The sequence below is a fragment of the Photobacterium kagoshimensis genome, assembly GCF_050337045.1.
GTDB lineage: Bacteria > Pseudomonadota > Gammaproteobacteria > Enterobacterales > Vibrionaceae > Photobacterium > Photobacterium kagoshimensis.
This window is the reverse complement of the sequence record NZ_JAKJSO010000014.1, coordinates 57,672-173,014: the sequence shown is the minus strand read 5'-3', so window position 1 is coordinate 173,014 and position 115,343 is coordinate 57,672. Positions and strand designations below refer to the sequence as shown.

At 43.8% G+C, this 115,343-nt stretch carries 96 protein-coding genes and 2 tRNA genes (1 of these 98 only partly in view); 37 read left to right on the top strand and 61 right to left on the bottom strand.

Translation table 11 applies throughout. The annotated features are described in order from the left end of the window. The 3 genes from L4C35_RS12965 to L4C35_RS12955 form a co-directional block, all read right to left on the bottom strand. Window positions 1-3,117: the 5' portion of an efflux RND transporter permease subunit gene (locus L4C35_RS12965; RefSeq protein ID WP_428463261.1), read on the bottom strand. It extends 36 nt beyond the left edge of the window; 3,117 of the gene's 3,153 nt are visible here — the first part of the coding sequence; the start codon lies at window positions 3,115-3,117; its stop codon lies off the left edge, out of view. Between the two features lie 9 nt (window positions 3,118-3,126). Further along, window positions 3,127-4,239, bottom strand: coding sequence for an efflux RND transporter periplasmic adaptor subunit (locus L4C35_RS12960; protein ID WP_428463260.1), 1,113 nt, complete (start codon window positions 4,237-4,239; stop codon window positions 3,127-3,129). Window positions 4,240-4,769: 530 nt separating this feature from the next. Continuing rightward, window positions 4,770-5,960, bottom strand: a complete 1,191-nt coding sequence (locus tag L4C35_RS12955; RefSeq protein WP_428463259.1) for an acetate/propionate family kinase — start codon at window positions 5,958-5,960, stop codon at window positions 4,770-4,772. Between the two features lie 603 nt (window positions 5,961-6,563). Here L4C35_RS12955 and L4C35_RS12950 point away from each other — a divergent pair. The 3 genes from L4C35_RS12950 (at window position 6,564) to L4C35_RS12940 (ending at window position 9,135) form a co-directional block, all read left to right on the top strand. Beyond that, the gene (locus L4C35_RS12950) at window positions 6,564-7,490 is read left to right on the top strand and encodes a Rossmann-fold NAD(P)-binding domain-containing protein (protein WP_428463258.1); all 927 of its coding nucleotides are present in this window, start codon (window positions 6,564-6,566) and stop codon (window positions 7,488-7,490) included. A 188-nt stretch (window positions 7,491-7,678) separates the two neighbouring features. Then, on the top strand, window positions 7,679-8,113 hold the full coding sequence (gene trxC / locus L4C35_RS12945; protein ID WP_428463365.1) for a thioredoxin TrxC: 435 nt from the start codon (window positions 7,679-7,681) through the stop codon (window positions 8,111-8,113). Between the two features lie 167 nt (window positions 8,114-8,280). Continuing rightward, the gene (locus tag L4C35_RS12940) at window positions 8,281-9,135 is read left to right on the top strand and encodes a hypothetical protein (protein ID WP_428463257.1); all 855 of its coding nucleotides are present in this window, start codon (window positions 8,281-8,283) and stop codon (window positions 9,133-9,135) included. A gap of 130 nt (window positions 9,136-9,265) precedes the next feature. On the opposite strand, the gene L4C35_RS12935 is transcribed toward L4C35_RS12940, so the two are convergent. The 3 genes from L4C35_RS12935 to L4C35_RS12925 all read right to left on the bottom strand — a co-directional run bounded on the left by L4C35_RS12935 (window position 9,266) and on the right by L4C35_RS12925 (window position 13,395). Continuing rightward, window positions 9,266-10,807: an alanine/glycine:cation symporter family protein gene (locus L4C35_RS12935; protein WP_428463256.1), complete on the bottom strand. Its 1,542-nt coding sequence runs from the start codon at window positions 10,805-10,807 to the stop codon at window positions 9,266-9,268. Window positions 10,808-11,082: 275 nt separating this feature from the next. Further along, entirely contained in the window at window positions 11,083-12,360 is a 1,278-nt protein-coding gene (locus L4C35_RS12930; protein WP_428463255.1) for a sensor domain-containing diguanylate cyclase, read from the bottom strand. A 204-nt stretch (window positions 12,361-12,564) separates the two neighbouring features. Beyond that, window positions 12,565-13,395 carry a response regulator transcription factor gene (locus L4C35_RS12925; protein WP_428463254.1) on the bottom strand — a complete coding sequence of 277 codons (831 nt, stop codon included), beginning with the start codon at window positions 13,393-13,395 and terminating at the stop codon, window positions 12,565-12,567. Between the two features lie 128 nt (window positions 13,396-13,523). Here L4C35_RS12925 and tyrS point away from each other — a divergent pair, with 128 nt between their 5' ends. Further along, complete coding sequence (gene tyrS, locus L4C35_RS12920; RefSeq protein WP_428463253.1) at window positions 13,524-14,795, top strand: tyrosine--tRNA ligase; 1,272 nt, start codon at window positions 13,524-13,526, stop codon at window positions 14,793-14,795. 98 nt (window positions 14,796-14,893) lie between these two features. Here the strand turns inward: tyrS and L4C35_RS12915 are convergent, their stop codons facing one another. The 5 genes from L4C35_RS12915 to L4C35_RS12895 all read right to left on the bottom strand — a co-directional run bounded on the left by L4C35_RS12915 (window position 14,894) and on the right by L4C35_RS12895 (window position 23,020). Then, on the bottom strand, window positions 14,894-16,525 hold the full coding sequence (locus L4C35_RS12915) for a methyl-accepting chemotaxis protein (protein WP_428463252.1): 1,632 nt from the start codon (window positions 16,523-16,525) through the stop codon (window positions 14,894-14,896). A 385-nt stretch (window positions 16,526-16,910) separates the two neighbouring features. After that, the gene (locus L4C35_RS12910) at window positions 16,911-18,722 is read right to left on the bottom strand and encodes an SgrR family transcriptional regulator (RefSeq protein ID WP_428463364.1); all 1,812 of its coding nucleotides are present in this window, start codon (window positions 18,720-18,722) and stop codon (window positions 16,911-16,913) included. Between the two features lie 386 nt (window positions 18,723-19,108). After that, entirely contained in the window at window positions 19,109-20,110 is a 1,002-nt protein-coding gene (locus tag L4C35_RS12905) for a YdcF family protein (protein ID WP_428463251.1), read from the bottom strand. A 421-nt stretch (window positions 20,111-20,531) separates the two neighbouring features. Continuing rightward, window positions 20,532-22,154 carry a methyl-accepting chemotaxis protein gene (locus tag L4C35_RS12900; RefSeq protein ID WP_428463250.1) on the bottom strand — a complete coding sequence of 541 codons (1,623 nt, stop codon included), beginning with the start codon at window positions 22,152-22,154 and terminating at the stop codon, window positions 20,532-20,534. A 101-nt stretch (window positions 22,155-22,255) separates the two neighbouring features. Further along, window positions 22,256-23,020 (bottom strand): EAL domain-containing protein, encoded by a 765-nt coding sequence (locus tag L4C35_RS12895; RefSeq protein ID WP_428463249.1) that lies wholly within the window; start codon window positions 23,018-23,020, stop codon window positions 22,256-22,258. A gap of 293 nt (window positions 23,021-23,313) precedes the next feature. Between L4C35_RS12895 and L4C35_RS12890 the strand changes: the two genes are divergently transcribed. The 7 genes from L4C35_RS12890 (at window position 23,314) to L4C35_RS12860 (ending at window position 30,509) form a co-directional block, all read left to right on the top strand. Continuing rightward, complete coding sequence (locus tag L4C35_RS12890; protein ID WP_428463248.1) at window positions 23,314-24,057, top strand: winged helix-turn-helix domain-containing protein; 744 nt, start codon at window positions 23,314-23,316, stop codon at window positions 24,055-24,057. Next, complete coding sequence (locus L4C35_RS12885) at window positions 24,047-24,517, top strand: hypothetical protein (protein ID WP_428463247.1); 471 nt, start codon at window positions 24,047-24,049, stop codon at window positions 24,515-24,517. The genes L4C35_RS12890 and L4C35_RS12885 overlap by 11 nt, the downstream gene beginning before the upstream one ends. Continuing rightward, window positions 24,510-25,040 carry a hypothetical protein gene (locus L4C35_RS12880; protein ID WP_428463246.1) on the top strand — a complete coding sequence of 177 codons (531 nt, stop codon included), beginning with the start codon at window positions 24,510-24,512 and terminating at the stop codon, window positions 25,038-25,040. The genes L4C35_RS12885 and L4C35_RS12880 overlap by 8 nt, the downstream gene beginning before the upstream one ends. Window positions 25,041-25,281: 241 nt before the next feature. Next, on the top strand, window positions 25,282-27,027 hold the full coding sequence (gene acsA / locus L4C35_RS12875; RefSeq protein ID WP_428463245.1) for an acetate--CoA ligase: 1,746 nt from the start codon (window positions 25,282-25,284) through the stop codon (window positions 27,025-27,027). Further along, complete coding sequence (gene pdhA, locus L4C35_RS12870; RefSeq protein WP_428463244.1) at window positions 27,024-29,054, top strand: pyruvate dehydrogenase (acetyl-transferring) E1 component subunit alpha; 2,031 nt, start codon at window positions 27,024-27,026, stop codon at window positions 29,052-29,054. Before acsA ends, pdhA begins: the two co-directional genes overlap by 4 nt. After that, a complete protein-coding gene (locus L4C35_RS12865; protein ID WP_428463243.1) occupies window positions 29,044-30,267 on the top strand; it encodes a dihydrolipoamide acetyltransferase family protein in 1,224 nt (407 codons plus the stop codon). The genes pdhA and L4C35_RS12865 overlap by 11 nt, the downstream gene beginning before the upstream one ends. Next, the gene (locus tag L4C35_RS12860; RefSeq protein ID WP_428463242.1) at window positions 30,264-30,509 is read left to right on the top strand and encodes an acyl carrier protein; all 246 of its coding nucleotides are present in this window, start codon (window positions 30,264-30,266) and stop codon (window positions 30,507-30,509) included. Before L4C35_RS12865 ends, L4C35_RS12860 begins: the two co-directional genes overlap by 4 nt. 48 nt (window positions 30,510-30,557) lie before the next feature. On the opposite strand, the gene L4C35_RS12855 is transcribed toward L4C35_RS12860, so the two are convergent. From L4C35_RS12855 to L4C35_RS12840, 4 genes are all read right to left on the bottom strand, one after another. Then, the gene (locus tag L4C35_RS12855) at window positions 30,558-31,400 is read right to left on the bottom strand and encodes an iron-sulfur cluster-binding protein (RefSeq protein ID WP_428463241.1); all 843 of its coding nucleotides are present in this window, start codon (window positions 31,398-31,400) and stop codon (window positions 30,558-30,560) included. Next, window positions 31,390-32,421, bottom strand: a complete 1,032-nt coding sequence (locus L4C35_RS12850; protein WP_428463240.1) for a 4Fe-4S dicluster domain-containing protein — start codon at window positions 32,419-32,421, stop codon at window positions 31,390-31,392. The genes L4C35_RS12855 and L4C35_RS12850 overlap by 11 nt, the downstream gene beginning before the upstream one ends. Window positions 32,422-32,423: 2 nt before the next feature. Next, window positions 32,424-34,517, bottom strand: a complete 2,094-nt coding sequence (gene fdhF, locus L4C35_RS12845) for a formate dehydrogenase subunit alpha (RefSeq protein WP_428463239.1) — start codon at window positions 34,515-34,517, stop codon at window positions 32,424-32,426. Between the two features lie 86 nt (window positions 34,518-34,603). Next, window positions 34,604-35,425: a formate/nitrite transporter family protein gene (locus L4C35_RS12840; RefSeq protein ID WP_428463238.1), complete on the bottom strand. Its 822-nt coding sequence runs from the start codon at window positions 35,423-35,425 to the stop codon at window positions 34,604-34,606. 97 nt (window positions 35,426-35,522) lie between these two features. Here L4C35_RS12840 and L4C35_RS12835 point away from each other — a divergent pair, with 97 nt between their 5' ends. Then, on the top strand, window positions 35,523-38,231 hold the full coding sequence (locus L4C35_RS12835; RefSeq protein WP_428463237.1) for a cation-transporting P-type ATPase: 2,709 nt from the start codon (window positions 35,523-35,525) through the stop codon (window positions 38,229-38,231). A gap of 72 nt (window positions 38,232-38,303) precedes the next feature. Here the strand turns inward: L4C35_RS12835 and L4C35_RS12830 are convergent. Further along, window positions 38,304-38,380, bottom strand: a tRNA-Asp gene (locus L4C35_RS12830). Between the two features lie 128 nt (window positions 38,381-38,508). Then, a tRNA-Ser gene (locus tag L4C35_RS12825) sits at window positions 38,509-38,599 on the bottom strand. Between the two features lie 305 nt (window positions 38,600-38,904). On the opposite strand from L4C35_RS12825, the gene L4C35_RS12820 reads away from it, so the two are divergent. After that, on the top strand, window positions 38,905-39,627 hold the full coding sequence (locus L4C35_RS12820; protein WP_048899393.1) for a YebC/PmpR family DNA-binding transcriptional regulator: 723 nt from the start codon (window positions 38,905-38,907) through the stop codon (window positions 39,625-39,627). A gap of 107 nt (window positions 39,628-39,734) precedes the next feature. On the opposite strand, the gene L4C35_RS12815 is transcribed toward L4C35_RS12820, so the two are convergent. After that, on the bottom strand, window positions 39,735-40,694 hold the full coding sequence (locus L4C35_RS12815; RefSeq protein ID WP_428463236.1) for a DUF808 domain-containing protein: 960 nt from the start codon (window positions 40,692-40,694) through the stop codon (window positions 39,735-39,737). Between the two features lie 137 nt (window positions 40,695-40,831). Between L4C35_RS12815 and L4C35_RS12810 the strand changes: the two genes are divergently transcribed. From L4C35_RS12810 to L4C35_RS12800, 3 genes are all read left to right on the top strand, one after another. Continuing rightward, window positions 40,832-41,077, top strand: a complete 246-nt coding sequence (locus tag L4C35_RS12810) for a DUF2164 domain-containing protein (RefSeq protein ID WP_428463235.1) — start codon at window positions 40,832-40,834, stop codon at window positions 41,075-41,077. 585 nt (window positions 41,078-41,662) lie between these two features. Further along, window positions 41,663-43,246 carry a BCCT family transporter gene (locus tag L4C35_RS12805; protein WP_428463234.1) on the top strand — a complete coding sequence of 528 codons (1,584 nt, stop codon included), beginning with the start codon at window positions 41,663-41,665 and terminating at the stop codon, window positions 43,244-43,246. Between the two features lie 937 nt (window positions 43,247-44,183). Beyond that, a complete protein-coding gene (locus L4C35_RS12800; protein WP_428463233.1) occupies window positions 44,184-45,521 on the top strand; it encodes a sodium/glutamate symporter in 1,338 nt (445 codons plus the stop codon). A 63-nt stretch (window positions 45,522-45,584) separates the two neighbouring features. Here L4C35_RS12800 and L4C35_RS12795 read toward each other — a convergent pair whose 3' ends face one another. Then, window positions 45,585-47,471, bottom strand: a complete 1,887-nt coding sequence (locus L4C35_RS12795; RefSeq protein WP_428463232.1) for a diguanylate cyclase — start codon at window positions 47,469-47,471, stop codon at window positions 45,585-45,587. Window positions 47,472-48,018: 547 nt separating this feature from the next. Between L4C35_RS12795 and L4C35_RS12790 the strand changes: the two genes are divergently transcribed. Next, window positions 48,019-48,336: a hypothetical protein gene (locus L4C35_RS12790; protein WP_428463231.1), complete on the top strand. Its 318-nt coding sequence runs from the start codon at window positions 48,019-48,021 to the stop codon at window positions 48,334-48,336. A 58-nt stretch (window positions 48,337-48,394) separates the two neighbouring features. Here L4C35_RS12790 and L4C35_RS12785 read toward each other — a convergent pair whose 3' ends face one another. Together L4C35_RS12785 and L4C35_RS12780 are read right to left on the bottom strand one after the other, a co-directional pair. Continuing rightward, window positions 48,395-48,643, bottom strand: coding sequence for a hypothetical protein (locus tag L4C35_RS12785; RefSeq protein ID WP_428463230.1), 249 nt, complete (start codon window positions 48,641-48,643; stop codon window positions 48,395-48,397). 209 nt (window positions 48,644-48,852) lie between these two features. Next, window positions 48,853-49,059 (bottom strand): DUF3283 family protein, encoded by a 207-nt coding sequence (locus tag L4C35_RS12780; RefSeq protein WP_428463229.1) that lies wholly within the window; start codon window positions 49,057-49,059, stop codon window positions 48,853-48,855. A gap of 186 nt (window positions 49,060-49,245) precedes the next feature. Between L4C35_RS12780 and L4C35_RS12775 the strand changes: the two genes are divergently transcribed. Further along, window positions 49,246-49,590, top strand: coding sequence for a VanZ family protein (locus L4C35_RS12775; RefSeq protein WP_428463228.1), 345 nt, complete (start codon window positions 49,246-49,248; stop codon window positions 49,588-49,590). Here L4C35_RS12775 and L4C35_RS12770 read toward each other — a convergent pair. Both L4C35_RS12770 and L4C35_RS12765 read right to left on the bottom strand, forming a co-directional pair. After that, on the bottom strand, window positions 49,587-50,417 hold the full coding sequence (locus L4C35_RS12770) for an AraC family transcriptional regulator (RefSeq protein ID WP_428463227.1): 831 nt from the start codon (window positions 50,415-50,417) through the stop codon (window positions 49,587-49,589). The genes L4C35_RS12775 and L4C35_RS12770 overlap by 4 nt on opposite strands. Before the next feature lie 153 nt (window positions 50,418-50,570). Beyond that, on the bottom strand, window positions 50,571-51,026 hold the full coding sequence (locus tag L4C35_RS12765; protein WP_428463226.1) for a hotdog fold domain-containing protein: 456 nt from the start codon (window positions 51,024-51,026) through the stop codon (window positions 50,571-50,573). Between the two features lie 342 nt (window positions 51,027-51,368). Here L4C35_RS12765 and L4C35_RS12760 point away from each other — a divergent pair, with 342 nt between their 5' ends. Then, a complete protein-coding gene (locus L4C35_RS12760) occupies window positions 51,369-52,259 on the top strand; it encodes a DMT family transporter (protein ID WP_428463225.1) in 891 nt (296 codons plus the stop codon). A 121-nt stretch (window positions 52,260-52,380) separates the two neighbouring features. Here the strand turns inward: L4C35_RS12760 and L4C35_RS12755 are convergent, their stop codons facing one another. From L4C35_RS12755 to L4C35_RS12735, 5 genes are all read right to left on the bottom strand, one after another. Further along, window positions 52,381-53,520 carry a hypothetical protein gene (locus L4C35_RS12755; protein WP_428463363.1) on the bottom strand — a complete coding sequence of 380 codons (1,140 nt, stop codon included), beginning with the start codon at window positions 53,518-53,520 and terminating at the stop codon, window positions 52,381-52,383. A gap of 32 nt (window positions 53,521-53,552) precedes the next feature. Then, the gene (locus tag L4C35_RS12750) at window positions 53,553-54,263 is read right to left on the bottom strand and encodes an ABC transporter ATP-binding protein (RefSeq protein WP_428463224.1); all 711 of its coding nucleotides are present in this window, start codon (window positions 54,261-54,263) and stop codon (window positions 53,553-53,555) included. Between the two features lie 2 nt (window positions 54,264-54,265). Then, window positions 54,266-55,498, bottom strand: a complete 1,233-nt coding sequence (locus L4C35_RS12745) for an ABC transporter permease (protein ID WP_428463223.1) — start codon at window positions 55,496-55,498, stop codon at window positions 54,266-54,268. Beyond that, complete coding sequence (locus tag L4C35_RS12740) at window positions 55,488-56,750, bottom strand: ABC transporter permease (RefSeq protein ID WP_428463222.1); 1,263 nt, start codon at window positions 56,748-56,750, stop codon at window positions 55,488-55,490. Before L4C35_RS12740 ends, L4C35_RS12745 begins: the two co-directional genes overlap by 11 nt. 64 nt (window positions 56,751-56,814) lie before the next feature. Beyond that, entirely contained in the window at window positions 56,815-57,567 is a 753-nt protein-coding gene (locus L4C35_RS12735) for an outer membrane lipoprotein-sorting protein (protein ID WP_428463221.1), read from the bottom strand. 247 nt (window positions 57,568-57,814) lie between these two features. On the opposite strand from L4C35_RS12735, the gene murQ reads away from it, so the two are divergent. Beyond that, complete coding sequence (gene murQ, locus L4C35_RS12730) at window positions 57,815-58,720, top strand: N-acetylmuramic acid 6-phosphate etherase (protein ID WP_428463220.1); 906 nt, start codon at window positions 57,815-57,817, stop codon at window positions 58,718-58,720. Between the two features lie 87 nt (window positions 58,721-58,807). Here murQ and L4C35_RS12725 read toward each other — a convergent pair whose 3' ends face one another. Both L4C35_RS12725 and L4C35_RS12720 read right to left on the bottom strand, forming a co-directional pair. Further along, window positions 58,808-60,370 carry a GTPase family protein gene (locus L4C35_RS12725; protein WP_428463219.1) on the bottom strand — a complete coding sequence of 521 codons (1,563 nt, stop codon included), beginning with the start codon at window positions 60,368-60,370 and terminating at the stop codon, window positions 58,808-58,810. Next, entirely contained in the window at window positions 60,351-61,463 is a 1,113-nt protein-coding gene (locus L4C35_RS12720) for a YcjF family protein (protein WP_428463218.1), read from the bottom strand. Before L4C35_RS12720 ends, L4C35_RS12725 begins: the two co-directional genes overlap by 20 nt. Window positions 61,464-61,627: 164 nt before the next feature. On the opposite strand from L4C35_RS12720, the gene L4C35_RS12715 reads away from it, so the two are divergent. Then, a complete protein-coding gene (locus tag L4C35_RS12715; RefSeq protein WP_428463217.1) occupies window positions 61,628-62,548 on the top strand; it encodes a LysR family transcriptional regulator in 921 nt (306 codons plus the stop codon). Window positions 62,549-62,617: 69 nt separating this feature from the next. Here the strand turns inward: L4C35_RS12715 and L4C35_RS12710 are convergent, their stop codons facing one another. Then, the gene (locus L4C35_RS12710) at window positions 62,618-63,571 is read right to left on the bottom strand and encodes a GGDEF domain-containing protein (protein ID WP_428463216.1); all 954 of its coding nucleotides are present in this window, start codon (window positions 63,569-63,571) and stop codon (window positions 62,618-62,620) included. Between the two features lie 214 nt (window positions 63,572-63,785). After that, window positions 63,786-65,429: a methyl-accepting chemotaxis protein gene (locus L4C35_RS12705; protein ID WP_428463215.1), complete on the bottom strand. Its 1,644-nt coding sequence runs from the start codon at window positions 65,427-65,429 to the stop codon at window positions 63,786-63,788. Between the two features lie 338 nt (window positions 65,430-65,767). On the opposite strand from L4C35_RS12705, the gene L4C35_RS12700 reads away from it, so the two are divergent. The 4 genes from L4C35_RS12700 (at window position 65,768) to L4C35_RS12685 (ending at window position 69,287) form a co-directional block, all read left to right on the top strand. Then, the gene (locus L4C35_RS12700) at window positions 65,768-67,714 is read left to right on the top strand and encodes a RecQ family ATP-dependent DNA helicase (RefSeq protein ID WP_428463214.1); all 1,947 of its coding nucleotides are present in this window, start codon (window positions 65,768-65,770) and stop codon (window positions 67,712-67,714) included. A 269-nt stretch (window positions 67,715-67,983) separates the two neighbouring features. Beyond that, complete coding sequence (locus L4C35_RS12695) at window positions 67,984-68,334, top strand: DUF3316 domain-containing protein (protein ID WP_428463213.1); 351 nt, start codon at window positions 67,984-67,986, stop codon at window positions 68,332-68,334. A 168-nt stretch (window positions 68,335-68,502) separates the two neighbouring features. After that, window positions 68,503-68,808 carry a DUF406 family protein gene (locus tag L4C35_RS12690; RefSeq protein WP_428463212.1) on the top strand — a complete coding sequence of 102 codons (306 nt, stop codon included), beginning with the start codon at window positions 68,503-68,505 and terminating at the stop codon, window positions 68,806-68,808. Window positions 68,809-69,122: 314 nt separating this feature from the next. Further along, entirely contained in the window at window positions 69,123-69,287 is a 165-nt protein-coding gene (locus L4C35_RS12685; RefSeq protein WP_428463211.1) for a hypothetical protein, read from the top strand. Window positions 69,288-69,366: 79 nt separating this feature from the next. On the opposite strand, the gene L4C35_RS12680 is transcribed toward L4C35_RS12685, so the two are convergent. From L4C35_RS12680 to L4C35_RS12605, 16 genes are all read right to left on the bottom strand, one after another. Then, a complete protein-coding gene (locus L4C35_RS12680) occupies window positions 69,367-69,591 on the bottom strand; it encodes a DUF1496 domain-containing protein (RefSeq protein WP_428463210.1) in 225 nt (74 codons plus the stop codon). Window positions 69,592-69,777: 186 nt separating this feature from the next. Then, window positions 69,778-70,107, bottom strand: coding sequence for a DMT family transporter (locus L4C35_RS12675; RefSeq protein ID WP_428463209.1), 330 nt, complete (start codon window positions 70,105-70,107; stop codon window positions 69,778-69,780). Beyond that, entirely contained in the window at window positions 70,101-70,511 is a 411-nt protein-coding gene (locus L4C35_RS12670; RefSeq protein ID WP_428463208.1) for a DMT family transporter, read from the bottom strand. Before L4C35_RS12670 ends, L4C35_RS12675 begins: the two co-directional genes overlap by 7 nt. 50 nt (window positions 70,512-70,561) lie before the next feature. Then, window positions 70,562-71,290 (bottom strand): hypothetical protein, encoded by a 729-nt coding sequence (locus tag L4C35_RS12665; protein ID WP_428463207.1) that lies wholly within the window; start codon window positions 71,288-71,290, stop codon window positions 70,562-70,564. 11 nt (window positions 71,291-71,301) lie between these two features. Next, a complete protein-coding gene (pduL, locus tag L4C35_RS12660) occupies window positions 71,302-71,955 on the bottom strand; it encodes a phosphate propanoyltransferase (protein WP_428463206.1) in 654 nt (217 codons plus the stop codon). After that, window positions 71,952-72,599, bottom strand: coding sequence for a BMC domain-containing protein (locus L4C35_RS12655; protein ID WP_428463205.1), 648 nt, complete (start codon window positions 72,597-72,599; stop codon window positions 71,952-71,954). Before L4C35_RS12655 ends, pduL begins: the two co-directional genes overlap by 4 nt. A 9-nt stretch (window positions 72,600-72,608) precedes the next feature. After that, window positions 72,609-73,583 carry a choline TMA-lyase-activating enzyme gene (gene cutD, locus L4C35_RS12650; RefSeq protein WP_428463204.1) on the bottom strand — a complete coding sequence of 325 codons (975 nt, stop codon included), beginning with the start codon at window positions 73,581-73,583 and terminating at the stop codon, window positions 72,609-72,611. A 104-nt stretch (window positions 73,584-73,687) separates the two neighbouring features. Continuing rightward, window positions 73,688-77,095, bottom strand: coding sequence for a choline trimethylamine-lyase (gene cutC, locus L4C35_RS12645; RefSeq protein WP_428463203.1), 3,408 nt, complete (start codon window positions 77,093-77,095; stop codon window positions 73,688-73,690). 94 nt (window positions 77,096-77,189) lie between these two features. Then, a complete protein-coding gene (locus L4C35_RS12640) occupies window positions 77,190-78,332 on the bottom strand; it encodes a 1-propanol dehydrogenase PduQ (protein WP_428463202.1) in 1,143 nt (380 codons plus the stop codon). A 13-nt stretch (window positions 78,333-78,345) separates the two neighbouring features. After that, window positions 78,346-78,603, bottom strand: a complete 258-nt coding sequence (locus L4C35_RS12635; protein WP_428463201.1) for a EutN/CcmL family microcompartment protein — start codon at window positions 78,601-78,603, stop codon at window positions 78,346-78,348. 24 nt (window positions 78,604-78,627) lie between these two features. After that, window positions 78,628-80,298: an acetaldehyde dehydrogenase (acetylating) gene (locus L4C35_RS12630; protein ID WP_428463200.1), complete on the bottom strand. Its 1,671-nt coding sequence runs from the start codon at window positions 80,296-80,298 to the stop codon at window positions 78,628-78,630. Between the two features lie 61 nt (window positions 80,299-80,359). Then, window positions 80,360-80,638 carry a BMC domain-containing protein gene (locus L4C35_RS12625; protein WP_048899358.1) on the bottom strand — a complete coding sequence of 93 codons (279 nt, stop codon included), beginning with the start codon at window positions 80,636-80,638 and terminating at the stop codon, window positions 80,360-80,362. Between the two features lie 11 nt (window positions 80,639-80,649). After that, window positions 80,650-80,934 (bottom strand): BMC domain-containing protein, encoded by a 285-nt coding sequence (locus L4C35_RS12620; RefSeq protein WP_048899357.1) that lies wholly within the window; start codon window positions 80,932-80,934, stop codon window positions 80,650-80,652. 20 nt (window positions 80,935-80,954) lie between these two features. After that, on the bottom strand, window positions 80,955-81,233 hold the full coding sequence (locus L4C35_RS12615; protein WP_048899356.1) for a BMC domain-containing protein: 279 nt from the start codon (window positions 81,231-81,233) through the stop codon (window positions 80,955-80,957). 844 nt (window positions 81,234-82,077) lie between these two features. Further along, a complete protein-coding gene (locus tag L4C35_RS12610; protein ID WP_428463199.1) occupies window positions 82,078-82,584 on the bottom strand; it encodes a FidL-like protein in 507 nt (168 codons plus the stop codon). 2 nt (window positions 82,585-82,586) lie between these two features. Next, window positions 82,587-83,387 (bottom strand): winged helix-turn-helix domain-containing protein, encoded by an 801-nt coding sequence (locus L4C35_RS12605; RefSeq protein ID WP_428463198.1) that lies wholly within the window; start codon window positions 83,385-83,387, stop codon window positions 82,587-82,589. A gap of 832 nt (window positions 83,388-84,219) precedes the next feature. Between L4C35_RS12605 and L4C35_RS12600 the strand changes: the two genes are divergently transcribed. Next, window positions 84,220-85,074 carry an alpha/beta hydrolase gene (locus tag L4C35_RS12600; protein WP_428463197.1) on the top strand — a complete coding sequence of 285 codons (855 nt, stop codon included), beginning with the start codon at window positions 84,220-84,222 and terminating at the stop codon, window positions 85,072-85,074. A 59-nt stretch (window positions 85,075-85,133) separates the two neighbouring features. Here L4C35_RS12600 and L4C35_RS12595 read toward each other — a convergent pair whose 3' ends face one another. Genes L4C35_RS12595 through L4C35_RS12585 form a run of 3 tightly spaced genes read right to left on the bottom strand, consistent with a single transcriptional unit; the run spans window position 85,134 to window position 88,069 of the window. Then, complete coding sequence (locus L4C35_RS12595; protein ID WP_428463196.1) at window positions 85,134-85,328, bottom strand: FeoB-associated Cys-rich membrane protein; 195 nt, start codon at window positions 85,326-85,328, stop codon at window positions 85,134-85,136. Beyond that, complete coding sequence (gene feoB, locus L4C35_RS12590; RefSeq protein WP_428463195.1) at window positions 85,321-87,816, bottom strand: ferrous iron transport protein B; 2,496 nt, start codon at window positions 87,814-87,816, stop codon at window positions 85,321-85,323. Before feoB ends, L4C35_RS12595 begins: the two co-directional genes overlap by 8 nt. 4 nt (window positions 87,817-87,820) lie before the next feature. After that, window positions 87,821-88,069: a FeoA family protein gene (locus L4C35_RS12585; RefSeq protein WP_428463194.1), complete on the bottom strand. Its 249-nt coding sequence runs from the start codon at window positions 88,067-88,069 to the stop codon at window positions 87,821-87,823. A gap of 207 nt (window positions 88,070-88,276) precedes the next feature. Here L4C35_RS12585 and L4C35_RS12580 point away from each other — a divergent pair, with 207 nt between their 5' ends. The 4 genes from L4C35_RS12580 (at window position 88,277) to L4C35_RS12565 (ending at window position 91,275) form a co-directional block, all read left to right on the top strand. Next, window positions 88,277-88,588 carry a hypothetical protein gene (locus tag L4C35_RS12580; RefSeq protein WP_428463193.1) on the top strand — a complete coding sequence of 104 codons (312 nt, stop codon included), beginning with the start codon at window positions 88,277-88,279 and terminating at the stop codon, window positions 88,586-88,588. A 60-nt stretch (window positions 88,589-88,648) separates the two neighbouring features. Next, window positions 88,649-89,437 carry a DUF4198 domain-containing protein gene (locus L4C35_RS12575; protein ID WP_428463192.1) on the top strand — a complete coding sequence of 263 codons (789 nt, stop codon included), beginning with the start codon at window positions 88,649-88,651 and terminating at the stop codon, window positions 89,435-89,437. Between the two features lie 211 nt (window positions 89,438-89,648). Then, a complete protein-coding gene (locus L4C35_RS12570; protein ID WP_428463362.1) occupies window positions 89,649-90,302 on the top strand; it encodes a DUF1007 family protein in 654 nt (217 codons plus the stop codon). A gap of 16 nt (window positions 90,303-90,318) precedes the next feature. Then, complete coding sequence (locus L4C35_RS12565; protein WP_428463191.1) at window positions 90,319-91,275, top strand: nickel/cobalt transporter; 957 nt, start codon at window positions 90,319-90,321, stop codon at window positions 91,273-91,275. A 163-nt stretch (window positions 91,276-91,438) separates the two neighbouring features. On the opposite strand, the gene L4C35_RS12560 is transcribed toward L4C35_RS12565, so the two are convergent. The 3 genes from L4C35_RS12560 to L4C35_RS12550 all read right to left on the bottom strand — a co-directional run bounded on the left by L4C35_RS12560 (window position 91,439) and on the right by L4C35_RS12550 (window position 94,032). Next, window positions 91,439-91,798: a diacylglycerol kinase gene (locus tag L4C35_RS12560; RefSeq protein ID WP_428463190.1), complete on the bottom strand. Its 360-nt coding sequence runs from the start codon at window positions 91,796-91,798 to the stop codon at window positions 91,439-91,441. A gap of 26 nt (window positions 91,799-91,824) precedes the next feature. After that, window positions 91,825-93,444 (bottom strand): phosphoethanolamine transferase EptA, encoded by a 1,620-nt coding sequence (gene eptA, locus L4C35_RS12555; RefSeq protein ID WP_428463189.1) that lies wholly within the window; start codon window positions 93,442-93,444, stop codon window positions 91,825-91,827. A 195-nt stretch (window positions 93,445-93,639) separates the two neighbouring features. Continuing rightward, complete coding sequence (locus L4C35_RS12550) at window positions 93,640-94,032, bottom strand: VOC family protein (RefSeq protein ID WP_428463188.1); 393 nt, start codon at window positions 94,030-94,032, stop codon at window positions 93,640-93,642. A gap of 169 nt (window positions 94,033-94,201) precedes the next feature. Here L4C35_RS12550 and L4C35_RS12545 point away from each other — a divergent pair, with 169 nt between their 5' ends. Further along, entirely contained in the window at window positions 94,202-95,266 is a 1,065-nt protein-coding gene (locus L4C35_RS12545) for a YdcF family protein (protein WP_428463187.1), read from the top strand. A 457-nt stretch (window positions 95,267-95,723) separates the two neighbouring features. Further along, window positions 95,724-97,121 (top strand): C4-dicarboxylate transporter DcuC, encoded by a 1,398-nt coding sequence (gene dcuC / locus L4C35_RS12540; RefSeq protein WP_428463186.1) that lies wholly within the window; start codon window positions 95,724-95,726, stop codon window positions 97,119-97,121. Between the two features lie 93 nt (window positions 97,122-97,214). On the opposite strand, the gene L4C35_RS12535 is transcribed toward dcuC, so the two are convergent. Together L4C35_RS12535 and L4C35_RS12530 are read right to left on the bottom strand one after the other, a co-directional pair. Then, a complete protein-coding gene (locus L4C35_RS12535; RefSeq protein WP_428463185.1) occupies window positions 97,215-98,513 on the bottom strand; it encodes a methyl-accepting chemotaxis protein in 1,299 nt (432 codons plus the stop codon). Between the two features lie 317 nt (window positions 98,514-98,830). Next, window positions 98,831-100,750, bottom strand: coding sequence for an amidohydrolase (locus L4C35_RS12530; RefSeq protein ID WP_428463184.1), 1,920 nt, complete (start codon window positions 100,748-100,750; stop codon window positions 98,831-98,833). Between the two features lie 459 nt (window positions 100,751-101,209). Here L4C35_RS12530 and ylqF point away from each other — a divergent pair, with 459 nt between their 5' ends. Further along, the gene (gene ylqF / locus L4C35_RS12525) at window positions 101,210-102,154 is read left to right on the top strand and encodes a ribosome biogenesis GTPase YlqF (protein WP_428463183.1); all 945 of its coding nucleotides are present in this window, start codon (window positions 101,210-101,212) and stop codon (window positions 102,152-102,154) included. A 107-nt stretch (window positions 102,155-102,261) separates the two neighbouring features. On the opposite strand, the gene L4C35_RS12520 is transcribed toward ylqF, so the two are convergent. Further along, window positions 102,262-103,203 carry a precorrin-2 dehydrogenase/sirohydrochlorin ferrochelatase family protein gene (locus tag L4C35_RS12520; RefSeq protein ID WP_428463182.1) on the bottom strand — a complete coding sequence of 314 codons (942 nt, stop codon included), beginning with the start codon at window positions 103,201-103,203 and terminating at the stop codon, window positions 102,262-102,264. 327 nt (window positions 103,204-103,530) lie between these two features. On the opposite strand from L4C35_RS12520, the gene L4C35_RS12515 reads away from it, so the two are divergent. Continuing rightward, window positions 103,531-104,928 carry a serine hydrolase domain-containing protein gene (locus L4C35_RS12515; protein ID WP_428463181.1) on the top strand — a complete coding sequence of 466 codons (1,398 nt, stop codon included), beginning with the start codon at window positions 103,531-103,533 and terminating at the stop codon, window positions 104,926-104,928. 126 nt (window positions 104,929-105,054) lie between these two features. Here the strand turns inward: L4C35_RS12515 and L4C35_RS12510 are convergent, their stop codons facing one another. From L4C35_RS12510 to L4C35_RS12495, 4 genes are all read right to left on the bottom strand, one after another. Further along, a complete protein-coding gene (locus L4C35_RS12510) occupies window positions 105,055-108,180 on the bottom strand; it encodes an efflux RND transporter permease subunit (protein WP_428463180.1) in 3,126 nt (1,041 codons plus the stop codon). After that, window positions 108,177-109,805 (bottom strand): efflux RND transporter periplasmic adaptor subunit, encoded by a 1,629-nt coding sequence (locus L4C35_RS12505; RefSeq protein WP_428463179.1) that lies wholly within the window; start codon window positions 109,803-109,805, stop codon window positions 108,177-108,179. Before L4C35_RS12505 ends, L4C35_RS12510 begins: the two co-directional genes overlap by 4 nt. Before the next feature lie 8 nt (window positions 109,806-109,813). Then, complete coding sequence (locus L4C35_RS12500; protein WP_428463178.1) at window positions 109,814-111,088, bottom strand: TolC family protein; 1,275 nt, start codon at window positions 111,086-111,088, stop codon at window positions 109,814-109,816. A 169-nt stretch (window positions 111,089-111,257) separates the two neighbouring features. Continuing rightward, window positions 111,258-111,734, bottom strand: coding sequence for a hypothetical protein (locus L4C35_RS12495; protein WP_428463177.1), 477 nt, complete (start codon window positions 111,732-111,734; stop codon window positions 111,258-111,260). Window positions 111,735-111,992: 258 nt separating this feature from the next. Here L4C35_RS12495 and dmeF point away from each other — a divergent pair, with 258 nt between their 5' ends. From dmeF to L4C35_RS12480, 3 genes are all read left to right on the top strand, one after another. After that, a complete protein-coding gene (gene dmeF / locus L4C35_RS12490; protein ID WP_428463176.1) occupies window positions 111,993-112,988 on the top strand; it encodes a CDF family Co(II)/Ni(II) efflux transporter DmeF in 996 nt (331 codons plus the stop codon). A 2-nt stretch (window positions 112,989-112,990) separates the two neighbouring features. Then, window positions 112,991-113,407, top strand: a complete 417-nt coding sequence (locus tag L4C35_RS12485) for a MarR family winged helix-turn-helix transcriptional regulator (protein WP_428463175.1) — start codon at window positions 112,991-112,993, stop codon at window positions 113,405-113,407. Window positions 113,408-113,866: 459 nt separating this feature from the next. Then, complete coding sequence (locus L4C35_RS12480; RefSeq protein WP_428463174.1) at window positions 113,867-115,024, top strand: MFS transporter; 1,158 nt, start codon at window positions 113,867-113,869, stop codon at window positions 115,022-115,024. Window positions 115,025-115,343 lie beyond the last annotated feature (319 nt).

Genomic DNA, 115,343 nt, shown 5'->3' with positions numbered 1-115,343 from the left:
ACCGTGGAATTTCTCACGTTTACGCTGGACAAGCGCAAAGAAGCCAGGGATCAAGAAGGTACCCGCTAACAGCACACATAGCAGACCCCCTGTGAGTGAAATACCCAATGAGTTCTGACTAATGTGGCCCGCACCAGATGCAAAAATCAGCGGTAAAATACCTAAGATGAACGACCATGACGTCATGTTCACCGCACGGAAACGTAATTTACCACCTCGTACCGATGCTTTTTCGATATCCAGCTCTTTTTCTTCACGCTCAATCTTGGCAAATTCTACAATCAAGATGGCATTTTTCGCAGCCAAGGCTATCAAGAGTACTAAACCAATTTGTGCATACAAGTTAAGCGGTGTACCCGTTATGGCCAGCGCAATAAACGATCCTAATGTCGCAACAGGCACTACCAAGATAATAGCGAGAGGAATACTCCAACTTTCGTACTGAGCAACCATAAAGAGATAAATAAAGATAAGCGCCAATGCAAACGCATAGATAGCCTGATTACCCGCTTTTACCTCTTGATAGGCCATACCCGTCCATTCGTATTGGTAGCCTTGTGGCAACACTTCAGCTGCAACACGCTCCATTGCGGCAATTGCATCACCACTTGAATAACCTTCCGCAGGGCCACCCTGAATAACCGCAGAACGGTACATGTTATAGCGCCAAGCAACATCCGGCTCAAACACTTGGTCTATGGTTGCAAGCGTACTCAATGGGATCATTTCACCACTCGCTGAGCGAACATGGAAACGTTCTAGTGCATCAAGATCATTACGGTATTCACTATCGGCTTGGACTGTCACGCGGAAGTTCTTACCATACATAGTGAAGTCATTGATGTACATTGAACCCAGGTTACCTTGCAGGGTTTGGAATACCTCTGTTAGCGGTACACCTAATTGCTTGGCTTTTACACGATCAATATCAACATAATAATGCGGTACATTGGCACGGAAGGTACTGTAAGTGAATTGGATCTCGGGCTGTGCATTGGCCTTTTGAATCATCTCACCCATCACGTTAGCTAAATCTGTACGATTTCGACCCAAGGTGTCTTCTAATACAAATTCAAAGCCAGATGCTGCGCCCATACCAGGAACCGCTGGCGGCCCCATCGCAAAGACAATTGCTTCAGGTAATTCCATGGCGGCACGCGCATTAATACGGTTAGTGATCGCAAATGATGAATGCTCACCTTCCATGCTATTACGCTCATCCCACTCTTTCAGCTTGATGAACATAGAGGCACCGTTAGATGCCGCTGCGCCCGTTAGGAACGCATAGCCATTGGCAACCGTTATGCCTTCAACACCGGGTTCTTGCTCTACGAGTGCTTGCAGTTTAAGTGTTGTTTCTTCTGTACGCGATAAAGACGCCGCATCTGGTAACTGCACATTAACCAACAAGATGCCCTTATCTTCTTGAGGTACAAAAGCGGTCGATGTGGTTTTCGCAAGAAAAGTGACAGACAGTAAAGCGACGATAAAGAAGCTGATTAATAGCCCAGCCTTTCGTACCAGGAAGCCTGCAATCGCCCCATACTTTAACGTAATTCGATCTAAGCCACGGTTAAACGTTTGGAACCAACGCGCTGTGTTACCACCACCTTGTTTCAATACAAGCGAACACAATGCTGGTGACAATGTTAAGGCGTTAATTGACGAGATAACCACCGAAATACAGATCGTTAACGCAAACTGACGGTACATGATACCCGTAATACCCGGCAGCATAGCGACAGGGATAAACACCGCTAACAATACTAAGGTTGAAGTAATGATAGGACCAGTCACTTCTTTCATTGCGATTAAAGTTGCTTGACGCGGTGTGAGACTTGGATCGTTTTTCATATTGGTATCGACGTTTTCGATAACCAAAATGGCATCATCCACCACAATGCCGATTGCTAAGATCAAACCAAATAACGTTACAGTATTGATCGTAAAACCAGCCATTAACATGACAGCAAAAGTACCAATCAAAGAAACTGGGATCGCGACAACAGGGATCAAAGTGGCACGCATACTACCTAAGAACATATAGGTAACAGCAATAACCAAAATGATCGCTTGAATCAGCGTTACGACTACTCCTTTTATTGATTCGGCAACAAAGAGTGTGGTGTCGTAACTGGTTTCATACGCCATGCTTTCTGGCATATTACCTTTCATGCTATCAAGCAAATCCATCACAGCTTTACCACTTTCTAATGCGTTAGCATCAGACTGCAGTGACAGTGTCACAATGGAAGCTGGTTTACCACGGAACATACCGTTACCGTCATAGAACTTTTTACCCAGCTCTACACGTGCTACATCTTTAAGGTACACCACAGAACCATCGGAATTTGCACGTAATACAACGTCTTCAAACTCACTAACCGACTCTAACCGTCCTTTTGTAACCAAGTTAAACTGGACTTCTTGCACGTTGTTAAACGGCGGAGCACCGACCTTACCAGCTGCAACCTGCACATTTTGTTCAGCAAGCGCGGCATTCACATCAGACGTTGTTAAGCCAAGATTGGCCATCTTTTCAGGATCGAGCCACACGCGCATTGCATATTCGCCACCACCAATAACATTAACTTCACTGATACCTTGTACACGTGCAAGTTGATCTTTTACATTCAAGTTAATGTAGTTGATCAAGAACTTATCGTCGTACTTATCATCTGGCGAGTAAAAGTTTAGTACCATCAGCAAGTCAGGAGAACGTTTCTTTACTGTCACCCCCACCATGCGTACTTCGGCCGGTAACTTAGATTCAATCTGCGAGACACGGTTCTGGACGTTAACTTGCGCCATATCCGGGTCGGTACCGACATCGAAGGTAACATTGAGGTTATAGGACCCATCGTTGGCACTCTTAGAGGACATGTAAATCATGTTCTCAACGCCATTGACTGAAGCTTCAATCGGATCAGCAATGGCTTCTTCAACTACCTCTGCACTTGCACCAGAATAATATGCAGTCACACTTACAGATGGTGGGCTTATTTTTGGATATTCCGCCACAGGCAAGTTCATCAATGCGATGCTACCTGCGAGAGTCAAAATAATGGATATCACCAACGCAAACTTAGGGCGTTGGATAAAAAAGCGACTAAGCATAATAATTCCTTACGCCTTAGGCTCTTCAATACGAACTGTCATTCCATTTCGTACGCGTTGCAGGCCTTTAGTTAACACCACATCATCAGCATGAATACCGCTAATAATAATGACTCCTTGCTCAGTTTGAGGACCAAGTTCGACATTACGGCGTTCTACGACATTGTCTTCCTGCAATACCATGACAAAATCACCTTCAAGATCACTTTGAACCGCACGGCGCGGGATCACATTGGCTTTCATCGGTGTCTTTTCGCGCAAGAATACTTGAACATGCTGGCCAGGAAGCAAGGTATGCTCAGCATTAGGGAAACTCGCACGCAGCGATATCGTTCCTGTTTTCAGATCAATACGGTTACCTATGAAGTCAACATAACCAAGATGCCTATACGTTTTCCCCGCACCTAACGACATAACAACTTCAATGTTTTCATTGCCGCCACCAGCACCATCTAAAGCGTCAATTCCTAGGTTCAATCGTTCACGCTCGCTCACTTTAAAAGTCGTATACATAGGGTCTAAGCTAACAAGCGTGGTTAATGGGCCTGCAGATGGCGACACTAAATCACCAAGGCTTGCGTTACTGTCACTAATTCGCCCAGCAAAGGGTGCGGTAATTTTAGTGTGTGATAGATCCACTTCCGCTAAATGAAGTTGTGCTTTCGCCGCTTTCAGTTGTGCTTCTGCACTTAGCTTGTTCGCTGTGGAACGATCATAATCTGATTGACTAATGCTGCCCTTTGGCAACAAATTTTTATTACGTTGCCAATTTAATTCTGCATTGCTTAATTCCGCTTCAGCTTGTGCAATTGCAGCGTTTGCACTCGCGACTTTCGCTTCGTACGCAGCAGGATCAATTTGGTACAACAACTGACCTTTCTTCACCATTTGCCCTTCAACAAAGAAACGCTCTTTTAAGTAACCAGAAACCTGAGCAATAATGGCAACGTCTTCTTGTGCCTCTGTTCGCCCTACATATTGCTTACCTTGTTGGTAGTCAATCACCTGAACAGCTTGCGTTGCAACTAACGGGCTTGGCATTGCATGTTTGCTATCAAGCTGATCGCCGCAACCGACTAATAAACCAGCACAAATAGCGACTGCTATAATCTTCTTATTCATCACGAGAAACCAATTAAAAATCGAAATATAAAACCTACGGCTGTAGGCACGGTTTAATTTTTATAGATATACCCAAGCAACATAAAACGCAGTAGTCAGTATTCATGCCAGGCTTAGCTCACCGTTTGTACTCACTTGGGTGTATTAAAGTAACAAGTTGTCATTAATGAAACCTGAATAGTTTGTGGCTATCGTGTCTACAAATAACGCAATTGTTTCAAAATATTTCATCTGACTATTTACGCTATATAAACCAAGACTTTATATGCCACAACAGCAATATCTATCATTATTCATGCTTGGCAAACACACGCAAAGCGGAGAATAATTCAGTGACTCACAATGAAATTCCATGTCGAACGACAGTGCTTAATAAATAGAAATAAAATAAGAGAGGATGTGATGATGTTTGTGGTGGTAGGAATAAGTGATGAAAACGGGTTAGCCGCAGAAATGAAAAAACGGCTCTGAGTATATACTCAGAGCCGCTTCCCCGTTCCTAATAACCCCGTTCCCGCAGGGTCAATCTATTAAGCGTGTAGTAGCGCCATAGATTCGTTTGCGATTACCCACTCTTCGTTAGTTGGGATAACCATAGCAAGCGGTGTATTTGGCTGGGTGATAATACCTTTGTTGCCAAAACGTGCTGCTGCGTTCGCTTCTACATCTTCACGGTAACCAAAGATTTTTAGATTTTCTAAAATCTTGCTACGGATAGGTTGAGAGTTCTCACCAATACCCGCGGTGAAGATGATGCCGTCTAGTTCATCTAATGCAACCATGTAAGAGCCTACGTACTTAGCAACACGGTAGCAGAATAATTCAAATGCTAGTGTTGCGCCTTCGTGGCCACTTTCCATTGCTTCGATAACACCGCGACAATCGCTTGTTAGGCCAGAAACACCTAACAGGCCTGATTTCTTGTTTAGTTCGTCGAATACTTCTTCTTGAGTCCAACCTTTCTTCAGAAGGAACTCGATGATGCTTGGGTCAAGGTCACCACAACGTGTACCCATCATTAGACCAGCAAGTGGGGTGAAGCCCATGCTTGTGTCTACGCTCATGCCGTTTTTAATAGCACAAACAGATGCACCATTACCCAGGTGAACAGAGATAAAGCTGCTTTCTTCGATTGGCTTATTAACCATTTTTGCAGCTTCACGGCTTACAAAGTAGTGGCTTGTACCGTGGAAGCCGTAACGACGGATACCGTAGTCGTTGTATAGTTTACGAGAGATAGCACCTGTGTATGCCTTCGCTGGCATTGTTTGGTGGAACGCAGTATCAAATACAGCGTACTGAGATAGCGTTGGGAATGCTGCCATCGATGCGCGCATACCAATAACATGAGCAGGGTTGTGAAGCGGAGCAAGATCGCTTAGGTTTTCAATTTCTTCTAGTACAGAGTCATCAATCTTAACTGTGCTAGTGAATTTCTCGCCGCCGTGAACAACACGGTGACCAACAGCGATAATGTCATCTTTCAGGCCTAGTTCTTCAACTAGTGCAACGATGCGGTCAACAGCAAGTTGGTGGTGATTACCTTCGCCTAATGCGTATTCACTTTTCTCACCGTTGTATTTCCAGCTAACGTTAGCTTCTGGAAGGCCAAAACACTCACCAAGACCGCTCAGTACTGCGTCGCCGACAACAGTATCGATCAAAGCGAATTTAAGGGAAGAACTACCAGAATTAATTACAAGAACTAGTGAATTGCTCATGGTTATCTCATCATATCTAGGGTAGAGAGGACATCTATGTCCCGTACACGTCATTGACTATCACTGATGAAAATGTGTGGAGCAGCATTTTCTCAGTACTTTATGTTATGTTGGTATTATTCAATTTTTTTTGAAAAACTCAACTTTTGTTTTCAGATATTTACGAAAACTTCAAAAATCACTGGTTAAGATCAAAAAAAAGCGAGGAAATCGTTTGCTCCTGCTTAAAATTACATCGTATTTTAAACTTTAGTTTAGCTAAAAAGTAAGAGTTCGCTTTGTAACTAAACTATATTTTAATGTTTAAACACAGAAAACAAGCTCACCTTGTTGTATATATTTGCTGAAATTATCGGCTCACCGCACTAACTGATGCGAATCAACTCAGTGAATAATCAACATCCCCAATAGATCTGCACGCTAATATAGAAAATGCACGTAACGCATACCGCACTTGAATCAAGCCCTTACATCTAATCTTCATATGTTATGCGATTAACTTCGCAATCCCTTTTCATTCTATATAAAACTATAGTCAGCCTCTGTGTGGATTCGCTATAACAGATAAATAAGTAAAAGAGATAATCATAACGAGAGGTTAAGATGAAAAGTGCCTTAGTACTAGGTGTAGAGCATGTAATGGGAGCATGCTTGTGTGAATCTTTGACCCAGCATGAATGGGAAGTGATTGGCGTTGTCAGCGATACCGATAATATGGCGCCTGTTATTGCGAACTTAACACTGGCAGAATTACTACCAGAAGACATCGATTTTTTGTATCAGCTAGCAGAAGAGGTCGATACTGTTTTTTTCCATCAGCCTTATGAAAGTGATGAAAACAACGCGCCTTTTAGCTTAGAAACCATTATCTCTTTATGCGAGAATCTACACCTTCAATTGGTTATCACAACTAACCAATATGACTTCAGTACAAACTGGTTACCTTCGTTGGCTTTCTGGCGTAAAAAATCGCCGATACCGGTATCTGTTCCTAGCAAATTACTTCAGCGATTAGAAGCTGCCCGTCCACACTGTAAACAAATCCATGTTGTTTGCTTGGGGCATACGCTGGACTGTCGTAACAATGAGGGTTACTTAGGACTATTGATCAAAGAAACCGACAACCGCCTTTATATACAGTCGCCAAGCGCAACCAATTTACAGCACCATTGGACCTACCTACCTGATCTCGCTGATTCCATTGCCACGCACCTTGAAGACAGCCCAAACCGCACGAGTCAAACATCACTACATATTAGCTATTACGCAGGACACGAGGCCAGCATCGCTGATATTGCACGCTGTCTAGCACTCAGTTCAGGTAAACCCGTATTTATCACGCCGTTACCTTGGTTAGCGATGGATATTATTAGTCTATTCTCACCACTATTCAGGCGCTTCATGCATTTACGCACTTTATGGCAGCAAGGTATAGCAACACCACGCGCTCACTCACTGACGAAACTTGCTAAATCATCAACACAAACTCCGCTCGAATTAGCATTGTCGCATTCTTGGCGTAAAAAATAATGCTACCGTGAGCCGTTGAGCATAGATAAATCAAGGATATATACATGACGCCACACTTATTCATCACTATTTTAAGCCACGTATAATCCACCATCGATTCTATCTATTGCAGCCATTGAAAGAATCCGCTTTTGCTCAAACTCATAAACCGTTACATTGCCTGCATAGTCAGTACAGGAAGAAAAATGATGACAACTATGACAACCCGCTGCCCTCACTGTAAAGCAATGAACCGTTTACCTATCGAACGAGTTGCCGAGTCAGCAACCTGCGGTGCATGTAAAGAAAAACTCATTGATGGCAAGCCAGTTGAAGGTACTAGCGATAACTTTCTTTCGTTAATTCAAAGCGAAACACCAGTTGTTGTCGATTTCTGGGCCCCATGGTGTAACCCCTGTGTCGGCTTTGCGCCCATTTTTGAAGATGTAGCAGCAGAAAAAGAAGGACAGGCTCGTTTTGTTAAAATTGATACTGAAGCCCAGCAAGCGCTAGCGGCACAATATCGAATTCGTAGCATCCCAACCATTATGGTATTCAAAAATGGCCAGATGATTGATCAGCTAAACGGTGCGCTACCAAAAGGGCAATTTAGTGAATGGCTAAACGCGACACTAAGTAACTAATCATTGCTTATGTCTATCAATAGGTAAGCCACTCTTCTGTGGCTTACTGTTTGCAACTTTTCTTTGCCATTCAAGTAATAAAAACCCTTCGTTTCATATCTAAGACATCCTGCCCTAGCATGACTCCTTTACACTTGATCTACTCAGGTCAGTTTAAAGAGGCGGTTATGGCTCGTTTTCAACATTCCACCAAATGGTTGTTTACAACCCTATTTTTAACACTCACAGCCTGTAGCTCAACGCCTTTATTTGTCTCTAAGTCACCCGAGATGTACTTTTTGCTCTCAACCCAGGCATTCATTGATATGAATGACACTCGCCGTAATGGTGCTGTGGTTGATAAAGGGTTATTTTACCCCAAAAATACCTACTCCTTTGCCTACCGTTATTGTGCCACCAGCCCGGAAAGTGCCATCACTGATATTGCCGAATACCAACAACTCGCCAAGCGCACCTGTGATGCGAACCAAGGTAAGTTAGTCCATCAGTCCACAGGGACTTGGTGTGTAAGTAATGCCAACACTATTGATGAAGCACCTATTTTTTATGCCCGAATATCCAGCACCGAGCTATGGGCAGATCTTTGTCTTGATGGCCCTTTTATCACCATGCGCGTGATTGAAAATACGGATGCTGCCCCCGATGAATGGCAGGCATCAGCAAAAATACTTGGGTATCAGCCGTATACATCAACACGCCAGTTAATTTCAAAAAATGATACCTATGGCCAACTCTATCAAACACCTGTAGCCCCACTCGATGATCAGACGTGGGATCAAGAGAGTTTGTATATCTACAACTCGACGGGACAAACTGTTTGCTTATATGACCAAGCGAATGACAGTCCACTCGGTCATACTTTTTTAGGCACCGTCGACAGTGTTGATGTGGGTAAAGTACGAGTATTAGTGACGGCGAAAATAAAAGGCGACATTCGCACCGCCCCCATTATGGAAAAACTAGAATGGCACGATCGTGCTTATATTACTGCGCCCGCCCATTCTTGGTTTGTATGCGGCTAATACCGCTCTATCAATGATCAAATCATGATGGGTAACGTTTTTGCTGCAATTAGCCTAAATAAAAAAGAGGCTAACCATGGGCTAGCCTCTCACGTGGTAACTATTAGCTGGTTATATCTAATCTGGATTATTACACCGTTGATTTAGCGGGTGCACTGCCATCTGCATCTTGTGGTTTATCCGCTGTTTTACCGTGGCATTTTTTCTCCCAGTAATCTGCACCTTTAATGCCGAGTTTTACAGGGTCAAAGGTAAATTCTGTCACGCCTGCTTTTTGCTGGGCTTCATAATCTTCCAACGCTTTAAGTGCAGGTTTTGACATAAAGAAGATGATCAAAATACCCACTATATTCAGCCACGCCATCAGGCCAACACCTACGTCACCCATCGCCCAAGCTAAATCAGCCGCTTTCACCGTACCGTAAAACACCGATACCATCAGGATAATCTTCAGAACAAACATCATGCCCGAGATTTTTAGCTTACGACGAATAAACGCAATGTTCGTTTCTGCAATATAGTAGTAAGCCAATATCGTCGTAAAGGCGAAGAAGAACAGGGCAAAAGCAATAAAAGGTTTACCTAAACCCGGTAGCGCACTTTCAATCGCCATTTGCGTAAAGACAGGCCCATTGGCACCAATTTCAGCTGACAAGTTTTGTATTAAAAATGCCCCTTCACCGCCACCATGCACATTGTAAGCACCAGTCAGAAGGATCATAAATGCCGTTGCAGAACACACGAGCAATGTATCGATGTAGATAGAGAATGATTGAACTAAACCTTGCTGTGCCGGGTGCTGAACATGCGCAGCGGCAGCAGCATGAGGACCTGTACCCTGACCGGCTTCGTTAGAGTAAACACCACGCTTAACACCCCAACCAATTGCAGCACCAAACCCCGCCATTGGTGTAAATGCATCACCTAAAATCATCATGACAATACCAGGTACTTGGCTGATGTTTAGTAGAATGATAACAAACGCAATAATGATGTACGCCAATGCCATAAATGGCACAACAATTTGGGTAAAATGCGCGATACGCTTAACACCACCAAAAATGATAAAGCCAAGAATGATTGAGATAATGGTGCCTGTCGCAATTTTCGCGAAGCTAAAAGTACCAATCGCGGTTTCGATCATCGCGCCTGAGCCAAATGCAGCTTCAACAGCATTACCGATACTATTGGATTGCACGCCTGGTAATAATACGCCACACGCAAAGATCGTTGCGATCGCAAAGATCCACGCATACCAACTTTGCCCCATACACTTTTCAATGTAATAAGCTGGGCCACCACGGAACTGACCTTCATCTTCTTCTTTGTATATTTGCGCTATCGTAGACTCCGCATAAGCCGTCGCTGCACCTAAAAAAGCAACGACCCACATCCAAAAGACAGCACCGGGGCCACCAAAACCAATGGCAGCAGCAACACCTGCAATGTTACCCGTACCTACACGGCCTGATAATGAAACAGCAAGTGCTTGGAAAGATGATATCCCTTTCTCTGAACTTTTCCCTGATAACAAAAGACGCCACATTTCACGAAAATGACGTAATTGCACAAAGCGCGTAGTGACCGAATAGAATAACCCCGCCCCCAAACACAAATAAATGAGCACTGGGCTCCAAATAATTCCATTCAAAAAATCGACTACTGATTGCATGAAACACTCCCTGTTTTACATTGCTTCTTGATTGATTTGTATACAGCATAATAAACACAATGTAAGCGATATGTTAAGAATTATATCCCAAGGGTGGTTTTGGTGTGATTTAAAGCACATTAATCTAGTAAATTGGGTACAAATGAGATGTTTGTGAAATGAGAAGATAAAAGCTGGCGAGAAGTGTTACTTTGAAACAATATTCATAATGATGAATGCAAGGGTGGTAACAGAGAAAAGCGCTATACGTTAACTGTCATACCAGTAGATATTGTTTACGCTTCGTACTCAATACCATCCTGTAAAGCCACACAATTTTTGCCATTATGCTTGGCTTGGTATAACGCACGATCTGCTTTCGATACCAGCTGATCCAGTGAGGTGATTTCAGGACTCATGGTTGCAACCCCCATGCTTGCTGAAAAGAATAACGGGCCAAGATCTGTTTCTACGGCCACTTGCGACAATGCCAGACATAGCCGATTGGCAACTGCAGCCGCTTGCAATTGATCATGCCCAGGTAAGCTCAAGATAAACTCTTCGCCCCCCCAGCGCCCTATAATATCGGTCTCCCTTAAATTTTGAAGACTAACAGTTGCGAATAGGCACAATATTTCATCGCCAATCTGATGCCCATACTGGTCATTGATCTGTTTAAAATTATCAAGATCTATCATGACACAACTTAGCGGTTGGTTTTCAGCGCTAGCGACTTCAAATTGCTGAGTCAGAATTTCTGAGGTTGCTCGGCGATTGAGCAAGTTTGTCAATCCATCATAGTTAGCTTGGTGTTCTAGTTTTTCACGCAGCACATGTTGTTCGGTGATGTCCATCGCTGTCACTTGTACCGCTAATTCACCATCCCAAATCACAGGACGTGACAATAAACTTAACCAAATCGTAGAACCATCAGCCTTAAAGCCTTTTACTTCTGCTTTGATTGTTTCAGCGGCTCCGTTAATAAGAGCGGCGCTCTCGTCGAGGGCTTGCTGATGAAATGGCAATGCGATGAGAGGCATAATTGAACCATATTCAATCATGGCTTGTTCATTATCGAAACCATGCATCTGCGCATAAGCTCGATTACAAAATAAGGGGGTCAAATCACGATGAACCACAATGCCTTGAATTGAACCATCAATCAACTCGCGATAGCGCTCTTCACTGGCTTTAAGTTGGCGCTGGGTTTCAATCTGTGAGCTCAGATCAATGATGGTAATCTGCATCGCAGGTTCACCCTGCCATTCAATAACGTGGTCAACTGTAAGGACGATAAGCTCATTACCTGCGCTATCGATATTTTTATACGAACGTACCCCAGGTTTTAACCGCCCAGACATAACGCCAGCATACGTCGCGAGAGCCTTTGCATGCTCAGGTTCAGAAATTAGTTGTAGTAATGACGGAAGCGCGAGGACCTCTTCACTCGATGTGTAACCATAATGGGTTGCATACGTATCATCGGCATAGAGGGGTTTGAAATCACGGTGTATAACGACGCCGTAATGAGAGTCGATGAAGACCTTTTCATCTTTTAAAGTTATTGTCGCCACGGATCTACTCACTGAAGCATTTTCATGACCATTCGCTGCTTATCACACCAGAGATTTGATCAAACCAAACGCTATATTACACCTTTCACTGTATTCGTTATAGATATTAATTTGCGATGTATCCTCGACTTCCCTCCATCATGAACTCACATCTAATGTCGGCGATTTCAACAACGAACCCAATCGATTCAATATTAAACAAGCCTATTCCACCACAGCACGATCAGCGGCATCTACCGTGATCAAGTAATTCAAAAATAACCCGAACAACTCACTAACAGATGCAACGTTCAAATTGGCATATATTTTTTTACGATGATTTTTCACCGTTCCCATTCCAATATTTAGCTGTTCAGCTATCGCTTTTGAATCAAAACCTTGCACGATTAATTTCAGTACATCATGTTCACGCTCCGTTAGAACAGCTTGACCAAATTCATTGATTGCTTGCTCCACGGCATAACGAATACGCGCATTATTGACGGGGGCATCTGCCAATAAAAAAGATTGATTCAACCAATGCTGTCGAGTTAACGCAGCAATAACGTCATAGATTTGATGCAGGCTCTGTATTTGCTTTTTTTTCTCCGTCGAGAGCAGCCCAGAAGCTTTACCTTGTAAATAACCAAGATTGATCACCACGCACCTGTCAGTGTCGAGTGGGATCACAAACCCAACTTCATCGCTCCATCCCGTCGATTGATAAAAATCATTAATGTAATCAGGGTTTATTCCCAACTTAGCAGCCAATGCATCATGCCGATACACCCCTTGTTCCAGCCCTTCTTCAAAAGCACGAAAAAAAGGGTCATCAACATAAGAACGATTCAGGTAATGCTGAAACAATAGCTCCCTGTTTTTCGGTATTGCATCGTACAGATACACAGGCCGACGCTGGCGGTTATACCCCAAGATCACAACACAGTCGAAATCAACATGCAGACGGATCAATGCCACCAATGTCGAGGCAAAGTTTGCTTTATTCTGCGCATTGATGGTTTGAGCTAAGGCTGTTAACCATGTCGTATTGTTCATCGCTTTCTTTCACACAAAGAAACAAGTCGCTTAGCATAACAAAATGCCCTCTCTATCCCTATAGGGATAACCAAAAGTGAGGTAATTCACGTCAGGATAGCGGCATATCTCGTTCTACAGGAATCAATATGTCGACTATCAACCAAGACTTATTTAATGAATTGCAACAGCGTGGCCTAATTGCGCAAGCCTCTAACAGCGAGGAGCTACAGCAACACTTGGCTGAGTCACGTACCGTCTATTGTGGCTTTGACCCAACAGCAGGCAGCCTACATATAGGCCACTTGGTTCCTTTACTCATGCTTCATCGCTTCCAACTTGCAGGTCACAAGGCCGTCGCATTAGTTGGTGGGGCAACAGGCATGATTGGCGACCCCAGTTTTAAAGCCAATGAGAGAGTATTAAACAGCGAAGAAATCGTGAATCAATGGGTCGATGATCTAGGCGCACAAATCCAGCATATCTTAACGGATGAACACTCAACGTCAGCTGAGATCCTCAATAATGCCGACTGGATTTCAGGTATGAATATCATCCGTTTTTTCCGAGATATTGGTAAGCACTTTTCAGTTAATGCAATGATCAACAAAGAGTCGGTAAAGCAGCGTTTACATCGCCCCGATCAAGGGATCTCATTCACTGAGTTTTCATACTCTTTACTACAATCTTACGATTTTGCACACCTTAACCAGCACCACAACTGTAGCTTACAAATTGGCGGCAACGATCAGTGGGGCAATATAACCAGCGGTATCGACTTAACTCGCCGTTTGAACCAACAAAAAGTCTTTGGTTTAACCTTACCGTTAATCACCAAGTCTGATGGCACAAAGTTTGGAAAAACCGAAAGTGGTGCGGTATGGCTAGACCCAGCCAAAACATCACCTTACAGCTTTTACCAATTTTGGTTAAACAGCGCCGATGCTGATGTATACAACTTCTTGCGTTACTACACTTTCTTGAGTATTGATGTGATTGCTGACATTGAACAGCAAGATGCAGCCCGAAATGGGAAACCTCAAGCACAAAAAATACTGGCAGAAGCATTAACGATGCTAGTACATGGTCACGAAGCGCTACATTCAGCACAGCGTATTAGTGAAGCCCTTTTCTTAGGTGATTTACACTCACTTACACTTGCTGAACTAGAGCAATTAGCGCTGGATGGCTTACCATGCAGTAAATGGGATCCATCTCTGTCACTGCCTGCGCTGTTAGTAAAATCTGGGCTTGCATCGTCTAACCGTCAAGCGCGCGAATTTATGGCTAATCGCGCCATCAGTATTAATGGCGAAACGGCTATTTCTGATGACCTTAGCACCTACTTACCACTACAACAGCAATACTTAGTCTTACGTAGGGGTAAAAAACACTTTCACCTACTGCGTATTGAGAATTAAATAAACAATTCCCATTCACAGCCATAAAAGAAAAAGCCTTACTGAATGCAGTAAGGCTTTAAGTGTATGCAGATAAATAAGTGCTGACTTGATATTAGTTACACAATTTTAAAACGACCGATCATTCCCTGTAAGCCTGTTGCAAGTTGGCTTAACTCTACGCAAGCTTGTGAGGTTTGTTCTGCCCCTGCCGCTACGCTATGCGACGATTCATTAATATTCTCGACGTTGCGACTGAGTTCTTCAGTAACAGAAGTCTGTTCACTACATGCACTTGCGATCTGCATGTTCATGCTTGCGATCTGGTTTACGCCACCTTCGATTTGTGAAATATGTGTACCGGTTAACTCTGTTTGTTCAACGCATGATTGGATCAGCACACAACTTTCCTTGGTCGCTTCACCGGTGTCTTTGGCACGTTGCTGCAGCTTTTCAATAATCGCAATGATTTCGCTGGTTGATTCAGACGTACGCCCTGCTAAAGTGCGAACTTCATCTGCCACTACCGCAAAGCCGCGCCCTTGATCGCCAGCACGAGCCGCTTCAATCGCAGCATTCAACGCAAGGAGGTTTGTTTGCTCTGCAATACCGCTGATCACATCAACGACCATACTGATACTGGCGGAATCTTGCTCTAGTTGATTAACCATTTCACCCGCATGCTCAATAACAGCTGCGACACGTTGAATTTCTTCGATGTTTTTGGTTACAACGCGGGTGCTCTCATTCGCATCTTCGGTCGCTTTATTGGCCGCACTAGAAGCATCTTCAGTATTATTCGCAACTTCTTGCACCGTGGACTGCATCTGATTCATCGCAGTCGCAATCATTGTCAATTCATCTTGCTGGTGCTTCATACCATCCGATGCATGCGTAGAAACCGTACTCACCTCTTCAATAGCAGCACTTAGCTGAGTAACAGAGCTTGAAATATCATTCACCAAGTCACGTAAATGATCTTGCATTTTGATACATGAATCAGCCAATACGCCAAGTTCATCATTGCCAATGTTTTCTCTGTTCAAACGGTGAGTCAGATCACCCGCTGCAATTTTACCCGCCAACACGGTCACAAGTGATAACGGTGAGCAAATTTGGCGAGTCAAGAAGCTATTCATAACAACCATAAAAGCAATAAGTGCAAAAATACCAATTAACGCAAATGTATTCGACTGCTCAACAAAATCTAATGATTGATCCCTTTCACTCATGCTTTCTTTATGAGTTAAATTTAATAGCTTATCGAGAGAGCCTTGAAGAGTATTGAACGCTTGATAAGAATCTGAGGCAATCTTGTTAGCGTAAGCTATCTCTTTATTTTTAATTGCTGATGAAAAACCATTCTTGCTCGATACATATATATCCCAGTCTTTAATAACACTTTGAAGTTGATTACGAGACTCTGGCGTGATCGACATTGACTGGAACTGCGTCAGCTTAGCAGAAACGTTACTATTCGCTTTTTCAATGTTGGCTAATACTGTTCCCACTTGATCATTGTTACTGTTTGATAACAGGAAGAATTCATCCATTCTCAGCGAGGCAATATCTGTTTGTAGATCTTGAACCAGTACTATCCTTGGCATAGTACCGTCTGTTATGTCTAACAGATTATCTTTAATCGCTGCTATTTCTGAAATTAAAAAATAGCCTAGTGCAGCAACAGCTAGACCAATAGAAAAAAAGACAACGCCAATCTTTTTCCCTACAGACAAGTTCTTATAATGCATTATTAATGAACCTTATAGAAAATAAATAATATAAATGAGAGGTACAAAGTCGGCATATCATATAGATGACGGTATAAGTGTCAAATAATCAAGCAAAGATAAAACGGCGTACTGTAAGTATTTATTTACATGTGAATGTAAATAAATAACGTCAAAATTCAGTGACTAAAACAAGGCAAGGATTTTATAAAATATGAGGCGGTTTAGCTGACGTTTTTGTGACTTTAGTTCAAAGATTTATTATAACACCCCGCTTAATTTATAAAACCTTAACGCTTTATTTTTTAAAGTGCGCATTTTGATTTAATAATTAAGAAACGTTGAGCTGGTCTTGATTGATAAATCAAAACCAGCAATGATTGTAATCTTCACGTGCAAAGCGAACTCAATTCTCAACCCATACATCTTTAATTTCAGGCCAGCCCCAATTTGTTATTGCCACGCCTTGTAAAACATCTTGAAAACGCAGTGTTTGCTTGTGGTGGTATAAGGGGACTAGCCAAGAAGCGTTAATCATCGCTGTTGCCAGCGGTTCTATTGCTGATAAATAGGCATCGAGTTGGGTGGATTGCCGAATCGACACTAACTGTGAGGTTAGCCACTCTCTTTGTGCGGGCGATAATAGGTTATTTAACAGAGGATCGGCATATAGCCACCTAAATGCTGATGCAGGACGATTATCATCAAGGCTAGTACTGGTTAAAACCAAATCCTCTCGTACTGAATCTGTGCGGATATGTGCCTGAAGTTGTTCATAGCTATACCCCACCGTTGCTGTTTCCACACCTTTGTCTTCCAGTAGCTTAGCAATCCCCTGTGCTGCATTTCGCAAATCACTTTGATCGTAATGCGCGATAGATAGTTGCTTGGGTAAAGAGCAGGCATGTGCGAGAGGTGTAAACACCGCCGTCCAAATTGGCAAAAGGTTAGTGGCGGCTTGCAGCCCTTGAAGCTCTTCTGTCGTACCGACGGCATGCAGTATCTCTTTGGGTGCTAAATACGCGCGTAACCAATGGCGTTGCTCTTCCGTCAATACTGACTGACGCTGATTAAATACAAGATACACGCACCCGTGCTCTAACAAAGCGCGCTGCATTTCAGACTGTATCAAGCTGGTTTGATCGTACCCTGAAGCCTTTCGATTGGTATCTAAAACAGTCCCCTCGCCTTGATTACTGTCTAAGCACTGTAAATACTGTCGGCATGTTGGCAATTCAGGGAAATCATCATTAATCACCGTAGTCGCTTCACCATCTAAGGTAAGTTTCTTTTTATTAAAAGTTGGAACATGCCAAATCGTGACTTCATCAGTTAAAGCACGGCAGGCGTAATAATGCGGAAAGGCTTGTAAGTGCAACTTTTCTTTGGTGTGGCTCACCACTTGAAAAGGGCCACTGCCTATTGCACGCTTTGAGCTTGTCGATAATTGATTAGGTGGCTGGATTGAATATTTTGGATCAGCCAGTAGGCCAGCAAAACCTAAGTCGGCTTGGGTCAATTCGAAAACCAACGTATGGTCTCGGGTTGCCGTTACAGCGGCGAGATGTTCTAAATCCTGCTGATAAGCAGGCTGTTGTTGTAGCAGGGTAATTAACTGTGCGATCAACGGTGCGGTAATTTCACTGCCATCATGAAACGTTAACCCTCGGCGGAGATAAAACTTCCAACACTTACCACTACTATCATGTTGCCAATGGTGGGCAAGATCTGCTTCGATATGACCATGAGCGTCGCAGCGTACGAGGCAACTGTATATCTGACGCAAGAAAAAACGCTCGCTATTACGCTGAGGTTCATGGGGCACAATACGGCTAAACGGGCGGTAATAGGTAAGCTGTAAATGCAACTCACCAGAGCGTTGTGTCGCCCCTGATGTATCCTTTAGCAAGGATCCAAACCATTGCTGATTGCCATCTAGCATCTCTAAGGCCTTATCATAATAGCCTTGCTCTACAAACTGTAAGGCAATGATCTGCTGCAACTCTTTTGCTGCCAGGTGCAATGTCAATGTTGAACGTTGGTTTCTACCGACGCTTGGTTGCCACGTTAGCCAGTTGACAGCTTGCATTTGCCCCAATAAATTACGGGCATGGCGCAAACTAGAGCTCAACTTATCAGCAACTTCACTCAGTGTCAGCGAGAGCTCTTCTTTCGCTCCGAGTGGAATCAGCCGTGAATAATAGCGAAATAGTTTCACTTCCTGCAAAACAAGCACCTTCGTTTTTTATTTTTTCCGTATTTTAGGCAATTATCGAGAATTTTCCTATATTGTCGCGCCAATTCATCATAAATACGGCACTTAATAATAAAAATCACACTCTTTTTCGTTCCTACTTTTAACCCCATAATAGATTCAGTTCATAGAGGAACGATTATGAAAATCGAACATATCGCGCTTGCCTTCCCCATTTTGCCCTGAGTGAGAATAAGCCGACTTCCCCCCAATAAGGCGTGCTTTAATCAGATGTTATTCCCTGTCGAATAACAGGCAAAAAAACCGCTGAGTGCTTAATCATGGCACACAGCGGTTTCCCTTTATTGTCACACCTCTTTCCACATCTACGCCAACAGCCTAGCGCGACGCTAACTGCTCATGGGCACTACACATTGGAAACTTAACGTAAGCGGTTCTGGCTTATTTTTGTACAGTGTATGATGAAGCAGCATCTCTGTAAGAATTGAGCATGGCTGACTGGTAATATCTTTCCCAATAAATAACCGACTCACCGAATCAAACCAAGTCAGCTTCAATAGCTGTAAAAATTGCTGATTAGATTCAGAACCGATCTCACTGGCTACTAAGTCTTTAAGGATTTTATCCTCATCAGGGTTAACCACTCCCTCTGGCAATAAAGGTGCTAAATAAACAGCAAGCTGCATGTTCATAGGAAACACCCTAGCGTAGTTAAATAACGCCCGCATCGCATGATAATTATTGGTGACAATCAACCAATCTTTTATATTTTGAAGTACAGGCTCCTGATCGATCCTAAAGTAGGTAAAGACCGCATTACCCACAGTATCTTCAGATTCGACTTCTTGAAATATTCGCTGACTATCCAGCCCTTTAGACACAAGATAGTCGTACATATAGTCGGCTTCCACTTCCCCTGCTTTTCGCCCTTTACCTGAAACAACCACAGGGATAGTAGGATAAAGCATAGCAAGTTGATAAGCCTGATCGAGTCGACTTTCCAAAATACCGAGTTTAGGTGTCGCTCCTAACACTATCAGCCCTGAAGGCACAAAGTTTGGATCGATAGGAAGTATTCTACCCGTGTTACTTTTGATTGTGTCATAGGCTTCATTTATTACATCTTGTTGGACTGATGCAAGCTTACTCGCAACCTCGTCAACATTAATGGTTTGATTAACCCCTTCAATATTCATTTTTTCTTGATTGAGTTCACGATAGAGGCTGAAAACCGATTCAAAATCCCCCGCTTCAATCTGTGTTTTAATCTGCGCATCAGAAATGCTTACCTCATTAAGGTTATCTAATCGATTACCTATTGTTATACCGCTGGTCGCGTTTACGGTAATAGACACAGCTGTAAGCATTAATAAACATAACTTCTTGAACATGACTTCCCTTTTATATTGGAATGAAATCACCTAGCAAATATATATGTGGCTAAAATATTTTTTATTAGCTCTTCTATTTCTTGAAACTTAATTTTTTTGTCAATAAAGACACCTCACTCCAGATACTTGCAAATCGATAGCTAGAAACTCGACGAGTCGTTGGTTCAACTGGGATCGTCTTTTCAGATTCAATGTGCTTCTTAGTAAGCACATCCAATTTTTTGCTTTGTTTATTACAACTAAAAGGTACTAGCTTGTTTCTAGTAGCAAGGTTTATCTGAAGCTTATTATCCCTGTGTTTAATTCTACATTGCACGATAGAGTCGAGTGAAAAATAACCGTATCTAGTAATAGATTTTTTAGCCATTATAGAAAATGACTCTTGTAGAGACTTTTTGGACAATGGAAAGACCTTCAACAATCAGCATTCGGCAACTTTAAAAAAACTCATCTCATCCTTTAGTTCACTGACAGAGGCAGTGATCGTATTATTGATAAAAGAGGTTTCCTTACTATTATCAACATTGGTATTAACCGCACTATTGATACCTTCGATCCGTTCAGAAATATCTTTCGTCACAGACGATTGCTCTTCCGTTGCCGTTGCAACCAAGGCGTTTACATTTGAAATATCACCAATTTTTGCGGAGATATTTTCGAAAGCAAAAGTAAAATCCGTAATTATCTGCTTAGATTCAATCACCATCGTCACGTTGTCTTTCATACTCACATCGGCTTCTACTGAATTTTTTTGTAAGTTATCAATAATTTCTTGGATACCTACAGTCGCTTGCTGAGTTTTCCCCGCTAATGATCGTACTTCATCGGCTACAACAGCAAAACCTCGTCCTGCTTCACCCGCTCTTGCCGCTTCAATCGCCGCATTAAGTGCCAGTAAATTCACTTGATCTGATAGATTGTTGATCACTTGGATCACAGATACGATATCTTCAGAATAATTACGTAATCCATGAATAATCTCAGATGATGCAAGAATCGAATCATTCACTTGGGATGTGATCTCTTCCGCGCGAATGATCATCTTGCTGCTTTCTTCTATTACTTCTATTGCAGTTACCGCTGCATCTTCCGCTTCATGCGCATTTAGTGCTATCTCAGCTGCAGTCGCTGATAGCTCTGTTGCGGCGGTCGCCACTTGTTCAATTTCGGTATATGAGTATTCAGAGTTCTCGATGTTAACTTCTACGATATCTGTCAGGCGTTGCTGACTCTCTTGAATACTCGACATATGATGGGCAGATAACGATACGATAGAGCGAATACGAAGCTGGAGCTCTTCCAGTGAGTTCGCTATTGTATCTAGCTCATTCCCTGATTTTGTCATCTTCAATCGTTCAAAATCACCGGAAGCCATTGCACCAATAAAGCGTGTAATTGGGCTGATCCCTTTCAATTCATGCTTAATTACAAAGTACATAATCGCAACTACGCTCACATACAGCAGGAAGGTAATTGCCATGTTGTAGCCTAACGTAATCTTGATCTCTTCTTTTATTTCATGATCTTGTACACCATTACCTAAGAACCAACCCCAATCATCGGTTTTGATTGCAACGCTATTAATATCGGTTGTGACATCACCGTTGGTAGACTGCCAAACATAATTGACTGGCGTATTACTCGCTTTATCCGACATATTAGACATCAGCGCAAGCTCTGTCTGTTCACCGACAATTTCACTAAAAGACTTATCATGAATTTGGGGATCTGATGGTGCAGAAATAAATCGCAATAAACCTTGATTATCACGTGTTGCAGTCCATACATATTCATTATCTGAGTATTGAATGCCTCGTAATATCTCAAGCGCCACGGTTTTCGCTTTCTCCTCAGATAAGTCACCATTTTTTGCTAACAACTCTAACTTATTAACAACTTGGCTTTGTATTTGTAGGATTTGTTCAACTCTGACTTTATTTTGATCTCGCATTGAATCAAACATCGAAAATGCATTATACGAAATCATCAAAGATACAAAGATAGTCAGCAAGACTATCAGTACGACGGTTATTCTTTTAAACATTATAAATCCAGTATCGCTATACTATTTTTATTTCGACGAAGGTATATAAAATACCAACTATCACTCAATCTGCAGTTGTCATTAGCCAAGATATTTCGGCGTTAATAAGCATAAATACTGTCAATATCTACAGCATGGCTTAAGTAAAAACCTTGAATACCTTCGCATTTAATCTGAAGGCAAATATCAATGTCATTCACTGACTCTACTCTTTCAATAATTAAGGCTTGATTGCTATACTTTCTTAATTCAATTGATGGATGTATTAACTCACGAATACTAGCAACATCCGCTTTAATAAAAGCGATGCAATGCTCAGTTAGTAAACCGTGTCGAACGTCGTTATTAAAACAGTAGTCATCTAATGCAAACAAAACTCCGTAAGCATGCATCTCTTGAATGAGTGCTACATTTAATGCCTCAGGTTTTCGTTCTGTTATCTCAATCACTAATTTCACATTACGGGCGGCTAATACATCACGCAGCAAGATAATATCAGCAACGACTGAAGATAAAGCAGCAGGATCGACATTCACAAAAAGCTCATCAACCAGTAAATTTGTATTGCTGGTTTTAACGTCAATATATCGAACCAACCACTTCAACTGTTTCTTTGCAATGAAACAGGCCTCTTCATCGCTTAATTCTTGATAGAAAGCTTCTGTACACAAACCTTCTGGCCTAAAAAACACTTCATAACGGTTAATTGACGGTTTTGTATAACTATGAATTTGTTGCACAACTGGGGTAAAGCGCAGCTGCTTGTCCTTTGCATCAATGCGATAAGAGAAATTGAGGTCATCACTTATGGCTGGGGCATGGGTTTCACCCTCTAAGATGAATTTTCTCGGTTTAGTCAATATCACGCCATATCCTTAATTGGTATAAAAACAGGGCAAGATTACCGAAGCAGAACAGCGAGAGCATGTTAAATAAAGACAAATAACACACAGCCAAAACTTGTGATGTTCATCTGCTAAAACAGCCATAGAAAGTAATAAAATGCGATGCATTTTGTCGGTTTGACACTTATTTAGTTTTTTTATGTACAGTTAAAGACTGAAAAATAATCATTTAGCCTTATTTAACTTTATTTAACTTTAAGGCTTGTTAATAATAGCAACATCAAATTTTGCCGATTAAAAGTGGCTAATATAAAATGGACAGCATAAGTATTATCAATGAGAATAACTCTATTGAGTTATGTGCCGATCCGTACCAAATCATTATCAATGACGAATATAAAATCACACTTACCATTATAGAAGGGAAGCTATTCGAATTACTGTTGAATCATAAAACTGTCACTCGACAATTTTGCATTGAACAGTTATGGGAGGGGCGAGTGATCTCAGATCCCGACAAAAGTTTGACACAAGTGGTATCAACTTTACGTAAGAAATTCGATAAGGTTGGTATTACTCAATTAATCGTCACTACGCCTAGAGTAGGCTATCGTATATCAAGTCAGTGGCAGATCGTTGTAAATTCTACAGATACCACAACATATAAAATTGATGACAATAAAGAAATTACAACTAAAAAAAATCATGTTCGTCTGTTAAAGAATAAAATAACACTTCAGCTGACTATGTTCTTCATCATCAGCTTACAATTTATGGTTTTTTTTCAATATTTTCACAAAAATGGAAGCAACACCTCATCTTATTCGCTCATATACCTCAATGAAGAAGTAGATGCTGATTACCATATTTCAAGTTGGGACCACGATTTTTTCAACAAATCGTCAGACAACCTTAGCTTTAGTATCAATAATTATAGAGTTTACTTATCATGTAAGGCTAACAATGATCGAATCAATACCACCTACTCCATTAATGCCTTCATCGATAATCTACAACACAATCATGACTTAATAGATTTTTGCTCTTATGGTTCTTAAATATAAAGTTATTATCTTGACCCTCATATCAATAAATATTTACATCATCCACGATTGGATTTCATTTTATAAAATCAATAGAGGCCACTATATTACAACTATTAAAGATATTAATATAAATGGGTATAGCCTTGCAGAGGTTAAATTAGATATAAAAGATCATACGCTTAAAATACAAGTGAGCAATGTTAGCCCTGATGATTCTTGTATGGGCAGCGATGTTTCAGCTACTTACAATTACTATCAACACTTTCTGAGTAAAACGATCACGCTAACGCAAGGTCAGGTGGCGGTTAAACACCCTAAAAAAGCGTGCAAGGTGAGAGCTTATAATGAATTTGCACGTGTTCTCGGCTATGGGACAAGTCACCAGTTAAATGTGTTAAACGATACTAACGGCGATATTTGTTTTCGCTCTAACCAACTAGGCACTTATTGCTTTGGAGCCTCTGATGAATAAGCATCTCTTACTTACTTTAATTGCCCTGGTTTCATGGATGCCAACAAGCATTTGGGCTCAGCCAGAATCAGGGAGCATAACGCGTTCAGGCTGGTCTATCGACACACATTCACCCAATATGATCGTCGGAAGTGCTTCTTGCTCCTCTGATTTATGCTTTGTTCCTATCGTCTTAGCTGAACCAGACAGGATCAGTTTTGTGCTTAAGCTAGAACTTCCCGTTGACTGCTCTATAGACAAATCCTTACTCTCTTTGAAAGAGCACTATGCTTTTTTAGATATCTTCAAAGTCGATGGTAACGATGTTCGCTTTACTAAAATTACAAGCCGTGACGGTGTTAGCTTTCTAGAGCCCACGACCGATAGTGGCAATTATGTCATTATTAACAAACTTCTCACTCAGCCAGCGATTACATTTTATCAAATCACCTCTTTAACGAGCTGGGAAATAAATAACGAAGGTTTTTCCAGCCAATACAAGTTGTTAACTGCATTTAGAGAACTCTATAACAATGCGATTTAGCCGTAACTACAGCGCTTTATAGCCGTTAACCGCTACCCTCTCGATATAAAAAACCGCGCGTACATCAGATGAAATACGACGCGGTGCTTTCAATCGCGATATTAAACCATCGCCGCTCTATTGGGTCTCAATACTGCAACGACAAATCTGGCTTAATAAACCACACTCTGTACGAGGTATACACTGTCGCTTACGAACAAAATACCTAGGCGATAAATTCGTTTCAGACCGAGCAAGTACCATGGTTAAGCTAATCCGCAAACCAGGATCAACCCACAATGCCAATCTAAGAGATTATCAACATGCTCAGACTAATGGCATTCCCCAAGATGCTCAGCTTAAAGGGCTCGCATCAGGTGGCATTAACATTGGTTTTGAAGCGCTTGATCGCCACTTAGGCTCCCCCATCGAACATAAAACGGCCTTACGTTGGATAAGCAAAGATGCACAAATCATTAACTTTAGTTACCGCGAGCTCTACCTGCAGTCCAATGGGTTTGCGGATTTACTGACTCAACTTGGTCTTTCCCCTGGCAATCGCGTTTTTAGCCTTGTTGGTCGTCGACCCGAACTCTACATAGCTGCCATGGGCACGCTCAAAGCTGGATGTACCTTTACCCCTCTATTTTCCGCTTTTGGGCCCGAGCCAATTCGTTCTCGCATGGAGATCGGAGAAGCAAATCTTATCCTCACTACCCGCAGTTTATACCGTAAAAAGCTTAAAACTTGGTGGCGAGATCTTCCTCATCTTAAAGCTGTATTACTGATTGATGGCAATCCAGACAATGAACCAGGATGCTATGATTATTTAACAATGATGGTACAGGCCAACCATCAACGACCATGCCACAATACTCAAGCTCACGATATGGCCCTTTTGCACTTCACCAGCGGCACAACGGGCAAGCCCAAAGGGGTGATCCATGTTCATCAAGCCGTTCAACACCACCTTCTATCTGCTTACTATGCACTTGACCTCAAACCCTCTGATATCTACTGGTGCACCGCTGATCCCGGATGGGTGACAGGTACAACCTACGGCATTATTGCCCCGCTTTGTCTTGGTGTTACCATGGTTATAGATGAAGCCGAATTCGATGCAGAACGCTGGTACCGCATACTACAAGACCATCACGTTTCCGTTTGGTATACGGCGCCGACAGCGATTCGAATGCTGATGAAATCGGGTGATAAATTAGCTCAACAATTTAATTTGTCAGCCTTGCGTTTTATGGCGAGTGTTGGCGAGCCTCTTAATCCTGAAGCCGTAGAATGGGGTAATAACGTATTAGGCATTCCCTTTCACGATAACTGGTGGCAGACCGAAACAGGCGGCATCATGATTGCCAATTACCTTACGGAACCCGTAAAACCCGGCTCTATGGGACAACCGCTACCCGGTATTGAAGCTGCCATTGTTAATACTGATAAAAATGGAGCGCTTACTGTCGAAACCGCGCCGATGCAAACCGGTGAGTTAGCCATTAAAGCTGGCTGGCCATCAATGTTTCAAGGCTATCTCCACCAGCAACAAAAATACCAACAATGTTTCGCCAATGGGTGGTATTTAAGTGGCGATCTGGCAATGAAAGATGAAGACGGCTACTTCTGGTTTGTTGGTCGTAAAGACGATCTAATCAAATCCTCAGGTCATCTCATTGGGCCATTTGAAGTGGAAAGTGTATTGATGGAGCACCCTGCCGTCGCCGAGGCAGGGGTCATTGGCGTGCCTGATCCTGTCGCAGGTCAACGGGTGATGGCTTTTGTTTCACTCAAACCCGGTATTAGCGGTGACCAAGCGTTACAGCAAGCGCTACTCGGGCTCGCTCGCCAACGCCTAGGGGCTGTCGTTGCACCAAAAGAGATCGCTTTTCGCCAAAATCTCCCCAAAACTCGGAGTGGAAAAATCATGCGTCGATTGCTCAAAGCGCGTGAGCTTGGCCTTCCCGAAGGGGACATCTCAACTTTGGAGAGTGATGAACAATGACCAGTAGACTCCACATCAATCGCCATCACCTTATTGAACAGTTACGACAAATGTTACGTATTCGTCGGTTTGAAGAAAAATGTGCCGAGCTTTATGCTCTCGAAAAAATACGCGGGTTTTTACACCTTTACATTGGTGAAGAAGCGATTGCTGTCGGGGTTATGGCTGCACTTGGTAATGATGATCAGGTAATTGCAACCTATCGAGAGCATGGCCATGCTTTAGCCCGAGGTATGAGTATGGGCAGCATTCTCGCCGAAATGTACGGTCGAACCAATGGCTGCAGCCGTGGCCGTGGTGGGTCCATGCACTTATTTGATAAAAGCTGCCATTTTTATGGTGGCAATGCGATCGTCGGTGGAGGGCTGCCATTGGCTACGGGGTTAGCAATGGCGAATAAAAAACTGCAACGCGATGCGGTCGCTGTTTGTTTTTTCGGTGAAGGTGCCGTCGCCGAGGGTGAATTCCATGAAAGCCTTAACCTAGCAGCCCTATGGCGATTACCAGTCCTTTTTATCTGTGAAAATAACCGATACGCCATGGGCACAGCACTCTCATTATCGGAATCAAAAACCAATATCGCTTTAAAGGCAGAGAGTTATGGTATTGATGCTGTTCAAGTTGACGGCATGAATGTTGTCGATGTTGAAGCTGCGGCTCGCAGTGCCATTGATAACATTCGTCAGCAACAGCGCCCCTTTTTTATTGAATGCCAAACCTACCGTTTCCGAGGCCACTCCAGTTTTGATACCCAGCTTTACCGAGATAAAGCTGAAATTGCACAATGGGAAGAAAAAGGCCCGGTAAAAAAATTAATTCAATGGCTACAAAAAAACAGTCACTTTCAAGATCAAGAACTCATCCAGATGGAAACTGAAATTGCTCAGGAGATTGACGATGCCATCGCGTTTGCTGAATCGGGTAAATGGGAGCCCATCGAAGAGCTTACCCGCTTTGTCCATAGCCCAGACAGCCAAACACCAGTTCCCCCCATCAGCTGCACCCAACAAGAGACAAAACTGACTTATCGTGAAGCACTACACAATGGGCTAAGTGACGCCCTTAACGATGATCCTCGTATTTTTTTAATGGGAGAAGATGTCGGGCGATACGGTGGCTGTTACGCCGTCAGCAAAGGATTAATCGACCAATTTGGGCCTGATAGAGTAATAGATACCCCCTTATGCGAGTCGGGCTTTGTTGGAGTAGGCATCGGTGCCGCCCTTGGTGGTATGCGGCCTATTGTTGAAATAATGACGGTGAACTTTAGCCTGCTTGCGATGGATCAAATTATCAATAGCGCCGCAACGTTACTTCATATGTCTGGAGGCCAATTCAACGTACCTTTAGTCATACGAATGGCCTGCGGTGCTGGTAAACAACTGGCTGCACAACATTCACATAGCTGGGAAAATTTTTACGCCCATGTGCCCGGTCTCAAGGTTCTCAGCCCAGCAACTCACAATGATGCTCGCCATATGCTGAGCCAAGCTTTGGCTGATCCTGATCCTGTTCTAATCTTTGAACATGTCATGCTATTAAATGAAACGGGCCCAGTAACAGATACCCCTGATGCCGCTATGGATCGCGCGCTCATTAAACGGATAGGATCTGATATTAGTTTATTCACCTATGGTGGCAGCCTCGGTAAAGCGCTGAATGCTGCTGAACGGCTCAGTCACGAAGGGATCAGTGTAGAAGTCATTGATCTACGCTCACTACGACCACTCGATAGTGAGACCATTACAGCCAGTGTGTGTAAGACCCATCGAGCCGTGATCATTGATGAAGGCTGGTACACTGGCAGCCTCGCTGGTGAGATCAGTGCCATTATTATGGAGCAAGCCTTCTGGTATCTCGATGCGCCTGTTGCTCGAATATGCACGCAAGAAGTGCCAATCCCCTATCCTCATCACCTTGAACAAGCCGCGCTCCCTCAAACTGACAAAATTATTTCAACGGTTAGAGCAATATTCAAAGCACCTGACTTGCAAGGTGAGAATCGGATGTCAGATCATGAAGAGTAACCCAAAAACAAGTACCCTGATTGATATCACTATGCCTGCTCTTGGTGCCGATATGCGTGATGGCACTCTGATTGAATGGCATATTCAGCCAGGAGAGAGTGTTGAAAAAGGAGATGTCATTGCTGTCGTTGAGACGAATAAGGGAGCTATCGACATGGAGGCTTATCACAGTGGTACTATCTCTGAGCTCTTGATAAAACCAGAGACAAAACTTCCCGTCGGCAGTGTGCTTGCGCGTATGATAACCGATGATCCCTTAGTAACCGATAGCCCTTCCGTAGCCGAGAGTCGCGCAACCAACAGCGCCACTTCTTTAACTAACAAGCCAGAAACGCCATCAGAAGGTCACGCAGCCACGACATCTCCCCCGCAACAAACGACAGCTCGGTTATTTATTTCACCGGCCGCTCACCGGCAGGCGAATAAAAACGGCATTAACATTACTCAACTTCAGGGAAGTGGACCTCAGGGAGCGATCTTGCTGCGAGATCTTCCTGCTCATACCGAACACAATATAGTGCCTACTCATCCTAAAGAAACCACCCTTGCAATGTCAGGAATGCGCCAAGCAATCAGTGATGCAATGTCTCGCTCTAAACAAGACATTCCTCATTACTATCTTTCTCTTGATATCAACTTAACAACCGCGAACCTATGGCTAACGCAGCAAAACCAGTTGCGAGAGCCTGAACATAGATTATTACTTCCCGCTATCTTAATTGCCGCAATTGCTCGCCAACTCCCCCAGTATCCAGCCTTAAACGGCTTTTATATCCAAGGGCAATTTACCCCATCCTCAAGCATTCATATTGGCAACACTATTAGCTTACGCCAAGGTGGGCTGGTTGTTCCTGCCCTTCGCCATGCAAATACGCTCACAATCAATGACACGATGGCAGCGCTTCGGGATCAAATTGAACGAAGTCGCCATGGTCATCTGCGCAGCTCTGAACTCAATGAGGCAACCATAACAGTCACCAGTATTGGAGAACGTGGGGCTGACAGTATTACTGGCATTATTTATCCACCTCAAGTCGCCATTATCGGCCTTGGTCGATTACGCCAAACGCCAATGGTTACTCATGGTCAACTTGCTATCGGCGACGTCATGACAGTCACCCTAGCAGCGGATCACCGCGTTAGCGATGGACTTATTGGCGCTCGCTTCTTACACGCTTTAGCAAAACAACTTCAACACCCGGAGGCTTTATGACTTCACGCGACATGCCAACCAACATTGCTAATGCTATCAAGCGTATAGCACCAGAAATTAATTTAACTGATATCGATCTTAATGAAGATCTGCGAGAAGAGTGCGATCTCGATTCAATGGATTTCCTCAACCTGCTAGCCGATCTAAAACAACAAACCAACATCAGTATTCCCGAAACCGATTACCCAAAAATAAGAAGCTATAATCAGCTACTCGCGTATTTACAAAGCCACACCCGTTAATACAAGCACACAGCATCATGACTTTTTCAACCAAACCAATAGCTGCTTCTACTGGTATTCAGCTTCACATTGCTGAAGCTTCGCCCAAGTAAAAGTCGGGCCATTTGTACAAACATAATGGTTTTGTAGATAACAGTGGCCGCATAAACCAACGGCACAATGCATCCGCCGTTCAATAGACAAATATATCGCTGTTGGCTCTATACCATAAGCGACAAGATACTCAGCTGCAGACTCCATCATTCCCTCGGGTCCTGCCATGAATACCCGATCTGGCTGTTCACCAAATGCGTGTAGCACGGTCGGCAATATCCCCACGGCGGTTCCTTGGTAATAATCAAGTTCATCCAAACCTGCGATGTCTTCAACAACATTAAACATTGGAATACAGTGCTGCCAGCGTTTACGCTCTGGGTTTAACATCAACGTCGCTCGGTTACGAGCAGCGTAAATCACTTCAAGCTGCGTATAACTTTGCGTATCAATGAGCTCGTTAATCATGCTGGCTAAAGGCGCAATACCACAACCACCACCAATAATGAGGATCCGCTGTTTCGCTAAACTCTTCGTTGGCCACCCGTTACCAAATGGGCCTCGTGCACCAATAATATTGCCCACCTCACATTGAAAGAGTGCATGAGTTACGCTTCCTATCTTGCGCACTAAAGCGCCAAACACCCCTTGCTTATTCGGTAACGCTGTAAAGGTGAATGGCGCTTCACCAACACCAGGTAAAGTCAGCATAAAAAACTGACCATGCTGTGCTTCCCCCCAAGCTGACATCGTCTCTTTTTCAACACCGTTCAGACGAAAATGATAATGGCGAGAATCTTCACCGTCATCGTAAAAATCTACGACTTCTATTGGTACAGGCGTTAAATTAAACATCATCAGCCATCCTTTTCATTATCGAATGTACGCCAATAACACCGGGGCAAGTCTGCTCACAACGCCCGCAGCCAACACAACCGTAACGACCAAATGCTGTCACATAATCATGACTGAATTTATGAGTCCAAAACCGTTTCACCCGCAACCCAGCTTGTATTGATGGATTATGAAAACTCGCTTCGCGCTGAAACCCTTCATATAAACATGAATCCCAAAAACGAACCTGACTCGCGGTATCTTCCTTGAGGCTATTATCTGTAATAGAACGAGTACCAAAGCATGAACATGTAGGGCAAAGCTGGGTACAGCCAGAGCAACCTAAACATTGGATTCCGACCTGCTCCCAGAAAGTATCTGAGATCTGCCCACTATTCAGTTTATTAATACCCTCAAGCAAATACTGATGATCAGGAAAAGCCTGTTCACAATGGCTAATATTGTCCCAACGCTGGGCTATGTCATGGGTTAATGCAGGCTGTAACGCCATACCATATAACGCCTCTTGGCCCGCTAGCGACAGTACCACTAAAAGCCACCCTCCATTCTCCAGCGGATGAAGCACTAAATCAGCAGTATGATCTCGAACACTCGGCCCAGCATTCACCGTTGGGCAGAAACCTTGCTCACAAGGCTGAATACAATCTAACCCCACTAATAATGCTTGCTGTCGCCGTGCCTGATAATAAGGGTCTTGCTCAAAAAAGGTATCTTGATAATGAATAGCCATCAAATCGCAGCTCTGTACCCCAAACAACACAAATGGCACAGGATCTGGTAATGTTTCTTTAAATCGCTGACCATCAAAAACATACAGTGGCTCTTGTTCTGCAAAGAAAAATGCCTTAGCTGAATGCAAAGGCTTATGGTGCAGTAATGGTGGCCATTTCGGCTCAGACACTTGCTGCCAGTGATAATCAGTGTGCTCGCCTTCCGATGGGGCAACAACCTGATAGCACTCTCGAGAGCATGCTAGGTGAGATCGTAAACCATCTAATGAATCCAACAGATAAGTCTTGTGCATAACTAAGGCTCCTCACCCCTTAACTGCCAAACAGCCCTAGGAATATGATTGGCAGGCAGCGCTATAATCGCAACTGCGCATGCTTTTAGTTCAGGCATTTTGGTGACAGGATCTTGCGCGGTGTTGGTTAGCTGATTTGAGGGGGCTTCCTTGAAATGATATGGCATACTCACCACACCTGGGGGAACATCGTTAGAGAACATGGCCCGAGTCTCAATATAACCACGACGAGAATACACACCAATTGGCCCATAACGAGGAATGGACAAGGCACGAGCATCTCGCGGATTAATGAATAATATCCCTGGTGGGGTTTCACGTTCTAACAAGGGTGACTTACGGCTCATAGAGCCACAGCCATAGTGAAAATGTAGTCGGTTAGTGGTTAAAAGTAATGGATAACGCTCATCTGTCGGTTCATCGATTGCGACGTAATGTACAGGTGTCAGCCTTGCTCGCCCTATCGGAAATTGCTGTTGGTGTAATATGGCCGTACCTTGCGGAGAGCTCGGGTTACACGGCCATTGCAAACCATGATTGAGGTCTAAATTACGATAATTCATGCCTTGATAAGGCAAAGTCAGAGATGCCATTTCATCAAATACAGCTTCGCTGCAGTGCCAATTCAACAAAGTGCTCCCCATCTCTGTTGCTAGCGCTTGCAGCCACTGCCAATCTCCCATCGCCTCCCCATACGGTGAAGTGACAGCATGAATACGCTGTACCCTACGTTCACAATTTGTAAAAGTTCCCTCTTTTTCTGCAAATGACGCAGCAGGCAAAATGTAATCTGCCAACTTAGCAGTCTCAGTCATCGTCAACTCTGCGACCACTAATAAATCCAAAGCCTTGCAGGCTTCCCGAACATGGTTCTGATCGGGATCGGTCACAACAGGGTCTTCGCCAAATATAATTTGAGCACGGAACTGCCCAGCCAAAGCCGCCTTGGTCATACCCAGTGACGTCAGTCCTGAAGCCGTTGCAACTTCGCCCCCCCACGCAGTAGCAAACCGAGTTTGAGTCTCTGGTTCATCTGCCGCTTGATAACCGGGATACACATTCGGCAAGCAGCCCATATCACAGGCCCCCTGCACATTGTTTTGGCCTCGTAACGGATTAATCCCTGTGCCAGGTTTACCTATATGACCACAGATCAAAGCCAAATCAGCGAGCGCCATGACATTACCGGTACCACTAACAAACTGAGTGACTCCCATACCATAAAGAATCATGGCTCGCCCAGCTTGGCTATATTGTTGTGCGGCCTGCCGGAGCAAGCTGCTATCAACGCCCGTGATGGCTGCAACTGATTCTGGTGTGATTTTATCGACATGCTTTTCTAAGGCGTCAAACCCTTCACAACGATTGTTAATAAAATCTTTGTCGTGCCAATGATTATTAATGATCACATGCAACATCGCATTAATAAGCGCAATGTTCGTCCCTGGCTTCAGCTGAAGATGGATATCTGCGAGTTTAGCCAAGCGTGTCACTCTGGGATCGACCACGATTAAGATCGCCCCAGCCAGCTTAGCCTCAATTATTTGGCCACCTATCACACTATGGTTTTCAGTGGGATCAGCACCAAATACCACAATCACCTCAGCCTCAAACAAATCCTTAGTACTGTTGGTCATCGCACCGGAACCCAAAACGTGTTTGAGCCCAGCAACTGTTGGGCTGTGGCAGATACGCGCACAGTGATCAATATTATTGGTACCCAGCACAACTCGAGCAAACTTTTGCGCGGCATAGTTATCTTCGTTGGTCGCTCTAGCGCTACTTATCACCCCCACCGCTTGGGGGCCTGACGCTGCTAGAATATCTTGAAGGGAGGTACTAATTGCCCCGAGAGCTTCCTCCCAGCTAATGGGGACAAAACAATCTCGCTCACGTTTCAGGGGCTGAGTAATACGGTTTTCAGGCGAGATAGCATAGACGCTACTCCACCCTTTATCACAAAGCTTGCCTTGACTGATAGGGTGACCTTGTTGGGGAGCCACCCCACAAATTTTACCTTGCCCATCTTGGGTGAGATACATACCACAACCAACACCACAAAAAGGGCAGATCGTTTTGACCACTTTGGACTGCATTATTGCCACCTAGCCATTCATGTCAGCTAAATTATAGCAGTCCGAACTCGGCTCAATGGCTACAGTACGGCTGTATGTCTCACGGCTTATTTCTCGTCTTGATTTCGAAGATAAATAAGTCGATACACTAAGCCAACTAATACGCTGCCTCCAACAAGGTTACCCAAAATGACAGGAACTAAATTACCAATAAACGCCAACAGGTTAACCGAATCGGCAACATCCACCGTCCCCGAAGCCTTAAGCATCATAGCTAGTGGAATAAAATACATATTGGCAACACTGTGTTCAAATCCCGCCGCCACAAAAGCAGAAATGGGAAACACAATAGCCACAGCTTTATCGATAACACTTCGGCCAGCCAACGCCATCCACACCGCCATACAGACTAATACGTTGCATAGTACGCCTCGGAAAAATGCTTGAAAAAATGGCATTTCACACTTCGCTGCCGCTATCTTGGCATACATCAAAGCAATGGCTCCGCTATTCATCTGTGGGTGATCGGACAAAAAAACCAACAACGCGACGCCTACTGCCCCAACCAAGTTAGCAAAGCACACCACCACCCAATTTTTCAACAATTGCGTGGTGGTGATCTTTTTATCAGCCCACGCCATAGCCAGCAGGTTATTCCCAGTAAATAGCTCTGCACCAGCAACAATCACCAAAAGCAAACCTAAAGAAAAAACCAAGCCACCAACAACTTGCTGCATTGCAAAACCAAGTGAAGCGTCAGATTTTACCAAGGTATAATATAAACCGCCCAACCCAATAAATGCCCCAGCTAAAATCCCCAACATCACCATAGAAAGCAGAGGTAAACGAGCTTTGACCACCCCAATATTATCGACTTTCTCAGCAATTTGTTTTGGTGAGAACGCATCAAAACCATAGATATCAGCCATGAGCCTGTTTCCTATTTCCCACAATTTATACACACAACCTAGTTCAATTTGCCTAATAATCAATGAACAATGATTCGACATTTCAGGGCTTAAGGGCATGGTTGAGCCGCCAACTCACTGGCATCACTACTCGGTACAACAAACATTCGAGGCTGTAAATAGCTCGCCTAATGGCCTAACACCACACCAAGCAAAGTGGCGTCTTTCTCAACAAGGCCCGAATAAACTACCAGAGTCAGCAACACGTTCGTCATTGATGAGATTTGCTATGCAATTCAATAATGTACTCATTTATGTTCTGGTTGCTGTGATGGTTATTACCATTTTGCTTGGGCATTGGTTAGATGCCGCCGTGATTGCTGGCGTTGTATTGATCAATGCTATCATTGGGTTTATTCAAGAAGGGCGGGCGGAAGAAGCACTAAAAGCCATTCAAGGTATGCTTTCTCCTACTGCGGAAGTTCTACGTGATGGCAAACAGATAACTGTTGAAGTCGAACAACTTGTCATTGGTGATCTTGTTTTGCTGCAATCTGGCGATAGGATCCCAGCAGATATGCGCCTATACCGCAGCAAAGGGCTGCAAATTTCTGAAGCGGCATTAACAGGTGAGTCTGTTACCATCAACAAGCAACATACCCCCTGCCCTCTATCTTGTGCACTAGCAGATCGTAAATCTATGGTCTATTCAGGAACTCTCGTCACTCACGGCCTTGCCACAGGCATTATCGTCGCAACGGGAAAATTTACAGAGCTAGGACAAATCAGCACCTTAGTCTCAAATGTTCATCCCATGACAACACCACTACTACGCCAAATCGCACAATTTAGCCGCTGGTTAACAGCCATCATTTTCGCCGTCGCAGTTGTCACTTTTATGTTTGGCGTAATGGTTAGAAACTACCCAATAACAGATATGTTTCTGGCCGCAGTTAGCCTTATCGTGGCAGCAATTCCCGAAGGACTTCCTGCGATTATGACCATTACTCTAGCAATCGGCGTCGAAAGGATGGCACAGCGAAACGCGGTTATTCGGCGCCTTCCTGCCGTTGAAACCCTAGGCGCAGTCACTGTCATCTGTACAGATAAAACCGGCACTCTCACCCGTAATGAAATGACCGTTCGTACTATCATCACGACAGATAACCATTACCAACTCAGCGGTGTAGGTTATAACCCTCATGGCATTATTACGATTAACCAACATGCTGTACTTCCTGAACAAATGCCCATACTCACCGATACGCTTCGAGCGGCGGTGCTATGCAATGATGCCACTCTCTATCAAGACAATGGCCAATGGTATGTACAGGGGGATCCAATGGAAGGGGCGCTATTGATCGCTGGAGTCAAAGCTGGCTTTAATGCCGAGAATGAAATCAAACAATATCCACGAACCGATCTGATTCCTTTTGAGTCTGAGCACCGATTCATGGCGACCTTACACCATAGCCATAACAGAGAAGCCGTTATCTTTCTAAAAGGAGCACCAGAACAAGTATTAGAAATGTGTCGTCAACAGCTATCTAGCATTGGCCCTTGCCCAATAGACGTTGATTACTGGCACCATCAGATCGAACAACTGGCTCATAATGGCCAGCGAGTATTAGCCATAGCCTATCGCCCAGCGAACCAAGAACAACTGGAGTTAACCTTTGATGATGTAGATGACCATCTCATCATGCTGGGTCTATTCGGTATGATCGATCCCCCTCGCGAAGAGGCGATTAATGCCATTGATGCGTGTAACAATGCTGGGATAAGAGTGAAAGTGATCACAGGGGATCATGCGCTAACGGCTCGAGCAGTAGCCCGCCAACTCGGTATCACAAATACTCAGGAAGCGCTCACGGGGCAGCAAATCGATCAGCTCAGTCGCGAGGAACTGTTCGAGCTCGTTCCCCAAATTGATATTTATGCACGGGTTAGCCCAGAACATAAAATGCGGCTGATCAACATCCTTCAACAGCATAATCATATTGTTGCCATGACAGGTGATGGCGTGAATGACGCCCCAGCGCTTAAACGCTCTAATGTGGGTACCGCGATGGGGAAAAATGGCACTGAAGCTGCGAAAGAAGCCGCAGAAATAGTGCTTGCCGATGACAATTTCGCAACGATCACGGCTGCAGTTGAAGAAGGCCGAGCCGTCTATGATAACTTAAAAAAAGCAATCTTATTCATACTGCCGACCAATGGCGGAGAGGCCTTAATCATACTCGCAGCTGTCTTGCTCAACTTTAAAGAACTCCCACTAACACCGATACAAATCCTTTGGGTCAACATGGTTACAGCAGTAACACTCGCTCTATCACTGGCTTTTGAGCCCAAAGAAAAAGATCTGATGCAGCGTCCTCCTCGCCCACCCGCTCAGCCACTTCTTACTCACCACCTCATTTGGCGAGTTGGGTTTGTCTCCCTGATTTTAATGGCAGGCACAATCAGTTTATTTCAATGGGAAATGAGTCACGGTGCTGGTATAGATCGAGCTCGAACAATTGCCGTCAATACATTAGTCATGTTCGAGATCTTTTACCTATTCAACGCTCGCTATATCTTCGATTCGATTTTTAACCGCCAAGGGTTAACAGGCAACTACTACGTTCTACTTGCCATTACGGTACTGGCAATATTCCAGCTCGGCTTTACCTACTTACCGATTATGCAAACCATGTTTGGTTCTTGCTCAATCGAACTCGATGTATGGTTTAAAATAATCTTGGTCGCTTCTTCGGTATTATTTCTCGTCGAGATTGAAAAAGCGGTAATGCGTAAAGTAAATACCAAAAGAAGTGATACTTGCTAGCGCTCCCTTCTTCGCTTTCACAAACAGCAGGTACAAAAAAGCCCCGTCATTGCTGACGAGGCTTCGTTGTGTTGGCGGAGCGGACGGGACTCGAACCCGCGACCCCCGGCGTGACAGGCCGGTATTCTAACCAACTGAACTACCGCTCCAATTCTTTATAAAGCCCGATTGTATAAATCAAACTTCTAGAATTTGGTGGAGACGCTCTGGAGTGGTGGATTTGAACCCTACTTCCCCAGAAGTCAAACAGCCAGTATTGCTACTAACTGCAAAAATGTGGCGGAGAGATAGGGATTTGAACCCTAGATACGCTATAAACGTATGCCGGTTTTCAAGACCGGTGCTTTCAACCACTCAGCCATCTCTCCGTAAGTGCGGCGAATAATACGTTTATAATCAAAAGCTGTAAACCCCCAAAATGCTCAAGTGATCACAAAATGTGCACAAGATGCCATTTTTTACTGTTTTTTATCTATTTAATTAAATACCAATAAATAAGTGTTTAAATTTCAAACTAATAGACTTTTCATTTTGCTTATTTGTTCGCTATGTAACAAAAATTGTTATTTGTCATGCTAATCGCAGTTAGTTACTGGTTGAGACTAGCCTTTCTCACCCACTAACTGATAAAATCGCGACAACTATGTAATAAACACAGATAGAGAGTTTCCCCATGGGAAGAAAATTCGAAGTACGCAAATTGTCAATGGCAAAAACGCAAGGCGCTAAGATCAAGGTTTACTCTAAATACGGTAAAGAGATCTACGTCTGTGCTAAGAACGGTAGTCCTGATCCGGACACTAACCTTGCACTACGCCGTCTAATTGAAAAAGCTAAAAAAGACCAAGTACCATCTCACGTTATCGAGAAAGCGATCGATAAAGCGAAAGGTGGTGGCGGTGAAGATTTTGCAACTGCGCGCTACGAAGGTTTCGGACCAGGCAACTGCATGGTTATCGTTGACTGTCTAACAGACAACAACAACCGTACATTCATGGATGTTCGCCAAGCGTTTGTTAAAAACCACGCTAAAATTGGTGGCCCAGGTACAGTTGGCCACATGTTCGAACATCAAGCTGTTTTCCAATTTGCGGGTGATGATGAAGAAGCCGTACTAGAAAACCTAATGATGGAAGATGCTGATGTTACTGACATCGAGTGTGAAGATGGCGTGATCACTGTTTACGCACCACACACTGAATTCTTCAAAGTGAAGAATGCGCTAGCAGCTACAATGCCTGACGTTAACCTAGACGTTGAAGAAATTTCATTCGTTCCACAAACAATGACTGAGATTTCTGGCGATGATATCCCTGCATTCGAGAAATTCCTTGATGCACTAAACGATTGTGATGACGTTCAGAACGTTTATCACAACGCAGAGATGCCTGATTAATTCAGCCTCAGCCGCTACATAATAAAAAGCCGATACAGTAAACACTGTGTCGGCTTTTTACTTTCTACGAGCTTCTTAGCTTCTTAGCTTCTTAGCTTCTTAGCTTCTTAGCTTCTTAGCTTCTTAGAAAAGTCGACAATCAATAACACCAATAGGCCAGCTAATAACCCCACAACCCCATTCACAATCGAAGGTACTAACATGCTAATTACGTTCGCATCAGGTAAAACGCCCATCAAAGTATGAAGCCAATCATGCGATTGCGGAATACTGTGCATGATAATGCCACCACCAACCAGAAACATCGCTATAGTGCCAATAACCCCAAGCGCCTTCATTAGATAAGGAGCGGCCTGTACCAACCCCTGACCAAATTTATTCTTAAATGAGCCCGCTTCGCTATTAGCAACCAGATAAAAGCCAGCATCGTCGAGTTTAACAATACCAGCAACTAGGCCATAAACACCGATTGTCATCACTACAGCGATCAGGCTTACTACCGCTAACTGTGTGATGAACACTTGCTCTTGTACAGTACCAAGCGCAATCACAATAATTTCGGCCGAAAGAATAAAGTCAGTTCTTATCGCTCCTGCAATTTTCTTACGCTCAAATTCCGCAATGTCCTCTTCAGCATCGCCAGTAAAACCCTCTGTGTCCCTCTTAGCAACACCAGCACCTTCTACCCGCTCTTTTAAACGAGTCTCATCTTGATGTGGTTCATGAGGGGAGTGAAATAGTTTTTCCACTATTTTCTCTGCACCTTCAAAACACAAGTACAACCCCCCAACAACCAACATTGGCGTAATTAACCATGGCGCGATGGCACTGATAAGCAAAGCAGCAGGCACTAATATCAGCTTATTGCGAAAAGAACCTTTGGCAACGGCCAAAACGACGGGGATCTCCCTTTCTGCTCGAACACCCGAAACCTGTTGGGCATTCAGTGCCAAGTCATCTCCTAACACGCCAGCTGTTTTACGAGCGGCAATTTTGGTCATTACCGCTACATCATCAAGCACACTTGCTATGTCGTCTAGCAGTGTTAATAAACTAAGCCCAGCCACGTACTTACCTCGCTATAAAATGGCAAAACTTCATTGATAATGAACCTGCACCTGATATTTTACAAATAGAGCCATTCACAAATAGCGGCCACAGAAAAACACTCATGCCCAATATGGGATAGCGGAGAATAGAAACCATGAGCACAATAAAGCTAACACGCGATCAAAAAGACGTACTTGTTTCGAAGCTACAAAGCTATTTCAGTCAAGAGCTCGATCAGGATCTTGCGCAATTTGATGGTGAGTTTTTGCTTGATTTTATTGCCAAAGAGATGGGGGCCCATTTCTATAACCAAGGCCTTTACGATGCACAGGCCGTGCTTGACCGCCGCATAGATGATATTCGTGAAGCCATTTACGAAATTGAGCAGCCAACAACATAATCACAGTCAGCCCTACCGACCGACCATATCTTCTCTTTCTTTTTATCTCGCGTGTGCGGCGTTATCAGTCCTCTCTATATATAGAGGGGATAATATCGAGCAACATAGTACAGGCGTATTTTCTACTAGTAACAGAATGAATGAGAACGCTAGACCTTATTGTTAACCAGTAATACCTAAACAGCATCAGAGATAACTCTGACTCAACAGTCCGTTAACCCGTATAAGATGTATGATTATTCAAAGCTCAGCAGTCCATACCGATATACATTAGCGTAACTCATTAGAGGTAAAAACAAGGGTACATCCGATTGCATAAAAACATTTACGCTCGCATTTGCCCTAGCGGAAACTCTTAGCACTGTAAAAAATAATTAACCTACGGAAAAACATGAATAAAATAGCTCTTCCACAGTAAAACATTACTCGTTAACCCTTTAATATGACTGCGAAATATCCCACCTCAACAGTGACTAGCATCACACTAACCCTTTAGTATTTATTTCGAACACGAAACATTTTTGACTGGTTTTTCATGATTCAAGCTGGTAGAGTCCCATCCCTCACGCATACTGTGAGATATTTATGTCTACGATTAGTCAGAAAACTAGCGACAAACTTGTTCCAACACTAACAATTGGATTTATCCTCTTATTTATACTTGCAGCCCTTTTTGATCTGTCCACTTTCACCTCTGCGATCCAGTCAATGTTTACTTCAGCATCGGCGACTTTCGGTTACTGGTGGCAGTGTTTGATGATCATGAACTTTGCTCTAGCGCTTATCATTGCAGCAAGCCGCTACGGTAAAGTTAAAATGGGTGGTGAGTCCAAGCCAACGATTGGTACATTTCGTTGGGTAGCAATGATCATGTGTACCCTGCTTGCGGGCGGCGGTGTATTTTGGTCAGCGGCTGAGCCGATCTTCCACTTTATTACTCCTTCACCAAGTTTTCCTGGCGTAGAGGGCAGCACTGCAGCCGCCGTTACCCCAGCCTTAAGCCAAAGCTTCATGCACTGGGGTTTCCTTGCATGGGCCGTTCTTGGCACACTAAGCACAATTGTATTGATGTATGCCCACTACCAGTGTGGCGTTAAATTACGACCTCGTGCCCTGCTATACCCTATCCTTGGCAACAAACTCGAAAACCATTGGTTTGGTTCAGTGATTGACTCTTGTTCTATCATTGCTGTTGCTGCAGGTACTATTGGCCCTATCGGTTTCCTTGCCACTCAGTTAGGTTACAGCCTAACGGTATTAACTGGCATGGAAAACTCACTATTCACGCAGGTTCTCATCCTTTCAGGCGTGGTGGCGATTTACTCTGTTTCAGCATTCACTGGTATGGATAAAGGCCTACAGTGGCTAAGTCGCATGAATGTGATTGGTGCATGTACGCTCCTTCTTGCTATTTTGGTATTAGGTCCTACGGGCTTTATCTTCGAGCAATTTGGTTTAGCCTTTGGTCATTACATTCAAAACCTACCAGAAATGAGCCTTAGCTCGGCAGACCCAAGCTGGAACTCATGGTGGACATGGTTCTTCTGGGGCTGGTTCATTGGCTTCGCACCTATGATGGCAATCTTTATTGCGCGTATATCTAAAGGTCGTAGTGTTCGTGAGTTGATTCTTACTGTTGCTGTTGCAGCACCAATTGCCACTAACTTCTGGTTCTCTGTACTAGGCGGTACGGGCATTGGTCTTGAATTAGCAAACCCAGGTAGTATTTCTGGCCCGCTAAGCGAAGGTGGTCTACCCGCTGTACTGTTGGCTTCTTTAGCACAGTTACCATTTAGCACTTTGCTTATTCCTGCTTTCTTAGTACTGACAACGACGTTTGTAGCAACAACCGGCGACTCTATGGCTTACTCCATTGCGATGGCAGTATCTGGCGATAAAGAACCATCGAAAGTTCAGCGTCTTTTCTGGGCTATCATGATGGGTATTGTGGCAGGCGTACTTCTTATTGCTGGCGATGGTGGTTTGAATGCACTTCAATCGTTCATCGTGATTACAGCTGTACCAGTTTCGTTCTTGGTTGCTGTTACTTTTATCACAGGTCCTATTGCCGTAGTGAAGATGCAAGCTGCGCAGAATGCCCTAGATAAGCCAAAAGAAGAGGTTGTTTCGGCAACAGCTTCTCCAGCACTCGCGAAGAACGTAAGCTAAATCTGATTCAAATAAGAACCCTTATTTAGCAAAACAACCGTTCAATAAAAACGCCAATTGTCTTAATCGACGATTGGCGTTTTTTTATATCGAGTTCCCCCCCCCAATCGCAACTTTCAAGCCGCTGATTGCTACATTGCACTTTAATATTATCTGTCAAGCTATCCATAATAGGTGGCTGGCAGCCAAATTAGCGACCATCCATTTGCCCTGCAAAGTTACGGCTGTAACACGAAGGAAGTAGGCATTACATTGTCATACATCTGCAGACGTAAACCCGCACGCTCCCACTTCTGACATGGCGAACAAAACAACAAACAGTGAACTCACGCAAACAGCCACACTAGTAGTACTCATAGCGTGGCTACCTTTATGATGTCGATCCACCTAGGTCGCGCGGTTAAATTATGAGCAAATCTTAGAGTGCGCTGATTGTGCTAGGCAGTTACCCTGAACTTAACTGCATTTCATCGCGACTAAGTAATACAGATCTAATTAAAGAATATAACTCGAAAAGTGCAACTAACATAAAGACTTAGGCTGAGTTACTGACTAAAAATAAGGGGTTCGTACTTTACACCAGCCTTTTATCATAAAAATTACTTATCAACACCATCAATCGTGTTTGATTTCCTATTACTTTTTTATTAGTATCCGCGCATAGAGTAGATTGAGCATTTACTCAATACGACAAAAACTATCACTTGTTCGAATATCTGATGAGGACCGGAATCTCATCACGCTCACATATCCATTTTGGTATTTTCATACCGACTCTCAGCAGAATCAGCAAGATTCTGTCACTCAGTTGGCTGATCGGCAGGATTCGCCCGTAATCACCAACACATTCAATAATACGTGTTTGTGCATATCATTCATTGCTGTGCATTCTCGTCGCTTATTGCGGCTTTGCGTTCTCTATACGATAGGAGTTTTTATGCCTAACGGATTAATGCTATCTGATCTTGCGATTGCAGGCGGACTATTGATTCTGGGTAAGGTTTTACGTGTGCATATCACTTTATTGCAACGTATGTACCTACCTTCTGCGGTAATCGCAGGTATTCTAGGTTTAGCGCTAGGCTCAGCAGGCCTTGACCTGTTGCCTTGGAGCGATACTTTTGCCAGTAATGCAGGCTTACTGACTGCGGCGCTGTTTTCCGCACTTGGCCTTGCAACTGATGTACCTTCACCTTCTATTGTGGCCAAACGTGCCGGTAGTATGTGGGCATTTAACCAAATAGCGTCTGTATCTCAGTGGCTGTTCGCCGCTATGTTTGGCTTATTCTTAGCGACCTTTGTGTTTACCGATTTAAATCCTGCGTTTGGTATTCCAATGTCAGCGGGCTTTATGGGTGGTCACGGTACATCAGCTGTGGTTGGTGATATTTTCACAAACCTAGGCTGGGAAGATGCCTTTACCCTTAGCCTAACATTTGCAACCGCAGGGATTTTTATTTCCATTGCTGTCGGCATGCTAATTTTACAAGTCGCGCTAAAACTTGGGTTAATCAAAACATTCAATACTTTTGCCAACATGAACCAGCATGAGCGCAAAGGCTTGATCCAAGAAAATGATCAGCGCTGGGCAATGAAATCAACCATGTCATCTTTGTCTGTTGATTCCTTCGCTATACATGCTGCGTTAGTTGTTGTGGTTACGGCGTTCTCTTATGTCTCTGCTGATTTTCTTTCATCGTTCCATGACAAAGTACAAATCCCAACCTTCGTAACAGGTTTCTTAGGCGGTATGTTCGTTCGTATGATTGCGCAACGCTCAGGCGCATCACAATACTTATGTGACGGTGCTTTTAATCATGCATCGGGGATCAGTACTGACTACCTGATAGTGTTTGGTATCTCGGCAATTAAAGTAACGGTATTAGTGCAATACATCGCACCTATGGTTGTACTCGCGACAGGTGGTGTGCTGTTTACTTTATTCCTTATCTTTTGGGTTGCCCCACGCATTATGGGTGATAACTGGTTCGAAAAAGGTATTTTTTCTTGGGGATGGCTAACCGGTACAGTTGCTATGGGTATCGCACTGCTGCGTATTGTCGACCCTGAGATGAAAAGTAAAGTGTTGGATGACTATGCGATTGCTTACGTGCCTGGCTCTATCACTGATATCTTTATCATTTCGCTGATGCCGCTGGCTATGTATTCAGGCTATCACTGGCATGCGCTGGCTATTGGTTTGGCTTATATCACTTTTGTTTTATTTATTTGGCGTTTTGTCTTCCAAAAAAGTCGAGCACTTGCCACCCAATAATACTGATGTTGATTGATCAAAAAGAGAGGTTCCTGCCTCTCTTTTTGCGTATATAACGTCGGTTTACTTGGGCTCGATACCTACACTATTACGGCCATTTGCTTTCACTTGATATAGTGCGTTATCCGCTTTGACTAACCATTTCTGCCAAGAGTCAGCCAGCGCACTTCTCGATTCAACTTCCACAGCCCCAATCGACACAGTGGCTGCGAGCACCTTACCTTCAATATTGACGTTTTCAAGCATCACTGAGCAACGAATGCGATCCAATAACTCATAGGTATTTGAACTCTCACTCACGGAGAAGATAGCAACAAACTCTTCCCCACCCCAGCGGGCGACCTTGTCATGACCGCGGCAACTATTTTGTAGACGAGTCGCCATTTCTTGCAATACACGATCACCAATATCATGCCCATAGGCATCATTTATACGTTTAAAGTAATCAACATCAAGCAAGGCAACTATATATCGGCTTGATCTAGGCATATCGCCTTTAATTTTCCCAGCAATCCATTGCTGAATATAGCGGCGGTTGTACATACCAGTAAGGGGATCTTGGAATGATTGCTCCGTTAGTGACACATTTGATTGTTCTAACGCGACATTATTCTTCGATAAATAATTATTACGGCGATAAAGTAATCCCAGTACAGCAATACCTAATAAGATACTCAGTAATAGAATTATTTCACGAAAATGCTGAGAATCAATTTGTGCCGATTTAAGCTTACTCTCGGCTTTGAGTAACGCTATCTGATGTTCTTTTTGCTGGGTAATATACTGCGTTTGCAATTCTCTGATTTCTTCACGTTTTTGACGAAGAAAGTGACTTTCTTTTTGCTCAATATACTGCTGGAAGTAGCCTAGTGAGGCTTTATAGTTTCCACGCTTAGCATAGATCTCTGATATTAATTTATATATGCGAATAACCTGAGAATTACTGCCGTACTCTTCATAGGTCTTTAATGCCAAATGCGCGGAATTTAGCGCTTTTTGAAGCAGTTCCAATTGCACGTAAGCCAAGGATTTAGATTCGTAACAGAATGCCCGACCGAGTCGATCTTTAATATCATCAGCCATTTTAAGGCACTCTTTCGACTTCTGTAGCGATGCCTCTAGCTTATTCTCATCAAGCAATATCGATGTGTAATTTGTCAGAGTCACCAATTGGATATAACTCGACCCCGTTTTTGAGGCATGAGTAATGGCTTTACGAATATTCTCCGCTTCTTCATCTTTATGATTATAATAATTGGCAACTATACCTGCATGGATATAAAGCAATGCTGCCGTATAATCATTTTGTATTTTATTTCGTTTTAAGACAGCAAAGGCTTTTTTATTATACTTCTGCGCCAATGCCCACTGATCCATATCCAAATACATATTGCCAATGTTTGACAATATTAACGTCACTTGAGCGTAATCCTGCTGTTCTTCAAAATAGGACAGAGCTTTTAAGTAATTAGACAACACTTGATCGTACTTAGATTGATAATACCAAATATTCGCTTGCCATTTTAATGCTCGGGCAGTCAGGTTTTTAAATCCTGTTTGCTTGGCAATTTCGAGCACCTCATCTAGATAGCGTAACCCATCGTCATACTGAGCGGTTTCTTTCGCTAAAATAGCCTTATGCAGTAAAACTTCCGCTTTTATCCAAGGTTTTTCGAGTTTTTGAGCCAATGCTTCAAGCTCACCAATCACATCGAGAGGCTCTTCTTCAATGATAGTGTATGCCTCTAGACGCGACATCGTCAGCACATAATAGACACGCTCCCAATCAGTCATGGGCTCACCCGATTTAGCCAAAGTAAACTGCTTAATAAAGCCGTAAGCACGTGCAGGATCACGTAATGATTGGATATAAGCAGACATTAGGCGGCTGTCTTGCTGAAGAACAGAAGGGTTATAAATGAAATCACTTGGCTTTGCCTGAGCAGGCATTATGCAGCCAGTAGCAAGAATTAGTGATAACACACTAATACGGATTGCATAAATAAAGGATGATGACCGATGAGAGTACATTAGCCTACTATATATATTGAGTAAGTAATCATCATCAGGCTGTTAGCAAACAGAGTCAACCAACAAAGTGACTGAATGACACCTTCACGAAGTAAATGCACAAAATTACACCACCCGGCCATCCAAAAAGGACCACATGGTTGTTTGCACCCTAAAACTAGCGGCCTTTGCTCCGAATCGCCCCCTGAATAACATCGCATTTTATAGTTCAGTTTATCTATTCTAGAAATTAATTGGCGTCAAACGATTAACCATCAGTCATTAGTTAAACAATATATTGCTTCTGAAAGAATAATTATGTTTTCAATGAAAATTGCGCATCCGTGAAAGTGAATATGGCTTTTATTTTAAGAGAAAATAGCGACACGCCTGCTCATATAATGACAAGACGCTGACATCCCGTTGACAAATGATCCTAGCTTTGAACGTATTATGTACTTTATCAACAATGAATTTACAGGCATTTATGAGACGTTTAATTTCATGTCTTTTAATTGTATCTTTTGGGTTCCCAGCACTTGCATGGGCTAAAAAAGATCACCATCACGATGTCATCGTGGTCAAACATAAAAAGCACAAACATAAGCATAAACACAAACATCACCATGGAAATCAGGTGATCGTGGTGCATCAGCCCCCACCCCATAAGCACTATCACCGCTCATCGTTACCTGAAATAGCAACATTTGCAGTTATTGCAGGGGTTTCGTATGCCATTATCGATAATGTGTTTTACAAAAAATCAGGGGAAAGATATGAGTACGTGGAGAAGCCGCTACGTTAGCCTTCCCCACATTTTAGATTCGCGGTACGAAGAAGGCGTAAGCCGCATTGATTGCGGCTTATAATGTTTTCGCTAAATGTTTATCCCAAATATCAAATAACCTATCACGGGTATCAACAGGGAGCATTGCTATACGCCTCGCACTCCAACAGCCAAACAAATATTCCGCCATTTCCAACGCAATAGGAAAGTCATCAGAGCCATAGTGCTGCAAAGCTTGCTCAACATCACACAGAGATAATCCAGCAGTATCCCAGTGCATTTGTCGCGCTTCAGATTGATTGAACCATTCAATAGAAAGTGTCATTTATATCCTTTGGACTTATTCGGCATTAAGTACATTCTACGGCATGTTTTATACGAAAACATGATGAACAACAGGTTTAAGAAACTTATTTATTCAAAAAGTTCGTATTAAACATCCTATGTTTTCAGCACGTTATATTTGCTAACACTTTACTACATTCTACGTTTATTTTTTAATAGTAAACACGTTCAGTTACAGTCTATACGTAATTATTGCACACCCATTTTAATTTTATATTTGGTGATGGCGTGATTAAAGAAGTCGCGTTCATCATCATCTGCAATGCTTTCGGCTTGAGTGGTGATCGCCTCATAACCCGCTTTCGCATTTTTTAGCTGCCACACTATGTATGCTGCCTGCTTGTCTAGCTCAATACGGTTTTTTTCAGCTGGTGATAATAGTGTCAGGTTATGCATATTTCCCTCGAATTACTTAGTGTGCAAAGTCGAAAACATTTTAACACTATGCTGTCTCTTCACATATCATTTTGCTGGCAGCTCTCGTCTCATCTCTGCAAAAATAAGACAGCCTCTGCTCGCTACGCTTAAACAAGTACCCAAACCATCGATACTTTTAACCAGTAGCAGTCTAAAACAGAGCCAATGCGTAAACTCATTTTTATCGTATATGGTGGATTAATCAGCCTACTGTCACTAACACAGATTGAGCTATTAGATCTTACCTTTGCTTATCATGACAAAATTGAACACTTTGTGGCCTACAGCGTGTTTACCTTACTCGCTTACTTTTGTACCCAGAGCCGACAATGGGTAACAGCGCTATGTATTGCCATTATTGCTTATGGCGGTGTACTCGAAATATTACAAGCATCAAGTACAGGACGTATCGCTTCTATTGCTGATTTTTGTACAAATGTACTCGGTGTAATGGGTGGCGTGCTGATAATAAAGTTATATCGTACTAATACTAGCTACGTTAACCGCTAACTAAATGAGGTATTCACAGTTGAAACGATTTCTCGTTCGCGCTGCGCTATACCTAGTCGTTGGCGGTATTGCTCTGGCGTGCAATTTGCGTGACGCTTAAACAAGGTAATAAAAGGAGATGCTTGATGATAACCCAATGTTAAAGCGGCTTCTTTTACCGACATCCCTTTGCGCAGTAAGTGTAAGGCATAAACAAACTTACGACGTTGACGCCACTCGGTGAAGCTCATCCCTAACTTATCTTGACAATGACGAGCTAGCGTACGCTCTGTTGTATGGCGCTTGGTTGCCCATTCAGCAAGCGTAACTGTGCTGGTTGGGTTACGTTCTAACTCTAATAATATTGGTTTAAGTAGTTTGTCATCTGACATCGGTAAAAATTGATCGTGTTCTTTTGCCATCTTCACTTGATCAAATAATACGCTGATAAGGCGTTTATCATTTTCGGTGTCCGCCATTGTTATACGGCGGTGCTTTAAATCATTAATGATGGCTTCCATAATAGGACTAACTTCAAGCAAACAAGTGTATTGCGGTAGTGCATCGGCAAGCGGATGGATAATGTTCATCGAGCAATAATTCATGCTTCGGCGCATGTAACTTTCATGCTCTACTCCCGCAGGCACCCAGACTGCATATTGTGAAGGCGATAAAAAGCGCTTTCCTTCAGCGTTCAATTCTAGAATACCGCCACTAATGAGTTGCAGTTGCCCCCAAGAATGCCGATGCTTCAAGGTCGAGGTGTTTGGCAAGAATACTTCATGACCAAAAAATATGTCGCTAGGTGGATTTTGATCATCAAAAAGAGGTTGATAGATTTTACTCATATTCACCAAAGCTGCGAGGTTAGTGACAATAACAACGATAAGGTAATCATATTCGTATCAAGGTGCAACACTCACCGAAATACTATTCATGTTCGAGCAAAAAAATCCTGCCTCTACGAGCAAGCGCGAAGGCAGAATCGAAAGTACGACCAATCAAGCGACTCGAACATTCATCGTGATTTCTGCCGTAAATACAGTATGACCTTCCGTGTCTGTGACTTCGACAGGGACAATTTTATCGCCCTCGCTCGTCCAATCAATATTCTCACCATTGGCAACCGCCGTCAGATCTGTCTTTGCCTTTTTGACATATTTCACTGTCATACCCGTAGGTATCCAACGGCTATTACCCGAAATAGAAACATCCGTCATTAAACCACCCGCTAATTCCGCCATATTACACATGGCGATTGCATGCACCGTATTAAGATGATTAGTCACACGTCGACGCTTACCGATTTCAACCCGCGCATAACCTGGTTTTAACTCTGTTACTGTCGGTTTAATTGAACCAAAATACGGGGCCATTCGGCATACAACCCACGAGAAGACACGGCGGCCGAAAGGGACTTTACTTAATCTTTGGTAGATCTTTAGATTCTTGCGCATTGAAAACTCCTTTTCCAACATCCTGGTCTGACCACATTATAGTTCAAAATTAACCAATGCTATAAATCAGCGTGATTGTCCTCATAGACCTGACACCCTTTCCTTTTAAGAAAGAATGAAACAGAGATTTATCACTACCGCTTAAAGTCTTATCTATCAGTCAGTTGAATGGAAGTGGATTCATGATGAGATAAAAAAGAGTGTTTGCTCAAAGTATAAATCACACAAATGTCTGACTATGCCCTTACTATGTCTGATTAGAGATATGTATAGCCAAGCTGACGTGACACAATATGTTCATCAAGCATCATTATTCTTACTTATCTCCCCAAAAGGCAACCAATGCTCTACTTATTCCCTTTAATTACCGTTTCGATTTGGGCAGGGAATGCCATCGTGAATAAAATGGCTTTCAGCGTGATCGATCCAGGCGCGATTTCATTTTATCGCTGGTTTTTTGCCATGCTTGTACTAACACCATTTATGGCTAAATCAGTATGGAAAGCACGCAAAACCATTACACCATACCTACCTAAAATTGCCTTTCTTGCCTTTCTTGGTATGGTATTGAACCAATCTTTAGGCTACTTCGCTGCAGAAACAACAACAGCCACCAATATGGCCTTGATTGTATCGCTTGTTCCCCTCATTAGTATGTTCATTAGCGTGCCGCTGTTAAACAGCCGTCTGACACCACTCGCTATCGTGGGCGCGGTATTATCGCTAGCGGGACTTATTTTAATGTTGAGCCATGGTGACTTGAGTGTTTTGGTCAATCAAGGCATCAATAAAGGCGATATGCTTGTGTTACTAGCGGCGTTTGTTTACGCCTTATACTGCGTATTGCTAAAGCGTTGGCAGATGCCACTGTCTAACTGGCAGTCGGTATACAGCCAAGGTGTACTAGCGGTGATGATGCTAACGCCACTACTGCTCACGAGTGAACGTATGGCTATTACACCTGAAGCCCTACCGCTTATCATGTACGCAGCAATTCCTGCGTCCGTGTTTGCGCCTTGGTGTTGGCTACAAGGTATTCAACGTTTAGGGGCAGATCGTACCGCAATGTTTATGAACTTAATGCCAGTAATGACGGCACTGATTGCCAGCGTCATGCTTAATGAACAACTCGCTATCTATCACTATATCGGTGGCATCATGGTGCTGAGCGGTGTAGCTATGGCTCAGAAAAAGCCAAGCAAGGTCAAACCTATCGAGCTGGCGACCGCTTAATATTTACTTTTTCAACTAATAGAAGCCGAGCACTTCAGGTGCTCGGTCTTTTTAACTGAAAGAACAAGGCTGGCAAGCTAATCACAACTTTGTACAAATTTAACGAAGGAAAGATAAAACATTAGTAGCTCCATTTTAGCTGCGCAAACAAAAGTGTACTCGCCGCTTTTCCAAACAAACTATTCCCTGTGCCATCAAAGCGTTGCAACACTGTCATTAATTGCCAATCATCTGCCAAAGAATAGCTGTTTGATGCGCCTATAAAATAAGAACCATCTTGATAATAGGTAGTTGAAAACGTTAAACGACTAAGGGGAGATATATCAAAGCTGACATCGCCATACCAAGTAAATTCGGTAAAGCTAAGTGTACGTGCGGTAAGGGGCAAGTTTAAGAAAGCAATGGCGCTAGTTGGATCTTGTGGGTTTGAAATATAGAGCATGGCGGTGCGCCCCATCCAATTTCGCTGCCCACCAAAGCTATAGTCCAGTTCAAGGCTCCCAACAACCGCAGATACAAGCTCTGCACCTTGCCATTCATCTTGAGTCGGATCGAACCAGCTCAGTTCACCCCGTAAACCTGCGCCTTTGATATCGCCAGCAAAACCAGCTCCTATTACCTGATCTAACCCCGATTTACCCACCAGCAGTTGTGCATCCCACCCTTGATAATTAAACAAGTAACGCCCTGCATAACTCGTTAATTTGCTGTCATTATTTGGGCTATAAACAAGGTCGACCGAACTGGCATAGCCCAGTTTTTTACTGACAAAAACAGCATCAGAACCTGGTCTTTCTTCATAGTCAAAATCATAGATAGAATAGGAGTTAAATAAATCATTGGGGTTCCAAAGCGTTGCCATCCCCCAGTTAATCCGAAAGCGACCACCGCGTAGTTGCCAATCATTTCGGCGCCAATCTAAGTATAAACGATCGAACTGGCTATTACCGATCACACCCGTTTTATCTAACCAGTTTTTAGAGAGATCCATATAACCTGGGTCATAACCAATCAAGTCGCCATATCCAGCGAGCTCAGCGGAATCGCCAAACAAGAGGCGGTTTCGCATACCTAGGTTAAACCTAAGTTCATCGTTAAAGCGGTATTCATAGTTCAAGCGATGATGAATTAAGTGATCAAGGCTATTTGACTGTTCACCTGGTATTGTTGCCGTGGCCATGTATTTCACATAACCGCCTAAGTCCCAGTTCTTTTCTGGCGCTAATCCTGGTATTTGCCCCAAAGCAGGCAGTGCCATCATGGCGACAGTGGCAATCACTCCCCGCGTTTTCACTATGCCACGTCCTCACGAACTTGCTCCTGTTGCAGCTTGTCTTCTTTCAGCTGGCCATCTTCAAACACAACCACACGACGTGCGCGTTTAATCACCCGCAGATCATGAGTCGAGAAAATAAAGGTCGTGCCTTCTTGTTCATTCAAGTGCAGCATAATATCGAGTAGCTCGGCGGTACTCTTGGCATCAAGATTGGCGGTTGGCTCATCGGCCATCACAAAGCGCGGTCGTGGTGCTAGCGCACGAGCAACGGCAACGCGCTGTTGCTGTCCTCCCGACAATTTGGAGGGCACCTTATGGAGTTGCTCAGCCAAGCCAACCTGAGTGAGTAACTCGGTGGCACGTTGGCGGCACTCTCGTTCGCTATGCCCTTGCAACTGCATCACAAACTCAACATTTTCGAGTGCCGTTAGCACAGGCAACAAGCTGTAATCTTGAAAAATAAAACCGATATGATCCCGTCGAAAAGCAATCAAAGCTTTTTCATCTAGCTCACAGATATTACAACCATCGATATTCACTATGCCTGAACTAGGCGTATCTATTCCACCAAGCATATTCAATAAAGTGGTTTTACCCGAGCCAGATGGCCCCATCACAGCAACAAACTCACCTTGGGCGATGGTCAAATCAAGCTGGTGCACGGCATGAACAGGGAAATCGGTCCCCTCGTTATAAATTTTACAAAGTTGCTGAGTATGAATTGTCATGATCAGTGTTTCTCCGCCATTGCATCAACTGGACGCTGCTTCAATATTTGTCGAGCAGGATAAATCGCCGCGAATAAGCTGGTGATCACCACAGTGATCACCATTAATTGATAATCTTGGGCACTCACGCTTGGGTACAACACGGTATCGACACCAAATGCACCTAACCCTTCCGCTAACCCGCCCAACGGTAAGCCCGTTGTTTGTAAAATCATCATCAGTAGCATGCTAGCGCACACACCCAGCAAGACACCTGCAATACCAAGTAACACTGATTCAAACATGATCAAGACGAAAATCTTGGACTTCGCCATCCCCACTGCCATCAATACACCAAATTCGCGGGTACGCTCAAACACAGACATCAGCATGATATTGACTATACCAAAGCCCATCGCCACCACAAAAATCATTAACATGATAAAATTGCTGACGCGAAAAGAGGCCATTACAGATGCCAACATTGGTTGTATTTGCTGCCAATCACGCACTGTATTTTCCACAGACATCCTTGCCGAAAGCTGTTGTCGCACAGACGATAATTGGTCATCATCATTCAACTTAATCGCAATTTCATGGATACCTTTTATACCACTCAACGCGGCTAAATCCGCTTTTCTCACATAAACGTTACCGTCATCGAAGCTGGTCGATGGGGTTTTGAATAAGCCCTTGACGCGAAACGCCGCCCCTGTCACCTCTCCATTGCCATCGGTAAATGTCAGTACCACTTTCGAACCCACACGCAACTTCAAACGCTCAGCCGTTTTAACCGACACCAACACAGGGTGGCGCCCTTCATCAGACAACCATTCGCCATCAAGAATGTGCGACGCTATCGGGGTCAGCTCTGCTTCTGAGGCAAGATCAATACCGTTGATCCTGATACCTCGGGTACTGCGCGCCGATGCAATCATGCCATCCGCTAATAAGCGCCCCGACCATGCCTGTATTGCAGGGTTGTCTTCCAAATCCGATTCAATTTGTTCCGAGCCAACAATCGTAGACTGAATATCAGGGTTTTGAATATAGTCGGCGTTGTGTACCTGCAAGTGGCTGGTTTGCCATGCAATGGCATTGGTGATCATATTATCGAGTAACGCCGTCATGAAGCCCATCATGCTAGCGACGCCCATTAGACCAAACACCATCGCACCTATCATGATGCTAGTACGCAGTTTATTACGCCACAAATTGCGCCAGGCTAGCTTGAACAACCATACATCAATGATCATGGGCTCCCCCTTTTAATGCATCAACTAGGCAAAGTCGGTATGTTCGCCACATGGGATACAGCAAACACAGCGCTAACAAAATCAGGACGATTTGAATTTGATCGATAAATAGCGCGCGATTCATCAGCACGGGAATAATGGGTTCATAGCCCATTTCCAGCATCATCTTACCTGTCTCGCCTGTTAGTTCGATAGGGAACGCACTGAACCACAATAAAATGGGTAACGCGGTAAGCACACCAAGCACAATCCCGAGTAAGCCGATAAAAAGTGACTCAATGCCGATAAGTTGCAAAAGTCGACGGCGGAGCATGCCTGTTGCTAACATCACCCCAAATTCACGCTGACGCTCTAATGTCATCATCATGAGCGTGGCAAATAAGCCAAAACCGACCACGCCGTATAAGATGTACATCAAGAACAGGCCACCAGCACGATCAAGCAAAATCTGCTGCGCCATTTCAGGCGATAAGTCTTGCCAATCCCTTACGACAACATTCAGAGGGCGACTACCTGAGGCTTGCGATGCCAACACATCATAAGCCTGTTGAAGTTCTTGTTCAGTTTGAGTCAGTGAGGCTAATTCTTTGGTATGCAGCACCCAAGATGTTACCTGTTCGCCTGTACTGTATAGTGCCTGAGCTTGTGCTAATGGCATGTACACAAGCTGGTTATCCAATTGTGAAACAGGAAAATGCAAAATGCCTTTTATACGGTATAAGCCAGCTGCGGTATGTCCTTGATAGCCTTGTCCGTAGAGAACAATTTCATCACCGACAGTAATATTGTAATAACGCGCTAGTCCTTCACCAATGAGTACTTGATCATCGGCTTGAGTAAGAAATTCACCTTGGCTTAATTTACTGGCGATACCCGAATAACTATCTTCTTGCTCTGGCAGTACGCCAAGTACCATCACGCCTTTGGATTTATCACCTGATGCAGATAACGCAAAAGACTCGATGCGAGGAAGAAACTGGCTGATATTTTCGTGTTGCTTAGCAGCTTGAATAAACGTGGCTGATGCTGGCAGCAAATCATCAATACTTTGGCTTTCAACATATTCCCTGTTTTGCAGCTGGATCAGTCCAGTATAAAATCGCGCAGCATTGTCAATATTATTGGCGTAACTGCCTTCTTGAAATCCACGCATAATTAACGACAAAAATAATGCAAGCGCTAAGGCCGAAGCCGTCAGCACGGTGCGCCGCTTTTGTCGCCATAAATTACGCCAAGCAAGTTTGACTAACATCGCAATCCTCTGCTGAATTATCCATGATGGCAATAGGCGCCAGCCACTCAATCTAAAAGCATCGCTAGTCGCGCAATGCTTTCATTTGGCTTTGTGAGAAAAAGTTATCTTTAATGGCAAAGTTAAACTGAGCTTGATGGGTGATCATCTCGGTTTTATTACCTGGCTTATCAGCGGGTACCATTTCCATACGGGTCGCGATTCGACGATCACCCAGTGTTTTGACATCAAAAGTTGCCATAGTGTTGACTAGCTCATCAAACTCGTCATAAAACTCAACTTTGCGTTGTAAGTAAGTGGATTGAGAAATCCATAAACGTACTTTACTCCACACCACTGGCGCATCAGGTTTCGCCACGGCATCAATCACCCAGGCTTTCACGCCATCAATTGTATCTTCTTTTACCATCTGGTGATCATAATCAACCACAATCGAAGACTGATTAATCAAATCATCATTGGTGAAGTCTGATCCCATCCAGGACTGCCCTAACATTGAGGGAGCAATTTTGATCACACGCTCAATACTTGGTAACCAGTTCCACATTTCACGCTGACGTTTCAGCGAGGCGCTGCCTTTATCTTTCGCGGGTGCCGTGACGAGTACCAAAGATAACTCTTGGCCTTTGGTCCAGCTTTTCATGCTCATGCTACGCGTCCAATCGGGGCGAATGATCTTCATCGTCATTTCTGCATAGCTGGAATCACCCCGCATCTGCCGATCAGATTGGGTAACGATATCGGCGGCACTTTTCGCCCATGCAGTACTGGCAACAAATGAGGAGGCCAAAATCAAAGCAGCTACTAACTTACGCATATCGTCGTCCTTATCTTCACGGTCGCACGGATCACACAGCCAAAATATCGCCGTATTTCCATGCAAACTGTCGAAGTATCGTGTCAAACAAAGAGAGTTTCATACTATCAGGAAGCCTACGTCTACTATAGAAAAACTCATTCTTTCAAACTGTTCGCATCCCATTCCTGTGACACACAACACGTCATAGGCCTACTGTTGACCTTAACCATGATATGCTTAAAAAAAATCATTCAGAGTGACTACCGTGAAGATAGATTTAACCCGCATGGTGACTGAAAGTCGCAACCCTGCCAGCCAAGATATCGATACTTTATCCACCCTCGATATGCTTGCGGTTATCAATAATGAAGATAAAAAGGTCGCCATTGCTGTTGAACAAGCCTTGCCTGAAATAGCACAAGTTGTTGATGCGATTGCTGCCGCTTTCCAACAAGGTGGTCGTTTAATTTATACGGGGGCAGGTACCTCTGGCCGCCTTGGTATTTTGGATGCCAGTGAGTGCCCACCCACTTTTGGTACCAAAGCCGAACAAGTGGTTGGCCTGATTGCTGGCGGGCACACCGCGATTCTTCGTGCCGTTGAGAATGCAGAAGATAACCAAGCACTCGGTGAGGGTGATTTAAAAGCATTAAACTTCAATGAAAAAGATGTGCTAGTTGGGATAGCGGCAAGTGGACGCACACCATATGTACTCGGTGCCATGGCGTATGCAAAAGAGGTTGGCGCAACGACAGCTTGTATCAGCTGCAACCCACATAGTCCTATGACTGAGTTGGCCGATGTAAGTATTACCCCTGTTGTTGGGCCAGAAGTGGTGACAGGCTCATCACGTATGAAAGCAGGCACTGCACAAAAACTCGTTTTAAATATGCTCACAACGGGTGCCATGATCCGCACAGGCAAAGTTTACGGTAACTTGATGGTCGATGTAGAAGCGACCAATGCCAAATTAGTGGAACGCCAAAAACGCATTGTGATTGAAGCGACAGACTGCACACGTGAACAAGCCGAGATTGCGCTAAATGCTTGCGGAGGTCACTGCAAAACAGCGATTGTGATGATACTAACCAACAGCAATGCCGAGCAAGCCAGTCAATTGCTCACCCAGCACCGTGGCTTTACTCGCGATGCAATCAACGCTAAAACCTAATCAGCACAGGTAGCACTATCACAATACTGTGATAGTGCTAGGTCTAGGTCTAGGTCTAGGTCTAGGTGCTAAAACAGCAGTAAACGACTATCTACGCATTAATTTAAACAGCGACTTACCCGATTGATACACCCGCTTAAACTGTTCACTCACCTTAATATCACCATTAGCTTCTAAACGGCGACGGTTTAGCTGCGCCTGCGCCCCATCAACGTAATATTGATCAATTAACCTTTCGAGCTCGCGCACATTAAAGTGAGGCTTGGAGTCACTAATACATACAGGTAACACCGACTGAAAACGCAACAGGTCTTGGTTATAATCAACCGCCGCTTTAATGGTTTGCCCTTTGCGTGACGTGGTCATTATTAAATCGTAAGGCGGTTGCCATTCTGATACTGGCGATAACCGGTCGACCTGATTTAACACCCCAATAATAGGGGCGCGCTTGCGGCTTTGGTTATCAGGTAATTGATAATACGCATCCAATCGTGCTTTAAACTGGGTGTCGAGATCACGCGCAGACTGGTTGGCTTTCAATACCCACAGCACTAAATCAGCCTGTGACAGTTGATCAAGCAATAAAGCCTCTGTGTTTGGATCCCCATCAAGCCCAGGTAAATCAATTAAGTGTAAGGTGTCCAGCCCTTCTACTTGGCACTGATGCACTGTGACTTTATCGGTTGAAGGTAAAGCATTCACTTCAGCGACTAGCTCACCGGTTAGTGTATTGACCAAGGATGATTTCCCCGCGCTGACCTGCCCCACTAAGCACACCCGCAAGGGCTCAAGCGGCGCAGCCATCGCTTGTTGGTCTGCCGCATGAGATGCACTGACGGCTAACTCATCGTCATCAACCTTGAAGCGGCCGCTGTAAAGATCGATTGCGACCGATAACACCTCTTGCAGCAAGGCTTTCTTCAGCTTGTATTGCAGTTCACTGCTCACTTGATTAAAGACTTCACCCAGAATTCTACTGCGAAATTCAGACATGATGGCGGTATAAGGGTTGGCCATGCGTACAACACGATAGCTGTTCCACAACCAATTGGCCGATTCTAATCCTGCTTTCGCTTTTTCTTTGTTATCTAACCCTTTTTTAATTAAAGACAGACTGATTTTTTCTATAAAAGGGACATGTTGCTTTAAGATAATACGATAACGACGGCTCACTTCTTCGGTCATTTTCAGCAATTCGGGCAAAGAAAAAGCCAGCTCTTTTTGTTGTTTCCCGCGGTATCGTGTTGCCGTTAATGTGACCAAAGTCAGTGCATGCTCACGCAGTGATCCCCATTCAGCGTCTGTTGCCAATTGCTGGGTGATTTCATCGTTAAGCTCAGTCCACACTTTCTGATCGCCCGCCCCCCAGTCATCTGATGGACGCACTAAACCTTCGCCATCTTCTGGGTGGGCTTGATTCTCACTGTCTGCTTTAATTTGTCGTTTCAACCACAAAACAGGCAATGCCACCAGCAAAGCACTCACTGCTAATAACAACAGAAATGGAATGAGATAACCAAGCTCAACAAGGGCGTACAGACCAAAACCGCTCAAAATACACAGTGGCAGTATGATACCTGCGAGCAGTAAAGGAATGACCCCTGCCGACATCGACGAAACGGCTTTTACACTATTGGCTGTTCGTTTCACTTTTCGCGACCTCTTTAATACTTTCAAACGCCGATTTGTACATGACTTTCAGTTCTTCTTCTGATACCGCCTCACCTCTGCTCTGACGGTAGAGGTAATAACAAGCCACTCGTCCTATCGCAAAGGTGGTACAAAAGCTCACCACAGCTGCTGTCGCGCTACCTATGGTTTGACCATAGACAGGGATCAGCTTAACCAGCTGACGAATGCCTAATTTCGAAGCATATTGCACTCCAAAGCTGGTGCCTAAAGTTGCCATAAACTCTGTCATGGCGCTTTTATCCCACTCCACACCGTATTGATTGGCAAGGCTGTGGATCATCTTTGCTTGAATAACGGGCACAGAAACAAGCCCAACAGCAGGAACGGCGTCACTTCCCCCAGCCACGCCTGCATACCAGAGTATTTCAGTACGCAATTTCGCGAAATTTGCTTCTTCTTGGCTTTCATGTTCTGCATCTTCACCAATCTGCGCCACAATAGGTAACAGCGCTGCCAACTTATCACGCAATAGATCAACACCTACTTGGCTGCCATCTTCACATTCAAAATCAACTTCAACGGCGCTAACCTCTGTCCGCCAAATTGCCTCAACCTGCTGCTGGTTATGCGCCACGCACTGATTGCGTTCAGTTAAGTCACCAATCAAGCATGTCCCCGTGTGTACCAATAAAACTTGCTTGAGCGACTTTGACTTTTTAATTTGCTTTAATGCTTTCAGGACACTGCTTTGCTCGGGCTCTTCCGCCTTCATCACCACAATTAACGCATTTGCCCTATCCTCACAGGCTTGAATATCAGCCTGTGCATCATACTCAGCTTCGGCGAGTCCGCGTGTATCCAAAAAACGTACTAGCGGCTTATCCGTTGGAAAATCATAACTGCTGGCGGTTTGCGTGCAGGGCTGAAAACCATTACCAATTTCAATCTCTGACTGCTGTGTTATTGCATGAACGAGCGACGATTTTCCTGCGCCTGTTTTACCTAGCAACCAAAGGGTTGGTAAGCGTGCCGCTTGATGATCAAACGCGGCGGTCAGATCGGGATCGGCTGTCGGGTTCAGATATGACTTAACGCGTTCAAAAAAATCCATTTGGGTTCTCTATGTAATTCGATGAGGGATAAGGCTATTTCACTAAATTAACAGAATGGTATACCTGATAATAGAGAAAACACGCTACTCTTCTCGGCTAACAAGTTACTATATATAATTATCAAACTACCTTTAAATAATAACTTACTGTTATGGTGTGACAAATGATCAATCCAACATGGGTAAACACCTTCATCACTCTTGTGAATACTGGACATTTCACCCAAACCGCAGAAAAGTTGTTCATGACTCAGCCTGGGGTCAGCCAACACATCAAAAAGTTAGAAGAACAGGTTGGCAGCGAATTGCTTGTGCGTTTTGGTAAACGGTTCGAACTAACAGAATCGGGCCAGAAAATGTATAAATTTGGCCTGCAACAGCAACAACAAGAAAACCAATTCCTTGCCAGTTTATCCGTCGATGATGTTAATTGTGGGGTCTGTAAAATTGGCTGTTCAGGTTCATTAGCCATGCAGCTTTACCCTCGCTTATTACAGCGCCAACAAAAATATAAACAGTTATCTTTTCATGTTGAAGCTGGGCCAAACCAGTCGACAATAAAAAACATTTTAAATGATGATTTAGATGTGGGGATTGTGACGCAAACGGACTCAAACAGTAACTTGATATTTGAGGAGATAGGTCACTCCTCGCTCAGCCTGGTTATGCCAGCTCAATTTATTGCTCAGTATGCTGAGAAAATGGGGAGCAACGTGAGTGAAGCCTTGCGTTTTAAGGCACTCAACGAACTTGGCTTTATTCACCACCCTGATGGCGCGCACTATGCTTCACAAGTGCTGACAGCCAATTACCCTGAGTCATTTAAAAACATCAGCCAGCTTAATATCACAGGTTATATCAATCAATTAAGCCAGATATTAGTACCTGTTTCGCAGGGGCTAGGCTATACCGTTTTGCCAGAGTCTGCGGTTGAAAGCTTTCATCAACCCCAATTACTCCACGTTTACCCCTTGAAGTACCAAGTCAGCGAAGCGTTATATTTGGTTAAAAAACGCCACCGCCCTCTGCCACGACGTTATGATTGGCTTATCACCATGTTGAGAGCCACCCTTACTCCTAGCTAGACTGCGATATTGCGATCCAGTATATATCTCGTTTTCTATTACTTAGTACGTTGCTTAGCTCGTCGCTTACTACGCCAAAATAGTCGTACGGCCTATTTTTTTATCGCGGTACATCGCGCTATCCGCTTGTGCAATCAACTCATCCAACACTTGGGAGGCATTTTTTCCCACCATATCATCTGGCTTGAGTGAACCTATACCTAAGCTCACGCCAACCTCAGCGGGAAAGGCATCAAAGCACAGCGCTTGAAGAGTGCGTTGTAATTGGCCCGTGTAGTCCTTGGCACTTTCTAGTGATGTATGAGGCATAATAATAAGAAATTCATCACCACCAAACCGACCTATATAGTCACAGGCTCGCCGCTGCACTAATAACTCACTCGCAACCCGCTGCAATAATCGGTCACCAAGTTGATGGCCATGACCATCATTAAGTTTTTTAAAACCATCAAGATCAAGCATTACGACAGATAGCGTGCGGTAGTATTTTAGCGCAATGGCGATCTCATTTTTCAACTTAGTTTCAATCGCACGACGATTATAAATTTGAGTCAGATGATCGCGTGTCGCTAACCGATGCAGCTCATTCTCCATCTTTTTTTGATCAGTAAGATCTTCAAACATCCCCAAAAATCCCGCAACACTACCAGTTTTGTCGTTGAATGTGACTTTATGAAAACGGACGTAAAACTTTCGTTTATCGAATGTGTGCATTTCACTTTCGAAAACACTTCGGCCAGGTGCTTTTAGCAGCTGTGCATCATTTGCTAAATAGATCTCAGCTTGCTCTTTTGGAAAGACATGAAAGAGCGTATTACCAATAATTTCTTCTTTACTTAGCCCGATAGCTTCAGAAAAAGCATCGTTACAACCTAGGTAAAGGCCTTTAATACAGCGGTAAAAAACAGGCATAGGAATACAATCAAGGATCGCTTGAATAAAACCACCTGAATCATTGGTCAATAAAGCATGAATATCGTCATGATTATGAGGAATCCCTTTCAATAACTTCGATGTTAGCACTCTTTCCTCGCCTTCCTATCCAATATGTATATGGCATCTGTTACATGGCGGCTTAATGATAGCATTGCGATGATATTGATATGAAAGATATTTCTGCACAAAGGCAATAAACTGAGGAGAAAGCTCTAATTATTGAACCGTAAAACTATATCGCACAAAAAACCGGCGGTTATTGCTAACCCGCCGGTCTTTATTCGTTAAAGGTTTTACTTAGTTACACTTTAAATTGATGAATAAGCCGATCTAGCTGTTCGCACTCTTTTGCCAACAGATCAAATGATTGCTCTGTCACCTGAACTTTATCCAACATCGCTTGGCTTCTATCTGCAATGGTTTGAATATTCTGATTAACATCTTCGCTCACTTGGCTTTGTTGCGTGGCCGCTGTCGCAATTTGAATATTCATTTCATTGATGACTTCAATCGATTGGCCGATAGCATTAAGTGATTCATTGGCACTATTTGCTTGTTCCACAGTGCGAGTTCCACTTTCACGGCTAAGCGCCATTGCAGAAACCGCTTCATTCGCGCCTTGTTGTAAGCGCTCAATCATCACTTGAATCTCGCCTGTGCTAGATTGTGTTTTGCTAGCTAACGATCTGACTTCGTCCGCGACAACAGCAAACCCACGCCCTTGCTCCCCTGCGCGTGCTGCTTCAATTGCGGCATTTAATGCCAGCAAGTTCGTTTGATCGGCAATACCGCGAATCACATCAAGGATAGAGGCAATATTACCGACATCACGTTCTAAATTACTGACTACCGCACTGGAAGATTCAATCTCATTCGCAAGCTGATGAATTGAAGTAACGGTAAAACCTAATGTCTCTTTCGCCGCTTCCGATTCATTACTCGCATCACGTGTTGCTTGCGCAGCTTCGTTAGCGTGTGTACTGACACTGTCGCTGGTTGCACTCATTTCATGCACCGCTGTCGCGACTTGCGCGCTCTCATTTTGCTGCTCAGACACTGCGACTAAAATCGCTTCACTTTCTTTATGAATATTTTGGCTTTCATCACGAACTGACTGCACGATACCCGTCACCTCGCGGATCGTCTGCTGAATTTTTGACGTGAACTGATTAAATGCCGCGGCTAATTCACCGATCTCATCTTTAGTTTCAACCGCAACACGCTGGGTTAAATCCCCTTCTCCCGATGCAATATCGTTCATCGTTACCGTTAAGCGACGCAAAGGGGCTAACACCGCATTTGTTGTGGTCCAGGTAATAAAAATAGAAAGCAAGATCGCAATAACAACCCCAACTTCTAACACGAGCGTCGCAATGGCAACTTCATTCTTAATTTGTTGCCCAAGCTCAGCTTGCGCAGCCTCAATGGCCTCATAAATCGATTTAAACTCAACACGCCATTTATCAAACGATGCCACTATCGCAGCTTGGTTATCAATAAAATAGGCATGCGCAACATCTGGGTTATCCACCATAAAGCGATAATGCTGATTAAATACAGCAAAACTCGCCTTCATTTTATCCAACATGGCTTGGTTGGAATAATCAATAAATTGGATATCAATTAAACGCTGTGCCGATGTTAATCTCGGCAGTGCTTTCGTTGCATTATCGTAATATTCTTCTTGATTATATTTAAGCAGAGCTTGATCACCATCGGCTAACAAGACACCTTGGCCAGCCGCAATAACCTGATACATATCACGATAGCCTTCATCTAATTTGAGAAGGACAGGTGCAACTTCTTCATCCATTAATGTTTCAGCACGGCGCTGATCAGCAAACACGACAAAAATCACAGACAGAATTGCGAGAAAAACAATTGTTACTAGCGTTGTAGGGGCCGCAACCTTCAAGCGGAAAGAAAGGTTATTAAACCACTGCATATAAACACCTTTATTGTAATTTTTAGAGCAATATACTCACAATTGAGAGCCCACCTAATTATGAGGTTTGTTGGTTATATAAACATGGATTTACATATCTTTTTTTTCTAACCGATTTTAAATTTTGAGCCACAAACGACTCAAGAATCACGATGGACAAATAACCCCAACAAATTCGATAAATTCCTTTTTAATTAAACGTTTGCATTTTACAAATGCAAACCAAACATGATAGATCAAGTCAAGAAAATAAATTATTGCGATTCATAATTTATGCTGAATATGGAAAGATAACCGCATCTTACGTACACTGCTGCTAACTAGTTAGAGGTCGTGTCATGTATCAACAAACTCTTCAAAATGTTTTTGGCTTTGAAAGCCTTCGAGGCGGACAAGAAACTGTCGTTAATCATGTTCTTTCAGGTCAATCAGCTGCCGCTATTTTCCCAACCGGTTCGGGGAAGTCGTTATGCTACCAGTTACCCGCATTGCACCTTCCCAACCTCACTCTGGTGATCTCTCCTCTATTGGCATTAATGCGTGATCAACTCTCTTTTCTACATGAAAAAGGCATTGCAGCGGCCTCTATCGATTCAAGCCAAACATGGGAAGAAACCCAGCAAGTCATGCAAGCGGTACGACAAGGCGAAATGAAGATCTTGATGATTTCTGTCGAGCGCTTAAAAAACGAGCGCTTCCGTCAGTTCATTCAACAAATCCCGATCTCTATGCTCGTGGTTGACGAAGCACACTGTATTTCTGAGTGGGGTCATAATTTCCGTCCTGATTACTTAAAACTGCCAGAATATCGCCAAGCGCTTAATATTCCGCAAGTGCTACTGCTAACAGCAACAGCCACACCAGCCGTTATTACAGACATGCAAAATAAATTCGCCATCAGTGACGAATGTACTGTCGTAACAGGCTTTTACCGCCATAACCTTGATCTCAGCGTCAAGGCCGTTGCAGAAGAAGAAAAACGCGAAGCCTTACGCGATATGCTGGCAAACACGCCGCAAGAACCAACGATTGTTTACGTCACCTTGCAACATACCGCAGAAGAGATAGCTCAATACCTTAGCCACCACGGCATTCCTGCGACGGCTTACCATGCAGGACTAGAAAGTGACAAACGAGAAGCTATCCAGCATCGTTTTATGATGGGGCAAATCCAATGCATCGTTGCTACCATCGCGTTTGGTATGGGGATAGATAAATCAGATATTCGCCACGTTGTTCATTTTGACTTACCGAAATCGATAGAAAACTACAGCCAAGAAATTGGTCGTGCGGGTCGTGATAATCAGCTTTCTCACTGCACCGTTCTCGCCAATCGAAATGGGGTGAATGTTCTCGAAAACTTTGTCTATGGCGACACACCCGATTTAACCAGTATTCAAGCCGTCCTAAACGATATAAAGCAGCAATCGGGTCAATGGGAAATCATGATGACTCAGCTTTCGCGTGAAACAAATATTCGCGCCCTACCGCTGAAAACACTGTTGGTTTATCTTGAAATGGAAGGCGTGATCGAAGCTAAGTATACCTATTTCGCTGATTATCGCTTCAAAACCATTCAGCCTATCGACTGGATTGTGTCGCAGTTTGCTGGCGAGCGCCAAGGGTTTGTCCAAGCTATTTTTGCTTGTTCTCCAAAAGCGCGAACTTGGCATAGCATGGATTTTGATGCGCTGTGGCAGGGCTACAGTGCGGATAGAAAGCGAGTTGTTGCCGCTATGGATTATTTCAATGAAAAAGGTTGGATCACATTAGAAAGTAAACAAATGACCGATGTTTATAGTATTAATAATCCGCACTTTGATACTGATGAACTCGCGGTTAAATTACACGGCGTATTCACCCAAAAAGAAACCAATGAAATTGACCGTCTTAACAATATGCTGGCTTTCTTTGAGTCGAGTGAATGTTTAAGTCACCGTTTAGCACAATACTTTGCGGATGATAACGCTCCCCAGCAATGTGGTCACTGCTCTGTTTGCCGCAACAGTATCGCGACTCTGCCAAGTCAAAGCTTAGATGCTGAGTTACCATCAGAAAACACCCTAAAAGCATGGTGTGATCCATTTATTGATGCGGTTATTGCGCAAACTAAAACAACGCCATCACCACACGCGATTGCCCGCTTTTTAATTGGTATGACAACACCATTAAACACTAAGGTTAAAGCGCGCCAAATGAGTGGCTTTGCTAAACTAGAGCAATACCCTTTCCAACATATCCTGAACAACATTCATGTGTTCGCAAAACTAGAAACTAGAAACTAGAAACTAGAAACTAGAAACTAGAAACTAGAAACTAGAAACTAGAAACTATATCTCGCTGATAGTCTTTGCCTTAAATTATCAGCGAGTATTCACTTTCTCTCTAGACACCAATATCTCACACCTGCTTTCGCCTTGTGCTTTAGCAACCATCGTAAATAGTTTTCTTTTTCACCCCTCGCTATGAAAGTTATGCCTCGGCTTCTGGTCTGATGTAGTAACACACTCTTCGTCTGTAAGCAGAACATGGTGATACAAAAAGAGGATTAATCATGAACAAGTTACTGATAGCACTCGCAACATTATTGATTAGCAGCAGCTCTTTCGCTTTTTCGTGGGACTCTAAACAAGAAAACATAAACCTAACAGCAGGGGTCAGCGATTCCCGTGAAGGCGCTTACCAACTAGGCAGACAATTTGCTTCTAACATCGAACAATCATCGCCTAAAAAACTAAAACGAACGCTAGGGATTTATGAGTACGGCCTTAAAACAAACTCTATTCAAGTTGATGACTCGCAAATTGAAGTGAATGAGTTTTCAACCGCTCAAGGGGATGTCAAATACCGCGCTGTCGTGAATGTCGGCTATAGCTACGACATTCGCGAAGCTAATAATCGCTAGTCATTTCAATGTTACGATTTGAGCCTGTTTTCGGGCTCTTTTTTCACCACTTAAACACCAATGGATGAATATTCAGCTTTTACAATCCTATTTTTCACCAATATCCCATAGCACTCAGCCAGCCAAGACATTACACTATGCCCATAAAACCAAAGGGGATATAAAGTCATGTCAAACCAAGATCTAGATTTAGAATACCAAGCGTGTGAAGCTTGTGGTGTATCAGCTGAAATGGGCTTCGTAATCAAAGAAAATGATGATGTTGCTGAAGTAAAAATCTTTGCCAATGGTAAAACTGCATTGCTTGCTGAATTCAACAACTATCTAGCACTAGCTAAAGAAGTAAACGCAAACTTCAAGCACGAAACAACACCGCTTTCAGAAGAAAGCCAAGAGCTAACCGCTCGCATTGAATTTGAATGCAGTGCTGAAAAACTTATCTTTGAATTACGTAGCCGCTCTCTAGCAAAATAATCAAAGTCCACCACGAAAACATCCCTCTCAGGGATGATGGATAATCAGGTGTTTAAAAATTACCATTCTTTGCACCTGATTATATTTTCATCGTTGATACATTACTTATCTACCGCCTCAAACCCTTTCTGCAAAGTAAACCTCTAAATCTGAATAAAAACCCAACAAAAGCATCCAGTCACGAATAAAAGCTCAAATTCGCTATGCGAATTAAATACTGGAAATTATCTCAGACTTGTATAAAATCAAAATCAGACTATGCACACTGACGCATTATAAAAATTTCTAGTTTTAATTTAAAAAGGGATGCTTTTATGAAGACTAACAAGGCAAAAGTGATTTCGAGTTGGAAGCCAAGTAACGATCGCGAAGCGGCAGCAATGAAAGAATTGCTAATGAATGAAATGGGCGTAACGACGACACATCACCAAGGTGGTACGGGTAAGCTAGCGCCAAATACAGGCCGCGTAATTCGCTAATCCAACCAAGTTCATGTAAAAAGCAGTGGCACTATCACTGCTTTTTACGTCTATCGCGAGAATAGTAATACCTTAATATTTACGCACCTAATTTGTGCCAGCACAGTGCGCCATTTTGTTCAAATTTTTTCTCGGGTAAACATTCCAGTAAGACACTTTCAACTTTAATGACAGAGCCTAACGAATACGCTTTATCATCATAAAAACACACTCGCTGCCCGACCCCTTGCACATCAAGCTGTACTTTAGCTTTCGTCCCAGTCGAAACCGTCTTGCTCTCTAATGCTTGGACAGAAGCGCTCATACATAACGCCCCCAGTAATATCACTATCCCTTTCATGGTATTTGACCTGTTATTATTTTTTACGAGATAACACCACTCTATCACAGCGCACGCTAGATTACTTTGTTGCAACAATAACAACAGGTTAGCCATACGTAAAAAGCCGACACTCGGTCGGCTTTAACTTCATTTGCAATCGTTTGTTGATTACATTTGCGAGAACATGTTCATGATGATACCACCTGTGATAATCAGCCCCATTGCGATAATGGCTGGTAGATCAGGCTTTTGTTTGTAAAGCACCATAGAACAAAGTGTTACACCAATAATACCAAAGCCACACCATAGTGAGTAAGCAATACCCACAGGGATATAACCCATCGCTTTTGTCAATGCAAAGTAACAAATACTGTAGGCACTAATAACCAAAATTGAAGGGCCAAGCTTACGGAAGTTATTGGTTTTCTTAATAAAAGATGTACCTGTAATTTCAGAACAGATAGACAACGCTAACCATAATACGCCTGCATTTAACATTGTGCTTCTCCTTCTTTTTGCATTGTTGGTGCTGTTTCAGTTTCAACCGCTTCTTCTTCACCCATTTTTGAAAATAGGTTCATGATAATGATACCGCTAGCAATAATTGCCATTCCGACCATGGCAGCCATATCAGGATGCTGGCCGTAGAAAACCATGCCTAACGTAGAGACCAATAAAATACCTGTGCCAGACCATGTCGCATACGCAAGGCCTACAGGCAAGTATTTAACGGCTTGAGACAATGAGTAGTAACACACCACATAAAGTAGAACGATAACCGCTAATAGTGCTGTCTTGGTAAAACCAACACTGGTATCAAACATTTTCAAGGTTGATGTTGCCGAGGTTTCAGACGCAATAACCAGCGCCATCCACAGCCATTTTTTTACAGATTCAGACATTTTCAGCTCCTAGCTTAATTTAAATTTTGTCTTACGATTGGATAAAATTGTTACAGTAATAGTTGTTGTTCTTTGACATATTCCGCAGCAAGATCCGTTAGCTTGTCTTGCTGCGTATAAGCATTCACTCCTTTGCTTTTCACCTCATTTAAGGTGATATATCCCGATAACTGTTCAGTGGCAGATACATGTTGTTGGTCACACTCAGGCATGGCTTTGCTTGGTACTTTCGTTCCTTGCATTGCTGCTTTAATGTCGATTAATGACCCTATGTTTGCGCCACACTCCGTAAGCTGTATTAATTGCCTTTTCGACCTGTCACACATTGCCGTATTGCTAGATAGACCTAGCAGTTGGTTGAGTTCACTGGTCAAATCACATTGATAATCCAATGCGTATGTTGGCATGCCTTTCATCAGCGCATACTGCAACAAGACTGCCGCCGAGCTTAAATACATCCCGTTACTGGCTTCACCTAGCGTGGCAAAATCCAAATAAGGAAAGAGGATCTGCTCATACTGACTTAACCAAACCGATGGATTGGCACCATTCCAATGAACTTGAGGCCCTAAATGCTGCACTGCCGCCAATTCCTTGGTTAGATTTGAATTAGCCAATACTTGCCAACGCACCCCTTCCCATGTACTAAGCTGTGTCGCTATTTCATGGTGATAGCCATTTGCGGCAGTCAAAACGATTAAGGTCGACTTCCCCATTTTGGCTAACACTTGCTCAACGATGGAATCAATACCTTGTTCATTAAGGTTATTTTCGTCCATGACTCACTCCGTTAATCCACCAGATAAACAGCATCACCCGAACGAATACCAGCAGCATTGGCCTCATCGGTATCAATATGAAATTCAAGGGCATAGCGGCTATCGACACGAACAACAACCTGCTCAAACACCAAGCCACATTGCTGCCCTGCGCTTACTCGCACTTTTTGACCGTGCTCCACCCCTAATACCAAGGCATCTTGCGGTGACATATGAATATGGCGCTGCGCACAGATCACTTTCGATTGCAGATTGACATGTCCTGCCGTACCCACCAGCAGTGCATCAGCTGACTGGTATAAATCACCAGACTCACGTACTGGCGCTTTAATACCTAAGGCATAACAATCGGCCTTTGATACTTCGAGCTGAGTTTCCGCTCTTGCTGGGCCAAGTACACGTACCTTGCTTAAGCTACCTTTAGGCCCAACAACCATGACGCACTCTTGTGCGGCAAATTGACCAGGTTGGCGTAGCTCTTTCAACGGTTTAAGCTGATAGCCCGCACCAAAGAGCGCTTCGATATCCGCTTGAGACAGATGTACATGGCGGTTAGACACCCCTGTTGGAATACCAACTGACGTTGCCAGCGGCACAGCTTGAGGCCATACCGACGAAGCAGGTAAACGTTGCTGGATTTCATTCATTAATGCCGAGTTAATCATTTCTTACTTCCCTGCGACTTGTTACTTGTTCGCTTACGACGAGATGTCGCAGGCTTACGCGCTGCTTTCTCTACTGATCCTTCCGATGACTCTGAAGACTTAGAGTCTGAAGACTTAGAGTCTGAAGACATAGAGACTGCGGCTTGTTGCTCCATTGCTGTTGGAACCTTGGGTTCAGTTGCCTCCGCAGGCTGGGCATCTGACAGTGGGTTCGCTGCAATTGTTGTATTATCACCGTCTGTAACCTTTACTGATGTCGCAGGCTTAGCTTCATCCATCATAGTTACTTCAGGTTTTACCTCTTCTTCTATCGAAGTCTGTTTAGCGGTTACTTCAACGGGTACTTTCTGCTCAGCTTCAGCATGCAAAATTGGGCCATGGGCCAACATGGCTAGCACACTGCTATCAGGCCTTGCCATCACGAGTGCCATATTGTTTGCAGACTGCTCGCGAATGGCATCAAGGCCACTATCAACCGCTGCTTTTACCGCACTGATTTCCCCTTCAAAGTAAACGGAAACTAAGCCAGATCCCGCTTTTCGATACCCCGTTAAACTCACCCCTGCGGCTTTACATGCTGCATCTGCGGCATGAATAGCGGCAGTTAAGCCAACGGTTTCTATCACCCCAAGACTTATCGTCATAATGTCTCCTTAATGTCGAACCAAGCGAATATCGAAATCAAACTGGGTGAAGAAGTCACTCAGCTTATTCAGCTCTTCTTCGCTATAACCAAGGTCTTGAGTGATGGGATAAATCATGTCGAGCTTGTCGTATTTCGTCTTACCAAACTGGTGATAAGGTAAAACATCGATTCGCTGGATATTACCGTTACCGCGTTTAGCCAAGTCCATGACGTATTCAAATGCGCCCGTGATCGAGTCGTACGAATCGTTGTGACCTCGGATCAGTGGCATACGAATAACAATATTGGCGCCAAGCTCAACCAGACGTTCAAGGTTACGTTTTACGCCTTCATTACCTATACCTAATAACTCGCGATGCTGATTGGTTTCGATTTGCTTAATATCGAACAAAAACAAGTCGACGCATTTAGCTAGCTTTTCGTAATTGGCAAGGCTGGTTGTACCCTGGGTTTCAATGGCGGTATTGATCATCTGCTTTTTACATTCTGTTAGCAGTGCTGCCGCAAAATCCGTTTGTAGGCTCAGCTCACCGCCACCAAGGGTGACACCACCACCAGAAGACATATAGAAATCATAATCTTGCATAATGATTTCCATCAGCTCTGGTACAGTGACATCTTTGCCCATGATATCGAGTGCATCGCCCATACAGACTTCTTCACACTTACGACAACCGATACAATCGACATTACGGTCCACTTTATGGACTTGATTACCATTGGCATCCGTCGACATCAGGTGAACGCCAGCAGGGCAAACATCGGCACATTTTCCGCACTGCACGCATTTGTCGTGGCTAACCATAACTTGGAATTTGCTGCTCAAGCCTTCAGGGTTGGCGCACCAGTCACAACGTAAATTACAGCCCTTAAAGAAAATCAGCGTACGGATCCCATCACCGTCATAAATGGAGTATTTTTGAATATTAAAAATACGCCCTTTCAATTCGGTCTCATTGCTCACTTGCGCTATCCCAGTCATTGTTGTTCTCCTCACTTTGCTTACGCATTTGCCTGTGTATATTTGCTATTGCTCAGGCTGAGTGGTGTTTTATGTAAGGGGGCTTTCACCCCCTTAGTGCTGGGTTAGAATTTTTCTAAAACCGTACGGCTAATAATTTCATCTTGAACTTCCTTACAAAGCTCAACGAAGTAAGCACTGTAGCCCGCCACGCGAACAATCAAATCGCGGTATTTTTCTGGCTCAAGCTGGGCTTTCTTCAAGACTTCGTTATCAACGTAGCTGAACTGCATTTGGCCATTACCCAAAATTGATGCAGTACGTAGCAAGGTGATCAAACCGTTTTTCCCTTCAGGAGTATCAAGCAAGCCTTTCAGGAATTTGAAGTTGTGCACCATACCGATATTCATGGTTTCAACGTTCATTTTGCTCACTGATTTAATGATGGCGGTTGGACCATGCTTATCAGCGCCCTGCGTCGGGCTAATACCATCTGATAGTGGCATCCATGCTAAACGACCATTTGGCGTCGCATTGGTGAGTTCACCAATTGGGGTGTTGTTAGAGATAGATAAAGTACCGTGGCTCATTGTTGAGTACAGCATTTGGTAATCGCGACATTCGCGCTCTGTCCACTCGGTAATATCCAAAGCAAACTCATCGGCGTAGTTGTCATCGTTACCAAATTTCGGTGCGTTCAAGCAGTCGCGGCGAAGTTCTTCAAAGCCTTCAAAGTTAGCCAGCATCGCATCGCGCATTTGCTCTAAGGTGTATTTCTTATCTTCAAATACCAACTTGCGAATAGCAGCCATTGAATCGACATAAGTGGCTAGACCAGAGAAAATCAAACCAGGGCCGTGGTTAATAACAGCACCACCCGCAGCAACGTCTTTACCTTGCTCCATACAGCCTTCAACCATAAGAGACATCAGTGGTTTCGGAGCAACATCACGGTGAACACGCTGGCTAATCACGGTACCAATTGCTGACAATTTAATGATGTGAGCAATTTGCACTTTCACTGCTCGCTCGAATTGTTCGAATGAGTGAATTTGGTTTAAATCGCCAGTATCAAGGCCTTGGTAGCTATCAAACAACACCATGCGACCACGGTTTAATACAAACTCAATCGCAATCGGCCATTGGGTGTAACCTGTTGAGGTCCATTGGTAAATACGGCCTGATTTTTGAGGTTCCACACACCCCATTAGGCAGTAGTCACGTGCATCTTCAAAGTCGTAGCCTTTGCGTAGCATCATCTTGATGTGCGAATCATCAAAGTGACACGCAGGGAAACCCATACCGGCTTTCACTACATCAACAATTTTTTCTAGGTAATGCTGTGGCGATTGGTTATGAATACGACACGCTAGCGATGGTTGGTACACTTTGACGTAGCGAACGGCATCCATAATCATTAGCGTTAGATCATTGGTTGCATCGCCGCCTTGGCGCTTCTGACCACCGACAGTTAGGTTGATGAACGGCTGGTAACCCGCGAAGTATTTCGCACCCAGTTCGCTCGACATCCACATCAGCTCTGCACACTTGATGATGAAGGCTTGCATCATTTCAAGCGCTTGTTCTTCTGTTAAACGGCCAGAATCAATGTCAGCACGGTACATTGGGTAGCAGTATTGGTCTAAGCGCCCTAGAGAAAGACCTGTTTGGTTTTCTTCCACTTCAAATAACGACTCAATAGTCCAGATGCTTTGTAGCGCTTCTTGCAGTGTTTTAGGTGGATTAGCAGGTACGTTTTCGTTTGTTTGCGCAATCGTTAATAACTCAGCACGACGTTGTGGGTTGGTTTCTTTCTCTGCTAATTCCAACGCGTGTGCTGCGATACGGTGCGAGTAAGCAATAACACCTTCGCACGTTTCAATCGATGCTTTGTAGAAGTAGATCTTATCGATATCGTCTGGGTTTTCCATGCTTAGCGATGCCAGTTTTTCTTCAGCATCCGCTTTAATACCGTTCATACCTTTAGTAAACAGTAAGATGTCGTAACCCGGACAGGTATCGCCACCACCGTTAATTTGGTGGTAAGACAAATCACTGACAAAAGTTTCACCACTGAAGTCCCATAGGCCAGCTTCGCGGTATTGCGCTTCACAAATTTCATCCAATGAGCGGCCTTCCCAGAAAGGAACGATCTCTTCACGGATAATGCGCTTATCTTCTTCTGAAATTTCAAACGGGTCTTGTGCACGCGTGCTCATGGTATCGAGCTCATCACGCACCCAACGCCATGCGATATCTGGTGAGAATGCACCAGCACGAGGCTTACCACATGGATGACCAACAATAAGTTCATCATCTTGAATCAGTAGCGGTGCCGTTTCACAGGCATAGCGGAAGGCTTTCGCACGTAATAAAATCAGCGGTAAACCTTGATGCTTTTTGGTGACTTCAGTGAATGCTTGAGCACGGTAAATTGAAACACTTGGACGGGCTTTTAGGTAGTTGCTACGTAGACGTTGCATACGTGGCGTTAGGCCTTCCATTTCTTTCACATCACACTCAGCTGCAGCGGCAAAGCACGATGTTTCAGTAGTAGCAACAGCGCCACCTTGGTATAAGCGCATTTGTAACGCGTTGTTCAAGCTTGCTAGGTTATTGCGTGCAGCCAAAAGCATTGCAGACAGTTCGTTTTGTACCAATTGACCATCCGTCATCTGGCCGCCTTGTACTAACCAGTCAAACATTGGGTAGCCCGCTGTTGCAACATCGGCACGCACTTCAGACAGCTCAACCAATTTTAGCCATAAAGACTCGACGATTTCGTAAGCTTGCTCTGCCGTGATCACGCCTGCATTGATATCACGTTGGTAGTAACCGTACAGCGCTTTATCGAAACCGATATGACCGACAGCGTAACCGCCATTATCAAGGTGCATCATCAATTGAATTAAGTAGAACGCCTGACATGCTTCTTTAAATGTGCGTGCAGGTTGACCCAGAATATGACTCAATGTCGCAGCCGCTTCTTGTAGTTCTGCCTTGCGGTATGGATGGCTCTCTGCACTTGCTTTTGCTTCTAATTCTGCCGCTAAACGTTGCGTTAGGGTTTCAGCACCTTTGCAAGCAAGCAGCATGGCTTTGCCTTGGTTAACTTCGTCCATGCCATTACGGCTGATCGCGCTACCAATATTTTTAAGACGCGATTCCATGTGCTGCTCTAGCACTTTTAGACCCGTGCTGATCACTGTCATGTAATCTGGGGTTTGGGTCGAGTCACTATTTAAAAAACCAAAGACTGATGGGCTGTTTAGTTCTTCTTCTGTATGGAAAATCGCGCCACGCAGTGCTGATGATTGGCTACCGATAATGAGCTCATCTTGACCGATATATAGCGGCAGATCTGACATGAGTTGGCTGAAGTGTTGTGCTTTTTTCACTAGCGGTGGCATACCTGCGATATCTTCACCGATAGACGCCAAAATCGTTGCGCGCTCTGAATTAATAGAGCTATTTTTTGCAAGTAACTTTTCTGCCAGCATTTTTACGCGTGGCGTTAAAGAATAGTTGGCCATTGTTAGCCTCTCCTACTATTTTGTTTCATTGTGGCCAGCAACACTGGCCACTCGAATATTGGATAAATACGTAACAGCGTTTACATCACTGCGATTACGTTAGCGATGCCGATACAAAGCTTTGGCGATACAAGGTTTCCAGTTCTATTGCACTCGCAGAGCGCGGACTGGTTGGGGTACAGTTGTCTTGTTCCGCCAGCGTTACCATCGCAGCCATTGCTGCGTTAAAGTCACACTCGGCGATACCACAGGCCTGAATATTGGCCGCTAAGCCCAGTTGTTCACGTAGTACATCTATCGCGACCAACAAGCTATGAACACCTTCACGGCAGTCTGCTGCTGGTAAACCAAGTAATGCCGCTAATCGCGTGTATTTCTTCGCGGCATCGGTATTACAGCTACCAGTGAAATCAGCATTAAACGCAACAACTCGACTCATCAGTAAGGCATTAGCACGGCCATGTGGCACACCAAATTTGCCCCCCAGCGCATGAGCTAAACTGTGGGTTATCCCCAACGACGCATTGGTAAATGCCATGCCAGCGATACACGAGGCGTTATGCATTTTTTCACGCGCTTGCAGGTCATGACCTTGTCGGTAACAGTCCAGCAAATGGGAAAAAACAAGCTGCACGGCTTTCTCTGCTAAAGCATCACTAAAGTCAGATGCTTGATTAGAGACATACGCTTCTAGCGCATGACACAGCACATCCATCCCAGTATCGGCAGTAATTGCAGCAGGTACTGACTTCACAAGAGCAGGGTCAAGGATCGCCAGATCAGGCAGCATGTATTCATCAACTACAACCCACTTTTCAGTGTTTGATTTAATCACTGAGAAGGCTGTCACTTCAGAGCCTGTGCCACTGGTCGTTGGAATCGCAACGAAGTACGGTTTGTGCGCTAACTGACCCCCTTGCGATAAGGTATAAATCACCCCTTTTGCGGCATCGATAACAGAGCCACCACCCACAGCAATTACTACGTCAGGTTGCGCTGCAACAAACGCTTTCATGCCACTGGCAATCACCGACAAGTCAGGATCTGGCGTTACATCAGCGAACAGCTCAACCACCATCTGGTTCGCCTGCAAATGCTGGCTAACCATATCTGCGATACCAAACTTGACCATGGCTTGATCAGTAATAATCAAAGCGCGTTGGCCTGGTAAGGCGCTCAATTTATTGAGTGCATTCGCCCCAAATTGAATCGCGGGTTTGATCTGAAATTCATTCATGTTTCTGCCTTTCCTATCGACCTTGATGGATCTTTTCTACGATGGCGACTATCGACATTGCCTTGTAGTCATGCTTATGAAGCGCGAAGTACTCTTCCACTAACACTTGGTCATTCATGCCGGCACCTACACTATCAACCGCGACATAAGTGCGATCTTTAATGGGCTCTAAGTCATCACCAAGGGCAGTCACAAGCAGTAGATTAGAACCACGTAACTCATCACTTTTTTGGGTCGCGACAACGTGCCCGGTAACTGTTGCAAGAATCATATTCTTACCACCTTCATATCAGTGTTATGGCGCAAGACGACCCATGACTTGTTTAATGATGCGCTCAACTTGCGCTTCATTGATTTCGTCATTTGCAGGGTTTACCGCTGTTGTAAAACGATCATCACCTTGGTTTGAGGTAATCGCGCTTGAAGCAGCTGGCGTAGTTACTGTTGGCGCAACAGCTGAACCTGTGAAGCGTGTATCTTCAAAAATGCTGACAGGCTTAGCTGTCGGAGCGACAGTCGCAGCCACTGGCGCAATAGGTTCAACATGCGTGCTGTAGCTTGGCTCACAAGCAGGGGCTGAAACAGCTACGGTGGTAGGTTGACGAAGCTCTTCGATAGAACGCACGCCATAGCCGACTTTTCTGATATTCAGTAAGTTCATCGGGCCTACGTTATCAGAGCTAGAGCCACCACCAAGTGCACCACAACCTAACGTTAACGCAGGGGTAATATTGGTTGTTGCACCTATGCCGCCAAGAGCAGCAGGCGTATTCACTAGCATTCTGAATACAGGTTTTTCTAGCGCAAACTCACGAACAATCTCTGGGTTTTGAGTATGAATAACCAGGGTGTGACCCATACCTTCGTTGGTTAGCAGTGCCATTACGCGATCACAGGCGGCATGCCAATCATCTTCAACATACAGGCCTAGTACAGGGCACAATTTTTCGCGAGAATATGGGTTCTGTGGCGATACAGTCGTTTGTGGCGACACCAAAACGCTTGTTGTCGCAGGCACGGTAAAACCGGCTTTCTCAGCGAGTGTCAGCGCGCACTGCCCGACTAACTCAGGGTTAATCATGCCGTTTGGACGCAGTAAAATAGCAGCAAGCTGATCGGACTCTTGCTCATTCATCAGGTAAGCACCTTGGCGAATGAGTTCATGGTGAACTTGGTCGTAGATACAACGCTCAGCAATAATCGACTGTTCAGACGCACAAATAACGCCATTATCGAATGTTTTACTGGTGATAATATCTTTCACCGCTTGCGGAATATTCGCACTGCGTTCGATGAATGCAGGGCCATTACCAGGGCCGCCACTGATGGTTGGGGTACCAGAAGCATACGCTGCACGTACCATGCCTTCGCCGCCAGTCGCTAAGATCAAAGACACATCTTTGCTCTTCATCAGTGCTTCCGTTGCTTGCATGGTTAGCTGTGTAACACCATCCACAATACCCGCTGGCGCACCCGCTTCTAATGCAGCGCGTTTAACAACATCAATCGCTTGTTGGCTACACACTTTTGCATTCGGGTGTGGCGAGAAAATAATGGCATTGCCCGCTTTTAACGCGATTAATGTTTTGTAGAAAATTGTCGAGGTTGGGTTAGTCGACGGTACTAACGCCGTAATAACACCAAGTGGTACACCCACTTCCATGACCTTATTCGCTGAGTCGTCAGCAATAATGCCCACGGTTTTCATATCGCGGATATGTTGGTGTACTTGGGTTGAAGCAAACAGGTTCTTAAGTACCTTGTCTTGCCAACGACCAAAGCCTGTTTCTTGATGGGCTGACTTCGCTAACGGTTCAGCATGGCGGGCAGCTTCAGCGGCAATATGAGCAACAATTTTATCGACTTGTTCTTGTGTGAACTTCGCAAATTGACGCTGAGCTTGTTTCGCATTCTTCACCAACTCACGCGCGGCTTGAATGGACTGCAAATCTTTATCTAACATCATGACCATAATCCTTCATCTTACTTCCCGCTAGCGAGGCATTGCCTAGCCAGCAGGACTATCCTCATGCTCGGTGTTGAGAGGCAATTTTTTCGATGTCGTTATGTGGACGAGCAATCACACGGTGTGATACCACAGTGCCCACTTTTTGAGCGGCTTCGATGCCAGACTCAACCGCTGCATTTACAGCGCCTACATCGCCTTTCACCATCACAGTCACTAAACCAGAGCCCACATTTTCGTAGCCAATCAGTTCAATGTTTGCTGCTTTACACATAGCATCAGCAGCTTCAATTGCTGGAACTAACCCTTTTGTTTCGATAAGACCTAGTGAGTCTTTCATAGGATTTTCCTTTATTCAGTCATGGTATATTGAGAAACAATTTTCTCAATATCAGTATGTGGACGAGCAATCACTAGCGAAGTCACGACTTCACCAATCCGTTGTGCAGACTCAACGCCAGAATCAACCGCTGCTTTTACCGCACCAACGTCACCACGAACCATCGCAGTTACTAAACCTGAACCCACGTTTTCGTAGCCGATCAGATCAACGTTTGCGGCTTTGCACATCGCATCCGCAGCTTCTATACATGCAACTAAACCTTTGGTTTCGATAAGTCCTAATGCATCTTTCATCGCCAAACTCCTTGTTAGCCTTAGGCTTTATGTTTAATTACAATTTTGTCGATATCATTATGTGGTCGAGCAATCACAAGAGATGTCACCACTTCACCCACGCGCTGTGCCGATTCAACACCAGAATCAACTGCTGCTTTTACCGCACCCACATCGCCTTTCACCATGGCTGTCACTAAACCTGAACCGACATTTTCGTAGCCAATTAACTCTACATTTGCGGCTTTACACATTGCATCCGCGGCTTCAACACATGCCACAAGACCTTTTGTTTCAATCAAACCTAAAGCATCACCCATGTTTGATTCCTCCGTTACTGGGTTAAATATTGTTATTGGAAGGTGGCTAAAAAGCAGGAGGCTTGCTGCGATCAAACAAAATAAAACAAGCCATTAGCGACCTCGAAACGACTATATCCCCGCAAAAATCAAAATGGCAGATTACTCCGCACGGATGGGATATTTAGTTAATTACTCCAGGTAAGGGGGCTATTTATGGCCTTATTTACAGATCAATCCTGTTTTTTATGTTTCCACAACGCACTATAAATAGGATTTATGCCTATCTTTGCGATTTAGATAGCATGAAAGACCTAACTGAAAATGGTTCTTATCTATAACGTTATTAACAAATAGAAGTGTGAAGTTAAGCAGAACCCTGCCATTAGTTAGTGCGCAGATTTAGCAAAAAGAAGTCTGAAGGGGCGAACAACGGCAGAGCTATTCAGCGTTATTAGCGCACTAAGGAAAAGTGCACTATCGTCACTTGTTAGGCTCAACGCCTAGAAGGAGAATAAGCAATGGAAAGGTTAACTGCATTTAACTCATCCTGATCTACCAAGACTCAAACCATGCTTAACCAATTACGCTAAATAACTGATCACTCTTGCGGGTTAAAATCATCCGAACACTTACTTATCCAGACAGGTATTACTGATTGAAACCACCGCTAACTCAGTTAGAACTGCGGCCATCAGGACAAGTTGTAAAGTGGTAGTGGTAGCCGTAAGCATACGAAGAGGCTAAGAAGAGAGCAGTGAATCAAGATAGGAAGCAAAGGAAGAAAAGCCCACACGACAATCGCGGTGGGCTAGGTGTTAGATAAAGAGGGTGGATTAGGTACCGACGCTAGGGCTCACTCGCGCTAGTCTGTTATTGAACACACAAACAATGGCGAATTGATTGAACTGAGCAACACAGTGTCGTGATTTAGCTGTTGTACCTGAATTTGCAATGCATGGTTGCTGTCCGACATCTCACGCATAAAGTAATCAAAAACAACATCTGGAGATTCATCAATAGAGGATTTACTCGCCGACCAACTTTTCACTTTGTACATTCGCTCTAAGTCAGATACACGCTGGCTGTAGTATTCAAACTTTACATAGCGTTGAAGGTATAACCAGCCTGCTTTTGAATCAGAATAGCCTTCTACAACCATAGAGCCTTTCCCACCGACGGCAAAATGAAAATAAACATTCACATTAACGGTTTCGGTCTCAGTATCTTCGAAATGCATGATGGCACGTGCTGTGCACTTCATCTCGCCACTGTTTTCGGGCATCACTTTAGATAAAAAAGGTAAAGTACAAAGTAAAAATAGAATAAGCGCATAAAAGAAAAATATCTTGCCACTTTTATTTGAATGCATGCTTATTTCCAAGAGTAGTAAAAATAGTTATCACAATAGGCGTAAGGGTTATTTTCATTCTTTGCACACTGCGCCATAAATGTTCGACCTAATCCTTTATTTTTAAACTTATCGCTATAGTAAAAAATAAATCGCCGATCTTCATTACACTCTAAACCTAGCTTCTCTCGGACAGCATCAAAACTATTTCGATAACTTTCCCCCATCTCACTATTTATCATTTTTTCATTAGAAAACAGTTCACATAACCCCGAAGAAACTTGGTTAAGCTGGACGATATTAATAGAACGTTCAGAGATAATCGCTGTCCACAGCAGTACCAAAGCCGCTGTAAACAGTACTGCACTGGCCATCATCCAGTTACGCTCTTGCTCTTCTGTTTGCTCTGGCAACGCTTGGTTAGCCGATTCAGCGCTATTAACCGGTGGGGTTATTTCATCTTGAGTAGAAAACAGAGGGTGTAATTGGTTGCCATCGATAACCTCAACAACCAATTCTTTATTAATTTCTAACTTTCCTCGCGGAATAGTGACAATAACATTGTCTATCTCATAATTTCGAAAAGACTTGCGAAGTAAACTTAAATATTGGTTGAGGTTACTATTTGATGACGTTAAACCATTATCATCCCAAACCTTTTGCATTATCTCATCGCGCGTAATGACACCAGGGTGTTGGAATAAAAAATAAAGTAACGCATTAGCAGTTATAGAAAGATGCGTATCCGAAGTACCATTATCATCAATGCTTAATGTTGCATCTGTTGCATCATAATAAAGAAAACCATTAATCTTGTACTTCATCGTTTAAGTTAAAATCCGTCTAAAACAATCAAACTGCTTTGTTACTTCTGTTATCAAAAAAACAAGATAGTTACCGTTATTACAATCAGCAAACATATCCAGTATCGATAATAACTATTCATTTTATAGTCATGTCTGATGTTAATATCCCACAGATTTAACAGTATGATTTAGATCAATTTATACTTGTCATACCAGTGTGTAATTTACCATTCTGTCAACTAAATCACATCTAGCACAAATACTTTTAAATCAATGAGCGGATATCGACCTAAAACTATACCTTAAGGGAACACTTTAGATCTTAAGACCAAAGATCTATACACGTGTAGGAATCACGTTTTACACCGAGATCAGCCAAATAAGGTGATGAAAAGTTCAAGAACACCAGGCTGATGAGGAAGGAATGTAGCAAAAAATCATAAGTCGACTAGCTTGACTAAGCTAACCACTCACTTTTAAACAACCAGAGTCAGACTCTAGATCAATAGCTGCAAGCACTGCAATAAACACAACAAAAAAACCGTAACCTAACCAAAACCAAGTCGTCATCATTTCACTAAATCCACATTACAATTTAACTCTCACTCCCTTATTGACACTCTGTCATCCATTGACGGCGTCATTATAGATTCAATGGCAAATCATTTCAATATGCACCAAAATGAACAGCCTTGATTATCAAGTAAGAAGTAACATCACCTCATATCAAACCTATCGCCACATAATACTCTTTCCACTTCACTAAGTATTTCAGACGAAGTCTTCTTTGCCGAAAACAAAAGTCCACTTATACTATTTCACTAACTGAACAGCATAGACGTATAGATAAATGACTCATTATGAAGCCTTTTTCACCAATACCATGGGTAAGCAGGTCTACACCCAATCATGGCACCCTGACGGTAATCACCCACATGCTATTGTCATCATCGTTCATGGTTTAGGTGAACATTCAGGTCGTTATCAGAACCTTATACAAACTTTGCTTCCCCTTAATATTGCTGTTTATGGTTTTGATCATACTGGCCATGGAAAAAGTGAAGGGAAAAGAGTTTTCATTGGTAATTTTGATGAGTTTATCAATACGCTCGATAGCTATGTTGACCATGTCAAACAAACCCATCCCAATAGCCCGCTTTATCTTATCGGGCATAGTATGGGAGGATTAATCACCTCGACTTATCTTATTCAGCACCAAAACAAGATAGACGGCGCAATACTCTCGGCTCCTGCCATTCAGCCACCACCACAAATATCGCCTGTTCTGATTACACTGGGAAAATACATAGCGGCAATAGCGCCAACATTGCCTGCTGTTGCACTTGATATAAAAGGGCTAAGTCGTGATGACAAGGTGATTGATAGCTACCAACAAGATCCACTCGTACATGCAGGCAATGTAACAGCAGGCTTGAGCCGCCAAATACAGCTGGCAATGGGAGACGTCGCGCAAGATGGTCACCGTATCAAGCTGCCTATACTCGTATTACAAGGTACTCAAGATCGCTTGGTCAATCCGCAAGGGGCCAAGTTTTTAGTGGATACTGTTTCAAGTAAAGATAAAACACTCAAACAGTACGATGGCTTATACCATGAACTGTTTAACGAGCCAGAAAAAGCTGCCGTACTGAAAGATGTTAAACAATGGATTAGCCAACACATTGCCGCTCAAGGCTCACACTAGCCGAATATAAAACGACCGCTGTTCAGCGGTCGTTATTAAGCATAAGAGCTATGGTTGGCTTAAGGGCGATCTTTGTTTAGAGGCTTCGAAGGACAACGGCTGGCGCAACTATCACAACTGCCACACTCCCCTTTTTTCTTCCATAACTTTCGGTAAAGATAGTAAATTGCAACAATGATAACCCCGCCAACTAAGGCGAGATCATACCAATGATTGGCTCCACCACTCACAAGCGCCGAATTCACATTATCCATTGAGCTTCCTTAGTTTCTGAGTGGGAAGAAGGTGTTGCACCCAGCGTTTTAATGTATCGCTACAAGCGACCAATAATAACGCAACGAGGCTCGCACCATAGATCCAAGACATCATCGCGATGCCAGATAACATCAACATATTACCTATACTATATGCCGTCGTTGCCACCAGAAATCCTAAGCCAGTAGGTAAGAATATCGCGAGTAACATCCAGCGATATTGCCCTGTTTGCACTCGGATCATGATCATAGTGGCTAAGCATGGCGGATATAAAGCAAAGAACAAAATCACAGCAACAGCAGAGAGATCACTACTACCTTTATCTTTTGTTTCTGAGCTCATTCGTGCTTCAAGCGTGTCATTACTGTCATCATCTTGCTGGAACAATACCCCAAGTGTTGCAACACTGCTTTCACGCGCGGCAAAGGAAGAGAGCAGAGCCACATTAATCTTCCAATCAAAGCCCGCAAATTGCGTAACAGGCTCCATTGATCGGCCTAGTTGACCAAGTAATGATGTCTCTAACCGCACTTCTTTCATTTGTCGACGAATTTTCTTACGTGCAGACGCTAACTTACGCAGCTCACGACTGATTTTTTTCGCTGCTTTATCGCCCTTAGGTGGAACAACCATAGGATAAAACAAGCTATTACGATCTGAGAAAGCAAGGTTGACCGATTTAGAAGCGGCTGGGTTAGTCGCATTCAATTTCGCACGTTTAAAGTCTGTGTAATAGTTTACAAGTGCGGGTAACTCGTCAACAGGTACATCATCGAGATATGGATTGCCTTTGAGCTTGCTGTAAAAGCGATCAATTGATTTAGACGCCTGCTGTTCAAACGTTTGTTGCTGGCTATCAGGCACACCTGGAAATTGGAGTAGACAGAAGATCACCACAGAAACAGCAATCACGATTGTGCCAACCTTTTTGATATACACCCAGGTACGTTCAAATGCACGCGTTAGCACACTGCGCAGGGTTGGCATGTGGTAGCGCGGCAGCTCCATCACGAAAGGAGCGGTTTCTGTTCCTTTTAGCACCGTTTTGGTTAGTAGCTTAGCCACTAAAAGCGCGGCAATAATCGTAATGGTCGCGATGTAGAACATCATTAAGGCTTTATGTTCGACAAAGAAAATACTGACTAAAAGCGTATATAGCGGCACTTTTGCCAAGCAATTCATAAATGGCACGGTCAAGATGGTGGCTAATCGTGCACGATGATCGGGGATCCCTTTCGTTGCCATAATCCCAGGAACCGCACAACCACCAGCAAACACACCACTGAGAATCAAAGGCAAAGTACTCTGCCCATGCAGCCCAAATTTGTGCAAAATTTTATCGACAATAAAGGCAATTCTCGCCATGTAGCCAGAATCTTCTAACGCAGCAATTAAGCCAAATAGGATCAAGAAAATAGGGACATAATTTAATAACGTGTTAGCCGAGTCGACAATCCATAACCCCATAGAGCGCACATAAGGATCATGTAAAAAACCAGCTGCAGGTAAGAAGCCTGCAATAAATTCACGGGCGGCGGCCAAATAAGGCCAAGTGTAATTGGTCAGCTCATAGCCATACACTATGGATAACTGGTAGATAAGAAATACTGTCGCTAGCAAAACACATGGCGCGATATAACGGTTGAGCACCCAGCGATCAATTTTCTCTGTTCTGGTTTCTTTATCTGGTGTGGCCTCATGCACAACATCCTGCAACAGCTGCTGAATAAAACCATTTCGGCAAGTCATCACATAATCACTGACGGACATCGTTAGCGACTTGGTCAGGCTATCTATATGTTCATCTAACCAATTCGAGATCTTATCCCACTGCTCTGTCGATAATGTCCCTTGTACTTGCTCTTCCGCTGCGGTGTCCTGCTCTAATAATCGTAAAGCTAACCAATCCAGAGGTTGAGCAAAGTCAGCATGCTCCTCGGCTAACAAAGCCACTAACTGCTGCTGACTATGAGTGAGTTTAGGCAATGAATAAGGTAATTGAGTTACTGTTGCCGTTGGAATGGCATCCGCAATTAACTGCTTGCCACGGGCTTGCTTCCCTATTGTTTCAACAACAGGTAAACCAAGGCGTTGCGACAACAGCTTAGCATCAATGCTAATACCTTCCGATTGCGCGACATCCATCATGTTAACAACGAGCACAAGCGGCTGAGATTGCTCAATCAACTGCATGGTTAAGTTCAAGCCGCGAGATAGATTTGCCGCATCGAGCACATTCAGCACAGCGGTTGGTTTAAGGTCTGTCAGTGCCTGCCTTGTCACCCGCTCTTCAAGAGAAAAACTGGATAAGCTATAGGTACCCGGCAAGTCAATAAGACTGTATGTTTTATTGCAAACCTTAAAGACACCACTCTTCTTATCAACCGTGACACCAGGGTAATTGGCGACATGTTGACGCGCACCTGTAAGCATATTGAAAAGCGTAGATTTGCCTGCATTTTGTTGTCCTGCCAATAAAACAGTCATTCAGCTACTCCTTACTTCCAGCGCAGTTTTGCACTAACTCAACTGATACCATTTTGGCTTCTGCTATCCGTAAACTGACACTTGCACGCCCAACCCGCACTTGAAGAGGATCCCCCAACGGCGCATAACGAACTAATTTAATTAAAGTTTGAGGATGTAACCCAAGATCCATCAGTCTCTGTCGAATGGCACCTTCAGCATGGTGCTGGAGAATAATAGCGTGTTGTTCAGGACGTAGTTGGTCAAGTTTCATTTTTATAATCGATATGAGAGACAAGGCATAATCTGTTGAATTTACGGATATTCAAACACAAACACAACTGCAAATAAAAATAATTATCATTAAGGTGATCACGATCAATTTTATGTCAAATGAAGCAGAATTTAACTACGAGTTCCTTTAAAGTCCTGCCATCAGTTCAGCGAGAGGCTGAAACAAAATAACCTGAAGGAATACCCTATGCGTTTTCAACAATTGGCACTTATTGCAGCCCTTTTCACTCCAACGATTGCACTCGCTCATACTCCCCTTTGCTCATGCTATGACTCAGGCGATGGCACGGTACTTTGTGAAGGTGGCTTTTCCGATGGTTCGTCTGCAACTGGGGTAGAAATAAAGGTCATTAATGACAGTGATGAATTAGTCGTGAAAGGCAAAATGAATGAAGACAGTGAGTTTGAATTCGACAAACCTAAATCAGCTTACCACGTTGAATTTAACGCGGGTCCTGGCCACCTCATCACTATCGATAGCAAAAATATTGTCGAATAACAGCTGAATAATTTCTCGATACAAGCCCAAGTCTGATAAATCTATAAGGATAATACGATCATGAAAAAAACGACTCTAGCCGTTCTAAGTGCCGCTGCTCTCTCTTTCTCAGCCGCCAGCCACGCTCACTTCCAAATGGCGTACACACCTGAAATGCAGCTGGCTAATCCTGCAACGCTAGACATGAAATTGGTGTTTGGACACCCAATGGAAAATGGTCATGTTATGGATATGGAGAAACCACTCGAGTTCTTCGTGCAATTCAAAGATAAGCGCACGGACCTAATGGCTAAGCTAAAAGAAATTAGCTGGCAGGGACCAGAAAACAAAGCAAAAGCGTACCAAGCAGATGTAAAAGTACAGCGTAATGGTGACTACATCTTTGCTGTAGTACCTACACCGTATTATGAGAAGAACGAAGACGTTTACATTCAGCAGATCACCAAAAGTTTTGTAAACAAAGGGGCTATGCCAACAGGTTGGGAAGAACCATTAGGCCTTCAAACTGAAATTTTACCGTTGAATAAACCTTACCAAGTGTTCGCTGGCGGTACTTTCAGCGGTAAAGTCGTTAGCAACGGCAAGCCCGTCGCGGGCGCTGAGTGTGAAATTGAGTTTGTAAACACAGATGTTAACCTTGAGAAAAATGCCTTCGGTAAAACCAACTACCGCGAAGCACCTCAATCAGCAATCGTGGCCTTCACCGACGATAACGGCGTATTTACTTTTGGCCTACCAAAAGCGGGAACATGGGGCTTTGCGTGTCTAGGTACGGGTCCTGATACTGAATACAAAGGCAAAGAGCTTTCTCAAGATGCTGTTATTTGGGTACAAGCTAAAGCGCTTTAATCTAATATCAACCTCACTGAGTAACGGCTATCAAACTAAGCTTTGATAGCTGAGACAGTAACAAAGAATAAACGGAAGCTTGTCTTCCGTTTTCTTTTTCATGTTCAGCGTTTCATTGTCGTAAATGTGATAAAGTAACATACCACATCAAACTAAATCCAATGATAACGGTGTCATGAAAAAGCTGCCTTTACCTTCTATTCTTACTCCTTTGTTTGTCAAACTCCGTCGCCGATTTTTAGTATTCCTGACAGCGACTTTGTGTATAGCACCTTCGGTATCTAGCGCTCATCCCCACTCTTGGGTTGATATTCATACTCAGGTTCTAGGTACAAATACCCATATCACAGGGTTTCAGATGCAGTGGACATTTGATGCCATGACCTCTGCTTATATGCTTGATGGTGAAGATATGTCAGCAGAAAATAAAACTGCGACCTTTCAAGCAATAGCTGATTCAGTCATGAAAAACCTGTTGCAAGAGCACTACTTCACCTATTTCTACCAAAATGAGCAACCGATCAAATATAAGGTCTCACCAGGCGGATCGTTAAGCCAAGACAGAATGAAAATCACCCTCAGTTTTGAGCTACCTCTTGCAACACCTCTACCGCTACCCAAAAAGCCAGTAGCATTACGCGTATTTGAACCCAGTTATTATGTAGATCTGGCATGGAAAGCAAGCAGCGATATCAGCCTTGCTGAGCCACTGAAAAAGCACTGTCAAGTGAAGGTGATTAAACCAAACCCAACCGCAGAACAAATGAGCTACGCGATGTCGCTACCTGCTGATGCCGACCCAGATAACGCACTAGGCCAGCTATTTACGCAAACTGTCACCATCGCCTGTCAACCAAAGGGCTAAGCCGAGGTCTCGTCAAATGCAATCAACCCGCTCTTCTGTCGCTCATTGGCTCTTTTCGGTTTATGGCTTGCTTACCGTGTTAAGTCTGTGCGGTTTTACTGGCTATCTATTATGGCAAGCATGGCCTTCGCTGATCCTTTCAGGCATGCAGTGGCAACGCAGCCTTTATAACACTTTGAGTGAGTTGCTGTTTGATGCGAAAACCGAACCGTTATCGGCTGGCATTAGCTTAGTCAGTTTAAGCCTACTTTATGGGGTGTTGCACTCACTCGGCCCCGGTCATGGCAAGGTGATCGTTTCAACCTATGTTGCGACACATCCAGCCAAAGTGGCAGCCAGCTTGTGGATCACCCTACTGTCGGCACTTATGCAGGCGGTTGTCGCGATCAGTCTCGTTTCTATTTTGCGCTTTATCTACCAGACCTCGATGCGTGATATTAGTGCTCATGCCGATACCTTTGTCACCTTGAGTTTCTACGCCGTAATTGTATTAGGGCTTGGACTCATCACACGAAGTCTTCGTACTATATGGCAAATGCAAGCAGCTAATAAACACCAAAAGACCGCAGATAGTGCCATACAGGCATGCTGTCACCATCACGCTTCAGCCGCTAGCATGAATCAGGCAACATCGAAAAAAGAACTAGTGAGCATTATTGCCAGTATCGGTATTCGTCCGTGTACTGGTGCCATTATGGTGCTGCTTTTTGCCAATATGGTCGACATGTATTGGCTTGGGGTGATCAGCGCGATGGTCATGGCAGTAGGCACTGCGATAACCACATCAACCCTTGCTATGATGACAATCAGTGGTAAGAAGCTGGTCCAGTTCTATCTAAACAGAACACTTCATCGCTCTTCGATGATCTCAGGCCTTCGTCCTGCCATACAAATCATTGGAGGGGTTGCATTGGTGATCCTGGGGATGGTGATGCTGCAATCACAAGTACCTGGCATGTCGACCGTATTCTGATGTAAGACATAACTCAGATGAAATACATAGATCTAATGAAATGCCTAGTTCAAATAAAACGCATAGCACAACAGGCAATTTCGACAGATAAAAAAAATCCCTAGCCAACACTAGGGATTTTTTATTTAGCTAATCGCTTGGTAAAGCAAAGCGGATTGCACGTTTAGGCAAATAGGATCAAACCCCATGTCACCGTGACTAAGGTAAGTGCAACAAATACAGCCGCTGAGCCAATATCTTTTGCACGACCACTTAGCTCATGATATTCAGAGCCCACACGGTCAACAACCGCTTCAATCGCTGAGTTCAGCAGCTCAACAATCACCACAATAAATAGTGTGCCAATCATTACGACTTGTTCTAGCTTAGTGACAGGTAAGAAAAAGGTTACTGCTGTCATCAATACCATTAATACGATTTCTTGACGAAATGCAGCTTCGTGTTGCCAAGCAGCTTTTAAGCCTTTAATGGAGTAACCCGTCGCGTCAATCACGCGTTTAATACCGGTAGCACCAGGTTTCATGTAGATATTCCTATAATAAAACTAAATTAAGAAGCTGTGTTTGAACATGTTTTAAACATGTCTAGAGCAGGTTTGTATTCACTGGTTTCAACATTCATCAGACCCAAAATGGAATGGAAGAAGTTGTCATGCGAATACTTACCCTTCGCCATTTCCTGAAGACACTCAGTGTTTAGCTTGTGGTTCTTGGTGAAGCTCTCTGACATCCAAGTCACCATAGGCACATGTGTTTGGTAATCAGGTGCAATAGCGTATGGAAGGCCATGCAAGTAGATACCATTTTCACCTAATGACTCACCGTGATCAGACACATAAAGCATGGCAGTATTGATATTATCATCTTGTGCTTTCAGTGTGCTTATCACTTCACTTAATAAGTAATCTGTATATAACAGAGTATTATCGTAAGTGTTAGTTAGCTCTTCTTGTGAACACTTCTGGATTTCAGCTGTATCACAGGTAGGCGTGAACTTCTTAAACTCATCAGGGTAACGTTTGTAATAGGTTGGACCATGGCTACCCAGCAAGTGTAAAACAATCACACCATCTTTTTTGATTGCAGCAATGTTTTCATTTAAGTTTTCAAGTAATACGCCGTCAAAACATGTGCCCCAAGTGCACAACGCTTCGTTTTTAGACTTACTTGAATCAACATAGGTCACACGATCACAAGCACCTTTACAGCCACTGTTGTTATTCTTCCAAAGCACATCAAGGCCTGCGTGATCAAGCACATCTAATAGACCTTCCTGACGACGAGCAGTAGAAGCACTGTATGATGACTTCGTCATGTTCGAGAACATACACGGTAAAGAAACCGCTGTTGCAGTACCACACGAGCTAATATTCGGGAAGTTAATCACACCGTCTTGCTTCGCAAGGTATTCGTTGGTGTCTTTCTCATAACCGTTAAACGACGAGTTCATCGCACGCGCAGTTTCACCTACTACCACAACCAATACATTTTTTTGATCGCTATCCGCGTTCTTATTTACGGCATCGGTACCAATTTGTACAAACGGCATATTTGCTTCATACAAACGGTTTTTAGCAACACGAAAAGTTGCTGTGATGTAGTTTGTTGGGTTCAGCATTGATTTAATTTGAACGTTATTACGGATCAGTGATGCGTAATCTTTGTAGTACATAGATGCAATCAGAGCAACCACCACCACAGAGCCGACAATACTTAACGCTTTGAAAATCACTTCTTTCACTACACCGTTAAACTTAACCTCTATACGGCTCATGATCAGCAACGGAATAATCGCCAGTGATGTAAACCATAATACAACAGAGGTCGACATATAACTGGTCGCTTCATTGGTATCGGTTTCAATCACGTTCACTATCATGTCATAGTCTAGTACCACACCGTACTGGTGCATGCCAAACGTTGCCATTGATGAGATGATAACAATCAAGCCAATCACTGCGCGGTGAAGGAATGGCCATGTGAACAGCGTAAATACCACATTCATTATCGCTAAGATAAAGAAAGGTAAAGACAGCTTGAATCCCATAGATGCATCAGGTAACAATTCGAAAATAGAATCGAGTCGTTCCCATAGTGCGATATTCTGGAATATGGTGAAAAATGAAGCGATGAGCAGTGTATATACAATGCTATTTAAGCGGATTTTCATTCGTATAGCGCCAGTATTTTCGTTTCTCTAAGAAACTGGTCAAAAATTCCTCCAGATTATGCACGTCATCCAAAAAAAAGTAAAAGCTAATTCTTGATGATAACTATTTATAAAAAATATATTTCTAATTGATTCAATATGTTAATGCGCCACTCCATATTCCATCAGTAGCGCAAGATGAATAGCTCTCACTGATTAGCATTCTTTCTGTTCATAGGTAATAACGGAAATAATTGCACCACTAACATCAAAAAAGGCACACAGTCGGCCAACCCCTGGCACATCCATTGCTGGATAAAGCGCTTTCCCTCCAGCAGCTTCCGCTTTAGCAACCGTTTCATCTACATCATTAACGGTAATATAGCAGCCCCAGTAATTTGGCATTTCCTCAGCTCCCGCAGGTTTTGCCATAATCCCACCAACAGGTTCACCACCTGCTTTAACGACATGGTAAACACCTTGTGGCATTTCCATCGCTTCGACTTCCCACCCAATCACTTCTTGATAAAATCTTACCGCTTCTTCAGGGTCATCAACGATGAGCTCCGACCAACTAAAAGCCCCCTGCTGTTGAAAAACATTATTCATCACCGTCTCCTTGCTCTACCATCACTAGACATTATTGTCTGACTATTCATAGCTTAGAACATAACTGCCCTGGCTTAGCGCTCATCACTAAATACATGATGGAATTTAAGTAAGAAATACGGCATTGTGAATACCAGCGACTACCACCTGCGTATGGACCACTCTTTCTATGATCAACCAACTGATTGAATCCGCCTTCCTCGCTTACCGTTCACCAAATCGTACCCAGTATGTTTTCAATCAATCGGTAGGGACTAACCTCGATGCTGTTTGCTATTACCTTGAGCAGGCGATTGATTTAAATCCCAAACAAACTGATCTCAGGTTGACCCTTGCAAATATGTATTCATTCCAAGGTGACATCGAGCAAGCACTGGCTATTTACTACGATTGCTTTACGCAAACGCCGCAAAAAGACAAGCGCATTGTTTCTCTCTGTTACCTCATTGTTTGGTATCACTATTTATCAGAACATAAACGTGTCGATGATCACCTAGCTCATTTAAGCCAGATATCTCCACCCGAGGCACGACAAGTTAAGCAACTGCTGCAGACCATAGAACACATATTGGCGAAGCCAATTAACTATGTACAAACCACGCCTTCTCAGAGGGTTGGTACCAAGATGGTATGCCCAGCTTCCTCTTACCTTACAGGTACTGAGCCACAACATAAGGCTATTATCATTCTGGGTTACAAATTAAACGATGATGGCACCATCCCACCAATGCTTCTCGAACGCTTGAAGGCAGCCTTAACCGTTATCAACGCATCCCCAGAGCAACGCATCTTTGTCACTGGTGGACTCGCGCAAGCTGGTGTAACAGAAGCTGTTGCAATGCAGCAATGGTTGATTGCAAACCAAGTCGCTGCGAATCGTATAACTTTAGAAGATAAGGCAACCAATACTCTCGATAATGCCGCCTTCACGCTAGCGCAACTTCAACACCAAAACATTGAACACGCCTACTTAGTCAGTGCTTCTATTCATGTCCATCGCTGTGAGATCATTTTTGCGGCAACACAGCTTCATCAGCAACAACTAAAGTACCAATACAAAAGCAACCAAAAGAATAAGCAGCCAACTTTCATTCAGTTTAATCATTACTCAGCGCGAGATGGTTTGAGCTCACAGCCTCAGCCTGAGGGAAAAGTCCGCTTAGATTGTTATATCGATGCCTTACGCAGCTTCGGGTTACCCGCCTTTTGCACCACACACTTTACTCAAGATTAACGTTTATACATGTTAATACAGAATAGAACTCTATTTGACTAACAAATAACCAGCATATGAATAGTCTATTTCTAGACGGAATAATATCTATTCCCACTACTCAGTATAAGTAAAGCGTATATTAATTTTATAATAATTAAGCCATTCAATATTTACTGTTTATTTTATTCAGCTGTTATATACCCGTTGTTAAAATATTATTTTTGAAATCTTACTTTGATAAAAACCTCGCGTGCAAAACCCGACTTAATCCATTAAAAATCAAAAACTTAACACCAAAACACCCAGATATCTCGCATAAAAAACCAATCTCTAATACAGCATATACATCACAAAAAAAACAAGGTAAGCCCTATAAGATCCTATTGCCAGTATTTATATGTTTATTAACAACCATTCGACACTCACCAATTAAGATTATCGTGCTGTTTTGCTGTGATGTCATTTAAGGGAACCTATGTTATCAATAATCATCGCATTGATAGTGACAGGCTTTGTCACTATGTTTGTACTCAAGGGATATAAAGCGCAAGCAATATTAATGGCAGGCGGCATTGTTTTAATGATAGCCGCAATGTTAATTGGCCAAGATCTACCATTACCAGAAAGCGCCTCAACAGGTTCACAATGGCTTGATGTTTTCCAATTTATTAAAAATACCTTTTCAAGCCAAAGTGCTGGGCTTGGTTTAAAAATCATGGCCATTGCTGGCTTTGCTTTTTACATGCATGAGATTGGCGCATCAGAAGCACTTGTTCGCGTGTTAACTCGCCCACTTGCTCGTATTAAACACATGCCTTACTTTTTTATGGCCATGTGTTTCATCATTGGTGAATTTCTTTCTATTTTCATTACCAGTGCATCGGGCCTAGGTGTCTTGCTGATGGTAACCCTCTACCCACTCATGCGTAGCGTAGGGTTAAGTCGACTATCGGCTTGTGCACCTATCGCCACAGCCGTTGCGGTAGAAATGGGGCCAGGCCAAGGTAACGTTAACTTTGCCGCTGAAATTATTGGTATCGACGTTGTCGATTATGTTGTGCAATACCAACTTGTTGTCGCAGCTGCCGCATTAATCACTATCGCCCTACTGCATGTTGTTATTCAAAAGTACTTCGATGTAAAAGCAGGCCATATTGCCAGTGAGCACCGTCACCTTGCCGATCAAACCGAAGATAACCAATCGTCAACAACAGGTGAAGATGGTCAACCGTTGGCACCAACAATTTATGCGATTTTACCCGTGATCCCACTGGTACTGATCTTCACTTTCAGTAAGTTAATGATCAGCAGCATTAAGATGGATGTAACAACAGCCATGTTTGTGTCTATCGTTATCACGCTGTTCTTTGAATACTTCCGCCGTGGTAATGCGAAGAAAGTGATTGATTCAATTCAAATTTTCTTTGATGGTATGGGCCGACAGTTTGCCAATGTGGTTACCTTCATTGTCGCGGGTCAAACGTTTGCCCAAGGCTTGAAAACCATTGGTGCAATTGATGTCATAGTTAATGCTGCTGAAACCGCAGGGTTTGGTCCAGTACTGATGACCATCGTCATGGTTGGCATCATCATGGTATCAGCGATCTTAATGGGATCAGGCAACGCCGCCTTCTTCTCGTTTGCTAACTTAGTACCAGATATTGCAGCGAAAATGGGGATAGCCCCCGTTGTTATGCTGCTACCTATGCAGTTCGTCGCGGGGATGAGCCGCAACATTTCACCGATTGCACCGAATATGGTGGCTATTGCCGGTGTAGCTGAAGTATCGCCATTTGAACTTGCTAAACGTACCGCGGTTCCTATGTTGGGCGGGATACTAATTTCTGTCTTTATCAGCATTACCAGTTTCTAAGCGGCTAAGCGTGTAGCGCTCAGAAACAAATACAACAAAGCCAGAGCAATGCTCTGGCTTTGTTATTGTTAGCTTACAAATTCAAACTGCCTACTAACCTTCAGATAAACTCATCACAGTCTGCGATACATTCTCTGCACCTGTATGGATTTCATCCATTACCGTCGACACTTCAGCAATTTTATTCATGCCTTCGTTACTGATAGTCGCTACTTCACGCATACTTGTTGTTACACGATCGGTTAAGTTTCTATTTTCTGCCACAACTGCAGCAATTTCACTGGTTGACTGACTCGTACGCGATGCCAACTGGCGCACCTCATCTGCTACCACTGCGAAGCCACGACCTTGCTCACCTGCACGGGCCGCTTCAATTGCTGCATTCAATGCTAATAAATTAGTTTGATCAGCAATCTCTTTAATCGTCGAAACAATCGCCTCAATATTCTGTGATTTAGTATTCAGCAGCTGAAGTTGTTCAGACGTGCTTTCAACTTGTTCAGATATTTTGGCAGACACTTCAACAGAATCGTTAAGTAATTCAGAACCTTGCTTTGCAATCTGAGCCGTTTCTACCGATGTGCTATAAGCAACATCTGCTGCTTGAGCAACCGCTTCGCTCTTTTTGATCTGATCGGTGATATTAGATGCAAACTTAATCACCTTAACTACGTTACCAGACGCATCTAAGATCGGGTTATAAGTCGCTTCTAACCACACATTGTCACCGTAGCTGTTCTTTCGCAAAAACTGGCCTGACTTAAAATGGCCTTTTGCAAGATCTTGCCAGAACGTTGGATTTTCAGCGTAGAAACTGTCATCGCAGAACATACGGTGATGCTGGCCTCGAATTTGCTCTAACGCATAGCCAACAGTGCTCAAAAAGTTTTGGTTTGCGGCTAAAATAATACCTGTTGGATCAAATTCAATCGTCGCTTGAGAGCGATTGAGCGCGGCTAATACATTTTGCAGTGCAATTGACTCATTTTTAGCGGCAGTCACATCCGATGCAATCTTCATGACCTTAACAATCACGCCATCTTGCTTAATCGGAAAATATGTCGCTTCTAGCCAAATCGCTTCACCGTGTTTATTTTTCCGCTCAAACGTACCTTTAATCGCCCTTCCTGCTTTTAAATTCTGCCAAAATTGACGATATTCAGCGCTATCAGCAAAAGCTTTAAAACACATTGCATTGTGATATTTACCCACGACCTCAGATAACGAGTAATCAAGAATATCTAAAAAGAGTGGGTTGGCATCTAAAATTCGACCTTCAAGATCAAATTCAATGGTTGCCATTTCCGACTGAATCGAGCCTACAATCGATTGAAGCTGTGCATTCTCACCCTGCACAGTCGCTAGTTGCTGCTTTAACTTTCTACTAAACATCAGATTGTCTCTTATTATTCTTAGTTTACGCATGATGGACGGTATAAAGCTACCATCAAAAATTCCTATCGCGAAATATTTTAAATGACAACAGTCCAAAATTGATAACTTTTTTTAGCTTGTGTACGAAAAATACACACAAAAAATCAAAACAATAATTTAATATAAAAGCAAAGTGTTAATTAAACTAAGTGATGCACGCATAAACCAGAGAGTAAAAAGATCACAACCATAAAAAAGGAATTGTTAGGCATGAAACTTACAGGATTAGTGAGCCGCTAGCACCATGTCTAGCGGCCTTTTAGGAGGAGTGCTAATTAGAAGTGACGACCAACAGATGCAAACTTCATGTTGTTCTCGTAATCACCGGTCAAATTACCCAGTTCAAGAATTTCTTCAACGCGTGAACTGAGGTAAACATCACGGCCACCAAGCACAGTACTGAGTACTTTCGTTTTGTGAACATCGGTTATAGGCACCTCAAAGATATTCTGATCAATAACCGCAAAATCAGCATACTTGCCTGCTGTAATTGAACCGATCTCTTCACCTCGTTTCTGGCTATCGGCATTTGCTTGAGTGTACATCCAAACCGCTGTCTCAAGCGGCACTGCATGTTCTTCAGCATTCATTGTTGGGCCTTCTTTCAGGCCCACACCACGGCGTGTTACTGCCGTCTCTATGGCGAACCAAGGGTTTACAGGCGTTACTGTCCAGTCGGTACCGATAGAAACAGAAGCGCCACTATCAACGATAGGCTTCATTGGGTACATGTATTTCTGGACTCGATGAGCGCCAATATCTTGCTCGACAATACGAATAGCCGCCATGTCATACCAGAATACAGGCGAAAACTCGGCATGCACATCAAGCTTTGCGAAGCGGCCTATATCATCAGGATGAACCATAGCAACGTGAGCAACACGGTGTTTTAGCTTCTTAGCATTATTACCGGGCTGCTTACGCAGTTCTTCGACAGAGTCTAATACAAGACGAGCCGCACCATCCCCCGCGCAATGAGCATAAACACACAGCCCCATCGCATCGTACCGAGCGAGTCCTTCTTTAAACTGCTCTGGCGTATTGCGCCACGGGCCATGGTAGCCATCAGTCCCCTCGTAAGGATTGACAACAACAGCCGTTTGGCCTGCCGCCGCACCATCAAGAATGTACTTAACACCAAGTACCTTCACTTGCTTGCCGTTATAATCCTTGTGGTTATAGATGTAGTCATAAGCTGTCTTTTGCATCTTTTCAGTCACAAAATCGACCTCAGCAGTAATATACACAGCAAGGCGGACACTGAGATCGTCTTTATCATCAAGATACTTGTAAGCACGGCCGTACTTCTCGCGTGACCACACTTCACTTACCGAAGTAATACCAAAGCTATTAATATAGCTAAAGATAGGTTTTAGCTGCTTGTCACCCAACTCTTGCACAGACGGTAAAGTTTCTATCCACTTTTCCCAAGCGACGTTTGCGGCAAGCTCGCGTAGTACGCCTGTAGGTTCACCATTCTCGTCTCTTACAAAGTGGCCGCCTATTGGGTCTGGAGTACCTTTAGTAATGCCACAAAGTTCTAACGCCTTTGAATTCACAAGCGCCGCATGGCCAGAACATTCCCAGAAGAACGCTGGTTTATCAGGAATGAGTTCATCCAGAATTTTCTTGTGCGAAGGCTGACCAAACATAAGAATGTTGCTGCCATCGTCCCATAAATAATCTAAGTTGCCACCAAATACCCACTCCTTGTGTGGATTGTCGCGCATCTCTTTCTTAACCAAGGCCTTGAATTCGTCCCAAGTGGTAGACAGCTCATCCACATTAACGTTGAACTGGTTTTCAACTGCCATTTCTGGGTGCATGTGGTCATCAATCAAGCCAGGCAAGACAGTGTGACCACGTAGATCAACCACCAGCGTATCGGGTGTGCGAAGCTTAAGAATCTCTTCCGTTGTCCCTACTTTTGAAAAACGCTCCCCTGTTACAGCAAATGCTTCATTCCAAGCTTGACTGTGCTTACCGCCTTGGTAAACCTTGCCGTTAACGTACAGTACGGTTTTATCGTTAATCCCTGCTTGTGCACCCTGAGTCGTTCCAGCAGCAACCGCTTTAGCAATAGGCGTCACCATAGCAGCCGCTGCTGCTGCACCTGCGCTTGCTCTGAAAAAGTGACGACGCTGTGGAGACTCAAGAACATTATCGCTTACAGATAGGTCTAGTCGTTTATTCATTTTGACCTCAATAGATATAAAAATTAGTTTTTAGACTTCTGTAGTCAATAATTCAACATTAAACATATAATTTAAAGTCAAATCATTACCCTATTCAGCATATATTCAAGAAGGGCATTGTTTTTGTGACAGACATACGGGGAATTTTGGTGCTAGTAGTTTTTCACCAAAGATTTGGCTAAGCGTTATCGATAGCTAAGGTGATCGGTTGGGGTAGCAATAGCGCAGTGATTCATTACGGTTGCAGCACAATTAACACTAAGTTTCATTCGTGATGACCCTACTATTAATTTCAGCAAATACAATAAAGTGTTAAGATCATCACAATAGAAAAATTCTAGTTACGGGGTTGCTTAGAAACAAGCAAGTGCCAGTCTTACTTATAGGCGGTAAATTTTTTGTACCCCATGTTGTACCCCGTCACTTAAAATGAATGAATTACTTTAAGGTTTTCAAAAAATGTCTAACAGTATCCAATGGTTTCCGGGTCACATGCACAAGGCTCGCAAAGAAATTGAAGAAGCGATCCCAAAAGTTGATGTGATTATTGAAGTGCTTGATGCACGCATTCCTTTCAGTAGTGAAAACCCACTTATCTCGTCTTTTCGTGGTGAAAAACCTGTTGTTAAGGTGCTTAACAAACGCGATTTAGCCGATCCTGAAATGACGGAACTTTGGATTGCTCACCTAGAAAAAGAGCAAGGTGTAAAAGCGATTGCCATTACCACTGAAAACATCTCTGAAGTACAAAAAATCACAGATCTTTGCCGCAAGCTTGCGCCAAACCGTGAAGAGATGGGTAAGAATATCCGCACCATGATCATGGGTATCCCGAATGTTGGTAAATCTACCATTATCAATACGCTAGCTGGCCGTGCTGTTGCTGTGACAGGTAACCAACCTGCTGTTACCCGCCAGCAGCAACGTATTAATCTGCAAAATGGCATCATTCTTTCTGATACCCCTGGGATTTTGTGGCCAAAAGTAGAAAACCCACACAGTGGTTTCCGCTTAGCAGCAACGGGCGCTGTCAAAGATACGGCAATGGACTATATGGACGTGGCTTTCTTTACCGTTGAATACTTAAAAGAAGCTTATGCTGATCGTCTGATTGCCCGTTACGATCTTGATGAAGAAATGCCAGAAACAGACATCGAGCTAATGGAAGCAATTGGCCGTAAGCGCGGTTGTTTACGTTCAGGTGGCCGTATTGATCTGCACAAAGCATCTGAGATCCTAATTAACGAGCTACGTAACGGTACCCTAGGTCAGATCACGATGGAACGCCCAGAGATGATCACTGAAGAACTCGTGAACGTTGCCATTGAAGCAGAACTCAAGAAAGAACAACAAATCAAGAAGAAAGAAGAACGTCGTAAGCGTTACTTACGTAATAAGCGTTAATACCGCTCAGTTCTCTTTTTTATTCGACAAAGCCTCGCCTTGCTCATCACAAGGCGGGGCTTTTCTTTGTGTCGGCATTGATGAAATAAGCATTGTAGAAACCAGCATTACAGCGTAAAAGCTTCACCATTGCAGCGCAGTACCTGCGTATTGGCGGGTAGTACAGAAAGATTACACGGTTCATCAAGTGTCGCCAAAATCACGATACGATCTGTTGGGAATTGCTCAATAATAGACAACCATTGGTCTGTATTCTCAACAGGTGAGCGATTAGCATCGCGGCGGCATAGATCACTGATCATCTTAGGGCAATGCTTAGTTGAGATCACACGTTCCGCTTGCTGCATTAACCGTAATGCTTTTAGCGTGAGTAGTTCAGGATCTTGCTGGTAGAACACCACAACAGGCGGCACTATCGGATTATGGTCAGCGCTAAGCAGCTCCTCAAAAACGGTTTGTAATTGAACTAATGACTGAGCATTAGCCACTGACGGATGCCGGAAAAAACGCTCCCAGAAATAGCGGCGCTCATCAACTGTCTCAAAACATTGCTTAATATAAGATCGCGATTGCTGAGAAAATTGTGCAATAAGCGGTAGATTGGCCGCAAGCTGCGTTTCTAGTAGCTCACGTAAAAAACGGACTAAAACAGGCGCGGCACCACCGCTTGAAATTGCGACTTGTAGCAAGCCACGGTCGATAATAGAGGGCGTAATGAAATCGCAATGCTCTGGGCTATCAACCACATTACACAGTACCTTCGCCGCTGTCGCATCGTTATGAATGCGTTGATTAAGCTCGCGATTATCGGTTGTTGCCCACACTTGCCATACACCTGCAATGTCTGATTTATGATATTCCGCTTGCTGGTATCGAATTTCACCTGTGGCTAATCTCATGGCTAGCTCATCACTCAGTGTGGGTGATACTACCAGCACATCTGCTTGCGCTTCGCATAACATCGCCACTTTACGGCTGGCAACTTCACCGCCACCAATGACTAATACAGGTTTATTGACCAGATCGACAAAAATAGGGAAATACTGCATAAGTCCTCTTAACTAAAATGCATACCGTAATGCTTTCAATACGTTAACCTTACGTTCTCATTTGAGCAGTTAAGCACAACATGCCGTAATTAGCGAGCGTATGTCAGCGATTAAAGATAGTTTTCCTGTCCATTTCTCGGTTCTGAGGAATTAGATATTTTGGAAGAGACTCGAAATAAATATGTAATTATCATTTCTCATTATTCACACTCTTTTTGCCTCGCTCACAAAGCATTCACTTAGCCATTTGGTAATATATCAAGCGCCTCTTTCCGCTGTTTTGCGATGATATATTGGTTAAGTGCCACTGCTAAATCAGAGGAAAACATGCACTTACAGTTTCAGCCATTAACAGCCCTTTTCGCTTGCCAACTTGCCTTTTCAAACATCGCTTTTGCTGCCAACCATGAGCAGTTGCAAGACGCGATGTCAAAAGCAGAGCAAGTAAGCTCTCACACATCTACCACTACACATGCATGGACATTAGATAAAGATGCTCTCAGCCGTTATCTAGTGCATCAAAACAAACATGGACAATTCAGCGGTAACCTTCTTATCGCAAAAGATAACAAGATTATTTTTGAGCAATCATTGGGCCTTGCTGACGTACAAAGTAAACGTCCTATCAACCCTGATAATCTGTTTAAAGTGGGGTCGTTAACCAAGCAATTCACCGCCGCTGCGATTCTTCGACTATCAGAGCAAAACAAGCTGAACCTTAACGATTCTATCGAGCGCTACTTTCCCAAACTAGCACTGAGTAACAAAATCACGATTAACGATTTACTGGATCACACCGCAGGTATAAACCGCGATGTATCCTGGCGTGACAGTCCTCAATCTTGTCGTAGCCAACACCTAGTTACACAGATCATCACAGATAGCCGCCAATACCCTCCCGCACTCCAATACAATTTCAGTCATGCGCACTATATCTTGCTCGGTAGCATTATCGAGCAAGTCTCTGGCGTCGATTACAACAGTTATATCGACCAAGAGTTCTTACGGCCGCTCGGCATGAAAGATAGCAGTATGAAATTAACACTGTCTTTTCAACTGGCTAAATCTTATGAAATATCAGGTCTGATTAATGCTCATATCACCGCGACCGATTGCGCATGGTCGGCGGGTGGACTCATTACTACCGCTCGTGATTTGCATCTTTGGAATCAAGCGTTACACAGCGGCAGTGTGGTTTCTAAAGCGTCACTTCAGAAGATGTATGACGAACAAATTGGGATGGTAAAAAGTCAGCATAACAACCAAACGTATTATAGCCAGCAAGGCAATATTGATGGTTTTAAAACTGTCATGATCTACCAACCAGACACCCAAGCTATGATGGTGGCATTGAGTAACTACCAAAACACCAATCTCACTTTATTGACCGCCGATTTATTACAAATGAGTCAAGGAAAGCCCGCCCTACATTTGGTCAGCGCACCAAAAAACCAAGCTGTCAATTGGCAGAGTAATCGCGATATTGTGGGTAATTACCAAGATAATTTAGGGGTACCGCTGCAGATCGTTTATGAAGAAGGTGCACTAACGGCAAAGGTTAATCAGGCGAATATCCCTTTGGTCGTGAAAAACAGCCACAGTTTATATGCTGCGGGGATCGACAATAAAATACGCGTAAACCGAAATGCGAATAACACCAGCCAAGAAATTGTATTTTTCTCACGCGATGGCCGTTACCTTTCTCGCTTTATTCGCGTCAAATAGCTTCTTTAGCGCTGGCAATGCTCAGAGATTCGCATGCATAAACAGGGCTTAAGAATAAAAAGGCGGCATGAAAAAAGGGCTTCATCAATATGAAGCCCTTAACTACACCATAATCAAGTAGATGTGCTACGAGAGTTTGTGGCTATGTATTTTCCACAGCTTAAATGCGGCAGGTAGAACAACCAAAGTTAATATCAGCGCCGATGCCATGCCACCTATCATTGGCGCAGCAATACGCTGCATTACACTCGACCCCGTTCCGTCACCGTACATAATTGGGATCAAACCAATAATGACAGTGGCTACCGTCATCATAACAGGGCGAACCCTAAGCCCAGCGCCTTGCTGGATCGCCTCGACTAAATCACCTTGAGTGAGTGTAGACTGACGACCACGCACCGCCTCTTGCTTGGCTTGCCATGCTTGATTAAGGTAAACCAACATAATCACGCCGATTTCAACCGCCACCCCTGCAAGCGCGATAAAGCCAACGCCTACTGCTATCGAGAAGTTATACCCCAGCACATCCATTAACCATACACCGCCGACCATAGCCAAAGGCAGGGTTGCCATAATGATCAATACTTCACCAACGCGACGGAAGCTCAAGTAAAGTAACAGCATGATGATAGTAATCGTCGCAGGCACCACCACGCTCAAACGTGCTTTCGCTCGTTCCATATACTCGTACTGTCCAGACCAAGTTAACGAGTAGCCTGCTGGTAGTAAGACGCTCTCTGCGACTTTCTGTTGTGCCGCTTCCACGTACGAACCTAAATCTCGCCCTTCTATATCAATAAAGACCCAGCCGTTAGGACGCGCATTTTCTGTTTTGATCATCGGTGGCCCATCTTCAAACCGAATATCCGCGACATCAGCTAAGGCAATACGCGCACCACTCGCCGTCACTAATGGCAGGTTTTGTAGTTTCACTAATGAATCACGGTAATGCTGTGGGTAACGCACATTGATGGGGTAACGCTCTAGCCCTTCAATGGTCTCGCCCACATTCATTCCCCCTACGGCAGTACTGATCACTTGCTGGATATCTTGAATACTCAACCCATACCGTGCAGCAGCTCGGCGCTTAATATCCATCGTGATATAACGCCCACCAGCGACACGCTCAGCATAAACAGAAGCCGTACCTTCAAGATCGCGCAAGGCATTTTCTAGCTGCGTTCCTATTTGCTCGATCGTTTTGAGATCGGGCCCCGCAATTTTAACCCCTATCGGTGTCTTGATCCCCGTCGCTAACATATCAATACGCGTTTTGATCGGCATTACCCAAGCATTGGTGACACCGGGATACTGAATTAAGCTATCTAACTCACGACGCAGGCTTTCAGGTGTTACACCGTCACGCCATTCACTACGCGGCTTAAACTGAATGATCGTTTCGATCATGGTTAAAGGCGCGGGATCGGTCGCAGTTTCAGCCCGCCCGATTTTCCCCCATACCGTTTTAACCTCAGGCACGGTTTTGATCAGTCGATCCGTTTGTTGCAGTAGTTCTCGCGCTTTACCAATAGATATGCCTGGGTACGTAGTTGGCATGTACATGAGATCGCCTTCATCCAGCGGTGGAATAAATTCACTCCCCATTTTACTTACTGGGTAATAGGCCGACACCATTAGGGCAAAAGCCACCACAATCACGGTTTTAGGAAAGCGTAACCCAAAGTTTAACAGCGGACGATACAGAGCAACGACCGCACGGTTAACAGGGTTCTTATGCTCAGGCAGCACCTTTCCTCGAATGAAATAGCCCATTAAGACAGGCACTAGCGTGATCGCGAGCCCCGCCGATGCCGCCATCGCAAATGTTTTGGTGAAGGCCAACGGCGCAAACATTTTGCCTTCTTGTCCTTCTAAAGCAAAAACAGGCACAAAACTTAGCGTTATGATAATCAAGGAGAAAAATAGCGGTGTACCCACTTCTTCAGCCGCTTTTCCAATCACTTGCCAACGGTTCTTATCGGTTAATGGCGTGCGCTCGATATGCTTATGCACGTTCTCAATCATCACAATGGCACCATCGACCATGGCGCCAATAGCAATCGCGATGCCCCCTAACGACATGATGTTGGCATTAATTCCCTGCCAATGCATGATAATAAACGCACTGAGGATGCCGATAGGTAAGCTGATCGCAACCACCAAAGACGAGCGTATGTGGAACAAAAACAACGCGCACACCAAGGCAACAACGATGAATTCTTCCAGCAGCTTTTCATAGAGGTTATCAACGGCACTTTCGATCAGCTCAGAGCGATCATAAGTCGGTACTATCTCGACCCCATCAGGAAGGCTGCGCTGTAATTCTGCCAACTTGGCTTTGACATTCGCGATCACTTCACGGGCATTTTCACCAAAGCGCATCACGATAATGCCACCAACGGCTTCACCCTCACCGTTAAGTTCTGAAATACCACGACGCATCTGAGGGCCAACTTGAATATCAGCAACCTCGCCCAACAACAGCGGCGTACCACGCTCGGTCACTTTCAACGGAATATTTTTCAAATCATCAACATCTGAAATATACCCTGTGGCACGCACCATGTGCTCAGCTTCTGCGACTTCAACTACCGAGGCGCCCGCTTCTTGGTTGCCCGATTGAATCGCTTTATTCACCTGTTGCAAAGTCAAATCATAAGCGCGCAATTTTGCAGGGTCGATCTGTACTTGGTACTGTTTCACCATGCCGCCAACTGTCGCGATTTCAGACACGCCATCGACCGTCTGTAACTCGTATTTCAAGAACCAATCTTGCAAGCTTCGCAACTCACTCAAATCATGCTGGCCCGATTTATCGGTTAACACGTAGCTGAAGACCCAGCCCACCCCTGTCGCATCTGGGCCTAAGGTCGGTTTAGCGTTAGCGGGCAGTTTAGGGGCAACTTGGCTTAAATACTCTAAAACACGCGAACGCGCCCAATACATGTCGGTATCATCATTAAAAATGATATACACATAAGAATCACCAAAGAAAGAATAGCCACGCACCGTCTCGGCGCCTGGCACCGCGAGCATGGCTGTGGTTAACGGGTAGGTCACCTGATCTTCAACCACCTGAGGCGCCTGACCGGGATAGCTGGTTTTGATGATCACCTGAACATCAGATAAATCAGGAATAGCATCAATAGGAGTTTGTTTTACACTAAAAATACCCGCAACAACCAGAAAGATGGTTGCAACCAATACCAAAAATCGATTCGTAATCGACCAACGAATAATAGAGGGGATCATTGCTCCCCCCCTTGTTCCATATCACCATGACCCATTGCTGAATGGTCCATCTTCGAATGATCCATTTTCGAGTGGTCCATGGCCGAATGGTTCATCAATGTGTGGTCAACCTCAGGCTGAGTCGCATTCGCTTTTTTGACATCGCTTAATACATACTGACCCTGCGCATTTTTCTCGATCAAAAATTCAATCGCATCACCGTCTGCCAATACCGAAAGATCACTGTTATCTTTTACCGTGAAATTCATGACCATGGCTGGCCAATCCCACTGCGCAATTGGCGCATGATCAACCGTCAACATTTTATGATCGCGCATCATGGATTTGATAACCCCATGAGCCGCAATAGCAGGCTGTGTCCACGCCGATGTCGTTGCTGCTTTTGTGGCTTTCATTGTGGAAATCCGAGATAGATCAGCAGACTGACTCGACTCTGAATCCAATAAAAATTGCGCCGATGTCACCACTCTATCGCTCGCATTCAGCCCCTGTAAGACTTCTGTCACACCACCAGCCTGACGCCCGATCTCAATTCGCGTCGAACGATATTGTCCCTCGCCTAACGCTAATACCACCCGCGCCATGTTGCCTGTGCGAATAATGGCATTATCTGGCACCGTCAACACTGAACCTTCACTTTGTGGTTTAAGCGTAATATTGGCAAACATGTTCGGCTTTAACTCACCATTAGGGTTGGGGAATTTTAGTCGTACTTTCACTGTTCGTGTTTTTTCGTCCAGCACAGGGTAAATATAATCAACCATGCCTTGCCAGTTTTGACTCGGTAGTGCATCCACACTCATCTCGGCTTGCGCACCAGATTTGATCCAGTGTGCTTGACGCTCGAACACTTCTGCATCGACCCAAATACTGGTTAAATCCCCCCCGCTGATCACAGTTTGTTGCGGAGAAAGATACGCCCCTTGGCGAATGTTCAAGCTCGCAACAACACCATCTGCTGGGGCTTTGACCTCTATCTGCTTCATTGCTTTACCACGTTGCAATACTCGCTGAATTTGCTCGCTATCCACCCCTAATACCAACAAACGCTCTTTCGCCCCTTGCACTAAAGCTGCTCGCCCTAATCTTTTGGCATTTAACAGCTCTTCTTGTGCTTTCACTAACTCAGGTGAATAGAGCTCAAACAAGACTTGTCCTTTTACAACCTTATCGCCAATTGCTGCGACGTTTAAAGTTTGAACCCAGCCACTCACGCGGCTATTGATCTGCCACATTTGGCTTTCGTCAAAAGCAACATACCCCACAGTATCAATACGTGGGACTAACCTTTGCTGTTCGACTTGTGCGGTTTTCACCCCTAAATTATTTTCAATAGCGGGTGATATTTCGACTGTGCCAGCCACTTTTTCTGTTTTGTTTTCATCCGCATAAACGGGGATCAAGTCCATGCCCATTGGTGATTTACCCGGTTTATCGCGCTTGTATTTCGGATCCATGGGTGCAACCCAATACAAAGGCTCATTTGCACTCGAACCCGTTGCTATCGCATTATGGCCTTGACTCTCCTGCGCACCCGCACCAAAGCCACCATGGTGACTCGCGTAATAACCGACTGCACTTCCTACTGCCAGTGACAACACTGCAACTGTTAATGTTTTTTTCATGTTGCCTCTCAGAATTTATTTAATAAGTAAGAAAGCTTGGCGTTCGCTAGCGCAAGATCAGCCTGTAATCGAGCTTGTTCCAATTCCACACTCAAGGCATCACTCGCTGCTCGAATGTACTCATCCAACTGACTGGTATTATTTTGATAGCCTCGTTCTATGGCTTGAGTTTTCTCTTTGGCATAGCGCAGCAATCCATTTTGATAGCGATCTAAGCGCTGTTGAAGATTCATGCGGTCGTGACGTACAGCCTCCACTTGCGCATTCATTTGCTGAAGAAGTAAGTCACGCTGTGCCTTAGTGGCACCAAGTTGGTGCTGAGCAGAAGAAACCTGTTTGTCTTGGCGGTTTTCAGTAAACAACGGAATATCCATGGTCAAATACACACTCAGTAAATCTGAAGCGGGTTGGCCATTCATCCCTGTGGCTTGTCGATTACCGTACATCACCTCGACACCAAACTGTGGTTGATAGGCTTCATTCGCAATATCAATGCTGGTTTCATTACTCTTAATCAGCGCATCGACCACAGCCACCGAAGGGTGCTGTGCTAATGCCGAGTAATAATTAGGCGATGAGGTTTGTGTATCAAGATAGGCCTGAAGTGCCGACCATTTCGGATAGTGTTTGGGAACAACGGACTGTGCCTGCTCACCTAACCACTCACTCAATTGTGCTTTTATGCGTTGTTGAACTTGCGCATTGGCATCAAGTTTGTCATCGACTCGCGCAATTTGAAGTTGAGCTTGAATTACATCTTGCGCTTGGTTAACGCCAACACCGTAATTCATACTCAGATATTGCTCTAGCTCTTTAAACAGCGCCTTATTTTGCTGTAACAGTTGACGAGCATTGCGTTGATATACAGCTTCAATCCATAAGTTGGTCATCGCAAAGCGCACATCTAATGCGCGTACACCCAATTTCTTTCGAATACTGTCAGCTTGTTCACGGGTTTGTTGTTGCTTTAACGTTAGCGTGTCACCTCGCCCAAATTGCTGCATCAGACCAACCGAGAGATTAGTCATGGGATCTTTATCCAAGGCAAACGAATCGATAGGTAATCCACCCACACCGAGTTTTAATTTTGGATCCATCCACTGACTGCTAGCTACACCAGCGTCTGTCATCGCATCGGCTTGCGATTGAATTTGTTGTTTTGCGACATCATGTTCTACGGCCCATGTTATCCAATGCGATAAATCGCTACTGGCCATGGCTGGAAATGCAATTGCCTGTAATAACGACATGCTAATAACACCTGCAAATACACCTTTGTGCATAATCACATCCTTCAATAAGGAGGGTACTTCAACGCTGCTTTTTACATCCAGACTACTGGTTAACCAATTGTTTGATTAAAAATAAAAAGCACATAAGCGGGTTAACAACGACACAGCATCAACAAAAGCGATCGCCGTGCTATTGCAACCAATAGGTTATTGAAAGGCGCTATGCTATCGGAGGGCGAAAGAGGTTATCGGTATGTTTAATTGGAGAACTAAAGGTGCGAATAATAGGGGCATGCGACGTTTGTGCATGTGAAATCGCAGGAAAAGATGCGGTAATAAAAAGGTGGCTTTGACAATGCGTGATATTGCAGCAGCTATCTAGCATATCCATTGAACTGCAACACGAAACATCAGCCTGTTGACTCATACCAGAGGCATGGCTTGTCGTCATACATAAAGAAGATGAAGAGGATTGGCTTGCATGGTGCGAGTGAGAGCCATGCTGCATGCACTCAGGCAAGTGTTCTTTTTCTGCCGTTGAAGTCATCACTTTAACATCAGGCACAGCAATACTATGTTGATGATTACCTGTCATATTCAACATTTGTTGCTGTGCCAGCACAGGTTGGATGATCAAACTGATGATCACAACCAAGGTTGTTGCAGGCAAAGAAAACAAACGCAGTAATATCGGCATCAAACTTCATTAATAACAATAAGAAACCGTAAAAGTGTAAACCTTCCCCTTAGAGGAAGGTCAAGTCTCTCTCTACGAGAAATGCGATTTATCAACTATCTTTTCAGAACGAACCCACTGTCATCGCCATTCATCTACTGGCATTTACCTTGATAATCAAACTAAATACTGCCAATATAGTTTGACTATCAAGATACTTAAAATTCAAACTACTTGTTCAACAAGCTAGTTGTAAAGCAAACAACTTAAGGGTTCAATATGCAGCACCAGCCACATTCACTTGCACCTTGGCAACATAACCATGACTTTGTAAATCACAATCACAAAGGTGAGCGTCGTACCTACTATGTTTTATTGTTAACCATAGTCACTATGCTGGCTGAAATCATTGCAGGTACGCTTTATGGATCGATGGCGCTGCTGGCCGATGGTTGGCACATGGGTACACATGCCGCTGCTTTCATGATCACCCTTTTTGCCTACCGCTATGCACGTAAGCATGCCAACACAGATAAATTTGCCTTTGGCGCAGGAAAAGTAAGCGTGTTGGGGGGCTTTACCAGCGCAATAACGCTAGGGTTAGTCGCACTGATCATGTTGGTTGAATCGGTACACCGTTTATTTTCACCACAGCAAATCCAATTTAATGAAGCTATCTTTGTTGCTGTGATCGGCCTGATTGTTAATCTAGCCAGTGTATTTTTACTGAAAGATGATCATCACCACGATCACCATAGCCATAGCCATAGCCACAGCCACAGCCACCATGATGCTGATACACCTACTCAGCATAAGGGGCACACGCACCACGATGATCACAATTTAAAGGCTGCTTACTTCCATGTATTGGCCGATGCACTCACCTCACTTCTTGCGATTGTCGCTTTATTCTGCGGTAAGTATTTTAGATTTAATTGGATGGACGCTGCTATGGGAGTTGTGGGAGCGGTTATCATCACCCGCTGGGCATACGGACTGATGCTACAAACCAGTCCAATTCTGCTCGATGCTGGTATAGACAATCAGTACCAACGACAAATTATTGAGACACTAGAACAAGACAAAGACACCAAGGTCAGTGATATTCATATTTGGAAAGTCAGTGCCGATCACTACGCTGCGGCTATTGCTGTGGTCACCTCAACCCCAGCAGAAGTAACACACTACAAGCAATTGCTTCGAAATTTCGATAAACTCAACCACTTAACGATTGAAGTTCAGCAATGCCATCATAATGAGGTGGCCTCGGAATAAAAATGAAAGACATCGAGCAGTTAAACCACACCATTATTGAATTTTACGAAAAGCTATCGTCGTGGGAGCAATCTGTTGTCCGTGACAAGGGTTTTTCCTTACCGCAAGTTCATATTGTGGAAATACTTGGCGCTCATGGCGCAATGCGAATGAAAGAACTCGCAGACAAAATTGGCGTTACAACAGGCACGCTGACAGTCCAAGTCGATAAAATGGTCAATGCTGGTTTAATCTGCCGACGTCCTCATGAATCCGATCGTCGTTCTATCCTTGTAGAGCTAACTGAGTCTGGCGAAGTGCTGTACCAAGAACATGACCAATTGCATTTGAATCTAACGCAAGACATTACAGCAAAGCTCAGCGATGCCGACCGCTTACACATGCTTAAATGCCTACAAATAATGAACCAAGAATTTTAAATTCATGCTCAAGCCCATAATTTTTTAGTGTTAATAATAACAAACTAGAAACATGGGCTTGCCATACCTAAAATAAAAACATTAATACACTAAACATTTATTGTGTTAACCAAGAGTAAAAACCACCAACATGATATTTAAATCATTAAAAATCAATCAACTAAACCAAACATGCCATTTATAACCACTTCAAACAACATCCTACTCTAAACATTCAAAATCTCTTATTATCACCATTAATATTACTGTTAATTCGGATTATTTTTTCTCATTTTACGTTTTCTTTTTTTAAGATATAGTCCCGCCATCTGAGATTATTTGCACGAAATTCCAGCGACCTCAACAGCCTTTCTGCCGTTGTACGCGAACAACTCTCCTTGCAAATATCTACACACATACTGAAGCAAACAGCCCTTTTTTAGCTGTTTTTTATTGACACTTTTACTGGAGATCACAGTAGTGACAACTACCACTACTCTAGCTCGTCGAAGCAGCACTTTCGTGCCTGTTGCGGGCTTAACTATTTTTGCTATCGCTTCTGGCTACTTGATGAGTCTTATTCCGTTAATTACGAATGAATTTAAGATGAGTCAGGATCTAGTCAGCTGGTTAGCAAGTAGTTATTACTGTGGCCTACTCCTAGGTTCTATTATTGTTGAGCCTATTGTGGTTCGCTTAGGGCACCGTGTTTCATTCATTGCTTTTCTAAGCTTGTTAGCTGCAACCGTGATCATGATGCCGCTTGTTCCATCACAACAAGTATGGCTACTTGCACGCTTCATCGCAGGTATTGCTGTTGCGGGTGTGTTTGTTGTTATTGAGTCTTGGTTGCTGATTGGCGACAAAAAAGAACGCGCTAAACGCCTAGGTTTTTACATGACATCCCTGTATGGCGGTACAACGCTGGGGCAATTTGGAATTACAATTGTTGGCACTCAAGGTTTCGAACCTTTTATTATGATCTTAGCACTACTGTGCGTGGCAATGCTTCCACCACTATTGTGCAAACAAGGTCAGCCAACGCTAGAGCACCCACAAAGCTTATCGTTGCAGCAAATCATGCAACTGCGTAAGCCAGCATTGATTGGCTGTCTTGTCTCTGGGATTCTAATGGGCTCGATTTACGGCCTAATGCCACTGTCTTTACAACAAGAAGGCATTGCTAACGAGCAAATCAGTGTACTGATGGCAGCGATCATTCTTGGCGGTATGTTTATTCAGCCGATTGTTAGCTGGTTATCAATCCGTATGAGTAAATCATTATTGATGGCACTAGCTTGTTTAGTCGGTGTCTTTGCGATGGGTATCATTCACTTTGAAACCAGCTTTGCAATGATGATGACAATGCTAGCTTTACTGGGGATGTCGGCGTTTGCGTTGTACCCAATAGCCATTACACTGGCGTGTGATGAACTCGATAGCGCTTTCATTGTTGCGGCAACACAAGTCATGCTATTTAGCTACAGCTTAGGCTCTGCGCTAGGGCCAATTGTGGCGGATAAATTCATGAAAACAGAAGATGGGTTAACCGCTTTCTTCTTTGTGATTTTACTGGCGACTGCAATTTACATGCTTATTGCGAGTGCGAAACGTAAACCAGAAGTATTGGCAAGCTAAGCAGCTACTTATACTAATCTAACTAGCTGATCATTTTAGATTTATTTTCAATGATGCAGCTATAAGCTTTTTGCTAGAATCCAAAAAAGAACGGGCGCGACTTTCGTCGCGCCCTTAGGTCTTACTTGCAGCAATCCGGCTACTATGGTGCTCCCTGCATCATTCCATGATTACGCTGAATCCTTCAGCTCAGTCCCTTATGTCTCTATCCTAGAGATGTCCTACTGATCAATCCTTGACCCGTCGATGCTTCCTGTTTCGACTCTCTTCTCCGTCCTGGAGGTGTCCCTACTTCATCCTGAAGTGTTCCATTGTCATC

Coding starts and splice junctions, on each gene's coding strand:
- L4C35_RS12960 (WP_428463260.1), bottom strand. CDS start 4,239: ATGAATAAGAAGATTATAGCAGTCGCTATTTGTGCTGGTTTATTAGTC.
- L4C35_RS12955 (WP_428463259.1), bottom strand. CDS start 5,960: ATGAGCAATTCACTAGTTCTTGTAATTAATTCTGGTAGTTCTTCCCTT.
- L4C35_RS12950 (WP_428463258.1), top strand. CDS start 6,564: ATGAAAAGTGCCTTAGTACTAGGTGTAGAGCATGTAATGGGAGCATGC.
- trxC (WP_428463365.1), top strand. CDS start 7,679: ATGACAACTATGACAACCCGCTGCCCTCACTGTAAAGCAATGAACCGT.
- L4C35_RS12940 (WP_428463257.1), top strand. CDS start 8,281: ATGGCTCGTTTTCAACATTCCACCAAATGGTTGTTTACAACCCTATTT.
- L4C35_RS12935 (WP_428463256.1), bottom strand. CDS start 10,807: ATGCAATCAGTAGTCGATTTTTTGAATGGAATTATTTGGAGCCCAGTG.
- L4C35_RS12925 (WP_428463254.1), bottom strand. CDS start 13,395: ATGAACAATACGACATGGTTAACAGCCTTAGCTCAAACCATCAATGCG.
- tyrS (WP_428463253.1), top strand. CDS start 13,524: ATGTCGACTATCAACCAAGACTTATTTAATGAATTGCAACAGCGTGGC.
- L4C35_RS12915 (WP_428463252.1), bottom strand. CDS start 16,525: ATGCATTATAAGAACTTGTCTGTAGGGAAAAAGATTGGCGTTGTCTTT.
- L4C35_RS12905 (WP_428463251.1), bottom strand. CDS start 20,110: ATGTTCAAGAAGTTATGTTTATTAATGCTTACAGCTGTGTCTATTACC.
- L4C35_RS12900 (WP_428463250.1), bottom strand. CDS start 22,154: ATGTTTAAAAGAATAACCGTCGTACTGATAGTCTTGCTGACTATCTTT.
- L4C35_RS12890 (WP_428463248.1), top strand. CDS start 23,314: ATGGACAGCATAAGTATTATCAATGAGAATAACTCTATTGAGTTATGT.
- L4C35_RS12885 (WP_428463247.1), top strand. CDS start 24,047: ATGGTTCTTAAATATAAAGTTATTATCTTGACCCTCATATCAATAAAT.
- L4C35_RS12880 (WP_428463246.1), top strand. CDS start 24,510: ATGAATAAGCATCTCTTACTTACTTTAATTGCCCTGGTTTCATGGATG.
- acsA (WP_428463245.1), top strand. CDS start 25,282: ATGGTTAAGCTAATCCGCAAACCAGGATCAACCCACAATGCCAATCTA.
- pdhA (WP_428463244.1), top strand. CDS start 27,024: ATGACCAGTAGACTCCACATCAATCGCCATCACCTTATTGAACAGTTA.
- L4C35_RS12865 (WP_428463243.1), top strand. CDS start 29,044: ATGAAGAGTAACCCAAAAACAAGTACCCTGATTGATATCACTATGCCT.
- L4C35_RS12860 (WP_428463242.1), top strand. CDS start 30,264: ATGACTTCACGCGACATGCCAACCAACATTGCTAATGCTATCAAGCGT.
- L4C35_RS12855 (WP_428463241.1), bottom strand. CDS start 31,400: ATGATGTTTAATTTAACGCCTGTACCAATAGAAGTCGTAGATTTTTAC.
- L4C35_RS12850 (WP_428463240.1), bottom strand. CDS start 32,421: ATGCACAAGACTTATCTGTTGGATTCATTAGATGGTTTACGATCTCAC.
- fdhF (WP_428463239.1), bottom strand. CDS start 34,517: ATGCAGTCCAAAGTGGTCAAAACGATCTGCCCTTTTTGTGGTGTTGGT.
- L4C35_RS12840 (WP_428463238.1), bottom strand. CDS start 35,425: ATGGCTGATATCTATGGTTTTGATGCGTTCTCACCAAAACAAATTGCT.
- L4C35_RS12835 (WP_428463237.1), top strand. CDS start 35,523: ATGGTTGAGCCGCCAACTCACTGGCATCACTACTCGGTACAACAAACA.
- L4C35_RS12820 (WP_048899393.1), top strand. CDS start 38,905: ATGGGAAGAAAATTCGAAGTACGCAAATTGTCAATGGCAAAAACGCAA.
- L4C35_RS12810 (WP_428463235.1), top strand. CDS start 40,832: ATGAGCACAATAAAGCTAACACGCGATCAAAAAGACGTACTTGTTTCG.
- L4C35_RS12805 (WP_428463234.1), top strand. CDS start 41,663: ATGTCTACGATTAGTCAGAAAACTAGCGACAAACTTGTTCCAACACTA.
- L4C35_RS12800 (WP_428463233.1), top strand. CDS start 44,184: ATGCCTAACGGATTAATGCTATCTGATCTTGCGATTGCAGGCGGACTA.
- L4C35_RS12795 (WP_428463232.1), bottom strand. CDS start 47,471: ATGCCTGCTCAGGCAAAGCCAAGTGATTTCATTTATAACCCTTCTGTT.
- L4C35_RS12790 (WP_428463231.1), top strand. CDS start 48,019: ATGAGACGTTTAATTTCATGTCTTTTAATTGTATCTTTTGGGTTCCCA.
- L4C35_RS12785 (WP_428463230.1), bottom strand. CDS start 48,643: ATGACACTTTCTATTGAATGGTTCAATCAATCTGAAGCGCGACAAATG.
- L4C35_RS12780 (WP_428463229.1), bottom strand. CDS start 49,059: ATGCATAACCTGACACTATTATCACCAGCTGAAAAAAACCGTATTGAG.
- L4C35_RS12775 (WP_428463228.1), top strand. CDS start 49,246: ATGCGTAAACTCATTTTTATCGTATATGGTGGATTAATCAGCCTACTG.
- L4C35_RS12770 (WP_428463227.1), bottom strand. CDS start 50,417: ATGAGTAAAATCTATCAACCTCTTTTTGATGATCAAAATCCACCTAGC.
- L4C35_RS12765 (WP_428463226.1), bottom strand. CDS start 51,026: ATGCGCAAGAATCTAAAGATCTACCAAAGATTAAGTAAAGTCCCTTTC.
- L4C35_RS12760 (WP_428463225.1), top strand. CDS start 51,369: ATGCTCTACTTATTCCCTTTAATTACCGTTTCGATTTGGGCAGGGAAT.
- L4C35_RS12755 (WP_428463363.1), bottom strand. CDS start 53,520: ATGATGGCACTGCCTGCTTTGGGGCAAATACCAGGATTAGCGCCAGAA.
- L4C35_RS12750 (WP_428463224.1), bottom strand. CDS start 54,263: ATGACAATTCATACTCAGCAACTTTGTAAAATTTATAACGAGGGGACC.
- L4C35_RS12745 (WP_428463223.1), bottom strand. CDS start 55,498: ATGATCATTGATGTATGGTTGTTCAAGCTAGCCTGGCGCAATTTGTGG.
- L4C35_RS12740 (WP_428463222.1), bottom strand. CDS start 56,750: ATGTTAGTCAAACTTGCTTGGCGTAATTTATGGCGACAAAAGCGGCGC.
- L4C35_RS12735 (WP_428463221.1), bottom strand. CDS start 57,567: ATGCGTAAGTTAGTAGCTGCTTTGATTTTGGCCTCCTCATTTGTTGCC.
- L4C35_RS12720 (WP_428463218.1), bottom strand. CDS start 61,463: ATGGATTTTTTTGAACGCGTTAAGTCATATCTGAACCCGACAGCCGAT.
- L4C35_RS12715 (WP_428463217.1), top strand. CDS start 61,628: ATGATCAATCCAACATGGGTAAACACCTTCATCACTCTTGTGAATACT.
- L4C35_RS12705 (WP_428463215.1), bottom strand. CDS start 65,429: ATGCAGTGGTTTAATAACCTTTCTTTCCGCTTGAAGGTTGCGGCCCCT.
- L4C35_RS12700 (WP_428463214.1), top strand. CDS start 65,768: ATGTATCAACAAACTCTTCAAAATGTTTTTGGCTTTGAAAGCCTTCGA.
- L4C35_RS12695 (WP_428463213.1), top strand. CDS start 67,984: ATGAACAAGTTACTGATAGCACTCGCAACATTATTGATTAGCAGCAGC.
- L4C35_RS12690 (WP_428463212.1), top strand. CDS start 68,503: ATGTCAAACCAAGATCTAGATTTAGAATACCAAGCGTGTGAAGCTTGT.
- L4C35_RS12685 (WP_428463211.1), top strand. CDS start 69,123: ATGAAGACTAACAAGGCAAAAGTGATTTCGAGTTGGAAGCCAAGTAAC.
- L4C35_RS12680 (WP_428463210.1), bottom strand. CDS start 69,591: ATGAGCGCTTCTGTCCAAGCATTAGAGAGCAAGACGGTTTCGACTGGG.
- L4C35_RS12675 (WP_428463209.1), bottom strand. CDS start 70,107: ATGTTAAATGCAGGCGTATTATGGTTAGCGTTGTCTATCTGTTCTGAA.
- L4C35_RS12670 (WP_428463208.1), bottom strand. CDS start 70,511: ATGTCTGAATCTGTAAAAAAATGGCTGTGGATGGCGCTGGTTATTGCG.
- L4C35_RS12665 (WP_428463207.1), bottom strand. CDS start 71,290: ATGGACGAAAATAACCTTAATGAACAAGGTATTGATTCCATCGTTGAG.
- pduL (WP_428463206.1), bottom strand. CDS start 71,955: ATGATTAACTCGGCATTAATGAATGAAATCCAGCAACGTTTACCTGCT.
- L4C35_RS12655 (WP_428463205.1), bottom strand. CDS start 72,599: ATGACGATAAGTCTTGGGGTGATAGAAACCGTTGGCTTAACTGCCGCT.
- cutD (WP_428463204.1), bottom strand. CDS start 73,583: ATGACTGGGATAGCGCAAGTGAGCAATGAGACCGAATTGAAAGGGCGT.
- cutC (WP_428463203.1), bottom strand. CDS start 77,095: ATGGCCAACTATTCTTTAACGCCACGCGTAAAAATGCTGGCAGAAAAG.
- L4C35_RS12640 (WP_428463202.1), bottom strand. CDS start 78,332: ATGAATGAATTTCAGATCAAACCCGCGATTCAATTTGGGGCGAATGCA.
- L4C35_RS12635 (WP_428463201.1), bottom strand. CDS start 78,603: ATGATTCTTGCAACAGTTACCGGGCACGTTGTCGCGACCCAAAAAAGT.
- L4C35_RS12630 (WP_428463200.1), bottom strand. CDS start 80,298: ATGATGTTAGATAAAGATTTGCAGTCCATTCAAGCCGCGCGTGAGTTG.
- L4C35_RS12625 (WP_048899358.1), bottom strand. CDS start 80,638: ATGAAAGACTCACTAGGTCTTATCGAAACAAAAGGGTTAGTTCCAGCA.
- L4C35_RS12620 (WP_048899357.1), bottom strand. CDS start 80,934: ATGAAAGATGCATTAGGACTTATCGAAACCAAAGGTTTAGTTGCATGT.
- L4C35_RS12615 (WP_048899356.1), bottom strand. CDS start 81,233: ATGGGTGATGCTTTAGGTTTGATTGAAACAAAAGGTCTTGTGGCATGT.
- L4C35_RS12610 (WP_428463199.1), bottom strand. CDS start 82,584: ATGCATTCAAATAAAAGTGGCAAGATATTTTTCTTTTATGCGCTTATT.
- L4C35_RS12605 (WP_428463198.1), bottom strand. CDS start 83,387: ATGAAGTACAAGATTAATGGTTTTCTTTATTATGATGCAACAGATGCA.
- L4C35_RS12600 (WP_428463197.1), top strand. CDS start 84,220: ATGACTCATTATGAAGCCTTTTTCACCAATACCATGGGTAAGCAGGTC.
- L4C35_RS12595 (WP_428463196.1), bottom strand. CDS start 85,328: ATGGATAATGTGAATTCGGCGCTTGTGAGTGGTGGAGCCAATCATTGG.
- feoB (WP_428463195.1), bottom strand. CDS start 87,816: ATGACTGTTTTATTGGCAGGACAACAAAATGCAGGCAAATCTACGCTT.
- L4C35_RS12585 (WP_428463194.1), bottom strand. CDS start 88,069: ATGAAACTTGACCAACTACGTCCTGAACAACACGCTATTATTCTCCAG.
- L4C35_RS12580 (WP_428463193.1), top strand. CDS start 88,277: ATGCGTTTTCAACAATTGGCACTTATTGCAGCCCTTTTCACTCCAACG.
- L4C35_RS12575 (WP_428463192.1), top strand. CDS start 88,649: ATGAAAAAAACGACTCTAGCCGTTCTAAGTGCCGCTGCTCTCTCTTTC.
- L4C35_RS12565 (WP_428463191.1), top strand. CDS start 90,319: ATGCAATCAACCCGCTCTTCTGTCGCTCATTGGCTCTTTTCGGTTTAT.
- L4C35_RS12560 (WP_428463190.1), bottom strand. CDS start 91,798: ATGAAACCTGGTGCTACCGGTATTAAACGCGTGATTGACGCGACGGGT.
- eptA (WP_428463189.1), bottom strand. CDS start 93,444: ATGAAAATCCGCTTAAATAGCATTGTATATACACTGCTCATCGCTTCA.
- L4C35_RS12550 (WP_428463188.1), bottom strand. CDS start 94,032: ATGAATAATGTTTTTCAACAGCAGGGGGCTTTTAGTTGGTCGGAGCTC.
- L4C35_RS12545 (WP_428463187.1), top strand. CDS start 94,202: ATGATCAACCAACTGATTGAATCCGCCTTCCTCGCTTACCGTTCACCA.
- dcuC (WP_428463186.1), top strand. CDS start 95,724: ATGTTATCAATAATCATCGCATTGATAGTGACAGGCTTTGTCACTATG.
- L4C35_RS12535 (WP_428463185.1), bottom strand. CDS start 98,513: ATGTTTAGTAGAAAGTTAAAGCAGCAACTAGCGACTGTGCAGGGTGAG.
- L4C35_RS12530 (WP_428463184.1), bottom strand. CDS start 100,750: ATGAATAAACGACTAGACCTATCTGTAAGCGATAATGTTCTTGAGTCT.
- ylqF (WP_428463183.1), top strand. CDS start 101,210: ATGTCTAACAGTATCCAATGGTTTCCGGGTCACATGCACAAGGCTCGC.
- L4C35_RS12520 (WP_428463182.1), bottom strand. CDS start 103,203: ATGCAGTATTTCCCTATTTTTGTCGATCTGGTCAATAAACCTGTATTA.
- L4C35_RS12515 (WP_428463181.1), top strand. CDS start 103,531: ATGCACTTACAGTTTCAGCCATTAACAGCCCTTTTCGCTTGCCAACTT.
- L4C35_RS12510 (WP_428463180.1), bottom strand. CDS start 108,180: ATGATCCCCTCTATTATTCGTTGGTCGATTACGAATCGATTTTTGGTA.
- L4C35_RS12505 (WP_428463179.1), bottom strand. CDS start 109,805: ATGAAAAAAACATTAACAGTTGCAGTGTTGTCACTGGCAGTAGGAAGT.
- L4C35_RS12500 (WP_428463178.1), bottom strand. CDS start 111,088: ATGCACAAAGGTGTATTTGCAGGTGTTATTAGCATGTCGTTATTACAG.
- L4C35_RS12495 (WP_428463177.1), bottom strand. CDS start 111,734: ATGCCGATATTACTGCGTTTGTTTTCTTTGCCTGCAACAACCTTGGTT.
- dmeF (WP_428463176.1), top strand. CDS start 111,993: ATGCAGCACCAGCCACATTCACTTGCACCTTGGCAACATAACCATGAC.
- L4C35_RS12485 (WP_428463175.1), top strand. CDS start 112,991: ATGAAAGACATCGAGCAGTTAAACCACACCATTATTGAATTTTACGAA.